This is a genomic window from Microbacterium proteolyticum (assembly GCF_030818075.1).
GTDB lineage: Bacteria > Actinomycetota > Actinomycetes > Actinomycetales > Microbacteriaceae > Microbacterium > Microbacterium proteolyticum_A.
In genome coordinates, this window is sequence record NZ_JAUSZZ010000001.1 from 3,211,033 (window position 1) to 3,325,890 (window position 114,858).

General features: G+C 71.0%; 104 protein-coding genes and 3 pseudogenes (2 of these 107 cut by a window edge). 28 read left to right on the plus strand and 79 right to left on the minus strand.

The features are described 5' to 3' along the window. From pheS to infC, 9 genes are all read right to left on the minus strand, one after another. On the minus strand, positions 1-174 hold the beginning of the coding sequence (pheS, locus tag QE392_RS14950; RefSeq protein ID WP_307453126.1) for a phenylalanine--tRNA ligase subunit alpha. Its footprint begins 867 nt before the window's first position; 174 of the gene's 1,041 nt are visible here — the first part of the coding sequence; it begins with the start codon at positions 172-174; its stop codon lies off the left edge, out of view. A gap of 48 nt (positions 175-222) precedes the next feature. Further along, complete coding sequence (locus QE392_RS14955; RefSeq protein WP_307453128.1) at positions 223-1,137, minus strand: amino acid ABC transporter permease; 915 nt, start codon at positions 1,135-1,137, stop codon at positions 223-225. Continuing rightward, complete coding sequence (locus QE392_RS14960) at positions 1,134-1,790, minus strand: amino acid ABC transporter permease (protein ID WP_307453130.1); 657 nt, start codon at positions 1,788-1,790, stop codon at positions 1,134-1,136. The genes QE392_RS14955 and QE392_RS14960 overlap by 4 nt, the downstream gene beginning before the upstream one ends. 69 nt (positions 1,791-1,859) lie before the next feature. Next, a complete protein-coding gene (locus QE392_RS14965) occupies positions 1,860-2,759 on the minus strand; it encodes a glutamate ABC transporter substrate-binding protein (RefSeq protein WP_307453132.1) in 900 nt (299 codons plus the stop codon). Between the two features lie 131 nt (positions 2,760-2,890). Beyond that, positions 2,891-3,649, minus strand: a complete 759-nt coding sequence (locus tag QE392_RS14970; protein WP_373426484.1) for an amino acid ABC transporter ATP-binding protein — start codon at positions 3,647-3,649, stop codon at positions 2,891-2,893. Positions 3,650-3,724: 75 nt separating this feature from the next. Continuing rightward, positions 3,725-4,522, minus strand: a complete 798-nt coding sequence (locus QE392_RS14975; RefSeq protein WP_307453134.1) for a TrmH family RNA methyltransferase — start codon at positions 4,520-4,522, stop codon at positions 3,725-3,727. Positions 4,523-4,783: 261 nt separating this feature from the next. After that, positions 4,784-5,167, minus strand: a complete 384-nt coding sequence (gene rplT / locus QE392_RS14980; RefSeq protein WP_058232312.1) for a 50S ribosomal protein L20 — start codon at positions 5,165-5,167, stop codon at positions 4,784-4,786. A 29-nt stretch (positions 5,168-5,196) separates the two neighbouring features. Then, positions 5,197-5,391, minus strand: coding sequence for a 50S ribosomal protein L35 (rpmI, locus tag QE392_RS14985; RefSeq protein ID WP_013583375.1), 195 nt, complete (start codon positions 5,389-5,391; stop codon positions 5,197-5,199). 48 nt (positions 5,392-5,439) lie between these two features. Further along, complete coding sequence (infC, locus tag QE392_RS14990; RefSeq protein WP_373426506.1) at positions 5,440-6,066, minus strand: translation initiation factor IF-3; 627 nt, start codon at positions 6,064-6,066, stop codon at positions 5,440-5,442. Positions 6,067-6,310: 244 nt separating this feature from the next. On the opposite strand from infC, the gene QE392_RS14995 reads away from it, so the two are divergent. Beyond that, positions 6,311-6,736: a DUF1844 domain-containing protein gene (locus QE392_RS14995; RefSeq protein WP_307454164.1), complete on the plus strand. Its 426-nt coding sequence runs from the start codon at positions 6,311-6,313 to the stop codon at positions 6,734-6,736. A 194-nt stretch (positions 6,737-6,930) separates the two neighbouring features. On the opposite strand, the gene QE392_RS15000 is transcribed toward QE392_RS14995, so the two are convergent. The 7 genes from QE392_RS15000 to QE392_RS15030 all read right to left on the minus strand — a co-directional run bounded on the left by QE392_RS15000 (position 6,931) and on the right by QE392_RS15030 (position 13,037). Beyond that, positions 6,931-8,205: a glycosyltransferase gene (locus tag QE392_RS15000; protein WP_307453136.1), complete on the minus strand. Its 1,275-nt coding sequence runs from the start codon at positions 8,203-8,205 to the stop codon at positions 6,931-6,933. Positions 8,206-8,278: 73 nt separating this feature from the next. Next, positions 8,279-9,127 (minus strand): SseB family protein, encoded by an 849-nt coding sequence (locus QE392_RS15005; protein WP_307453138.1) that lies wholly within the window; start codon positions 9,125-9,127, stop codon positions 8,279-8,281. After that, entirely contained in the window at positions 9,111-9,857 is a 747-nt protein-coding gene (priA, locus tag QE392_RS15010; protein ID WP_058232307.1) for a bifunctional 1-(5-phosphoribosyl)-5-((5-phosphoribosylamino)methylideneamino)imidazole-4-carboxamide isomerase/phosphoribosylanthranilate isomerase PriA, read from the minus strand. Before priA ends, QE392_RS15005 begins: the two co-directional genes overlap by 17 nt. A 46-nt stretch (positions 9,858-9,903) precedes the next feature. After that, complete coding sequence (gene hisH, locus QE392_RS15015) at positions 9,904-10,554, minus strand: imidazole glycerol phosphate synthase subunit HisH (RefSeq protein ID WP_307453141.1); 651 nt, start codon at positions 10,552-10,554, stop codon at positions 9,904-9,906. Further along, positions 10,551-11,165, minus strand: coding sequence for an imidazoleglycerol-phosphate dehydratase HisB (gene hisB, locus QE392_RS15020; RefSeq protein WP_307453143.1), 615 nt, complete (start codon positions 11,163-11,165; stop codon positions 10,551-10,553). The genes hisH and hisB overlap by 4 nt, the downstream gene beginning before the upstream one ends. Next, positions 11,162-12,256, minus strand: coding sequence for a histidinol-phosphate transaminase (locus tag QE392_RS15025; RefSeq protein WP_307453145.1), 1,095 nt, complete (start codon positions 12,254-12,256; stop codon positions 11,162-11,164). The genes hisB and QE392_RS15025 overlap by 4 nt, the downstream gene beginning before the upstream one ends. Positions 12,257-12,686: 430 nt before the next feature. Further along, positions 12,687-13,037 (minus strand): LysM peptidoglycan-binding domain-containing protein, encoded by a 351-nt coding sequence (locus QE392_RS15030; RefSeq protein WP_307453147.1) that lies wholly within the window; start codon positions 13,035-13,037, stop codon positions 12,687-12,689. A gap of 258 nt (positions 13,038-13,295) precedes the next feature. Here QE392_RS15030 and lexA point away from each other — a divergent pair, with 258 nt between their 5' ends. The 3 genes from lexA to QE392_RS15045 all read left to right on the plus strand — a co-directional run bounded on the left by lexA (position 13,296) and on the right by QE392_RS15045 (position 17,152). Further along, positions 13,296-13,982, plus strand: a complete 687-nt coding sequence (gene lexA, locus QE392_RS15035; RefSeq protein ID WP_307453150.1) for a transcriptional repressor LexA — start codon at positions 13,296-13,298, stop codon at positions 13,980-13,982. 547 nt (positions 13,983-14,529) lie between these two features. Next, positions 14,530-15,210 (plus strand): hypothetical protein, encoded by a 681-nt coding sequence (locus QE392_RS15040; RefSeq protein WP_307453153.1) that lies wholly within the window; start codon positions 14,530-14,532, stop codon positions 15,208-15,210. A 49-nt stretch (positions 15,211-15,259) separates the two neighbouring features. Further along, positions 15,260-17,152 carry a S9 family peptidase gene (locus QE392_RS15045; protein WP_307453155.1) on the plus strand — a complete coding sequence of 631 codons (1,893 nt, stop codon included), beginning with the start codon at positions 15,260-15,262 and terminating at the stop codon, positions 17,150-17,152. Positions 17,153-17,335: 183 nt separating this feature from the next. On the opposite strand, the gene hflX is transcribed toward QE392_RS15045, so the two are convergent. After that, the gene (hflX, locus tag QE392_RS15050; protein ID WP_307453157.1) at positions 17,336-18,853 is read right to left on the minus strand and encodes a GTPase HflX; all 1,518 of its coding nucleotides are present in this window, start codon (positions 18,851-18,853) and stop codon (positions 17,336-17,338) included. A gap of 87 nt (positions 18,854-18,940) precedes the next feature. Here hflX and QE392_RS15055 point away from each other — a divergent pair, with 87 nt between their 5' ends. Beyond that, positions 18,941-19,585, plus strand: a complete 645-nt coding sequence (locus QE392_RS15055) for a class I SAM-dependent methyltransferase (RefSeq protein WP_307453159.1) — start codon at positions 18,941-18,943, stop codon at positions 19,583-19,585. Between the two features lie 137 nt (positions 19,586-19,722). Here QE392_RS15055 and dapF read toward each other — a convergent pair whose 3' ends face one another. The 14 genes and pseudogenes from dapF to dapA form a co-directional block, all read right to left on the minus strand. Next, a complete protein-coding gene (gene dapF, locus QE392_RS15060; protein ID WP_307453161.1) occupies positions 19,723-20,577 on the minus strand; it encodes a diaminopimelate epimerase in 855 nt (284 codons plus the stop codon). Positions 20,578-20,616: 39 nt separating this feature from the next. Then, positions 20,617-21,066, minus strand: coding sequence for a GNAT family acetyltransferase (locus QE392_RS15065; RefSeq protein WP_307453164.1), 450 nt, complete (start codon positions 21,064-21,066; stop codon positions 20,617-20,619). Continuing rightward, a complete protein-coding gene (miaA, locus tag QE392_RS15070) occupies positions 21,063-21,992 on the minus strand; it encodes a tRNA (adenosine(37)-N6)-dimethylallyltransferase MiaA (RefSeq protein ID WP_307453166.1) in 930 nt (309 codons plus the stop codon). Before miaA ends, QE392_RS15065 begins: the two co-directional genes overlap by 4 nt. Positions 21,993-22,010: 18 nt before the next feature. Then, positions 22,011-23,537, minus strand: a pseudogene (gene miaB / locus QE392_RS15075) (tRNA (N6-isopentenyl adenosine(37)-C2)-methylthiotransferase MiaB); the annotation flags it as partial. 76 nt (positions 23,538-23,613) lie between these two features. After that, a complete protein-coding gene (locus QE392_RS15080; protein ID WP_307453169.1) occupies positions 23,614-24,570 on the minus strand; it encodes a regulatory protein RecX in 957 nt (318 codons plus the stop codon). Beyond that, positions 24,570-25,619 (minus strand): recombinase RecA, encoded by a 1,050-nt coding sequence (gene recA / locus QE392_RS15085; RefSeq protein WP_307453171.1) that lies wholly within the window; start codon positions 25,617-25,619, stop codon positions 24,570-24,572. The genes QE392_RS15080 and recA overlap by 1 nt, the downstream gene beginning before the upstream one ends. Positions 25,620-26,394: 775 nt before the next feature. Beyond that, on the minus strand, positions 26,395-26,619 hold the full coding sequence (locus QE392_RS15090; protein ID WP_307453173.1) for a DUF3046 domain-containing protein: 225 nt from the start codon (positions 26,617-26,619) through the stop codon (positions 26,395-26,397). A 12-nt stretch (positions 26,620-26,631) separates the two neighbouring features. Further along, positions 26,632-26,940, minus strand: a complete 309-nt coding sequence (locus tag QE392_RS15095) for a helix-turn-helix domain-containing protein (protein WP_055957830.1) — start codon at positions 26,938-26,940, stop codon at positions 26,632-26,634. Positions 26,941-27,113: 173 nt separating this feature from the next. Continuing rightward, the gene (locus QE392_RS15100; RefSeq protein WP_307453176.1) at positions 27,114-27,641 is read right to left on the minus strand and encodes a CinA family protein; all 528 of its coding nucleotides are present in this window, start codon (positions 27,639-27,641) and stop codon (positions 27,114-27,116) included. Continuing rightward, positions 27,638-28,225, minus strand: coding sequence for a CDP-diacylglycerol--glycerol-3-phosphate 3-phosphatidyltransferase (pgsA, locus tag QE392_RS15105; RefSeq protein WP_307453179.1), 588 nt, complete (start codon positions 28,223-28,225; stop codon positions 27,638-27,640). Before pgsA ends, QE392_RS15100 begins: the two co-directional genes overlap by 4 nt. After that, entirely contained in the window at positions 28,225-30,936 is a 2,712-nt protein-coding gene (locus tag QE392_RS15110; protein WP_307453181.1) for an FtsK/SpoIIIE family DNA translocase, read from the minus strand. Before QE392_RS15110 ends, pgsA begins: the two co-directional genes overlap by 1 nt. Before the next feature lie 50 nt (positions 30,937-30,986). Then, on the minus strand, positions 30,987-31,478 hold the full coding sequence (locus tag QE392_RS15115; RefSeq protein WP_307453183.1) for a GNAT family N-acetyltransferase: 492 nt from the start codon (positions 31,476-31,478) through the stop codon (positions 30,987-30,989). A 134-nt stretch (positions 31,479-31,612) separates the two neighbouring features. After that, positions 31,613-33,290 (minus strand): annotated as a pseudogene (locus tag QE392_RS15120) (ribonuclease J). Positions 33,291-33,366: 76 nt separating this feature from the next. Then, positions 33,367-34,344: a 4-hydroxy-tetrahydrodipicolinate synthase gene (dapA, locus tag QE392_RS15125; protein WP_307453186.1), complete on the minus strand. Its 978-nt coding sequence runs from the start codon at positions 34,342-34,344 to the stop codon at positions 33,367-33,369. Positions 34,345-34,437: 93 nt separating this feature from the next. Here dapA and QE392_RS15130 point away from each other — a divergent pair, with 93 nt between their 5' ends. Next, complete coding sequence (locus QE392_RS15130) at positions 34,438-34,974, plus strand: NUDIX domain-containing protein (protein ID WP_307453189.1); 537 nt, start codon at positions 34,438-34,440, stop codon at positions 34,972-34,974. Positions 34,975-35,071: 97 nt separating this feature from the next. On the opposite strand, the gene QE392_RS15135 is transcribed toward QE392_RS15130, so the two are convergent. The 3 genes from QE392_RS15135 to QE392_RS15145 are packed head-to-tail and all read right to left on the minus strand — an operon-like array spanning position 35,072 to position 37,129. Further along, entirely contained in the window at positions 35,072-35,824 is a 753-nt protein-coding gene (locus tag QE392_RS15135; RefSeq protein ID WP_307453191.1) for an SDR family NAD(P)-dependent oxidoreductase, read from the minus strand. Position 35,825: 1 nt separating this feature from the next. After that, on the minus strand, positions 35,826-36,323 hold the full coding sequence (locus QE392_RS15140) for a dihydrofolate reductase (protein ID WP_307453194.1): 498 nt from the start codon (positions 36,321-36,323) through the stop codon (positions 35,826-35,828). After that, a complete protein-coding gene (locus QE392_RS15145; protein ID WP_307453197.1) occupies positions 36,320-37,129 on the minus strand; it encodes a thymidylate synthase in 810 nt (269 codons plus the stop codon). The genes QE392_RS15140 and QE392_RS15145 overlap by 4 nt, the downstream gene beginning before the upstream one ends. 150 nt (positions 37,130-37,279) lie before the next feature. On the opposite strand from QE392_RS15145, the gene QE392_RS15150 reads away from it, so the two are divergent. From QE392_RS15150 to QE392_RS15165, 4 genes are all read left to right on the plus strand, one after another. Further along, positions 37,280-37,717 carry a TlpA family protein disulfide reductase gene (locus tag QE392_RS15150; protein ID WP_307453199.1) on the plus strand — a complete coding sequence of 146 codons (438 nt, stop codon included), beginning with the start codon at positions 37,280-37,282 and terminating at the stop codon, positions 37,715-37,717. Next, positions 37,710-38,273: a DUF4395 domain-containing protein gene (locus tag QE392_RS15155; RefSeq protein ID WP_307453202.1), complete on the plus strand. Its 564-nt coding sequence runs from the start codon at positions 37,710-37,712 to the stop codon at positions 38,271-38,273. Before QE392_RS15150 ends, QE392_RS15155 begins: the two co-directional genes overlap by 8 nt. A 104-nt stretch (positions 38,274-38,377) precedes the next feature. Continuing rightward, positions 38,378-38,803: an OsmC family peroxiredoxin gene (locus QE392_RS15160; RefSeq protein WP_307453203.1), complete on the plus strand. Its 426-nt coding sequence runs from the start codon at positions 38,378-38,380 to the stop codon at positions 38,801-38,803. Next, positions 38,796-39,716, plus strand: a complete 921-nt coding sequence (locus QE392_RS15165) for a TIGR01777 family oxidoreductase (RefSeq protein WP_307453205.1) — start codon at positions 38,796-38,798, stop codon at positions 39,714-39,716. Before QE392_RS15160 ends, QE392_RS15165 begins: the two co-directional genes overlap by 8 nt. 94 nt (positions 39,717-39,810) lie before the next feature. Here the strand turns inward: QE392_RS15165 and QE392_RS15170 are convergent, their stop codons facing one another. From QE392_RS15170 to QE392_RS15190, 5 genes are all read right to left on the minus strand, one after another. Then, positions 39,811-40,263 (minus strand): hypothetical protein, encoded by a 453-nt coding sequence (locus QE392_RS15170; protein ID WP_307453206.1) that lies wholly within the window; start codon positions 40,261-40,263, stop codon positions 39,811-39,813. After that, positions 40,260-41,072 carry a 4-hydroxy-tetrahydrodipicolinate reductase gene (dapB, locus tag QE392_RS15175; protein ID WP_307453207.1) on the minus strand — a complete coding sequence of 271 codons (813 nt, stop codon included), beginning with the start codon at positions 41,070-41,072 and terminating at the stop codon, positions 40,260-40,262. The genes QE392_RS15170 and dapB overlap by 4 nt, the downstream gene beginning before the upstream one ends. A 77-nt stretch (positions 41,073-41,149) precedes the next feature. After that, complete coding sequence (locus tag QE392_RS15180) at positions 41,150-41,752, minus strand: histidine phosphatase family protein (RefSeq protein ID WP_307453208.1); 603 nt, start codon at positions 41,750-41,752, stop codon at positions 41,150-41,152. Positions 41,753-41,830: 78 nt separating this feature from the next. Continuing rightward, the gene (locus QE392_RS15185) at positions 41,831-42,856 is read right to left on the minus strand and encodes an aldo/keto reductase (protein ID WP_307453209.1); all 1,026 of its coding nucleotides are present in this window, start codon (positions 42,854-42,856) and stop codon (positions 41,831-41,833) included. Positions 42,857-43,089: 233 nt separating this feature from the next. Beyond that, entirely contained in the window at positions 43,090-45,387 is a 2,298-nt protein-coding gene (locus QE392_RS15190; protein ID WP_307453210.1) for a polyribonucleotide nucleotidyltransferase, read from the minus strand. Between the two features lie 305 nt (positions 45,388-45,692). On the opposite strand from QE392_RS15190, the gene QE392_RS15195 reads away from it, so the two are divergent. Then, positions 45,693-47,066: a hypothetical protein gene (locus QE392_RS15195; RefSeq protein WP_307453212.1), complete on the plus strand. Its 1,374-nt coding sequence runs from the start codon at positions 45,693-45,695 to the stop codon at positions 47,064-47,066. Positions 47,067-47,163: 97 nt separating this feature from the next. Here the strand turns inward: QE392_RS15195 and QE392_RS15200 are convergent, their stop codons facing one another. Beyond that, positions 47,164-49,131 (minus strand): GDSL-type esterase/lipase family protein, encoded by a 1,968-nt coding sequence (locus QE392_RS15200; RefSeq protein ID WP_307453214.1) that lies wholly within the window; start codon positions 49,129-49,131, stop codon positions 47,164-47,166. A 122-nt stretch (positions 49,132-49,253) separates the two neighbouring features. Here QE392_RS15200 and QE392_RS15205 point away from each other — a divergent pair, with 122 nt between their 5' ends. Next, entirely contained in the window at positions 49,254-49,865 is a 612-nt protein-coding gene (locus tag QE392_RS15205; RefSeq protein WP_307453216.1) for a DedA family protein, read from the plus strand. Between the two features lie 66 nt (positions 49,866-49,931). On the opposite strand, the gene QE392_RS15210 is transcribed toward QE392_RS15205, so the two are convergent. From QE392_RS15210 to QE392_RS15220, 3 genes are read right to left on the minus strand one after another with little or no spacing between them, the layout of a single operon-like run. After that, positions 49,932-51,881: a VWA domain-containing protein gene (locus tag QE392_RS15210; protein WP_307453218.1), complete on the minus strand. Its 1,950-nt coding sequence runs from the start codon at positions 51,879-51,881 to the stop codon at positions 49,932-49,934. Continuing rightward, positions 51,878-52,813, minus strand: a complete 936-nt coding sequence (locus tag QE392_RS15215) for an ATP-binding protein (RefSeq protein ID WP_307453220.1) — start codon at positions 52,811-52,813, stop codon at positions 51,878-51,880. Before QE392_RS15215 ends, QE392_RS15210 begins: the two co-directional genes overlap by 4 nt. 49 nt (positions 52,814-52,862) lie before the next feature. Beyond that, positions 52,863-53,624 (minus strand): fructosamine kinase family protein, encoded by a 762-nt coding sequence (locus QE392_RS15220; protein ID WP_307453222.1) that lies wholly within the window; start codon positions 53,622-53,624, stop codon positions 52,863-52,865. Positions 53,625-53,670: 46 nt separating this feature from the next. On the opposite strand from QE392_RS15220, the gene QE392_RS15225 reads away from it, so the two are divergent. After that, a complete protein-coding gene (locus QE392_RS15225; RefSeq protein ID WP_307453224.1) occupies positions 53,671-54,453 on the plus strand; it encodes a DNA/RNA non-specific endonuclease in 783 nt (260 codons plus the stop codon). Positions 54,454-54,460: 7 nt separating this feature from the next. On the opposite strand, the gene QE392_RS15230 is transcribed toward QE392_RS15225, so the two are convergent. The 6 genes from QE392_RS15230 to efeU form a co-directional block, all read right to left on the minus strand. Then, positions 54,461-55,063: a class I SAM-dependent methyltransferase gene (locus tag QE392_RS15230; RefSeq protein ID WP_307453226.1), complete on the minus strand. Its 603-nt coding sequence runs from the start codon at positions 55,061-55,063 to the stop codon at positions 54,461-54,463. 255 nt (positions 55,064-55,318) lie between these two features. Beyond that, a complete protein-coding gene (locus QE392_RS15235) occupies positions 55,319-55,963 on the minus strand; it encodes a CE1759 family FMN reductase (protein ID WP_307453228.1) in 645 nt (214 codons plus the stop codon). A gap of 1 nt (position 55,964) precedes the next feature. Beyond that, complete coding sequence (locus QE392_RS15240) at positions 55,965-57,194, minus strand: LLM class flavin-dependent oxidoreductase (RefSeq protein WP_307453230.1); 1,230 nt, start codon at positions 57,192-57,194, stop codon at positions 55,965-55,967. Positions 57,195-57,435: 241 nt separating this feature from the next. After that, on the minus strand, positions 57,436-58,662 hold the full coding sequence (gene efeB, locus QE392_RS15245; protein WP_373426507.1) for an iron uptake transporter deferrochelatase/peroxidase subunit: 1,227 nt from the start codon (positions 58,660-58,662) through the stop codon (positions 57,436-57,438). A gap of 86 nt (positions 58,663-58,748) precedes the next feature. Beyond that, positions 58,749-59,978 (minus strand): iron uptake system protein EfeO, encoded by a 1,230-nt coding sequence (gene efeO, locus QE392_RS15250; protein WP_307453232.1) that lies wholly within the window; start codon positions 59,976-59,978, stop codon positions 58,749-58,751. Positions 59,979-60,039: 61 nt separating this feature from the next. Next, positions 60,040-61,053 carry an iron uptake transporter permease EfeU gene (gene efeU / locus QE392_RS15255; protein ID WP_307453234.1) on the minus strand — a complete coding sequence of 338 codons (1,014 nt, stop codon included), beginning with the start codon at positions 61,051-61,053 and terminating at the stop codon, positions 60,040-60,042. Between the two features lie 186 nt (positions 61,054-61,239). Here efeU and QE392_RS15260 point away from each other — a divergent pair, with 186 nt between their 5' ends. Further along, positions 61,240-62,256: an isopenicillin N synthase family dioxygenase gene (locus tag QE392_RS15260; RefSeq protein ID WP_307453237.1), complete on the plus strand. Its 1,017-nt coding sequence runs from the start codon at positions 61,240-61,242 to the stop codon at positions 62,254-62,256. Between the two features lie 713 nt (positions 62,257-62,969). On the opposite strand, the gene rpsO is transcribed toward QE392_RS15260, so the two are convergent. Continuing rightward, positions 62,970-63,239 (minus strand): 30S ribosomal protein S15, encoded by a 270-nt coding sequence (gene rpsO, locus QE392_RS15265; RefSeq protein WP_071642334.1) that lies wholly within the window; start codon positions 63,237-63,239, stop codon positions 62,970-62,972. 276 nt (positions 63,240-63,515) lie between these two features. Between rpsO and QE392_RS15270 the strand changes: the two genes are divergently transcribed. From QE392_RS15270 to QE392_RS15285, 4 genes are all read left to right on the plus strand, one after another. Continuing rightward, the gene (locus QE392_RS15270; RefSeq protein ID WP_307453240.1) at positions 63,516-63,737 is read left to right on the plus strand and encodes a DUF167 domain-containing protein; all 222 of its coding nucleotides are present in this window, start codon (positions 63,516-63,518) and stop codon (positions 63,735-63,737) included. Continuing rightward, positions 63,734-65,038, plus strand: coding sequence for an MFS transporter (locus QE392_RS15275; RefSeq protein WP_307453242.1), 1,305 nt, complete (start codon positions 63,734-63,736; stop codon positions 65,036-65,038). Before QE392_RS15270 ends, QE392_RS15275 begins: the two co-directional genes overlap by 4 nt. 178 nt (positions 65,039-65,216) lie before the next feature. After that, positions 65,217-67,676 carry a molybdopterin-dependent oxidoreductase gene (locus QE392_RS15280; RefSeq protein ID WP_307453244.1) on the plus strand — a complete coding sequence of 820 codons (2,460 nt, stop codon included), beginning with the start codon at positions 65,217-65,219 and terminating at the stop codon, positions 67,674-67,676. Between the two features lie 30 nt (positions 67,677-67,706). Continuing rightward, entirely contained in the window at positions 67,707-68,630 is a 924-nt protein-coding gene (locus QE392_RS15285; protein WP_307453246.1) for a DMT family transporter, read from the plus strand. Positions 68,631-68,800: 170 nt separating this feature from the next. Here QE392_RS15285 and QE392_RS15290 read toward each other — a convergent pair whose 3' ends face one another. The 3 genes from QE392_RS15290 to QE392_RS15300 all read right to left on the minus strand — a co-directional run bounded on the left by QE392_RS15290 (position 68,801) and on the right by QE392_RS15300 (position 71,199). Then, positions 68,801-69,361: a YceI family protein gene (locus tag QE392_RS15290; RefSeq protein WP_307453248.1), complete on the minus strand. Its 561-nt coding sequence runs from the start codon at positions 69,359-69,361 to the stop codon at positions 68,801-68,803. Between the two features lie 146 nt (positions 69,362-69,507). Next, positions 69,508-69,873, minus strand: a complete 366-nt coding sequence (locus QE392_RS15295) for an FKBP-type peptidyl-prolyl cis-trans isomerase (RefSeq protein WP_077050208.1) — start codon at positions 69,871-69,873, stop codon at positions 69,508-69,510. Positions 69,874-70,038: 165 nt separating this feature from the next. Continuing rightward, the gene (locus QE392_RS15300) at positions 70,039-71,199 is read right to left on the minus strand and encodes a PrsW family intramembrane metalloprotease (protein WP_307453250.1); all 1,161 of its coding nucleotides are present in this window, start codon (positions 71,197-71,199) and stop codon (positions 70,039-70,041) included. An 84-nt stretch (positions 71,200-71,283) separates the two neighbouring features. Here QE392_RS15300 and QE392_RS15305 point away from each other — a divergent pair, with 84 nt between their 5' ends. Continuing rightward, on the plus strand, positions 71,284-72,150 hold the full coding sequence (locus QE392_RS15305) for a fumarylacetoacetate hydrolase family protein (RefSeq protein ID WP_307453252.1): 867 nt from the start codon (positions 71,284-71,286) through the stop codon (positions 72,148-72,150). Positions 72,151-72,261: 111 nt separating this feature from the next. On the opposite strand, the gene QE392_RS15310 is transcribed toward QE392_RS15305, so the two are convergent. From QE392_RS15310 to QE392_RS15320, 3 genes are all read right to left on the minus strand, one after another. Beyond that, entirely contained in the window at positions 72,262-73,725 is a 1,464-nt protein-coding gene (locus tag QE392_RS15310; RefSeq protein WP_307453254.1) for an aspartate ammonia-lyase, read from the minus strand. A 176-nt stretch (positions 73,726-73,901) separates the two neighbouring features. Further along, positions 73,902-74,801 carry a phosphodiesterase gene (locus QE392_RS15315; RefSeq protein ID WP_307453257.1) on the minus strand — a complete coding sequence of 300 codons (900 nt, stop codon included), beginning with the start codon at positions 74,799-74,801 and terminating at the stop codon, positions 73,902-73,904. A 40-nt stretch (positions 74,802-74,841) separates the two neighbouring features. Further along, complete coding sequence (locus tag QE392_RS15320) at positions 74,842-76,236, minus strand: aminotransferase-like domain-containing protein (RefSeq protein ID WP_307453258.1); 1,395 nt, start codon at positions 76,234-76,236, stop codon at positions 74,842-74,844. 58 nt (positions 76,237-76,294) lie between these two features. Between QE392_RS15320 and QE392_RS15325 the strand changes: the two genes are divergently transcribed. Then, positions 76,295-77,479 (plus strand): benzoate/H(+) symporter BenE family transporter, encoded by a 1,185-nt coding sequence (locus QE392_RS15325; protein ID WP_307453262.1) that lies wholly within the window; start codon positions 76,295-76,297, stop codon positions 77,477-77,479. On the opposite strand, the gene QE392_RS15330 is transcribed toward QE392_RS15325, so the two are convergent. Continuing rightward, a complete protein-coding gene (locus tag QE392_RS15330; RefSeq protein ID WP_307453264.1) occupies positions 77,469-77,798 on the minus strand; it encodes a peptidase in 330 nt (109 codons plus the stop codon). The two genes, QE392_RS15325 and QE392_RS15330, sit on opposite strands and share 11 nt — an antisense overlap. Then, on the minus strand, positions 77,798-79,012 hold the full coding sequence (locus QE392_RS15335; RefSeq protein WP_307453266.1) for an inorganic phosphate transporter: 1,215 nt from the start codon (positions 79,010-79,012) through the stop codon (positions 77,798-77,800). The genes QE392_RS15330 and QE392_RS15335 overlap by 1 nt, the downstream gene beginning before the upstream one ends. A 220-nt stretch (positions 79,013-79,232) precedes the next feature. Between QE392_RS15335 and QE392_RS15340 the strand changes: the two genes are divergently transcribed. Together QE392_RS15340 and QE392_RS15345 are read left to right on the plus strand one after the other, a co-directional pair. Then, the gene (locus QE392_RS15340; RefSeq protein ID WP_307453268.1) at positions 79,233-81,347 is read left to right on the plus strand and encodes a S9 family peptidase; all 2,115 of its coding nucleotides are present in this window, start codon (positions 79,233-79,235) and stop codon (positions 81,345-81,347) included. Positions 81,348-82,130: 783 nt separating this feature from the next. Beyond that, positions 82,131-82,619: a hypothetical protein gene (locus QE392_RS15345; RefSeq protein ID WP_307453270.1), complete on the plus strand. Its 489-nt coding sequence runs from the start codon at positions 82,131-82,133 to the stop codon at positions 82,617-82,619. 181 nt (positions 82,620-82,800) lie between these two features. Here QE392_RS15345 and QE392_RS15350 read toward each other — a convergent pair whose 3' ends face one another. The 6 genes and pseudogenes from QE392_RS15350 to QE392_RS15375 all read right to left on the minus strand — a co-directional run. Beyond that, positions 82,801-83,829 (minus strand): 6-phosphofructokinase, encoded by a 1,029-nt coding sequence (locus QE392_RS15350; protein WP_307453272.1) that lies wholly within the window; start codon positions 83,827-83,829, stop codon positions 82,801-82,803. Between the two features lie 60 nt (positions 83,830-83,889). Then, complete coding sequence (locus QE392_RS15355) at positions 83,890-84,195, minus strand: hypothetical protein (protein ID WP_307453274.1); 306 nt, start codon at positions 84,193-84,195, stop codon at positions 83,890-83,892. Positions 84,196-84,301: 106 nt separating this feature from the next. Further along, positions 84,302-85,561, minus strand: coding sequence for an IS30 family transposase (locus tag QE392_RS15360; protein WP_444875307.1), 1,260 nt, complete (start codon positions 85,559-85,561; stop codon positions 84,302-84,304). Positions 85,562-85,846: 285 nt separating this feature from the next. After that, on the minus strand, positions 85,847-88,006 hold the full coding sequence (locus QE392_RS15365; RefSeq protein WP_307453277.1) for a DEAD/DEAH box helicase: 2,160 nt from the start codon (positions 88,004-88,006) through the stop codon (positions 85,847-85,849). Between the two features lie 267 nt (positions 88,007-88,273). Beyond that, entirely contained in the window at positions 88,274-90,484 is a 2,211-nt protein-coding gene (locus QE392_RS15370) for a copper-translocating P-type ATPase (protein WP_307453279.1), read from the minus strand. A 205-nt stretch (positions 90,485-90,689) separates the two neighbouring features. After that, positions 90,690-90,851 (minus strand): annotated as a pseudogene (locus QE392_RS15375) (cation transporter); the annotation flags it as partial. Between the two features lie 309 nt (positions 90,852-91,160). On the opposite strand from QE392_RS15375, the gene QE392_RS15380 reads away from it, so the two are divergent. Further along, positions 91,161-92,528, plus strand: a complete 1,368-nt coding sequence (locus QE392_RS15380) for an MFS transporter (protein WP_307453281.1) — start codon at positions 91,161-91,163, stop codon at positions 92,526-92,528. A 42-nt stretch (positions 92,529-92,570) separates the two neighbouring features. Here QE392_RS15380 and QE392_RS15385 read toward each other — a convergent pair whose 3' ends face one another. The 5 genes from QE392_RS15385 to QE392_RS15405 form a co-directional block, all read right to left on the minus strand. After that, the gene (locus tag QE392_RS15385) at positions 92,571-93,515 is read right to left on the minus strand and encodes a bifunctional riboflavin kinase/FAD synthetase (RefSeq protein ID WP_307453283.1); all 945 of its coding nucleotides are present in this window, start codon (positions 93,513-93,515) and stop codon (positions 92,571-92,573) included. Continuing rightward, entirely contained in the window at positions 93,512-93,931 is a 420-nt protein-coding gene (locus QE392_RS15390) for a hypothetical protein (protein WP_307453285.1), read from the minus strand. Before QE392_RS15390 ends, QE392_RS15385 begins: the two co-directional genes overlap by 4 nt. Positions 93,932-94,040: 109 nt before the next feature. After that, a complete protein-coding gene (locus QE392_RS15395; protein WP_307453287.1) occupies positions 94,041-94,409 on the minus strand; it encodes a hypothetical protein in 369 nt (122 codons plus the stop codon). After that, on the minus strand, positions 94,406-95,299 hold the full coding sequence (truB, locus tag QE392_RS15400; protein WP_307453289.1) for a tRNA pseudouridine(55) synthase TruB: 894 nt from the start codon (positions 95,297-95,299) through the stop codon (positions 94,406-94,408). The genes QE392_RS15395 and truB overlap by 4 nt, the downstream gene beginning before the upstream one ends. Next, positions 95,299-95,802 (minus strand): hypothetical protein, encoded by a 504-nt coding sequence (locus QE392_RS15405; protein ID WP_307453290.1) that lies wholly within the window; start codon positions 95,800-95,802, stop codon positions 95,299-95,301. Before QE392_RS15405 ends, truB begins: the two co-directional genes overlap by 1 nt. Before the next feature lie 258 nt (positions 95,803-96,060). Between QE392_RS15405 and QE392_RS15410 the strand changes: the two genes are divergently transcribed. After that, positions 96,061-96,927 carry an A/G-specific adenine glycosylase gene (locus QE392_RS15410; protein WP_307453292.1) on the plus strand — a complete coding sequence of 289 codons (867 nt, stop codon included), beginning with the start codon at positions 96,061-96,063 and terminating at the stop codon, positions 96,925-96,927. Positions 96,928-97,050: 123 nt separating this feature from the next. Here the strand turns inward: QE392_RS15410 and QE392_RS15415 are convergent, their stop codons facing one another. The 6 genes from QE392_RS15415 to QE392_RS15440 form a co-directional block, all read right to left on the minus strand. Beyond that, complete coding sequence (locus tag QE392_RS15415; RefSeq protein WP_307453294.1) at positions 97,051-98,034, minus strand: CPBP family intramembrane glutamic endopeptidase; 984 nt, start codon at positions 98,032-98,034, stop codon at positions 97,051-97,053. Between the two features lie 124 nt (positions 98,035-98,158). Next, a complete protein-coding gene (gene rbfA, locus QE392_RS15420; protein WP_307453295.1) occupies positions 98,159-98,626 on the minus strand; it encodes a 30S ribosome-binding factor RbfA in 468 nt (155 codons plus the stop codon). A gap of 202 nt (positions 98,627-98,828) precedes the next feature. Then, the gene (infB, locus tag QE392_RS15425) at positions 98,829-101,687 is read right to left on the minus strand and encodes a translation initiation factor IF-2 (RefSeq protein ID WP_307453297.1); all 2,859 of its coding nucleotides are present in this window, start codon (positions 101,685-101,687) and stop codon (positions 98,829-98,831) included. A gap of 94 nt (positions 101,688-101,781) precedes the next feature. Next, positions 101,782-102,033: a YlxR family protein gene (locus QE392_RS15430; RefSeq protein ID WP_307453299.1), complete on the minus strand. Its 252-nt coding sequence runs from the start codon at positions 102,031-102,033 to the stop codon at positions 101,782-101,784. Between the two features lie 33 nt (positions 102,034-102,066). Continuing rightward, a complete protein-coding gene (nusA, locus tag QE392_RS15435; protein WP_307453301.1) occupies positions 102,067-103,056 on the minus strand; it encodes a transcription termination factor NusA in 990 nt (329 codons plus the stop codon). Between the two features lie 260 nt (positions 103,057-103,316). Then, entirely contained in the window at positions 103,317-103,946 is a 630-nt protein-coding gene (locus tag QE392_RS15440) for an HD domain-containing protein (RefSeq protein WP_307453303.1), read from the minus strand. A 17-nt stretch (positions 103,947-103,963) separates the two neighbouring features. On the opposite strand from QE392_RS15440, the gene QE392_RS15445 reads away from it, so the two are divergent. Beyond that, positions 103,964-104,092, plus strand: a complete 129-nt coding sequence (locus QE392_RS15445) for a hypothetical protein (protein ID WP_307453306.1) — start codon at positions 103,964-103,966, stop codon at positions 104,090-104,092. Here the strand turns inward: QE392_RS15445 and QE392_RS15450 are convergent. Next, positions 104,085-106,580, minus strand: a complete 2,496-nt coding sequence (locus tag QE392_RS15450) for a glycogen/starch/alpha-glucan phosphorylase (RefSeq protein WP_307453307.1) — start codon at positions 106,578-106,580, stop codon at positions 104,085-104,087. The two genes, QE392_RS15445 and QE392_RS15450, sit on opposite strands and share 8 nt — an antisense overlap. A gap of 214 nt (positions 106,581-106,794) precedes the next feature. Between QE392_RS15450 and QE392_RS15455 the strand changes: the two genes are divergently transcribed. The 3 genes from QE392_RS15455 (at position 106,795) to QE392_RS15465 (ending at position 111,628) form a co-directional block, all read left to right on the plus strand. Beyond that, entirely contained in the window at positions 106,795-108,216 is a 1,422-nt protein-coding gene (locus tag QE392_RS15455; RefSeq protein ID WP_307453309.1) for a 3' terminal RNA ribose 2'-O-methyltransferase Hen1, read from the plus strand. Next, on the plus strand, positions 108,213-110,747 hold the full coding sequence (locus QE392_RS15460; protein WP_307453311.1) for a polynucleotide kinase-phosphatase: 2,535 nt from the start codon (positions 108,213-108,215) through the stop codon (positions 110,745-110,747). Before QE392_RS15455 ends, QE392_RS15460 begins: the two co-directional genes overlap by 4 nt. A gap of 71 nt (positions 110,748-110,818) precedes the next feature. Then, a complete protein-coding gene (locus QE392_RS15465) occupies positions 110,819-111,628 on the plus strand; it encodes a DUF1206 domain-containing protein (RefSeq protein WP_307453313.1) in 810 nt (269 codons plus the stop codon). Positions 111,629-111,797: 169 nt separating this feature from the next. On the opposite strand, the gene QE392_RS15470 is transcribed toward QE392_RS15465, so the two are convergent. From QE392_RS15470 to QE392_RS15480, 3 genes are all read right to left on the minus strand, one after another. Then, on the minus strand, positions 111,798-112,619 hold the full coding sequence (locus tag QE392_RS15470; protein WP_307453315.1) for an aldo/keto reductase: 822 nt from the start codon (positions 112,617-112,619) through the stop codon (positions 111,798-111,800). Positions 112,620-112,708: 89 nt separating this feature from the next. Then, complete coding sequence (locus tag QE392_RS15475) at positions 112,709-114,505, minus strand: proline--tRNA ligase (RefSeq protein WP_307453317.1); 1,797 nt, start codon at positions 114,503-114,505, stop codon at positions 112,709-112,711. Between the two features lie 128 nt (positions 114,506-114,633). Then, positions 114,634-114,858, minus strand: partial view of a 1-aminocyclopropane-1-carboxylate deaminase gene (locus QE392_RS15480; protein WP_307454166.1) — the 3' end only. Its footprint extends 783 nt past the window's final position; the window shows 225 of its 1,008 coding nt (coding positions 784-1,008); its start codon lies off the right edge, out of view; its stop codon occupies positions 114,634-114,636.

Sequence of the window (114,858 nt, forward strand, 5' to 3'; positions counted from 1 at the left end):
GGGGGCGACGTGGCGCATCTGCGCGTTGAGGCGCGCGAGGTCGGACTGCTCACCCGTGTGAGCGGAGCGGGTGGCTTTCAGGTCGGCCGTGGTCGCGGCCGCGGCGATGGCCGCGAGCGCGGCATCGACGGCGGAGGCGACGGCCTCGGGGGTGATCTCGGGTGCGTCGGACACGAGATGAGAGTCTACCGACGGGCGGGGACACTCCCCCGCCCGCCGACGTCACAGGCTGGTGGAGTCGTGCTTGCCGAGACCGCGCTGGGCGACGATGAGCTCGGTGTCCGTCGCGCCCTGCTGCGGGGCCTGCACCGCGGACGCGACCTGGGCGACGCGCGGCGAGCGGCGCAGACGCTTCTCGACGAGGTTGGCGACGAACGACAGGAGCAGGCACAACGCGATGTAGATCACGGCGACGATGATGGTCGCCGGCACGATCGGCGAGCCGACGGTCGGCTGCGCACCGATGTACTTCGCGTAGAACAGCAGCTCGGGGTAGGTGATGACGAATCCGAGCGCCGTGTCCTTGAGTGTCACGACGAGCTGCGCGATGATCACGGGCATCATGGCCCGCACCGCCTGTGGAAGCAGGACGAGGCGCATCACCCCCGCCTTGCGCAGACCGATGGCGTACCCGGCCTCCGCCTGACCGCGCGGGAGCGACTCGACGCCGGCGCGGATCACCTCCGCCAGGACCGACCCGTTGTAGCAGACGAGCGCGATGACCACCGCCCAGTACGGCTCCATGCGGATGCCGATGACGGGGAAGCCGTAGTACAGCAGGAACATGAACACGAGCACCGGGATCGCGCGGAAGACCTCGATGACGGCCGTGAACGGCCAGCGCACCCATGCGTGGTCGGACAGGCGACCGATGGCCAGCACGAAACCGAGCGCGAGAGCGCCGACGGCGGCGGCGGCGAACGCCGCGAGAGTGGCTCCGGTCGCCTTGAGGACATCGATCCACACATTCGTGTAGGTGAATGCCGACCACTTCTGGGCGGTGAACTGGCCCGTGTCGGCGAGCCGCCACACGAAGAATCCGACGATGGCCAGCACGACGAGGATTGTCAGCACTCCCAGCACGCGATTGCGCGCGACCGCCTTGGGGCCGGGGACGTCGTACAGGACGCTGCTCATCGGGCGACCCTCCATCGGTTCTCGAGCGTTCGCTGCACCCAGGAGAGCAGCAGGACCAGCGCGACGAAAGCCACCATGATCCACAGGATGACGACGAACGCGTTCTCGCCGCGCTCACTGAGGTAGTTGCGCACCGAGCCCAGGTTCACGATGGAGAAACCGGCGGCGACGGTGGTGTTCTTCAGCAGGGCGATGAAGACGCTCACCATCGGCGGGATCACCGAGCGGAACGCCTGCGGGAGGACGACGAGCGACATGACCTGCCCGAATGTCAGACCGAGCGCGCGTGCCGCTTCGGCCTGGCCGACCGGCACCGTGTTGACGCCCGACCGGATGGCCTCGGCGACGTAGGTCGCCGTGTAGATCCCGAGGGCGCAGATGCCGAGCGTCAGCGACACGTCGCCGGTGAGACGCAGCCCGAGGAGGGGCGGCAGCGCGAACACGAAGGCGAAGAACACGAGCGTGAGCGGGGTGTTGCGGATCATGCTCACGTAGAACGTGCCGACGCCGCGGGCGATCGGAACGGGCGACACGCGCATCGCTCCCACGATGATGCCGAGGATCAGCGCGAGCGCGCCGCCGGCGAAGAAGAGCACGAGCGTGCCGACGAGCGCTTCGCTCCAGATGTCGAGGTTGTCGGTGATGACACCCATGCGTGGTCCCTGTCTTGGTCGGGGTGGCGGGGGCGATGCGTCCGTGCAGACGCACCGCCCCCGCGCGGATCACTCGTCGGCGGTGGGCTGGTCGCCCTCGATACCGGCCGGAGCGAGGTTCTTCTCGAACAGCGCCGTCCAGACCTCGCCACCGTCGTTGAAGAGGGTGTTGATGTGGTCCTTCAGCACGGTGTCGCCCTTGGGCAGGCCGACGCCGTAACGCTCCTCGGAGAAGGTGTCGCCCGCGATCTTGAAGGCGTCGGGCTCCTGCGCGACGTACCCGGCGAGGATCGCCTGGTCGGTGGTCACCGCGTCGACCGAGCCGGCACGCAGCTGCTCGAGGCACTGCGTGTAGGTGTCGTACTCGACGGTGTCGCCGGGCGAGTACTCGTCGCGGATGCGCTGCAGCGGCGTCGAGCCGGTCACCGAGCAGACGATCTTGCCCGCGAGGTCGTCGGGACCCGTGATGTCGTCGTTGTCGGCGGCCACGAGCAGACCCTGGCCCGTGATCAGGTAGGGGCCGGCGAAATCGATCTGCTGCTTGCGCTTGTCGGTGATCGAGTACGTGCCGACGTAGTAGTCGATGTTGCCGTTGACGAGCTCCTGCTCGCGGTTGGCCGAGGGGATCGTCTTGTACTCGATCTTGTCGGCGTCGAAGCCGAGCGAAGCCGCGATCCACTGCGCGATCTCGACGTCGAAGCCGCCGCGCTCTCCGCTGATCGGGTCCTTGAAGCCGAGGCCGGGCTGGTCTTCCTTCACGCCGACGACGACCTTGTCGGCCGCGGCCATGCGCTCGTACGTGGGGCTGCCGTCGAGCGAGACGTCGGAGGCGACCTCCCACAGCTGGGCGCTGGACTCGCCGCCCTCGGCGTCGGGCGCCGCGCCGGGGGTGCCGCTGTTGCAGGCCGTCAGGGCCAGCAGGCCGGCGGCGAGGATGCTCGCGCCGGCGAGAAAACGTGTCTTACGCATGTGATGTCTCCTTGGTTACGTGTGCTGTGCGGATAAGGGTCGTCGGTGACGGCGCGCGAGGTCTCCGGGGGGAACGGTGACGTTGCTGTGCGGCCGGTGAACCTCCTCGTTCGTCGCCGTCAGGGTGTGTCTCAGTGCGTGATGAGCTTGGAGAGGAAGTCCTTGGCCCGATCGGACTTCGGGGCCGTGAAGAACTGCTCGGGCGCCGCCTGCTCCACGATCTGCCCGTCGGCCATGAAGACCACGCGGTTCGCCGCCTTGCGGGCGAAGCCCATCTCGTGGGTGACGACGATCATCGTCATGCCGTCGGCGGCGAGGCCCACCATCACGTCGAGGACCTCGTTGATCATCTCGGGGTCGAGCGCGGAGGTGGGCTCGTCGAAGAGCATGACCTTCGGCTTCATCGCGAGGGCTCGGGCAATGGCGACGCGCTGCTGCTGGCCGCCCGAGAGCTGCGCCGGCAGCTTGTCGGCCTGGTGCCCCACGCCCACGCGGTCCAGGAGCGCGCGCGCCTCCTTCTCGGCATCCGCCTTCTTCATCTTGCGGACCTTGATGGGCCCGAGCGTGACGTTCTCGAGGATCGTCAGGTGGGCGAAGAGGTTGAACGACTGGAAGACCATTCCCACGTCGGCACGCAACTCGGCCAGACCCTTCCCCTCTTTGGGAAGCTCCTTGCCGTCGATGGTGATCGAGCCGCTGGTGATGGTCTCGAGGCGGTTGATCGTGCGGCACAGCGTCGACTTGCCCGACCCCGACGGCCCGATCACCACGACGACCTCACCGCGGTCCACGGAGAGGTCGATGTCTTTCAGTGCCTGGAACTGTCCGTAGTGCTTCTGGACGTCGGAGACGACGACCAGAGGCTCGGAGCTCGGGGGAACGGATGCCATCCCTCAACACTATGAGGATGATGTGCGCCCGACCACCTCCCTGCGCGGGCCTTAACCGTTCTGTAACAGCGTTCCTCAGCGCGCGCGCTGGGCGAACGCCGTCTCGTAGAGGCAGACGCTGGCCGCCGTGGCGAGGTTCAGCGACTCGGCGCGCCCGTAGATGGGGAGGCGCAGCGCCAGGTCGGCCCGTGCGAGCGCCTCGTCCTCGAGACCGCGGGCCTCGTTGCCGAACAGCCACGCGGTGGGCTCGGCGAGAAGATCCCGGGATGCCAGGAAGTCATCGCCCTGCACGTCTGCGGCGACGACGCGCAGACCCGCTTCGTGGACGCGCTCCGCCACGTCGGCGAGTTCGAGATCGACGGCGACGGGCACGTGGAACAGCGACCCCGTGGTCGAGCGCACGACCTTCGGGTTGTAGGGGTCGACGGTGCGTCCGGTGAGGATGACGGCATCCGCGCCCGCGGCGTCGGCGGCACGGATGATCGTGCCGAGGTTGCCCGGGTCGCGCACTTCCTCGCAGATCGCGACGAGACGGGGCCCCGCCGCGAGGATGTCCTTCAACGCCGTGGGCGACTGCCGGGCGACCGCGACGATCCCCTGTGGTGTGACCGTGTCGGCCATGGCATCCAGGACCGCTTCGGTCGTGTACTGCAGGTCGACACCCGCCCGCTCGGCGGCCTCGCGGACGTCGGAGTGCTTCTCGAGCGCGGTCGGGGTGGCATACACCTCGAGCACCGTCTCGGGCGCCCACGCGAGAGCCTCGCGCGCGGCTTGGGGCCCCTCGAGCAGGAAGAGGCCGGTCTCGACACGGGCGGCACGTTTGCTCAGCTTGGCCACGGCGCGAACTCGCGGCGAACGGGGGTTCTCCAGCACGCCCCTCAGTGTATGACCGCGCTGGCATGCGCACCGCGTGGCACGCACGCACCGCGGGAGACTCCGGCCGTGACGGCGACGCCACGCACCCGCATCGGCGCCGAGCTCGCGCGGATGCCGGGGCGAGGGCGATGCCGAGCCGGCACGGTCGGGACGGGGACGAAGCCGACCCCACGGCGAGGCGGCGGCTTCTCGCGTCGTGCGGGGAACGACAGAACGGGCGCCCTCCGAAGAGGACGCCCGTTCGGGAGAAGACGCGACTTACGCGGACTTCGGAGCGTTGACGTCGCTGGGCAGCGCCGCCTTCGCGGTCTGCACGAGCGAGGCGAACACGGCGGGCTCGTTCACGGCGAGCTCGGCGAGCATGCGACGGTCGACCTGCACACCCGCGAGGCCGAGGCCCTGGATGAAGCGGTTGTAGGTGAGGCCGTTCTGGCGGGACGCAGCGTTGATGCGCTGGATCCACAGACGACGGAAGTCGCCCTTGCGCTTGCGACGGTCGCGGTACGCGTAGACGAGGGAGTGGGTGACCTGCTCCTTGGCCTTGCGGTACAGGCGCGAACGCTGACCGCGGTAACCGGAGGCGCGCTCGAGGATGACGCGACGCTTCTTGTGGGCGTTTACTGCCCGCTTGACTCTAGCCATTTCTGTTTCTTCCTAACGTGCGTCGGCGCTCAGAGACCGAGGAGCTTCTTGGCGACCTTCGAGTCGCCCTTGGCCAGGACCTGCTCCTGGTTCAGGCGGCGGGTGCGCTTCGAGGCCTTGCCTTCGAGGTTGTGGCGCATGCCGGCCTGCTGCTTCATGAGCTTGCCGCTACCGGTGAGCTTGAAGCGCTTCTTGGCGCCCGAGTGGGTCTTCTGCTTCGGCATCTGTCTTCCTTCGTTGGTGTTCCCGCCGGAGCGGGAGTCTGGGGAGCTTTACTCGGCGGGGGCCGAGGTGGGCGTTTCTTCCGGGCCCGAGTCGCCACGAGCGGCGCTGCGCGCTGCCTCGCGGTTGGCCGCGCGCTGCGCGTTCTGCTCGGTCTTGACCTCGGACTTGTTCTTGTGAGGCGCGACGACCATCACCATGTTGCGGCCGTCGATCGTGGGGTTCGACTCGACGGTGCCGAACTCGGCCACGTCTTCGGCGAACTTGCGGAGCAGGCGCACACCCTGCTCCGGACGCGACTGCTCGCGACCGCGGAACAGGATCATGGCCTTCACCTTGTCGCCCGCCTGGAGGAAGCCCTCGGCGCGCTTGAGCTTGGTGATGTAGTCGTGGGCCTCGATCTTCAGACGGAACCGGACCTCTTTGAGGACGGTGTTCGCCTGGTTACGACGCGTTTCCTTGGCCTTCTGAGCGGCCTCGTACTTGAACTTGCCGTAATCCATGATCTTGACCACGGGCGGCTTCGAGCTCGGCGCAACCTCGACCAGGTCGAGGTCCGCTTCCTGGGCCAGGCGCAGCGCAGCTTCGATGCGGACGATGCCGACCTGCTCGCCGTTGGGTCCGACGAGACGGACCTCCGGGACTCGGATGCGCTCGTTGGTGCGGGGATCGCTGATGCGGAACTCCTCTTGTGTGCGGATGACGGCCGCCGCGATTCGATCGAATCGCGGGCGAAGAGGAGATACACGCCACCCGGCACGGTGCTGTCAGCACCGGCTTCTGCACCCTGGCAACCCCGTGCAAACGGAGCGGAGTGCGGGAACCCGGTAGCCTGGAGCGGCAAGCGCGGGTGGGATGTGATCCTCTTTCGTACGGAGCGGAAAGCTCCGAAGCCCGCCACAGTCTAGCAGAGAGATGCACGTGGACACGATCCCCTCCGACCAGCCCGCCGACGACCACTCCGCTCACCGCCACGGAGGCGAAGACGAACGGCTCGCGCGCTGGGAAGAGCAGGAGCGCGCGGCCTCCGCCGCCACCCGCGACATCGCCGACGTGCCGGCGGTCGAGGTCATCACCACCGCGGCCGTGCACCTCATGAGCGCCGCCGCCGTCAAGACCGGTCTCGCCGACGACCCCGCCCACCAGCTCGACCTCGACGAAGCACGCAAGCTCATCAACGCCCTCGCCGGACTCATCACCGCCGGCGCCCCCGAGATCAGCGACATGCACGCCCGGTCGCTCCGCGACGGATTGCGATCGCTGCAGCTCGCGTTCCGCGAAGCCTCGACGATCCAGGACCCGATCGGCAAGGGTCCGGGCGAGAAGTGGACGGGGCCCGTCACGTAAGTCGCCCGCCCGGGGGTACCGGCTACGGGGTCCCCCTTGTCTGGGATCGAGAGCAGGGCCCCTCCCCCGATCGACCCCCGACAAGGGGCACCCCTGCGCCGCGGGCCGACTCCTCCGTGACACCCCGGGCTCAGGCGCGTGAGGTGCCAGGAATGGTCGCTCGGGGACCGCCCGAGGCGACAGTCTCTGGCGACTCACGCCCCGCGGGTCGTCAGCAGGTGGTGGGTGATCTCGGCGAGGGCGTCGTGTTCGGCGGCGTCGGCGGCGAGCCGCCGGGCGGCCGAGCGGTACGAGGGGTCGGAGAGCACGGCATCCACGGCTCGCGAGATGGCCGCGGGATCCGGCGTGCCGGTGCGCAGGTCGACGCCCGCACCCGACCAGGCCACGCGCGCGGCCACCTCGGGCTTGTCCTCGGTGTCCCCGGCCACGACCACCGGCACACCGGCCGCGAGAGCCGCCTGCACGCCCCCGTACCCGCCGTTCGTGACGAACACATCGGTGCGGGGAAGCAGGGCGTCGTACGGCAGGTAGTCCGCCGCCCGGGCATTATCGGGAAGCGGTCCGAGCTCCCTCACCGCCCGTCCGCCGGCGCTGACCACGACAGTGACGTCACGGTCGGCGAGCGCCGCGAGCGCAGGGCGCACGAGTCGGCCGTAGTCGTGGTTGTCGATGGTGCCCTGAGTCACGTGGACGACCGGTCGCGCCGCGTCGAGATCCCCCCACCACGCCGGGAGCGGCGCGGCGGAAGACGTCTGCGGCAGCACGCCGACGAAGTACGTGTCGGGTGAGAGGTCGGGGCGCGGGTACTCGAGTCCTACCGGACCCGTCTGCAGGAAGCGATCTAATCGCCGCGAGAGGTCCATGACGAACCCGCGGGGCCCGACGCCGCAGCGCGCGAGCGCGTGGACGGCCGCCTTCTGGGTCGGACGGAAGACGACGCGGCGCGCGACGAGATTCAGTGCGGCGTACCGCGCCCGATCCAGCACCCCGCGGGTCGGGGGCAGCGCCAGGCCGTAGGGCCCCAGCACGCGCGACGACTGCGACAGCGGCGTGACGCCGAGCGCGAGGATCGGCGGGCGGGCGGCATCCCGATCCAGGAGAGGAAGGACGCCGCCGAACGCGCTGTCGACGAGCACCGCGTCGGGGCGGACCTGTGCGATCGCCTCCGCCACCGCGGCGTACTGGTCGGGGATGGTCTCGATGAAGATCGTGCGGATGTCGTATTGCGCCCGCCGCACACCCGAATAGTTCACCCGCTCCGGGAGATACAGGTCGGGACGCCTGTCGTCGTAGTCCGCCACTCCCCCGAGCGCGCGGAAGTGCGCACCGACGGATGCCACCTGCTCACGGAACCGCGTACCGGTGAGCACCGTGACGCGGTGCCCCTCGCGAACGAGGTGTGCGGCGACCTGCACGATCGGGCCGACATGCCCGTGGATCGGGTTGGAGGCCAGGAGGAAGGTCACCACGGGAGATCCCTTCGTGAGGCGGGCGCCTCCCACCGTAGCGGGACGCGAGCCCCCGCTCACCGGTCGCCGCGGCTCAGGCGGTGGCGCCGCGATGCAGCTTCACGGTGAGCGAGTCCACGAGGACGGCGATGCGGTCGTCGGCCGCCCAGCGCCGGGCGATGCGCGCGAGCACGGCATCCAACTCCTCCTGCTCGAGACCCGCCATCAGCTGCAGGTGCACGATGAGCTCAGGGCCGCGCAGACGCCCCGTCGGGTCGCCCGGTTCGACCGCGAGGTCGAGGACGGCGAGCTCGCCGGCGATGCTCTCGTGCAGGCCCGTGAAGATCGTCGGTGACGTGTGCGCCGGCTCCCAGGGCTCGCCCTGCGCGATCGCCCACACCGCGGGGCGACGGATCACGAACTCGGTCTCGGACGCGGGGTCGATGACGATGAGCTCGGTGTCCTCGGATGCCGCGGCGAGGGCCGTTCGCCGCCCGTCGGCCGGAACGGGGCGCGCGGCGGCGTCCCAGGTCTGCAGCGCCGTGACCGACGTGAAGACCGGCAGGACCTTCCGCCCGTCGGGTGCGGCGACCGTGACGATCGACAGCTCCTGCGTCTTGTCGACCTCGAGTCCGTGTGCCCCGATGCCGTGATCGCCCTTCTCGGCGACGAGCGGGATCAACAGGCGCGCGTCGCGATAGGCATCGACGACGGCGCGTGCGTCGCCCTCTCCGGCACGGAAGGCGAGGAGAGCGGCGAGCAGGGCCGGATCGGCGGACCCGTCGTCACCCGAGTGAGGGTTCGATGCGAAGCTCCGCCCCTCCCACGGGACGCCGGCGGAATCGGCGCCGATGCCGTGGGACCCGTGTCCGGCGAGCCCCTGCCCGCCCTCGGACCCCGGATCGCCGGCGTCGGGGGAAGAGCCGTCAGTGTCCGGCGACATCCAGTGCCTCAGCGAGCGTGAACTGGCCCGCGTACAGCGCCTTTCCGACGATGGCGCCCTCGACGCCGAGGGGCACGAGATCGCGCAGCGCCGCGATGTCGTCGAGGCTGGACACGCCACCCGAGGCCACGATGGGCTTGGGGGTGCGCTGGGTCATCTCGCGCAGCAACTCGATGTTGGGACCGCGCAGCGTGCCGTCCTTCGTCACGTCGGTGACGACGTAGCGGCTGCATCCGGCGTCCTCGAGACGCTCGAGCACAGTCCAGAGGTCGCCGCCGTCGCGCGTCCAGCCGCGGGCCGCGAGGGTCGTGCCGCGCACGTCGAGGCCGACGGCGATGGCCTCGCCGTAGCGGTTGATGACGTCGGCCGCCCACTCGGGGTTCTCCAGCGCCGCGGTGCCGAGGTTGATGCGGCTCGCGCCGCTCTCCAGGGCCGCCTCGAGCGTGCGGTCGTCGCGGATGCCGCCGGACAGCTCGACCTGCACACCCTTGACCTGCTTGATGACCTTGCGCATCACGTTCGCGTTGCTGCCGCGCCCGAAGGCGGCGTCGAGGTCCACGAGGTGGATCCACTGCGCACCCTGGCGGGCGAAGTCGGCCGCGGCGTCGACAGGATCGCCGTAGCTGGTCTCGGTACCGGCCTCACCCTGGGTCAGGCGGACGGCCTTGCCGTCGGCCACATCGACCGCGGGAAGCAGCACAAGTTCGGGCGTGGACGCGAAATCGTTCATGGCTCCTCGCACCCTTCGGCGCATCTCGCCGAGCCGGGGCACGAGGTCACACAGTAGTCGCGCGCAGCCCGTCGATCCAATTGGACAGCAGACGGATGCCGGCTTCGCCCGACTTCTCGGGGTGGAACTGCGTCGCCGCGAGCGGCCCGTTCTCGACCGCCGCGATGAAGGGCGCACCGTAGGTGCACCACGTCACGGACGGCTGAGGGAACGGGGGCGTGACGTCCAGGGACCATTCCTGGGCACCGTAGGAGTGCACGAAGTAGAAGCGTTCGTTCTCGATGCCCTCGAACAGGCGAGAGCCCTCGCCGACGGTAACGGTGTTCCATCCCATGTGCGGCAGGACCGGGGCCTGGAGCTCAGCCACTGTTCCCGGCCACTCGCCCAGGCCCTCCGTGTCGGCGCCGCGTTCGATGCCGCGCTCGAACATGACCTGCATGCCGACGCAGATCCCGAGAACCGGTCGGCCGCCGGCGAGCCGGCGGTCGATGATCTCTCCACCGCGGCTGTCGTTGAGGGAGTCCATGACGGCGCGGAAAGCGCCGACGCCCGGGACCAGCAGCCCGTCCGCGTCGAGCAGCAGCGCGCGGTCCGAGGTGAGGCGCGCGTCGGCACCGGCCTCGATGAGCGCCTTCACCGCGGAGTGGACGTTGCCCGACCCGTAGTCGAGGACGGCGACGGTCGGCTTGCCGGTCACAGTGCGCCCTTCGTGCTCGGGATGCCGTCGACGAGCGGGTCGAGGGCCTTGGCCTGGCGGAACGCGCGGGCCAGCGCCTTGTACTCCGCCTCGGCGATGTGGTGCGGATCACGCCCGCCCAGGACGCGCACGTGCACGGTGAGGGCGGCGTGGATCGAGATGGCCTCGAACGAGTGGCGCACGAGCGAGCCGGTGAAGTGCCCCCCGATGAGGTGCTGCTCGAAGCCTGCGGGCTCACCGGTGTGCACGAGGTACGGCCGGCCGCTGATGTCGACCACGGCCTGCGCCAGCGCCTCGTCGAGCGGGACGAGCGCGTCGCCGTATCGAGCGATGCCCGATTTGTCGCCCAGCGCCTGACGGATGGCCTGCCCCAGCACGATCGAGGTGTCCTCGACGGTGTGGTGGGCGTCGATGTGGGTGTCACCGGTCGCGCGCACCCGCAGATCGGTCAGCGAGTGCTTCGCGAAGGCGGTGAGCATGTGATCGAAGAACGGGACGGTGGTCTGGATGTCGCTCGCCCCGCGGCCGTCGAGGTCGAGCTCGAGCTCGACACGGGATTCGCTCGTCTCGCGGAGGATCGAGGCGGTGCGGAGCGAGGAGGGGCCGGTCATGACCGCGATCCTACCGAGGCGAGGGCGTCGAGGAATGCGGTGGTCTCGTCCTCGGTGCCGGCGGAAACGCGCAGGTGGTGGGCGATACCGACGTCGCGGATGAGCACGCCGCGGTCGTACAGCGCCCTCCAGGTGGCCGCGGGGTCGTCGACCCCTCCGAACAGCACGAAGTTGGTCCAGGACTCGTGCGCGGTGTACCCGAGCGCCGACACGGTGGCCGAGATGCGATCGCGCTGAGCGACGATCTCGTCGACCATCGCGAGCATGGTGTCGGCGTGGCCGAGGGCGGCGGTCGCTGCGGCCTGGGTGAGGGCACTCAGGTGGTAGGGCAGACGCACCAGCCGCAGGGCGTCGACGAACGCGGGGTCGGCCGCGAGATAGCCCACGCGCGCTCCGGCGAACGCGAAGGCCTTGCTCATCGTGCGGGAGACCACCAGGCGCGGGCGTCCGGCCAGCAGCGTCACCGCGGACGGCTCATCGCGCGGCGCGAACTCCTCGTACGCCTCGTCCACGATCACGACTCCATCGGTCGCGTCGTAGACGGCTTCGACCACGTCGAGGCGGAGCGGGGTGCCCGTGGGGTTGTTGGGCGCGCACAGGAAGACGATGTCGGGGCGCTGCTCGCGCACCTGCAAGGCCGCGAATTCGGGGCTCAACGCGAAGTCGTGCTCGCGCTCACCGGCGACCCACCGGGCGCCCGTGGCCCGGGTGAGGATCGGGTACATCGAGTAGGTGGGGGCGAACCCCATGGCCGTGCGGCCAGGGCCGCCGAAAGCCTGCAGGATGTGCTGCAAGACCTCGTTCGAGCCGTTGGCCGCCCAGATCTGCTCGGCGCCCAGGCCGTGGCCGAGATACTGCGCGAATGCCTCGCGGAGCGTGGTGAACTCGCGATCGGGGTAGCGATTGACGTCGCGGAGCGCCCGGGCGACGGCATCCAGGATGTCGTCCGCGACCTCCGACGGAACGGGATGCGTGTTCTCGTTCACGTTGAGCGCCACGGGCAGCGGGGCCTGAGGTGCTCCATACGGGGTCATGCCCCGTAGATCGTCGCGAAGAGGCAGGTCGTCGAGGCGTACGGTCACCTCACCCATCGTAGGCGGCGGCTGCGGTGGTCATTCGCGGATCACGGATGGGAAGATCGCGACGCGTGAGGAACGGGGCGGATGCCGCGGGATACATGAGCGCCGCGAGGAGCCCGCAGTGCGCGCGGGGGCCGCTGCGAAGCCCGTCGGATGTCTCAACGCCGCCGTGAGCCGGCACGTCGTCACGCACGGGGCCGCGTCGAGCCCATCGGATGCCTCGGCGCCGCGGTGGGCCAGCAGGACGTCACGCGCGGGGTGCGCTGCCAAGCCCGTCGGACGCCTCAGCGCCGCGGTGGGCCGGCAGGACGTCTGAACGGCGCGGAAGCCGCGCGGTTGGCGCGCCGCTCGCGATCACGCGGCGGGCGCGCCGCTTGCGATGACGCGGCGGGCGTGCCGCTAGCGATGATGCGGCGGGCTTGAGGTGCGTGGGCGGCGGCTATCAGCCGGCCGGCGTGTACTCGGCGGGGATGGCGATGCGCTGCCCCGCGGCGACCGATCCGCCCGGCAGGGCGTTGAGGCGCGAGATCTCCGCGACGACGTCGCGGGGGTCGGCGCCGGGTGCCAACTCCTCCGCGATCGACCAGAGCGTTTCGCCACTCATGACCGTGATCTCGGCGAAGGAGCCGACCGGGGCGCCTGCGTCGTTCGAGGCGAGCGCAGAGCCGCCGCCCACGATCGCGAGACCGAGTGCCACGACGACCGGCAGCGACGCCATGAAAGCGACGACGCGGCGTCCGCGCGGCGTGATGCGCAGGCGCGTGGTGGGAGTGGAGATGGCGATGCTGCTCATGGTGTGCTCCTCGAGTGGGGAGAGATTCGCACTCCTCGCTCGGCCGGGAGGTCGGAGTGCGAATCTGTCTTCCGAATGTATCTTCGATTGACTGGGGGTGTCAAGACCGCCGCTCTCGGAGACGAATCGAACGCGACACGCGCGAACTTCCCGGCGATTCGCCTCGTCGACCGGATACGGTTTCGACACGGAGACCTCATCACCAACCTCCGACATTCGAATTTCCGCCGCCTTTCCGCGGCGCGAGGGGAGCATCAGATGACCGACGCGACGACCGCCGGCCGCGACCGACCTCAGACGCGTCGGCGCAAGAGCCTGAGCGACAAGCAGCTCGCGATCCTCGAGGTCATCCAGCGCTCCATCGCCCGCCACGGCTACCCGCCGAGCATGCGGGAGATCGGCGATGCCGTCGGCTTGAAGTCGCTGTCGAGCGTCACCCACCAGCTCAACCAGCTCGAGCTGAGCGGGTATCTGCGCCGCGACCCGGGGAAGACCCGTGCGATGGAGGTGCTGATCGACCTTCCCGGCGCCGCCGCCGAGAACCCCGCCGACACGGCCCCCGCTCTCGGGGACGCCGCCCTGGTGCCGCTCGTGGGCCGTATCGCCGCGGGTGTGCCCATCACCGCCGACCAGCAGGTGGAGGAGATCTTCCCCCTCCCCCGCCAGCTGGTCGGGAAGGGCGAGCTGTTCATGCTGAAGGTGTCCGGCGACTCGATGATCGACGCGGCCATCTGCGACGGCGACTGGGTGGTCGTGCGATCGCAGGCGAACGCGGAGAACGGCGAGATCGTCGCCGCGATGCTCGACGGCGAAGCGACGGTGAAGACGTTCCGCCGCCGCGACGGTCACACCTGGCTGCTCCCGCGCAACACGGCCTTCGAGCCCATCCTCGGCGACGAAGCAGTGGTGCTCGGCCGGGTGGTCGCGGTTCTGCGCGCGGTCTGAGCGCACTTATCCACAGGCCGCGCCGGAGGAACGGTTCGCGCACCTACGATGACAGCTCACGCAGAGAAAGCGAGAGTCGTGTCCCTTCCCACCCCGCCCGATGGCCCCTCCTCGACCGGCTCCGGCATCGAACCGGCCGGACCCGCCGACGTCCCTGCCGGCGCGGCGACCGGGCCCGTACCCGCGTCCGAATCGGTGGGTGCCGTCGGTTCTCCCGTGCTCCCAGGAACCGAGTCCGCATCCGCGACCGGGTCGGCCGCCCCCGTCGGCGTTCCCGTCCCCGCGGCAGAGCCGCAAGACGGCGGACTCCCCGAGACCGGCGCAGCACCGATGGCCGCTGCCCGACCACGGCGCACCACCGTCATCCTCGGCGCGGCGCTCGCGCTCACTGTGATCGCCGCGGGACTCGCCGCCTTCTGGCTCTCGGCGCAGCTCTCCGACTCGCGTGATCGCATCACCGAGCAGGAGCAGCAGATCCAGGATCAGCAGCGCGAGATCGAGGAACAGCGGGAGATGATCGAACAGAAAACAACAGTTCGGGGCCGCTATGGCCGATCTCTACGCCACGGTCGACCCCCTTGTCGGCCTCCCGTACGCCACCGTCGTCCCGTGGACCCAGATCGAAGCCTTCGCCGACCGCGCCTGGGGGCACCGGCGGAACCCCGCCGCACTGGAGCGCGACACCGGCGACGTGGAGGCGTTCACCGCCGGCCTGGCCGATCGGGTCGCGGTCGCTCGGACCCAGGCCGCCTCGAACGCCTCCGGCAGCCCGTGGGAGGCCGCACTCGACGATCTCGGGCGAGGATGGGTCACGACGACGTTCGACGAGACCAACCGCCCCTGCAACATGGACGTGATGGCGTGCGTCTCGGGGGCGGCCCCCTTCATCGTCCATGTCAGCGCGGATACGCGCGACGACCCCCAGCTGACGGACTGGATCCGCACCGGCGTCGCCTATCACGAGTACGCCCACGTCCTGCAGTTCACCAACCCCGAACCCACGGCGTCCGCCGTCACCGCCTTCGGCGGAGACGTCGAGACCATGGCCGACTGCTACGCCTTGACGGTTCTGGACGGATGGTCGCTGGAGCACGAGGTGCCCATCGACGAATACTCCTACTGGGAGGTCAGCGTGGGCTACGGCTACACGTGCAACGACGAGCAGAAGCAGGTCATCCGCGACTGGGTGGACGGTCTCGGCGTGCAGCTGCGTCCGGTCGGCGCCTGAATCCCCGACCTCCTCGTCGCTGTCGGGGGCTGTCCGTAGGGTGGACCGCATGGCAGACACCCTTCCGTACGGTTCCTGGCCGTCCCCCATCACGCCCGAGTCGGTGGCGAAGTCCTCTCCTCGAGTGGACGGCGCGCTGCTCGTCGGCGACGAGGTCTGGTGGGGCGAGTCCGTCCCCGCCGAAGCAGGTCGCGTCGCGGTCAAGCGCCGACGGGTCGACGGGGTCGTCGAGACCGTGCTCCCTGCCCCCGCGAACGCCCGCTCCGCCGTGCACGAATACGGCGGCGGCTCATGGACGGTATCGGACGACGGAGAGCTGTATTACGTCGAGAAGACCGACCAGCGGGTCTACGCGCTGCGCCCGGGAGAGGCGGCCCGCGCGCTGACGCCCGCCGACGAGGCTGTCCGACACGGTGGCCTGCGCTTCGAGCACGGCGTGCTGCTGGCCATCCGCGAGATGCACGGCGCCGAGCGCCTCCCGGCGCGGGCGATCGTCCGAATCGCGACGGACGGCTCGCAAGCGGTCGACGTCCTCGCCGACGGCAGCGACTTCGTCGCTCAGCCCGCGCTGTCTCCCGACGGGCGCCGACTGGCGTGGATCGCGTGGAACCACCCGGACATGCCCTGGGATGCCACCATCTTGCGCGTCGCCGATCTCTCGACCGGTCTGGTCACCGACATCGCGAGCGGTGAGCGCCGTGCTCCCCTTCAGCCGATCTGGCTCGCCGACGACGAACTGCTCTACGCCGACGATCCCGAGGGTCGATGGAACCTGTTCCGCCGGCCCCTCGGCGGTGAGGCACAGCCGGTCGCCCCGGCGGACGCCGACACCGGCGGCGGACTCTGGGTGCTCGGTACGCGCTGGTTCGCGGCCGCCACCGACGGTCGCATCGTGGCCGTCCGCACGAACGGGGGCGACGAGATCGTCGAGATCTCCCCGTCGGGTGTACGTCTCCTCGACGTTCCCGTGGTGGCCGGGGCCGCGGTGGACGACGCTCGAGGTTCGCGCCTGCTCGTCTCGGGCGCCGATGCCGGCGGACGCTCGGGGCTCTGGCTGGTCGATCTCGACACGGGCGCTGTCGATCTCGTCACCGGCGGCACGGGCTCGTGGGGTGATGAGTGGATGCCGTCGGCCCGCGCCATCGAGACCGACGGGCCGCACGGACCGGTGCACGCCTTTGCGTATTCCCCCACCCATCCCGGCGTCACCGGCCCCGCGGATGAGCGCCCGCCGTACATCGTGCTGGTCCACGGCGGCCCCACATCGCACGTCGGCCCGGCGCCCTCCGCCAAGACCGCGTTCTTCACCAGCCGCGGCATCGGCGTGCTCGACGTCAACTACGGCGGCTCCACGGGCTACGGGCGCTCGTACCGTGACCGGCTGAAGGGCCAGTGGGGCGTCGTCGATGTCGACGACGTCGCCGCCGCGGCATCCGCTCTCGCGGAAGCGGGCGTCGCCGATCCCGGCCGCCTCGCCATCGCGGGCGGCTCGGCCGGCGGGTGGACGGTGCTGGCCGCCGTGACCAACACCGATGTGTTCTCCGCGGGCATCTCCCGCTATGGGGTCGGCGACGCCCGCGCCCTGGCCGAAGACACGCACGACTTCGAAGCGCGATACCTCGATGGTCTGATCGGGCCGCTGCCCGAGGCCGAGTCGGTGTACGTCGAGCGGTCGCCGCTCAGCCGTCCAGAGCGATTCCGGGTGCCGCTGCTCATCCTGCAAGGCAGTGAGGACCGTGTGGTGCCACCGTCGCAGGCCGAGGCGATCCGCGATGCCCTGGGCGCGCACGGAGTGCCCCACGCCTACGTGCTGTACGAGGGCGAGGGACACGGCTTCCGCCGCGGCGAGACGGTGGTGGACTCCCTGCAGCGCGAACTCGGGTTCCTGGGCGCGGTGTTCGGTTTCGAGACACCGGGCATCCCCGCCCTCGAGCTCGACTGAGCGACGGGCGGCGCGACGACCGCCTGCCCGCATAGGCCCACAGCGCCGCCCGCGGCTTGCACCGGAACGTTCGGCATGCTGCCGACGGCCGGAGCGACACCCGAATGTTCGCCGCTGCGAAAGAACCCGGACATGGCGCGGGTCCCCGCGCCGCAGCGCGGGGACCCGCGATCGGTCCGCCGGTCAGGCGGCGAACGGCTCCAACTCGGCCGCGAGACGCGCGCCGACGTGGGCGTGCAGGAACGTGCCGGTCTCCCGGTGCTCCTGCGCCAGGATCAAGCCGCTCTCGTGCACCGCGGACACGAGGTCGCCCCGGTCGTAGGGCACGACGGCCTGGACCTCGACCGCCGGCAGGGGCAGCGCGTCCTCGATGGCCGCGCGCAGCTCCTCGATGCCCTCGCCCGTGCGCGACGACACGAAGATCGCCTTCGGCGCGAGCCCGCGCAGCACGAGACGATCGTCGTCGCCGACCAGATCGGCCTTGTTGAAGACGACGATCTCCTGGCCGAAGTTCGCGTCGACATCGCCCATCACGTCGCGCACCGTCATCAGCTGCGCGGCCGGATCGGGGTGCGATGCATCCACGACGTGCAGGATGACGTCGGCGTCGCCGACCTCCTCCAGGGTCGAACGGAACGCCTCGACGAGCTGGTGCGGGAGGTTCCGCACGAAGCCCACCGTGTCGGTCAGCGTGTACACCCGGCCGTCGCTCGTCTCGGAGCGGCGGACCGTGGCATCCAGGGTCGCGAACAAGGCGTTCTCGACGAGCACGCCCGCGCTCGTCAGGCGGTTCAGCAGGCTCGACTTGCCGGCGTTGGTGTAGCCCGCGATCGCGACGGAGGGGATCGTGTGGCGCTTGCGCTCGGCGCGCTTGGCCTCCCGGGCCGGGGCGAAGTCGCGAAGCTGCTTGCGCAGCTGGGCCATGCGGGTGCGGATCCGACGGCGATCGAGTTCGATCTTCGTCTCACCGGGTCCACGCGAGCCCATACCGGCACCGCCCGCGCCGACCTGACCACCGGCCTGTCGCGACATCGAATCACCCCACCCGCGCAGACGCGGGAGGAGGTACTCGAGCTGGGCGAGCTCGACCTGCGCCTTGCCCTCGCGGCTCTTGGCGTGCTGGCTGAAGATGTCGAGGATCACCGTCGTGCGGTCGATCACCTTCACCTTCACGACGTCTTCGAGCGCGCGGCGCTGGCTGGGGGCCAGCTCGGTGTCGGCGATGACGGTGTCGGCGCCGACGGCGGCGACGATGTCGCGCAGCTCGGCGGCCTTGCCGCGGCCGACGTAGGTCGCGGGGTCGGGGTGCGGACGACGCTGCAGCACGCCGTCGAGGACGACGGCGCCGGCCGTCTCGGCCAGGGCCGACAGCTCGCGCAACGAGTTCTCGGCATCCGTCTGCTCACCCTGCGGGTGCACGCCGACGAGGACGACGTTCTCGAGGCGGAGCTGGCGATACTCGACCTCGGTGACGTCTTCGAGCTCGGTCGACAAGCCGACCACGCGGCGGAGCGCTGCGCGCTCCTCACGGTCCCACTGGTCGCCGTCGGCGTCACCGCCGTACGCGGTGGTGGCATCCTGGAGCGCTTGCGCGGCACCGAAGACCCGGACCCCGCGGTGCGCTTCGGCGCGCGAGAGCACGCGGTCCACCGGGTCCACCGGCGACGCGTCGATGCTCGGGGGTGTGGTCTGTTCGGTCATGTGTTCCTTTCGTCTGCGGGACGTCCCGCATGTTCTGGCACTTTATCCGCCCCGGCGTCGGGAGGGTCGGTCGGATACCCTGGTGTGATGGGGAGCGAGCACTATTTCAGCGCGTCGCCGTCGAGTCCCGAGCACCTGCGTCGCATCCGCGTGACGCTCGCCGGTCGTGAACTCGAGGTCGTCACGGCGCGCGGCGTCTTCAGCCCCGATCACGTGGATGCCGGAACCTCCGTGCTGCTCGCCAACACGCCTCCCCCTCCCGCCGGCGGGCACTTCCTCGACCTGGGGTGCGGGTGGGGTCCGATCTCGCTGTCACTGGCGCTCGCCTCGCCGCACGCGACCGTGTGGGCGGTCGACGTCAACGAGCGTGCTCTCGATCTCGTGAGGCGCAACGCACAGGAACTCGGCCTCACCAATATCAACGCGGTCCGGCCGGAGGATGTTCCCGACGACGTCTCATTCCGCACCATCCGTTCCAATCCCCCGATCCGCGTGGGGAAGAACGAACTGCACGGGATGCTGGAGCACTGGATCCCCCGGCTGTCGGAGCGGTCCGACGGGTGGTTCGTGGTGCAGCGCAACCTGGGTTCCGACTCCCTGCAACGCTGGCTCGCGGCGACGTTCGACGACGGATACAGCGTCCAGCGCGCCGCGACCGGCCGGGGCTTCCGCGTGCTGCGGGTGCGTCGCCACGGCTCGCCGCCGAGCGAGCCGATCGACGTCATCCCCTGACGCGCCCGCGGGGCGGGTTCCGTCGGGATGCCGACGTCTCGCGTTCCGCCGAGGATCACGCATCCCGGCGGCAGCGTTCGCCGAGCGACCGCGTCACCTCACGAGCACCGCGGCGCCCCCGCCGCGAAGCTCCGTCGTCACGCCAGGGCGACCTCGCCGGTGAAGACCAGCGACGCCGGGCCCGACAAGAACACCCGTCCGCCCGAGACCCGCACCCCCAGCGTGCCGCCGGGGGTGTCGACGATCCAGTGATCCGGGGCCGCCGCCCCCGCCCAATGTCGGACGGCCAGCGCGGCCGCGGCGACGCCGGTCCCGCAACTCAGCGTCTCGCCGACCCCGCGCTCGAAGACGCGCAGCCGGATAGCGCCCACGCCGTCGCGCACGAGCGGATCGGCAGGCACGACGAACTCCACGTTCGCCCCGTGGCGGGGTGCCGGGTCGAGCACGGGCTGATACACGAGGTCGAGGCCGTCGAGTTCGGCATCCGAGGACAGCGCGACCACGACATGGGGGTTGCCCACGTCGATGCCGACGCCCGGACGCGCCACTGTCAGACCCTTCGCCCGGACGAGGGTCTCGTCCGCATCCACCGTGAAGACACCGAGATCGACCTCGAATCCGCGATCGCTGCGCGTGAGCGTCTTCACCCCGGCGCGCGTGCCGATGCGCAAACCGTCGTCGATCGAGGCGAGGCCGGTGTCGGTGAGGTAGCGCGCGAAGACGCGCGTGCCGTTGCCGCACATCTCGGCCTTCGATCCGTCGGCGTTGCGGTAGTCCATGAACCACTCCGCGCCGGATGCCGCGGCATCCGCGCCCTCGGGGATCGCGGCCGAGCGCACGACGCGGAGCAGGCCGTCGGCTCCGATACCGAAATGCCGATCGCACAGCGCCGCGACCTGCGCGTCGGAGAGGTCGAGTTCCCCGTCGGGGTCGGCCACCACGACGAAGTCGTTGCCGGTGCCGTGCCCCTTGGTGAACGGAAGTGACGTCATGCGTCCATTCTATGGAGCGGGCGGCGCTCCCCCGGGTGGTCAGCCGGCCGGAGGCGGTCCCCCCGGGCCATCGACGATCAGCCTCTTGCCGGTGGCCCACGTGTCGAAGGACTCGTATCCGAGCGCGTCGTAGAGGCCGCGGGCGCCGACGTTGTCAGGGCGGACCATCAGCTGCACCTTCGGGCAGCCCATCCGCTCGAGCAGACGCTCGGCCTCGTCGACGAGGGCGCGGGCGATGCCACGGCCTCGGTGAGAGGGCGCAGTGGCGAGGTAGTACAGCCAGCCGCGGTGTCCGTCGTACCCGGCCATGACGCTGCCCACCACGGCGCCGCCATCGGTCGCGACGAGGAACAACTCCGGCTGCACGGTCAGCTTGCGGCGGATGTCGGCGTACGGGTCGTTCCAGGGGCGCGTCAGACCCGCCGCCTCCCAGAGCGTCACGACGTCCGTCTCTTCCCCGGGTTCGAATGCGCGGATGGCAACGCTCACGATCGGTCCTCTTCTGCCGATGCGAGGGTCGCGGCATCCGTCGTCCTCGCGTCGAGCCATCGGGCGTCGGCGTAGCGCCGGAACCACGACACCTGCCGACGGGCGTAGCGGCGGGTGAGCGCCTGGGTCTCCGCGATCGCGTCGTCTCTCGTCACGTCGCCCCGCAGCTGTGCGAGGGCCTGCGCGTAGCCGATGGCGCGCCCGGCCGTGGCCCCCCGCTCGAGCCCTTCCTCCCGGAGAGCGGCGACCTCGTCGAGAAGTCCCGTCGCCCACATGTGCTCGACGCGAGCATCGAGAAGGGGAACCAGTTCATCCCGGTCGATCCGCGTGGCGAGGATGCGTGTGGACGGATGCCACAGCACCGGCGCCTCCGGGAGGGCTCCACCGTGCGTGTCCCCGCCTTGCGCCAGAACCTCGAGCGCGCGGACCACCCGCCGGCCGTTGCGGGGGTCGATCCGCTCGGCCGCGGCCGGGTCGGTCGCGCGGAGCCGCGCATACAGCGCGCCCGCCCCGTGGCTCTCCAGCTCCTCCTCCAGTCGTCTGCGCAGCTCCTCGTCGCGCGGAGGGAAGCGGAAGTCCCAGAGGACGCTGGAGACGTACAGGCCCGATCCCCCGACTAGAACCGCGTCGGCGCCCCGCGCATGGATCTCGGCGATGGCCGTGCGGGCGGCCTGTTGATACCAGGCCACCGCGGCCTCGTCGGTCACCGCGAGAACGTCGAAGAGGTGATGCGGGATGCCGCGCCGCTCGGCCACGGGGACCTTCGCCGTGCCGATGTCCATGCCGCGGTACACCTGCATGGCATCCGCGTTGACGATCTCGGCGGGCGTGCCCCGGGCCGCGAGGGCCTCGGCGAGATCGAGCGAGAGGCCGGTCTTCCCGGTCCCCGTGGCGCCGACGACCGCCCAGAGACGGCGCGCGGTCACACGCCGACGCGGAGGGTGGGGAAGCCCCAGCGAGACCGCGCGCGGCGCGCCCGCCTCGCCCGGGACTGCGGGCACACCGCAGGACTCGGCCTGCGAACGGTCCCACGCGTCACCCGCGCGGGTGCGGCGGATGCGCAGCGGTGCCCCGTCGGGAGCGTCGGCCAGGAGATGGAAGGGGGCCGCGTGCGTCACCGTGACCGAGACGACGTCGCCCGGTCGCGGGCGCGGCGAGTCCTCGGGCAGCTCGAAGTGCACCAGCCGGTTGTCTTCGGCGCGACCGGTGAGCCGGTGCGTCTCGGCGTCCTTCTTGCCCTCGCCGGTCGAGACGAGCACCTCGAGCGTGCGACCGAGCTGCTTCTGGTTCTCTTCGGCCGAGATGCGGTCCTGCAGCGCCACGAGACGCTCGAAGCGCTCCTGGACGACCGCCTTGGGCACCTGGTCGGCCATCGTGGCCGCGGGCGTGCCCTCGCGGATGGAGTACTGGAAGGTGAAGGCGCTCGAGAAGCGGGACGCCTCCACGACGCGCATCGTCTCGAGGAAGTCCTCCTCGGTCTCGCCGGGGAAGCCGACGATGATGTCGGTCGTGATGGCGGCGTTCGGAATGCGCTCGCGCACGCGGTCCAGGATGCCGAGGAACTTCTCGCTGCGGTACGAACGCCGCATGGCCTTGAGGATGCGGTCGGACCCGGACTGCAGGGGCATGTGCAGCTGGGGCATGACCGCCGGGGTCTCGGCCATGGCCGCGATGACGTCGTCGGTGAAAGCCGCCGGGTGGGGGCTGGTGAAGCGGATGCGTTCGAGACCCTCGATCTCGCCCGCGGCGCGCAGAAGCTTGCCGAAGGCGAGGCGGTCGCCGAACTCCACGCCGTAGGAGTTGACGTTCTGGCCGAGCAGGGTGACCTCGATTGCACCGTCCTCGACGAGCAGGCGGATCTCGTTCAGGATGTCGCCGGGACGCCGGTCCTTCTCCTTGCCGCGAAGGCTCGGGACGATGCAGAACGTGCAGGTGTTGTTGCACCCGACCGAGATGGACACCCAGCCGCTGTGGACCGAGTCGCGCTTCGTGGGAAGGGTGGAGGGGAAGATCTCCAGCGACTCGAGGATCTCGAGTTCGGCTTCGCCGTTGTGGCGGGCACGCTCGAGCATTCCTGGCAGCGAACCCATGTTGTGCGTGCCGAACACGACATCGACCCACGGCGCCTTCTGCTGCACGGCATCCTTGTCCATCTGGGCGAGGCACCCGCCGACGGCGATCTGCATACCCGCGTGGGCGTCTTTCCGGGACTTGAGATGACCGAGCGTGCCATACAGCTTGCCGGCCGCATTGTCGCGGACAGCGCAGGTGTTGATGACCACGACGTCGGCCTCGGTGCCGGCGTCGGCGCGCACGTACCCCGCGCTCTCGAGCGAGCCGGAGAGGCGCTCGGAGTCGTGGACGTTCATCTGGCAGCCGAAGGTGCGCACTTCGTAGGTACGCGGTCCCCGGTCGCCGTGCGCGGCGGGGGACGGCGCGATCAGCGTCGGGGTGGAAACGGGGGTGGTCATGATGCCTGCCAGTCTAAACGGCGCGCTTCGGAGCCCGCGCGGGATGAGCCCGTCTCGAGAGCCCTCCTCGAGAGCCCTACTCGTCGGGGGTGAATCGCACCCCCGAGGCGGGGCGGGCGAACGAGCGCGCGCGCCCGATGCCGGCCTCATCCAGCGCCGTGCGCGCGGCCGTCAGGGCGACCGACGAGGGGTAGCCGCGGCGTCCGAGTTGTCCGGCGAGGCGACGCAGAGCCGTGTCGAAGTCCGCTCCCACGACACCGCGAACCTTCGAGCGAGCGAAGTCCAGCGCCCGATCGGCGTCGTCGTCGGGCAGCGCGGCGAGGGCGGCGTCCGCGATGTCACGGGGGATGCCCCGCTTGCGCAGCGTCTCCGCGACGGCGCGACGCCCCTCGCCCTTCTTCTCGACCGCCGACATCGCCAACTGCTCCGCGACGGTCGCGTCGTCGAGGTAGCCGAGGTCGACGAACCGGTCGATGATCTCTTCGACGATGACGTCGTCGACGCCCTCGATTCCGCGCAGCACCCCGCGCGCTTCCGACAGCGACAACGATCGCGACCGGAGCTTACGCAGCAACACGGCCTCGGCCTGCTCCCGCGCCTCCGCCCAGGTCGCTTCATCTCCGGGAGCCGCCCCGTGATTCCCCTCATGGTGGCCGCGGACCGCGAAGCGGTCGTCGTCGTGAATCGAGGACCCCACTTCGCGCAGGGGACGCAGCCGAGGAGGTCGACCCGGGGGCCGACCCTCCACATCGACCGTGTCGCCGGCGGCGGCGCCACTGACGGGGGTCGCACGGTTGCGCCCGACCGACGGGGTCGTACGGTCGCGCCCGACCGAAGGGTGTGCGGCGACGGATCGGTCGCGCGCACCGAAGAGCGGGATGACGGGGGCGAGCGCATCGCCCGCCCCCGCACGCGGAAGCCCGCGGATCACCCGCTCCCCGTCGGCGGCACCCGACGATGAGCGGCCGACTCCGCCCCGGCCTCCGGATGCAGTGACCGGGCGACGGCCCGAATCGTTGTCGTCGTCGGTCATCAGGCCGGGCGACGCGCGGCCAGCTCGTCGTCGGCGGAAACCACGGCCGGCGCCCCGCCGATGCCGAGCTTGGTCTTGATCTTCGACTCGATCTCGGCCGCGATGTCGGGGTTCTTGATCAGGAAGTTGCGGGCGTTCTCCTTGCCCTGCCCGAGCTGCTCGCCCTCGTAGGTGTACCAGGCACCCGACTTCTTCACGATCGCGTGCTCCACGCCGAAGTCGATGAGGCTCCCCTCGCGCGAGATGCCCACCCCGTAGAGGATGTCGAACTCGGCCTGCTTGAAGGGCGGGGCCATCTTGTTCTTCACGACCTTGACGCGGGTGCGGTTTCCCACGGCCTCGGTCCCGTCTTTCAGCGTCTCGATGCGACGGATGTCCAGGCGGACCGAGGCGTAGAACTTCAGCGCCTTTCCACCGGCCGTGGTCTCGGGCGAACCGAAGAACACACCGATCTTCTCGCGCAGCTGGTTGATGAAGATCGCCGTGGTCTTGGTGGTGTTCAGGCCACCCGTGAGCTTGCGCAGGGCCTGCGACATCAGTCGCGCCTGGAGGCCGACGTGCGAATCGCCCATCTCCCCCTTGATCTCGGCCTCGGGGACGAGCGCTGCGACCGAGTCGATGACGACGAGGTCGATCGCGCCGGAGCGGATCAGCATGTCGGCGATCTCGAGGGCCTGCTCACCGGTGTCGGGCTGCGAGACGAGGAGGGCGTCGATGTCGACGCCGAGCTTCTTGGCGTACTCGGGGTCGAGCGCGTGCTCGGCGTCGATGAACGCGGCGATTCCGCCGGCCCGCTGGGCGTTGGCGATGGCGTGGAGCGTGAGGGTCGTCTTTCCCGACGACTCCGGACCGTAGATCTCGATGATGCGGCCGCGCGGCAGACCGCCGATGCCCAGGGCGACGTCGAGGGCGACGGAGCCCGTGGGAATGGTCTCGATGGGCGCACGATCGTCGCTGCCCAGTCGCATGACCGAGCCCTTTCCGAACTGACGGTCGATCTGGGCGAGGGCCGACTCAAGGGCCTTCTCGCGTTCTGCGGGTGAGGGCATGACATCTTCTTTCTGATCGCGTTCCGGTCGCCTATAGGCTGTCGCGCTCCCCACCGACGGTGGGCCGGCCCGACAAGGCGTTCAGGTGTCGTTCGACGTCTTCCACGTTAGGGAGGGCCTCCGACATTGGTGTCGGGAAGCCCCTCGAATGGGGACGAACGCGTCACTTTCCCTGCTGTGTAGGAGCCTACGCCTGGATCGAACGTAGTTTCGATGACACGCCGGGAAGTTATGTACGAACGCCGTCGAAGGCCGCACGCGAGATCGACACTCACTCCCGGGGCCGCCGACGAACGGCACGCAGGCGGGGCAGGGGGAGACGCGACGTGATCACGGCCGCGCACCGCCCCGGTAGCGAGGAGGCGGCATCCGTCATGCCTGTTCGCAGAAAGCCAGCACGACCGCAGATTTCGAGGGTGATCCTGCGAGGATCGTCCCTCACTGCGTGCAGACGACATAGCCGACGGGGCGGTGCAGACGCAACGGAGCGGTACAGACGCGACGATGCGGTGCAGACGCGACGACGCGGTGCAGACGCGTCGGCATGGTGCAGACGCGACGGGGCAGTGCAGACGCGGCGGTACGGTGCAGACGCGGCGGTACGGTGCAGACGCGACGGTAGGCGGGAGCCGCGTCCGTCGCCCTCGGTGGCATCGGGCGCGCGTCGACGAGGTGCGGGCCGCGCGCGGCGCCCCTCCGGGCGCACAAGGCCCCACCGATCGAGGGGGCGGTGGCGGTCCGTTGAGCAGACCGCAAGCGAGTCGTCGCTGCCGGCTCAGGACCGGCGGGGATCCAGACGACCCACGCCGTAGCGCCGGTTGTCGGGCACGTCGGTCTCTTCGCACAACGCCAGCCAGACCTCTCGCGGGTCGATCCCCGCAGCCAACGCATCGACGCTCGTCCGCCCGCCGACGGCGGAGAGGACGAGATCGGTCATCAAAGAACCCGCACGCGCACCGAACTCGTCGGCGACGGCGCGATCGAACTCGCTACGACGCATGCCCGCGCGCGCTCAGCGCAGCGAGAGCTCCGGCTCGACGGACGCCACCAGCTCGTCGGGAACGACGTCGGGGAAGGTCTGCAGACCCTCGAGCACCGACAGGCGGTCGCCGACCTGGCGCATGATGGTCGAGATGGGCACGTCGAGTGCCTCGGCCACCGACGCGAGGATCTCGCTCGAGGCCTCCTTCTGACCGCGCTCGACCTCGCTGAGGTAGCCGAGGGCGACGCTCGCGCGGCTGGCGACCTGGCGGAGGGTGCGCCCCTTCTGCTGGCGGAGGTCACGCAGGACTTCGCCGATCTCTTGACGAACCAGGATCATTTCAGGGCCCTCCTCACTGCTGATTCCGTTGCCGCCCGTCGGGGCGACCATGAAATATCGTCTGTGGCCACCCTAATGCCGCGCGCTGTGCACCGGATGGGAATCGCTGGACGAAACCAGGATGTGCCATGATTTGTTCCCGCTCTCGGGATCGGCTCCGCGCCGATCAATGGTCACAGGGCGGCCAGGGCACGACGGATCGCCAAGTGGGCGCTCTCGCGCCGGATGCGTTCCCGGTCACCGGCGATGACGAGCGAGTCCACTCTCGTGCCGAGAGGCGTGGAGACCGCGATGTGCACCGTTCCCACAGGTTGGCCGTCTTGCTCATCGGGTCCGGCGACGCCGGTCGTGGCGATCCCGACGTCGGCGGCGACACCATCGCGGCCGAGGACATCGCGGACGCCGCGGGCCATCTGCCGTGCGACGCGGGGGTGGACGGCGCCGTGCGCTTCGAGCAGGGCGTGGTCCACGCCGAGCACACCGTGCTTCACGTCCGTCGCGTACGCCACCACTCCCCCGCGCACGACGCGCGAGGCTCCCGGCACGTCGACGAGGGAGGAGACGACGAGCCCGCCCGTCAGCGACTCGGCGACGGCGACGGTCCAGCCCAGCTCGGCGAGGCGATCCAGTAGAAGGCCCGCGCTCTCTCGAGGCGTGCGGACGACGGTCTCGTCGAAGTCGTCGGGAACGCTGTCGATCATCGATCGCCGCGTGCTTTCCGCGCGGCGCGCGCCTCCGTGACGATGTAGTCGATACCCGAGGCGATGGTCAGGACCACCGCGATCGTCATCGTGACGACGCTCGCCCACCACACCGTCGCCTGCCAGGCTCCGGCATCCGAGAGGCTCGCGAGCGGGAGGAGGGCGATGGACAACGCCACCGCCTGGAAGACGGTCTTGAGCTTGCCCATCCAGGCGGCCGCAAGCACATGGTCGCTGACGACCACGAAACGATAGACGGTGATACCGATCTCGCGCACGAGGACGACGATCGTGACCCACCAGGGCAGCTCGGCGAGGATCGAGAGCCCGACGAAGGCGATGCCGGTGAGAGCCTTGTCGGCGATCGGATCGAGGAGCTTCCCGAGGTCGCTGACGATGTTGTAGCGACGCGCGAGGTAACCGTCGACACCGTCCGTGGCGATCGCCACGATGAACAGCACCGCGGCCGCCCACCGCAGCCCTCCGCCCGCTCCCCCGTCGGCCAGGAGCAGCCACAGGAAGAGCGGTGCGCACAGGATGCGCACGATCGTGATGGCGTTGGGCAGCTGGGGGTGCACGCTCATCAGTCGCGTCCCGTCAGCTGCCAGGCGTCTTCCGATCCCTCGTCGTCGTCGGCGTTCACGACCGGCAGACCGTCGAACTGCGCCTCGATGGGGTCTTGGGCGTAGCGGTCGTCATCGCCCGCCGGCGCGGCGGCGGCCGGTGCCTCGTCGCCGCGCAGGCGCGCCATCACCGCCGGCAGTTGCTCGTTCGTGACGAGCACGTCGCGTGCCTTCGAGCCCTCGGAAGGGCCGACGATCTCGCGCGATTCCAGCAGGTCCATGAGGCGCCCGGCCTTGGCGAAGCCGACACGGAGCTTTCGCTGCAGCATCGACGTCGAACCGAACTGCGTCGACACCACCAGCTCGGCGGCGGCGAGGAGCAGCTCGAGGTCGTCTCCGATGTCGGCGTCGATCTCCTTCTTCTCCGCCGCCGCCTGGACGTCGGCGCGGTACTCGGGGCGTGCCTGCTGCGTGACGTGCGCGACGACTTTCTCGATCTCCTGCTCGCTCACCCACGCGCCCTGCACACGGAGCGCCTTCGATGCTCCCATCGGCAGGAACAACCCGTCGCCCTGACCGATCAGACGGTCGGCACCCGGCTGGTCGAGGATGACGCGGGAATCGGTGACACTGGTGACCGCGAACGCGAGACGAGAGGGGACGTTGGCCTTGATGAGGCCGGTCACCACGTCGACGGAGGGCCGCTGCGTGGCCAGGACGAGGTGGATGCCGCTGGCGCGGGCCAGCTGCGTGATGCGCACGATCGAGTCCTCGACGTCGCGCGGCGCGACCATCATGAGGTCGGCGAGCTCGTCGACGACGACCAGCAGGTACGGGTACGGCTTGAGGACCCGCTCGCTCCCCGCCGGGAGCTGCAGCTCCCCGGCGACCACGGCACGGTTGAAGTCGTCGATGTGGCGGAAGCCGAACGACGCCAGGTCGTCGTACCGCATGTCCATCTCCTTCACGACCCACTGCAGCGCCTCGGCGGCCTTCTTGGGGTTCGTGATGATGGGCGTGATGAGGTGCGGAACGCCCGCGTAGGAGGTCAGTTCGACGCGCTTGGGGTCGATGAGCACCATTCGCACGTCCGACGGCTTCGCCCGCATCAGCAGGCTCGTGATCATCGAGTTCACGAAGCTCGACTTGCCCGAGCCGGTGGAGCCGGCCACCAGCAGGTGGGGCATCTTGGCGAGGTTGGCCACGACGAACCCGCCACCGACGTCCTTGCCGACGCCGATGGTCATGGGGTGGGTGGAGGTGGTCGCCGCATCCGACCGGAGGATGTCTCCCAGCGTCACGATCTCGCGGTCGGCGTTCGGGATCTCGACACCGATCGCGCTCTTGCCCGGAATCGGCGCGAGGATGCGCACCTCGTTGGAGGCCACGGCGTACGCGATGTTGTTGGTCAACGCGGTGATGCGCTCGACCTTGACGCCGTGTCCGACCTCGATCTCGTATTGCGTCACCGTCGGTCCGCGGGAGAACCCGGTGACCCGGGCGTCGACCTTGAACTGCTCCATGACGCTCTCGATGGCGGCCACGACGGCGTCGTTGGCCGCCGAACGCGCCTTCGGCGGGGTGCCGCTCGCGAGCGCCGCGACGGAGGGGAGCCGGTAATTGGCGGCCGGCGGCGCTCCGGCGTTGTCACCGCCCAGCCCCGAGATCCCGGGCAGATCGTCGTCGCCGCCGTCGTCGACGACGGGCGAATCGTCGTGCAGCCCGCGGCCCGACACCGCCTGCTGCAGCACGCGCGGGTCGATGACCTCGGTCAACGCGTCCGGCGCCGGCGGGCGCGGAGGCGTCGGCGCGGGCGGCGCGACGGGTTCGGGCGCGACGACGGGCGACTCGAAGCCGCCCTGCGGCGTTCCCGGAGACAGCAACGCGGTGAGGTCGTCGGACCCGAGGGATCCATCGGCATCCTCTTCGCGCCCTGACTTGTTGCGACGCCACCAGGGGAGGGACTTCTCGGCCGGCTCGTCGTCGTCGTCGACGGGTAGCGCCTTCGTCGACGGATCGGGACGCTCGGTGCGTTCGACGCCGAACATCCAGGCGTACAGGTCGCCCAGACGGCGACCGATGCGGTTCGGCGGCGTCTTGGTGAGGATGAGGATGCTCAGCACGGCGAGCAGCGACAACGCGATGTACGCACCGACATCGCTCAGCAGGAGGGCGAGCGGCTCGCCGACGATCCACCCGGAGATCCCGCCCGCGGGGCTCAACGCCGGGAGGCCGCCCTGGTTGGGCACCGGTCGGTCACCCGCGACGTGGAGGAATCCGGCGAGGGCGACGACCAGAAGGCCGAAGCCGATGCCCACTCGACCGTTGTCGTGGACCGAGGCGGGGTGACGGAACAGCCATCCGGCGAGCAGGAGCAGCAGGACGGGAAGCACGAACGCGACGCGCCCGAAGAGGGCGCCGAAGCTGTACGCGCTGATGAGCGCCGCGGCATCCGTCCCGATGAAGAACCACTCGACGACCGCACCGATGACGGCGAGCACGACGAGGAAGAACGGGAACCCGTCGCGGCGCTGGTCGCGCTCGAGGCTCTCGGGTCCGAACGCGCGGAACATTCCGCCTACGCCGTGGGCCACAGCCATCCACGCGCGAACGGCCAGCGCGGGCTTCTCGGGCTCGTCGACGTAGCGCTTGGGCGCGGGAGCGGGGGCCTTGGACCGCGACGACCCCTTCGCGGGGGCGCGGCCGCCGGACGGGGACGAGGTGCGAGCCATTCCTCCACGGTAGGCGGGACCTCCGACATTCGCCCGCACCGACGCGGGCTTCAGCTCAGACGCTTGACCATGACGTCGCGCCCGATCCCCCGGCGCACCACCGCGAACCCCTCCGTGCGGTACAGCGAGACCGCGTAGTTGTCGCGCTCGACGCTGAGGCTGATGCGCGCGTAACCCTGGCCGCGCGCGTGATCGACCAGTCGCCTCAGCAGCGCCCGCCCGGTCCCGTGCGCACGCCACACCGGCCGCACGCCGATGATGAGCTCGGGCACCCCGGTGCCCACCCACCCGAACCCCGGTTCGTCGCGCGGGAACATGCGGTACCAGGCCGCTCCCACCGGCTCTCCGCCGGGCGACTCGGCGATGAAGCCGGCGTCGCCCGGGCGGAGCCACCCGGCGATGTACCGGCGGTAGTCGGGACTGCTGATGATCTCGTGCCGCGGTCGTGCCCCGCCGGCGCGCCAGTTAGCGGCCTCGACGGCCATATCGGCGAGGAAGACGCCGTCGGACCGGAGCGCCGCGCGGATCGGGAGAGCGGGCATGCCCGCATGATATCGACAGCACCGCTCGCCCGAGAACGGCGCCACCCGGCGACCGCGGTCGCCACGTTCCGCCGCGTGAGATGGCCCGCGAACCGCGAAGCGCCGCGGGCGGACCCGCGGCGCTTCGGAAGTTCTCAGGCCTCGATGACCAGCGGCACGATCATGGGCCGGCGACGCAGCGACTGGTTCACCCAGCGGCCGATCGTGCGGCGCACGACCTGCGAGAGGGCGTGATTGTCGCGCACGCCCGACTTGGCGGCCTCGGTGAGCGCTGCCGCGATCTTCGGCTTGACGCTGTCGAAGACCTTGTCGTCTTCCGCGACACCGCGGGCATGGATGTCGGGGCCCGACACGATCTTGCCCGTCGCCGAGTCGACCACGACGATCACCGAGATGAAGCCCTCCTCGCCGAGGATCCGGCGGTCCTTGAGGTCGGCATCCGTGATCTCGCCCACCGAGGAGCCGTCGACGTAGACGAAGCCGATGTCGATCTGGCCGACGACCTCGGCGACGCCGTCGCGCAGGTCGACGACGGGTGCCGTTCTCGCCGAGGATCGTGTTCTTCTCGGGGATCCCGGTCTCGCGCGCGAGCTTGGCGTTGGCCATGAGATGGCGGTACTCGCCGTGCACGGGGAGGACGTTCTTGGGCTTGAGGATGTTGTAGCAGTAGAGCAGCTCCCCGGCGGCGGCGTGACCCGAGACGTGCACCTTCGCGTTGCCCTTGTGCACGACGGTCGCGCCGAGCTTGGTCAGCCCGTCGATCACGCGGTAGATCGCGTTCTCATTACCGGGGATCTGACTGGATGCCAGGATGATCGTGTCACCCTCGCCCGGTTCGATCGCGTGGTCGAGGTTGGCCATGCGGCTGAGCACCGCCATGGGCTCGCCCTGCGACCCGGTCGACATGTAGACGATCCGGTCGTCGGGCAGATCGCGGGCCTTCTTGTAGTCGATGAGCACACCCTCGGGCACGTTGAGGTACCCCAGGTCGGCCGCGATCCCCATGTTGCGCACCATGCTGCGTCCCAGCAGCGCCACGCGGCGCCCGTTGGCGTGCGCGGCGTCGAGCACCTGCTGAACGCGGTGGACGTGGCTCGAGAAGCTCGCGACGACCACCCGCCGCGGAGCCCGCGCGATGACCTGGTCCAGCACGGGGCCGATCGCCCGTTCGGTGGCCGTGAAGCCGGGGACGTCGGCGTTGGTCGAGTCGACCAGGAACAGGTCGACGCCCTCTTCGCCGAGCCGGGCGAACGCGCGCAGGTCGGTGATGCGGCCGTCGAGGGGCAGCTGGTCCATCTTGAAGTCGCCGGTGGCGAGGACGAGACCCGCGGGCGTGCGGATCGCCACGGCGAGGGCGTCGGGGATGGAGTGGTTGACCGCGACGAACTCGAGGTCGAACGGGCCGACCTGCTCGCGCTGGTCTTCCTTGACGGTGAGCGTGTACGGACGGATGCGGTGCTCTTTGAGCTTCGCCTCGATGAGGGCGAGCGTGAGCCCCGACCCGATGAGGGGGATGTCGTTCTTGAGCTTGAGCAGGTACGGCACCGCGCCGATGTGGTCTTCGTGGCCGTGGGTGAGCACGACGCCGACGATGTCGTCGAGACGGTGACGGATCGGCTCGAAGTCGGGCAGGATCAGGTCGACGCCCGGCTGGTGCTCCTCGGGGAACAGCACGCCGCAGTCCACGACGAGCAGCTTGCCCTCGTACTCGAACACCGTCATGTTGCGGCCGACCTCGCCGAGGCCGCCGAGCGGGATGACGCGCAGGGTTCCGGGGGCGAGCGCGGGGGGATCGTAAACGGTCGTGGGCATATGTGCCTCCTCGGATGCCACCTCGTGGCATCCCTTCGTGTGGCGTCCTTGGCCGCGGATCGGCGGACGCCGATGTCTATCGCGTGGTGCCGTGCACCTTCGGCAGGGCACCGCCGGCGGCCGCGTTGCGGTCGGGGCGGAAGTTGGAGAAGTCGGCGCCGGCCACGTTCTTGACGAGCGCGAGCTCGTCTTCGATCACGGCGGCCTCCCACTCTTCGGGGCCGACCAGGGGCAGGCGCACGCGCGGGCTGCCGATGCGCCCCAGGCCGTGCAGGATGTACTTCGCCGCGACCGTACCCGGCACATGCGTCATGACGGCGCGCACGAGCGGCTCGAGGCTCTTGTGGGCGGCGGTGGCCGAAGCGAGATCGCCGGCGTTCACGGCATCCACGATCGTGCGGTAGGGAGCTGCGGCGATGTTCGCCGTCACTCCGATGAGGCCCGAGGCGCCGATCGACAGGTGCGGGAGCACATTCGCATCGTCGCCCGAGAAGTACATCAGGTCGGTCTGGTTGAGCACGCGGCTGACCTCGCTGAAGTCGCCCTTGGCGTCTTTGATCGCGAGGATGTTGGGGTGCTTGGCCAGGCGCAGGATCGTCTCGTACTTGATCGGCACGCCGGTGCGGCCGGGGATGTCGTAGAGGATCACCGGCAGGTCGGTCGCGTCGGCGACGAGCCGGAAGTGCGTCAGGATGCCGGCCTGCGTGGGCTTGTTGTAGTACGGCGTGACGATCATGATGCCGTCGGCGCCGGCCTTCTCGCTGGCCTTGTACAGCTCGATGGCATGGGCGGTCTCGTTCGACCCGCCGCCCGTGATGATCTTGGCGCGTCCGGCAGAGACGCTCTTGCCGACCTCGACCAGGCGCAGCTTCTCGGGGTCGGTGAGCGTGGAGGTCTCCCCCGTCGTCCCGGTGACGACGATTCCGTCCGCACCGGCGGTGATGACGTCGTCGATGTGCTTCTCGGTGGCCGCCCAATCGACTTCGCCGTCGGCGGTCATCGGAGTGATGAGCGCGACGAGCACCTGACCGAAGGGATTGGCGGAGTGCGTCATGCCTCCAGGCTATCGGTTCGGCGCCGTCCCTCCCCCGGCAGGCCCGCCCTGTGGGTGAACATTCGGCGACCTCGGCGCCCCTAGGGTGGCGGCATGACCTGGACCACCCGCGCGACGCGCACCGTCTACGAGAACCGCTGGATCCACGTGCGCGAAGACGACGTCACCGGTCCGCACGGCGACGGGATCTACGGCGTCGTGCGGATGCAGCACCCCGCGGTCTTCGTCGTCGCGCTGGACGATCACGACCGCGTGTGCTTCGTCGACCTGGAGCGCTACACCACCGGGCGCTCGCTCGAGGTCCCGGCGGGCGGGACCGACGGGGAGGACCCGCTCGCCGCCGCACAGCGCGAATTGCGCGAGGAGACCGGGGTCACAGCATCCGAATGGCACTCGCTCGGCCGCATGAACGCCCTCAACGGCATCGCCGACGCCCCCGAACACGTCTTCCTCGCGCGGGGCCTGACGATTGCGGATGCCACGGCGTCGCAGCACGAGGAGGGCATCGACGCCGTGCGGTGGGTGCCGTTCTCCGAGGCTCTCGCCCTCGTCGCCGACGGGACCATCAGCGACGGGGAGACGATCGCGGCGCTGGCATTCGCGGGCATCCGGATGGGGCGGTTCCGGTAGAGCGCGGGCTCCCGCTCTACGGCTCGGATCTCGCTCCGGGAGCGGTACTCCCCGGAGCCCCGCTCCCGCGGCCACGGCCGTTCGCCCGGAGCGTGACTCAGCGGCCCCGGGCGGCCGCTCGCACGACCACGGCATCCGGGAGGAGGCGGGAGACCGCGACGAGTAGGGTGTAGCGCACCGACGGCACGCTGACGCTTCGTCCGCGAGCGGCCGCCCGCAGGCCCGCACGCACGACCGCCGACGCGTCGAGCCACAGCCCGGGCGTCACCCCCTCCTGTCCGGGTGGGAGACCGAGCCGCTCGTGGAAGTTCGTGTGCACGAAACCCGGGCACACGGCCGTGACGGTGACGCCGCGCGGACGGTAGACCACGTTCGCCCAGCGGCTGAAGGAGATCAGCCAGCCCTTCGCCGCACCGTAAGTGCCACGGGGCACGAACCCGGCGACCGACGCCACGTTCACGATGCGCCCGCGCCCGCGCGCGAGCATCGGACCGAGGGCGGCGTGGGTCAACCGCATGGCCGCCTCGACGTGCAGCCGCAGGTGACGTACCTCGTCGTCGATCGCGTTCCTCTCGAAACCCAGATCGAGACCGAACCCCGCGTTGTTGACGAGCACGTCGACGCCCTCGCCGAGCCGTGCCTCCACCCGGGCGAGCCCGTCGGCGTCGAGCAGATCGGCGACCAGCACCTCCGTACGCACCGCCTCACGAGCGGCCAGTTCGTCGGCGAGCGCATCGAGCGCGGCTCCGTCGCGGGCCACCATCACCAGGTCGGCTCCGCGAGCGGCGAGTTGCCGCGCGAATTCGGCGCCGAGTCCGCTGCTCGCGCCGGTGATGAGCGCGGTCACCACGTCAGCGCGCCGACCGGTAGGTCTCGAAGCGGTACCGGATGCCGCTGGACGAGGTGTGCCAGCCCTCGGCGGGGTCGGCGGCATCCCGCTCCCATCCGTCGATCGCGGGGGCGTAGGTGTCGCCGTCGACCGCGAGGTCGAGGCGAGTGAGTTCGATGACGTCGGCTCGATGCACCGCCTCCGCATACAGCCGTCCCCCGCCGATGATCCAGACGGTGTCCCCCCGGGCGAGGGCGAGGGCGGCGTCGAGCGATGCCGCGGGTTCCGCGCCGTCGGCGTTCCAGTCCGGCGAGCGGGTCACCACGATGTTCCGGCGGCCGGGCAGCGGCCGGAATCGGGGCGGCAACGACTCCCACGTGCGGCGGCCCATGATGACGTCGGACGCACCGGTGACCTGACGGAAGTGGGCGAGGTCTTCCGGCACGTGCCAGGGCATGCCGCCATCGGCACCGATGACGCCGCCGTCCGCCTGGGCCCAGACGAGACCGACGGTGGTCATACTGCGACGGCTCCGCGGATGGCGGGATGGTGCTGGTAGTCCTCGACGACGATGTCGTCGTACGTGTAGTCGAAGATCGACTCCGGCTTCCGGGCGAAGCGAAGCGCGGGGGACGGGAACGGGTCGCGACCGAGTTGCTCCTGCACCTGATCGCGGTGGTTGTCGTAGATGTGGCAATCGCCGCCCGTCCACACGAATTCGCCGGGCTCGAGGCCCGTCTGCTGCGCGACCATGAGCGTCAGCAGCGCGTACGAGGCGATGTTGAAGGGGACGCCGAGGAACATGTCGGCGCTGCGCTGGTAGAGCTGGCACGACAGCTTGCCGTCGGCGACGTAGAACTGGAAGAGCGCGTGGCAGGGGGCGAGCGCCATGTCGGGGATGTCGGCGGGGTTCCAGGCCGACACGATGAGGCGCCGGGAGTCGGGGTCTCGACGGATCTGTTCGATCACCTGCGCGATCTGGTCGATTGTGCCGCCGTCGGCGGTGGGCCAGGAGCGCCACTGCACCCCGTAGACCGGGCCGAGCTCGCCCTCGCCGTCGGCCCACTCGTCCCAGATGGTCACGCCGTTGTCCTGCAGCCACGCCACATTCGACTCGCCGCGAAGGAACCAGAGCAGTTCGTAGACGATCGACTTCACGTGCACGCGCTTCGTCGTGATGAGAGGGAACCCCTGCGCGAGGTCGAAGCGGATCTGCCGACCGAACACGCTCGTGGTGCCGGTGCCGGTGCGATCGGACTTGTGCACGCCCGTGGCGAGCACATCGCGGAGCAGATCTTCGTACGGTGTCGGGATGGAGGCGGTCACGCACTTCACGATACCCGCGGGCCCCGACGGCACGCCGTTCACGCACACCGCCGGGCGATGAGATCGCCTGGGGAGGAACGGCACCGCCGCCGGTCGTCACGCGGCGACTCATCGGCCCGAGGCCGGCGCCCACGAGCTAGCGTTGCCGACGTGGATCCGACTCTCGCGCTCATCGCCGCCGCGGCGCTGGTCGTGGTGACGACCGTCGCCGGATTCGTGCTGCGCCGGCGGCAGGGACGCGCGCGCGTCGTCGACTCCAGCGACGTCGTCGACCCCGAACGCCTGGACGCCGGCGCGCTGGGCGAAGATGCCACCCTTCTGCAGTTCAGCACCGAGATGTGCTCACGGTGCCCCGGCGTGCACCGGATGCTGTCCGAGATCGCGGACGCCCGGCCAGGCGTGCGCCACCTCGACGTCGACCTCACCCACCGCCCCGACCTCGCGCGGCACTTCCAGGTGCTGCAGACCCCGACGACTTTCGTCCTGGACCGTCGGGGCATGATCCGCACCCGCTTCGGCGGCATCCCCGGCCGGGCCGTCGTCGAGCTCGAGCTGACCCGCCTCGTGAAGGAGGACTCCCATGGCTGACACCTCGCGCATCGACGCCCGCGGCCCGCGCTTCGCGGCATCCCTCACCGCCGCTCTGCTGCTCATCGCGACGGTGCTGAGCCTCGTCGGCATCTCGACGCAGCGCGGCGTCGTCGCCTTCCCCCTCTCGGGCGGCGCGGAGGTGGCCCCCGATGCGTGGGCTCTGCCCGCCTCGTCCCTGGCCGCTCGGGCGACCGATCCGGGCTTCCTGCTCCTGCTCGTGATCGCCCTGCTGTTCGCCTGGGGCGTCGCCGCCCCCCGCACCGCCCCCTGGGGTGTGCTCTACCGCCGTCTCGTGCAGCCCCGCCTCGCGCCGCCCACCGAGTTCGAAGACCCGCGCCCGCCGCGTTTCGCGCAAGGTGTCGGTCTTTTCGTCACGGCCGTCGGCCTGCTCCTGCACCTGGCGGGCGTCCCCTGGGCTCTGCCGGTGGCCGCGGCGATGGCGTTCGTGGCGGCGTTCCTCAACGCCGTCTTCGGACTGTGCCTCGGATGCCAGCTCTACCTCGTGCTGCAGCGCGCGGGCCTCGTCGGGCGCCGCGGAGCAGCTCCGGCCTGACCGGATCGCGTACGGGGTGTCAAGACCCCGACGGTGTCGCACGCCCTCGTTAGGCTTGCCGCGTCGCGGTCATCCCGGGCCGCGCCGAGACTATGGAGGTTCCCATGGCCGTCACGAGCGAAGCCACCACCGCCTGGAAGGGCAGCCTGTTCGAGGGATCGGGTGAGGTCACGTTCACCTCTTCGGGCATCGGCACGTTCGATGTGAACTGGAAGGCCCGGAGCGAGGGGTCGAGCTCGGTCACGACGCCCGAGGAGCTTCTCGCGGGGGCGCACTCGTCGTGCTTCAGCATGGCGCTGTCCAACGCCCTGGCCGACAACGGCACCCCGCCGGAGTCGGTCGACGCGACCGCCTCGGTGACGTTCAAGCCCGGCACCGGCATCACCGGCAGCCACCTCAACGTCAACGCGGTCGTCCCCGGCATCGACGACGAGACGTTCCAGAAGATCGCCGCCGACGCCAAGGCGAACTGCCCGGTGTCGCAGGCGCTCACGGGTATCGAGATCACGCTCGAGGCGACGCTTGCCTGAGACTCCCGCCCGACGCGTCGTCATCGCCGGCGCGTCGGGCCTCATCGGCTCGGCGCTGACGGACTCCCTGCGCGCCGACGGCGTCGAGGTCATCTCCCTGGTGCGGCACGAGCCCACCGCTCCGCATGAGAAGCAGTGGCTGCAGGATGCCGCCCCGCTCGACCCGGATGCGATCGCCGGTGCCGACGCGGTGGTGTGCCTGAACGGTGCATCGATCGGGCGGTTCCCCTGGACGCCGTCGTACAAGAGCACCCTCCTGTGGTCTCGTCTCACGCCTACGCGCACGCTCGCGACCGCCGTGCGCGCCCTGGGCGACGACGCCCCCGCGCTGATCAACGCCAGCGCGACGGGCTTCTACGGCTCTCAGCCGGGCACCGTCCTCACCGAGGCGTCATCCCGCGGCAACGGACTCCTCGCCGACATCTGCGTCGAGTGGGAGGAGGCGGCTGCGACCGCCGGCGACCGCGCTCGGGTGGCGCTGTTGCGCACCGCTCCCATCGTCCATGAGCAGGGCGTGCTGAAACCCCTGCTGCTGCTGACCAAGCTCGGCATCTCGGGTCCCATCGGCCGGGGCACCCAGGTGTGGCCCTGGATCACCCTCGACGACGAGATCCGAGCCATCCGGCACGTCATCGACTCCGACCTCGACGGACCCGTCAACCTGACCGGTCCGACGCGTGCGACGGCGAACGACCTCGGTTTCGCGCTGGCGCGGCGCATGAACCGGCCCTACGTGCTGCGGGCTCCCGTGTGGGGCGTGAAGCTCGCGCTCGGCGCGGATGCCACCGAGGCCCTGCTGACGTCGGATGCCGACGTCCGTCCGGCCGTTCTGGAAGACTCCGGCTTCACGTTCACGCACCGGACGGTGCAAGAGGCGGTGGCATCCGCGGTCCCCGCTCACGACGCGGCGTGACGCGGCGCAGGAGCACGGCGGGCCTTCTCGCCGCGTCCGCCGGCAGAGGTGCTCGCGCACGACACTCGCGGCAATCGCCGCGACCGACGTCGGCTCAGGATGCGCGCCGCTCCGCGCCCTCGAGCCGGATCGCGGTGCGCACCGCCGCCCGCGCCCGTCGGCGATCGCCGGCGGCGTCGTAAGCCAGTGCCAGCCGGTAACGTGCGCGCCAGTCGTCGGGGTGCTCCTCGACGTCCGCGCGGTAGCGCGGGAACAGTGCGTCGCCGTCCTCCCGTTCGATGCGCCCGCTCGGCCGCACCGGAAGGTCTTCGTCGGGGAGACCCCCCTCGGCATCCAGTCGCTCCCCCAGCTGCTGCGCCCGGACGCCGAACCACAGTTCCCGCCCGATCGCCCACAGCGCCAGCAGCGGCAGGACGAGCAACGCGACGCCCATGGCCACGGCGACGGGCTCCGCGCTGGTGAGCAGGACCAGCGCGCGCTGGCCGGCCAGCACGACGTAGAGCAGCAGCAGCACCGTCATCACAGCGACGGCGACGCGGACTCTCATGCGCTGGTGGCGCCGGCGACCTGACCCGACACGTCACCGTCGGCGACAGGCGCTCCGGGTGTCTCGGGACGCGTGCGCACCCCGATGTCGATGAAGCTGTCGAGACCGACCACGACGCCCTTCGCCTCTCGTGCGGCGGCGAGGGCGATGCGGATGCCCGGCGCATAGGCCGTGGCGGGGTCGATGGTGTCGTGAACGATGGTCAGCGACTCCCCCGCGCCGGAGAGGATCGTCTCCTGCCGCGCGACGACGCCGGGGCGCCGCAGCGAGTGGATGGGCACGGATGCCACACGCTGGCCTCGCGCACGCTGGTCGACGTGGGGCGACTCGACGGGCCCGACATCGGCGCGCGCAGCGGCGATCAGCTCGGCGGTGCGCACGGCGGTACCGCTGGGCGAGTCGATCTTGGTCTCGCGATGCGCCTCGATGATCTCGATCGAGGGGAAGAACGGTGCGGCGGCCGCCGCGAGCGCGCTGCCGATCACGGAGCCGAGCGAGAAGTTGGGGATGAACACCACCCCGGTTCCGCTCGCCTCGACGAGCGGACGAACGAGCGCGATCCGCTCGTTCGACCACCCCGAGGTACCGACGAGGACATTGACACCGCGCTCGATGGCGGCGCGTACGACGTCGATGGAGACGGCCGGGGTGGAGGCGTCGACGACGAGGTCGGCACCGTCGAGCTCGGCGAGGTCGGACCGCGAGCCCAGCACCGCGGCGACCTCGTACCCGTCTTCGGCCTCGATCACCTCGCGGATCACTCCGCCGAGCTTGCCTGTTCCGCCCACGATGGCCACGCGTGTCGTCATGCCTTCCAGCCTAGGCGGGACGTCCGACACAGGCGGGCGTTGCGCACAGACGCGCCGCGAGGTCGGCGCAGCGGGACTCAGACCGGCAGCGGATCGATGAGACCCGTACGCAGTTCCACCGGGAGGTGGGCGAGGTCGTTGTGCGACAGCAGGGTCCAGGGGCGGCCCTTCTTCTGCGCGATCACGGTCAAGCCGCAGTAGGCCTGGTTGATCGTCATCCACCGCCACTCGGGAGCCTGCAGCACCTCGCGGACGAACCATGAGATGACGAAGTTGTGCGTGATGATCAGCTCGTGCGTCTCGCCGCCCTTGCGGGCGAGGAACTCCGCCGTCGCGTCCGCCATCTGCGCGCGGCCCGCATCGATCTCGGCCTCGCTGATCGAACCGAAGAACGGCTCGTACGCCGCGGGGGTCTCGGGCGTCATCCCCGTCGGAACGCAGTCGAACAGCAGGGCCGACGACACCGGCGAGACCGACGGCAGGCGATCGGCCACCGCGCGGGCGGTCTGCGCGGCCCGCTCGAGCGGTGAGTGCCAGACGGCGTCGAGCGGGAGCCCTGACAGGCGATCGGCGAGCAGCGCAGCCTGCCGGTGGCCACGCGGTGAGAGGGGACCGTCGGTGAGTCCGTGCTCGGCATCCTGATGTTCGCCGTGGCGCACCAGGTAGATATAGTGCGTCACGTCAGCTCACTCCGTCGTCGATCTGCCGTCCCCCGGCCGGTCCTCCCAGCCTACGTCACGCCCTCGACGACGGGCCCCTCACACGGCCGCGCGCGCGATATCCGCCAGATGGGCGCGGCTGAGGCGCACACCGACGGCGCGCATGCATTCGACGACGTGACGCGGCGCGAAGGCGTTCACGATGGGGGCCGTGACGATCTTCTGTGCGAGCAGCCAGGCCACCGCCACGGCGGCATCCGGGATGCCGAGTTCGTTCCCGACCGCATCGAGGGCACGCAGCACCCGCGAGCCGCGGCGGTTCAGGTTCGCGGCGACCTGTGTCCCTCGCACCGACGTCGCCGACTGACCGCGCGTGCGCATCTCGCCCGCGAGGAAGCCGTGCGCGAGTGGGTGCGAAGGGGTGACGGCCATGTTCTGCGCCGACGCGATGAGGCGCACGTCGCCGTCGAACTCCGTCCGGCGCAGCACGTTGTACGGCACGTCGAGCACCGTGATGCGCGGGTAGCCGGCCGAGGAGAGGATGCGCGCCTCGACGAGCTGCGCGGCGGAATAGCCATGGGCGCCGATGGCGCGGACCTTGCCCGACTCCACCAGCCATTCGCTGGTGGCGAGGGTGTCTTCGAGCACGGCGCGCCCGCCGTGCGCGGCATCGAGGGACAACACGTCGATGCGGTCGGTGCCGAGACGGGTGAGCGACGCCTCCACGGCCCGCACGAGATTGACGGAGTCCAGGCCCGGGTGATCGGGGTGGCCGCCGATCCGGACGGTCACGACAGCCTCGTCGCGCATGCGGCGCGTGCGGAGCCACTCCCCGATGATGAATTCGCTGCGGCCTGCGGCGTAGCTGTCGGCGGTGTGCAGGGCGTTGCCGCCGAGTTCGGCGTACGCATCGAGGATCTCGTGGCTCGTGCGGGTATCGACGTTCCACCCGAACTCTCCACCGCCGAGGAAGAGAGGGAAGACGTCGAAGCCGGTCTCACCGAGCGGCACCCGCACGTGCGAGCCGAGCCCCGGACCCTGCAGAGTGATGGGCGCGGAGGGATGGGCCGAGCGGTCGCGACGCAGGCGCGGCGTGGCCGTCTCGTCGACGCCCGAGCCGCTCATGGGGTCCTCCCAGGTGCCGGGCGACGGTACGGTCGAACACCGTACGAGCACGCCCCCCGACGTACTTCGAGATTAGGGGCTCACCCGAGCCCGACCCGCGTTTCACCCGGCTCGGCGATAAACATTGGATAACGCTTCCGCGCGGCGTCGCCACAGCGGTCCCATCGGTCACAACCGCCACACGCCGGATGCCCGCCCCGCGAAGCGGGACGGGCATCCGGTGACGAAGAGGATCAGCCTTCGGCGGGAGCCTCGGGGCCGTCGCTCGCGGCGGCCGAGCTCTGCGTGTCGGCAGGCTCGGGCGTCGTGACCTCGTCGTCGATCACGGGCTCGAGCGACAGCTTGCCGCGGTCGTCGATCTTCGTGATGCGCACGAGGAGCTTCTTGCCGACCGAGAGCACGTCCTCGACGTTCTCGACGCGCTTGCCACCGGCGAGCTTGCGGACCTCGCTGACGTGCAGCAGGCCGTCCTTGCCGGGAAGCAGCGAGACGAACGCGCCGAAGGTCGCGATCTTCACGACGGTTCCGAGGAACTGCTCGCCCACCTCGGGGTTGGTCGGGTTGGCGATCGCGTTCACCTGGGCGCGGGCGGCCTCGGCCGAGGGGCCGTCGGTCGCGCCGATGTAGACGGTGCCGTCCTCCTCGATGGAGATCTGCGCGCCGGTCTCGTCCTGGATGGCGTTGATCGTCTTGCCCTTGGGGCCGATGAGCTCACCGATCTTGTCGACCGGGATCTGCACGCTGATGACGCGGGGCGCGGTGGGCGCCATCTCGTCGGGCGCGTCGATCGCGGCGTTGAGGACGTTGAGGATCGTCAGACGAGCCTCCTTCGCCTGGGTGAGGGCGGCGGCCAGCACCGACGACGGGATGCCGTCGAGCTTGGTGTCGAGCTGGATCGCGGTGATGAATTCCGAGGTACCGGCGACCTTGAAGTCCATGTCGCCGAGGGCGTCCTCGGCACCGAGGATGTCGGTCAGCGCGGCGTAGCGCGTCTGGCCGTCGACCTCGTCGGTGACAAGGCCCATGGCGATACCGGCGACGGGGGCGCGAAGGGGCACACCCGCGTTCAGCAGCGACAGGGTCGAGGCGCACACGGAGCCCATCGACGTCGAGCCGTTGGAGCCGAGCGCCTCGGACACCTGACGGATCGCGTACGGGAACTCCTCGCGGCTGGGCAGCACCGGCACGAGCGCGCGCTCGGCGAGGAAGCCGTGCCCGATCTCGCGACGCTTCGGGCTGCCGACACGGCCGGTCTCACCGGTCGAGTACGGCGGGAAGTTGTAGTGGTGCATGTAGCGCTTGCTCGTGATGGGCGAGAGCGAGTCGATCTGCTGCTCCATCTTGAGCATGTTCAGCGTGGTGACGCCCAGGATCTGGGTCTCGCCGCGCTGGAAGATCGCCGAGCCGTGGACGCGCGGGATGACCTGCACCTCGGCGTCGAGGGGACGGATGTCGGCCAAGCCGCGACCGTCCATCCGCACGCCCTCGGCGAGGATGCGGCCGCGCACGATCGTCTTGGTGACCGACTTGTAGGCGGCGGCGAACTCGAGGGTCGCGACGGCGGGCAGCTCGCCCGACTCGACGGCGGCGAGAAGCTGCTCCTTGACGGAGGACTTGACCTCGTCGTCGGCGTTCTGACGCTCCTGCTTGTCGGCGATCTGGTACACGGGCACCAGGCGGTCGTAGGCGCGACCGGCGACGAAGTCGTAGGTCTGCTGGCTGTAAGCCGGGAAGACCGGGTAGGACTGGACTTCCTTCGCCGCGGTGCGGGCGACCTCGTTCTGCGCGTCGACGAGCTGACGCAGGAACGGCTTGGCGGCCTCGAGGCCCTCGGCGACGACCTGCTCGTTGGGCTTGGTCGCGCCGCCCTTGATCATGTTCCAGCTGCCCTCGGTGGCCTCGGCCTCCACCATCATGATGGCGACGTCGCCGTCGTCGAGCACGCGGCCCGCGACGATGAGGTCGAAGACGGCATCCTCGAGCTGCTCGGCCTTGGGGAACGCGACCCACTGGTCGGCGTGCTCGCCCTGGCCGGGGATGAGCGCCAGGCGCACGCCCGCGATGGGACCCGAGAAGGGCAGACCCGAGATCTGGGTCGACATGGATGCCGCGTTGATGGCGAGGGCGTCGTAGAACTCGCCCGGCGCGATCGACAGCACGGTGACGACGATCTGGACCTCGTTGCGCAGGCCGTCGACGAACGACGGACGCAGCGGCCGGTCGATGAGACGGCACACGAGGATGGCCTCGGTCGAGGGGCGACCCTCACGGCGGAAGAACGAGCCGGGGATCTTGCCGGCGGCGTACGAACGCTCTTCGACGTCGACGGTCAGCGGGAAGAAGTCGAACCCTTCACGCGGGTGCTTGCCGGCGCTGGTGGCCGACAGAAGCATGGTCTCCTCGTCGAGGTAGGCGGCGACAGCGCCCTGAGCCTGCTGCGCGAGGCGTCCGGTCTCGAACCGGACGGTGCGGGTGCCGAAACGACCGTTGTCGAGAACGGCCTCTGCGGCGGTGATTTCTGGACCTTCCAAGAGGTCCCTCCTTCTTTGTTTAGGCTCGCCGCCCCGTGTGGGCGACGAGCTGACATGCGAAGGAGCAGGAACAGGCAGAAAGGGCTCGTCGGCGATTCGACGAGGGATTCCCGGCGACTGGCCACCAGTGGAAAACCACCCGGCGACCATGACGGGGAGTCCACCACAGGGGACCAGCGTCTGCCGGCCTGCTCCGTGAGCTCATATGTAATTGAGCGGATGCCAAGACGGCATTCCGGTCCACCCTATCAGCGACCTCGCTTCAGGGCTGGGCAGGACACGGGCGCGTGCTCTACCGTGACCTCATGGGTCCCATTCGTCGCAGCAGTCACACGCTCCTCGCGTGCGCGATCCTGATGGTGGCCCTCCTCCCCGCGCCGGCCACGGCAACGACTCTGCCGCCGCGGCCGGTGACGCCGCTGACCCCGCCGCGGGCGGCGGTCGATGACGCAGCGGTCGCGCAGGTGAAGCAGCAACTGGATGCCGCTGAGGCCGACGCCGCGAAGGCCTCGCGCCGAGCCCTCGACGCCTCGAGCGCCGCGGAACGCACCCGTGCGCTCGCCGAGTCGACGGCGGCACGGGCCGACGCCCTGTCCGCCCGCAGCGCCGCCGCCGCCGCTGACCTCGCGGACCGCAGCGAGCGCGCCGGCGCGAGCGCCGTCCGCCTGTACCGCACGGTCGGCGGGGGGCCGCTCTTCGCGCAACTGCTGACCGACGCCGATCCGGACTCGCTGCTCGAGCGCCTCGGCATCCTGGACCGCGTCGCGACCTCGGCCGCGCGCACGGCCGGGCAGGCCCGCAGTGCCGCCGACATCGCCACCTCGTTGAGCGATCAGGCGGACGCGGCGCGCGCTGAGGCCGCGCGTCTCGCCGACGAAGCCCGGGCCGCCGCGGATGCGGCGCAGGTGGAGGCGGAAGCCGAATCGGCCAGCGTCGCCGCGGCGCAGGCACGACTCGACGACCTGTACGAGCAGCTTGCGGCGCTGAAGGCGTCGACCGCTACGGCGGAGAAAGCGGCCCGGGAGCGCGAGAAAGTGCAGCAGGATGCCGCGGCACCCGGCGGCGCGGCGGGCGGGGGGTCGGCGGTCGGCGGCGCGTCTCGGGGCGGCTCCGGCGGGTCGGAATCTGGCGGATCGAGTTCCGGCGGGTCCGGCTCGGGCGGTGGGTCCAGCACCGGCGGGTCCAGCTCCGGCGGGTCCGGCTCCGGCGGAGGGTCCAGCTCTGGCGGCTCCAGCTCGGGCGGCGGGTCCGGCTCCGGCGGCTCCAGCTCGGGCGGCGGGTCCGGCTCCGGCAGCGGAGGCGGCGGGTCCGGCTCCGGCAGCGGGTCGAGCTCCGGCGGCGGGACCGCACCGCCGCCCGCGACCTCGATCATGACGCCCGACGAAGCCCGCGCCAACGCGCGCGTGCAGATGGTCGGCTACGGGTGGGGCGACGACCAGTTCACCTGCCTGAACTCCCTCTGGAACCGCGAGTCGGGGTGGCGCGTGCTGGCGGAGAACCCCTGGAGCGGTGCCTACGGCATCCCGCAGGCGCTGCCGGGCGAGAAGATGGCATCCGCAGGACTGGACTGGCGCACAAACGGGGCGACGCAGATCTCCTGGGGCCTGTCGTACATCGACCAGCGGTACGGGAACCCGTGCGGCGCGTGGGACCACTCCGAGCGCACCGGCTGGTACTGAGCACCGCGGCGCGGGGCGGAGCACGCCGGCCGACCGGAACCGCCGCGCTCGGGGAGCGCCTCGCGAGCACGACGCCCGGCGGCGCGCCCGAGGGACCTCACGGGGTGCGCGCGCGTTCCCGGTCGCCGCGCGTCGGCAGTTCGACGTAGGCGCTGTGCTTCGCCCGCATCCCGTCGCCGGCGGTGCGACCGCGCAGGCGTCGCCACACCCACGGCAGGGCATCGCGGGTGAGCCACGTGCCGGCGGGCGCATCGTCGCCGTCGGCGTGCAGCGCCTCATCGAGGTCGAGCAGGGCGCTCGCGTCGGGAACTCCGAGCGCCTCGGCCGCACGGTAGGCGATCAGGCGGTGCCCCGACGACCGGAGGTGCACGAGATCGTCCGACCACAGCGGGAGCTCACCGAGCTCGGACTCGGCCTCGAGATCGAGCAGGATGGCGCCCTGCTCCCGGGCGATCCGGCGCAACTCCACGTTGTACGCCGCGAACCGCCGCGCGAACAGACGGGCCGCGGGACGACGCGGCAGGAAGGTCGTGACCAGCAGCACATCGGCGCCCGTGCGCCGTACGGCGCGGACGGCCGACTCGACCTCGGCGACGATGGCCGGCATCACGGGGGCCGGGGCGAGAAGGTCGTTCGCGCCCATGAGGATGGACACGAGGTCGGGCCGGAGCGCCAGGGCGTCGGGCACCTGTTCGTCGATCAGGTGGCGCACGCGCCGGCTGCGCACCGCGAGGTTGGCGTAGCGGAAAGGACCGGCCTCGCTCGTGTGGGCCAGCAGTTCGGCCAGCCGGTCCGCCCACCCGCGGAACTGCCCCGCGGGCATCCGGGAGGAGTCGCACAACCCCTCCGTGAGCGAGTCGCCGAGGGCGATGTACCTCGTCCACCGCCCTCGGAGGCGGGATGCCGCGGGCGCTGCCGGACGGGGGCCGCCGCGCACCAGCAGGCTGTCGTCGATGCGGCGCAGCGCCACGGCATCCTCGTAATGACCGACGAGGTCGCGGGTCAGCGCATCCCAGGTGCGTCCGCGCACGGCGTCGCGGGCGGCGCGGGCGAAGGCACGGCGTTTCGCCTCGTCGCCCACCAGATCGCTCACGCGGGCACGGAGGTCGTCGAGGTCGCCCGGCTTGTAGAGCCAGCCGTCGACGCTGGATCGGACGAGATCGAGCGGCCCGCCCACGCCCGTCGCCACGACGGGGACGCCACTGGCGAGGGCTTCCTGGATCGTCTGCCCGAACGTCTCGCTCTCCCCCGGGTGCACGAACACGTCGAAGCCCGCCATCGCCCGCGCCAGCGCCGCGCCGGCCAGGTGGCCGGTGAACACGGCATCCGGGATCGCCTTCTCCAGAGCCGGGCGGGAGGGTCCGTCGCCCACGATGACCAACCGGGTTCCGGGAAGGTCCGCGAGCGCGCGGAGGTCGTCGACCTGCTTCTCCGGCGCCAGGCGTCCGACGTAGCCGATAATGCGCTCGCCGTTCGGCGCGATGTCGGCCCGCCACGCGGCGTCGCGGTGTTCGGGGGCGAAGCGCTCGGCATCCACTCCCCTGCCCCACCGGCGGATGCGGTCGACACCGAGACCCTCGAGCTGCCGCGTCGAGGCGGACGAGGGCGCGAGGGTCAGGGTCGCCCGGCGGTGCAGGCGCGCGACGTGACCGGCCACCAGGGCGGTGGCGTGCGGCACCCCGTACTTCTGCGCGTAGGCGACAACGTCGGTCTGGTAGATCGCGACCGACGGGATCTTCAAGGCGTCGGCGGCGGCCAGCCCCTGCCATCCGAGGACGAAGGGGGATGCCAGGTGCACGACGTCGGGGTCGAAGTCGCGCAGCAGCGCCCCCAGGCGGGCGGCGCGGGCGAAGACGACACGCACCTCGGGGTAGGACGGAAGCGGCACCGAGCGCAGCAGCTCGGTGCGGGCGCCATGCAGATCGGCGGTGACGTCACCCGACTTGGGGGCGATGACCAGCGTCTCGTGCCCCGCCTCGGCGAGGTGGCGGAGGACGTGGAGAACGGAACCGGTGACCCCGTTCATGTGCGGGAGGAAGGACTCGGCCAGCAGCGCGACTCTCACGAGTCCAGGGTGGGGCGCAGCGCGGCGCTTCTCGCGCGACGTTCGCGATGTTCACCGGATGCTCCGCCGGGCGTCACCACCCGGTCGGCCGGGCGTCTCGATCCGAGGCGGAGAGTGACCGGATGGACGGTGTCGACACGTGGCTGCAGGCGATCGCGGCGAGCCCGTGGGCCCTGGTCGGCATGGCGGCGCTGGTGTTCGCGGATGCGTTCCTCGTCGTCGTCCCGGGCGAGGCGGCGGTCACCGCCTTCGGTGCCCTCGCGGTGTCGCACGAGGCGTTCCCCCTGGCATCCGTGGTTCTCGTCTCGGCCGCCGCGGCCTTCGCCGGAGACGCGTGCTGCTACGTCGTCGGACGCACCGTCGGGGTGGAACGCTGGGCGTGGATGCGCGGACCCCGCGTACGCGGTGCCCTGGAGTGGGCGGGGGCCCGGCTGGAGCGGAACGCCGCGGTCGTGCTGTTCACGGCCCGATTCGTGCCGTTCGCCCGGCTCGCGGTGAACCTGGCGGCGGGGGCCGCGCGGGTGAACCCGGTGCGCTACCTCGGCGTCGCGGCGCTGGCCGCGCTGGCGTGGGCGGCCTACCAGGCCGTGGTCGGGGCGGTCGTGGCCGCGGTGGTGCCCGGCGGACCGGTGGTGGCGGTGGTCGTGTCGATCGTCGTGGCGGTGGGGATCGGCGTGGGGATCGACCTCATGCTCGCCCGTCACGCGCGGCGGCGGGCTGCGGCGCAACGCTGACCCCCGGACGGGGTGCGCCGGCCCGCTCGAATCGCGGACTCCTCCGCCTGCCGCCGGCGTCGCCTCTCAGTCGGCGGAGATCTCGACGCCGGCGGCGCGGAACGGCGCGAGAGTGCGCTCCAGCGGCGACCAGCCGCGCGGATCGAGCGGAACGAGCACGCAACGTCCGGCCCGGGCCGCGGCGCGCTCGAGCTGAGTGCGCAGGTCCCCCGTCGCTGTTCGCGGGTCGGCACGGCCGGCGAGATCGACCGTGGGCTGGCCGTCGCTGACGATCACGAGACGGCAGCGCTCGCGCGGGGCGTCGGCGAACTCCTCGAGGGCCCGGCGCACGGCATCCGCGAGGGGCGTTCCTCCCCCGCCCTCGGCGCTCGCGCGCTGCAGCGCGGCGCGGGCGCGCGAGACGCGCGGCGTGCGCTCCTGCACGAGGCGGGCGTAGGCACCGGCGGCGAGGATCACGCTCACGTCTCCCCGGTCGCGGTAGACGTGTCCGAGGGCGACATCGGCGACGCGCCGCGCGTGGGCGGCTCCGGCGGCGCCCATCGACGACGACCCGTCGACCACGACGACCGTGTGCGTCGCCGTGGGCTGCGCGCGCAGCCGACCGCGCAGGTCGTCGCGACGGACGACGAGCTCTCCCCGCGCCCCCGCGGCCGCGTGCCGGTGCACGGCACGCTGGAGGGAGGGCAGCATCGAGATGCGGCCATCGGCGCGTTCCGGTGCGACGATGCGTCCCGGGCGGCCGCGGCCGCTGCCCGCCCGTGTCGCACCGCGGCGGGCGGAGCGCCCCGACCGCACCGTCGCGCGCGCGGGCGGATCCGTGAGGACCGGCACGGCGAGGGCGGCCGCGCGGACGGAGGGCATCGCGTCGGGGTCGCCGTCGACCGCGGTTCCGGCCTCGGGGGCGGCAGCGCCGGCATCGCCGCGATCGGGCGCCGAAGAGCCGTGACCGCGCGGTCCATGCGACGTGTGAGGCGGCGCATCAGCGTCGGCGTCCGGTCCGCAGGCATCGCCGGCACCGGGCTCATCGGGCGCCGCGGTGCCGTCGGACGCGTCGTCGCCCGTTTTGTCGGCGCGTGTCTCGTCGGCGGGGTCGCCGCTGCCGTCGGATCCGCCGGGCTCGGCTGCGTCGACGGCATCGGGCGCGTCCGCGTCGTCGCCCCCTGCACCGGGCGGCTCCGGGCCCGTGGTGGCTTCGTCGCCGCCCTGGTCTCCTCCGACGCCGCCGCCGACCGGCTCGTCGGGGTCATCGGCATCCGATTCGGGGACGTCGTCGTCCACGGTGGCGGGGCCGGGGTCCTCGCCCGCGCCCGTGAGCCCCCGCCCGTGCGGTACCGCCACCCACGCGCGTACGACGGCGACCGGGTCGCCGTCGTAGCCCGTGTCGACGAGGGCGGATGCCAGCGCGCAGGCCGCGACGTCGAGAGCGCCGTCGTGCACGCCGTGGGCGGCGAGGGCGGCGATGACGCGACGCCAGAGTCCCGCCTCGCCCTCGCCCGGGGGCCGACGCCCCGGCGGAACGACCGCGTCGACGTCGACGACGGCCGTGCAGCGGCGGCGGACGGCGGCGGGCAGCGTCGCCGCATCCGCGCACAGGGCGAGGGTGCGATCGGCCCGGGGCGGCGACTGGTGGGTATCCGCGAGGCGGAGGACCCCGTCGGCGTGCGGGCGCAGCTGACGGAAGAGTGTCTCGGCGCGATGCGCGTCACCCGCGAGCGCGAGCCCGAACGGCGCACCCGAGCACCACGCCTCGATCGTCGCGTGGACCGCGGCCGGCAGGACGATCTCGCCACCGAGACGAGCCCGCAGGTCGGCTGCGCGCGGCGAGGCGCTCTCGCCACCGACACGAGCCCGCGCGTCGGCTGCGCGGTCCACGCGCGGCGAGGCGCTCTCGCCACCGACACGGCCCCGCACCTCGGCTGCGCGGTCCGTGCGCGGCGAAGCGCTCTCGCCACCGACACGGGTCCGCACCTCGGCTGCGCGGGCCGCGGGGGTGGCCTCGCGCGAGCGCGTCGTCACGCGACGCGCCGCCCGAGCACGGACGCCGCCGCGACCCGCACGCGGGCGGCCGCCGCCGTGACCGGCTCGAGGGCCGTCCGCGGCGCGCGGTGCTGCAGGGCGGGAACCGCGACGGCCGCGAGATCGTGCACGGTCACGGCCGGCCGACCCGCCAGCGCGGCCGCCGCGCGAGCCGCCCGCACGAGCACGAGCTCGGCGCGGTGCCCCACCGCCCGCGCATCGACGCAGATGCGAACGGCCGCCTCGAGCACGTCGTCGCCGAGGTCGACGGCGGCGCACCGTTCGCGTGCGAGGCGGATGCGCGCGGCCAGCCGCTCCTCCCGCTCCGCCCACTCGAGCGTGAAGGCCCCGGGATCCCGCTCGAACGCCACACGGCGGCGCACGATCTCCCACCGCTGCTCGACGTCGCGGATCGTCGCGACCGGCGTCGACAGGCCGAAGCGGTCTTCGAGCTGCGGGCGCAGTTCGCCCTCCTCGGGATTGCCGCTGCCGACCAGCACGAACCGGGCGGGGTGCGTGTGGCTGAGACCGTCGCGCTCCACGGTGTTCACGCCCGACGCCGCGACATCGAGCAGCAGGTCGACGAGGTAGTCGTCGAGCAGGTTGACTTCGTCGATGTACAGGATGCCGCCGTGCGCCGCCGCGAGCAGCCCCGGCGCGTAGGCGATCTCACCGCGGAGCGCGCGGTCGATGTCGAGCGATCCGAGTACGCGGTCCTCGCTCGCCCCGAGCGGCAGGTCGACCACGGGCATGTCCAGTCCCTCGCGAGCGAGCAGCTGCCCGAGGCCGCGCACGGTGGTCGACTTCCCCGTCCCCCGATCGCCGAGCGCCAGCACCCCGCCGACCGCGGGGTCCACCGCGCAGAGGGTGAGGGCGTGGCGCAGCTCGTCCTGACCGATGACGGCGGTGAACGGGAAGACGGGTGAGGTCATGGCATCCATTGTATTGAGAACGCTTCTCAATAGATGGACGCCTCGATGCTCACCTCAGCGCGAGCGTCCGCTCCGCAGCGCTCACGAGCGCGCGTCCGTAGGAGGGGCCGTGACCTGCCGCGTGCACCGCCAGCGGGTGGAGCTGATGGAGGGGCACGCGGGCGCGCCATCCCTCCCGCAGGGGGTGAGCCGCGTCGTAGGAGGCGACGATCTCTTCGAGGAACGGGCACCCGAACAGGGCCAGCATCGCCAGGTCGGTCTCGCGATGGCCGCCGTGCGCCGCGGGATCGATGAGCACGACACCCTCGTTCGACCAGAGGACGTTCCCCGCCCACAGGTCGCCGTGCAGGCGGGCAGGAGACTCGTCGTCGTCGAACGCGCCGTCGGCGATGAGGGCGCACGCGCGGCGCACCAGCGCTGCCCCGGATGCCGAGAGGTTGCCGGCGGCGACGGCGACGGCGAGGAACGGCTCGACGCGCTGGGCGGCGTAGAACGCTCCCCAGGTGGGGGTGGGGCGCGCGGGTTGAGAGCGCCGGCCGATGAAGATGTCGCCGCGCCAGCCGGGCGGCGGCGAACCGAACGCGTCGGCACCGGCCGCGTGCGTCGTGGCGAGCGCGGCGCCGAAGGCACGGGCGGCGTCCGCCGTGGGTCGCGCTTCACCGACGCGTTCGAGGGTGATGCGTCCCTCGACCACCTCGACGACCCGGGCGATGCGCGCACCGCGCGCCTCAGCGAGCCAGCTCAGTCCCGCGGCCTCGGCGGCGAAGAAGCCGGCGGGCGCATCGGACCGGGTCTTCACGTGCTGTTCCATCGCTCCAGTCTGTCGCGATGTCGGAGGTCACCGGCACGATGGACGCATGAGCGACGGTTACGACTCCGACTTCCTCGGCATCCCCCTCCCCCTCCCCGAGCCCGAGCGGGCGACCACGCGACTGGACTACCCGCGGTTCTCGGTGCTGCTCGATGAAGAGCGGCGTTTCGCCGCGGTCACCGGCGTCGTCATCGACGGGGCGAGCCTGCGCGACCAGCCGCGCACCGGCGAATGGCGCCTCGACCCGCGTGTCGACGACGAGGCGCAAGCCGGTCCCGAGGTGTACAGCCGCAACGACCTCGACCGCGGCCACCTCGTGCGTCGACGCGATCCGGGGTGGGGCTCGGCCTCCGAGGCCCAGGATGCCACCGAGGCGACGTTCTTCTACACGAACGCCGCCCCGCAGGCCGCCGGGTTCAACCAGTCGAAGGAGCTGTGGCTCGGTCTCGAGGACCACGTGTTGGCGTATGCCGAGACCACCGACCAGCGGATCGCGGTGTTCACCGCCCCGGTGCTCGATGAGGACGACCCGCCGTACCGCGGGATCCGGGTGCCGCTGCGGTTTTGGAAGATCGCTGCCTGGCGCAGCAGCGACGCTCTGGCCGCCGCCGGATTCATCCTCGATCAGACCCATCTGGTCGACACGCGACAAGGGCTCGTGGTGACTCCGCTCGGCGCCTTCCGCACGTTCCAGGCGCCGATCGCCGACATCGCGGCCGAGGCCGGCATCGACGTGGGCCCGCTCGCCATCGCCGACACGTTCGTGCGTCGAGGTCTGCGGCCCGTCGCGGCGCGCGAGCTGCAGGGCGTCGACGACATCGTGCTGTGAGACCCGCTCAGCGCACCCGCACCGCGTGCAGCAGCGTGTCGATGGCGGCCGCCGCGTGTCCGTCGCGCAGTTCGGCATCCGCGCTGGTTCGCACGATCCGCTCGCACCGTTCGACGCGGAAACGATCGTCGAGGGCGCCGCGTAGGAGTTCCGGGGTGTACAGGATCGCGGGGTCGGACGGACCGTGCCCGCCCGCCGCGATGTTCTCGACATCGTGGCCGATGACGAGGAGCGTTCCCCCGGGAGCGACCCACTCCGCGATCCGCGCGACGGCCGCCGCGCTGTCGGCGAGGTGCAGATAGCACGAGACGACGAGGTCAATCGGCGCCGCGGGCTCCCACTCGTGCACGTCGGCGTGAACCCAGGTCACGGCGTCGCCGCCGGGCCGCGCCGCTGCGAGTGCGAGCCCCGCTTCCGAGAAGTCCACGCCGGTGCAGCGCCAGCCGCGCTCGGCCAGCCAGACGGCTGTGCGTCCGTCGCCGGTGGCGACATCGATCGCGGCTCCCGGCGCGAGAGCCGCCGCGATCTCCCGCACGACAGCGGGCGGTTGAGTCGCCCAGACTCCCCCGGCTGATGCGCGGTATCGCTCGTCCCACTGCGTGGCATCCATTCGACTCCCTCTCGTCGTTGCCACCCTAGGCGCGTCGCGTATTCGCACCGATCCGCGCGGGCCCGACCGTAGCCTCAGCGATCCGCACGACCCCAGCCCCGCCACCGCGATCACGACGGAGGTTGCGCCAGCGCCGTGCGCCCAGCCGCCCCCTGCGACACAGGTCGCGCAGATCGCTGAGACAGCGCCTGCGACCCGCCGCCGGCACGACGAAGCCCCGCCGCCCACACGGGCGACGGGGCTCTGCGACAGGGCTCACTCCCCCGACAGACCGCCCAGCAGGTGACCGAACGAGCGGCCCTCGCCGAGGTATGACGACGGGTCGAACGGATCGGCATCCTGGACGGGTTCGCGGGCCGCGATGGCGTCCGCGAACTCCCGGGCGCCGCGCTCGACGCGCGAGCCGAGAGGGGCGACCTCGTCGGCGTTCGCGCCCCAGTCGCTGGATGCCGCGAACACACCCGTCGGCACGGGGTTGGCGTGCAGGTAGGTGAAGAGCGGACGGATCGCGTAGTCGATCGCGAGCGAGTGGCGGGCCGTGCCGGCGTTGGCGCCGATGAGCACCGGGGTGCCGCCGAGCGCTTGCGGGTCGAGCACGTCGATGAACGACTTGAACAGACCCGAGTAACTCGTCGAGAAGATCGGCGTGACGGCGATGATGCCGTCGGCCGAGACGACCGTGTTGATCATCTGCTCGAGCGGGGCCGGGGCGAAACCGGTGAGCAGGTTGTCGGTGAGGTCGTGCGCGTAGTCGCGCAGCTCGAAGACGTCGCTCGTGGCGTCGATCCCGCGGGCGCGCAGCTCGGCGAGCGCGGCGTGGGCCAGCCGGTCACCCAGCATGCGCGTCGACGACGGGGTCGACAGCCCCGCGGTCACGACCGCGATGCGGCGGGCGGCCATCTCAGGCACCCACCTTGGTCGCTGCCGCACCGAAGGCGCTGCCCGAACGGGGGGCGGCATCCTGGTACGGGCTGCCCGCGGTGAGGTTGTCGCCGCGGTTCGCACCGGGCACGGCCTGGCGCGGGGCGGCGCCGGCGTAGATCTTCTCGACCAGGTTGGCGTGCGTGGGCGCGTCGGGCACCTCGGCCGGACGGTTCACCTGAAGCTCCTTGCGCAGCACGGGCACGACCTCGGAGCCGAGGATGTCGAGCTGCTCCAGCACGGTCTTGGTCGGCAGGCCCGCGTGGTCGATGAGGAAGAGCTGGCGCTGGTAGTCGCCGAAGGTCTCGCGCATCGCGGCGTAGCGGTCGATGACCTGCTGCGGCGAGCCGACGGTCAGCGGGGTCATCTGGCTGAAGTCCTCGAGGCTCGGGCCGTGGCCGTAGACCGGCGCATTGTCGAAGTACGGGCGGAACTCCCGCACCGCGTCCTGCGAGTTCGCGCGCATGAACACCTGGCCGCCGAGGCCGACGATCGCCTGCTGGGGCGTGCCGTGGCCGTAGTGGGCGAAGCGCTCGCGGTACAGCGTGATGAGGCGCTGGTAGTGCTCCTTGGGCCAGAAGATGTTGTTGGCGAAGAAACCGTTGCCGTAGTACGCGGCCTGCTCGGCGATCTCGGGCGTGCGGATCGAGCCGTGCCACACGAAGGGGGGTACACCGTCGAGCGGGCGCGGAGTCGAGGTGAAGCCCTGCAGCGAGCTGCGGAACTTGCCCTCCCAGTCGACGACGTCTTCGCGCCACAGCTTGTGCAGCAGGTCGTAGTTCTCGATGGTGAGCGGCAGGCCCTGGCGAATGTCCTTGCCGAACCACGGGTACACGGGGCCGGTGTTGCCGCGGCCGAGCATGAGGTCGGCGCGACCGCCCGACACGTGCTGCAGCATCGCGAAGTCTTCGGCGATCTTCACCGGGTCGTTCGTGGTGATGAGCGTCGTCGAGGTCGTGAGGATGAGGCGCTCGGTCTGCGCGGCGATGTACGCCAGCGTCGTCGTGGGCGACGACGACCAGAACGGCGGGTTGTGGTGCTCGCCGAGGGCGAAGACGTCGAGGCCGACCTCTTCGGTGTGCTTGGCGATCGTGAGCGTGTCCTTGACGCGCTGGGCTTCGCTCGGGGTCTTGCCGGTGGTCGGGTCCTGGGTGATGTCGCTCACCGTCATGACGCCGAACTGCATGCCGGGCCAGTTGCTCTCACTCATGATGCGCCTCCTACTTGTATGCATCTGAATATACATGGTGGAACGCATCGCGCCGAGGTTTATTCCCGGCCCCCGGCCCCGCGACCGCGCGGCCGGGAGCAAGGCCGCCGAAGTCGCACGATCCGCGCGAGATCACACGCTCGACGGCGACCCGAATGCGTCGTTTCGCGCGGATCGTGTGACTTCGCGGCTGCGCGGGCGGCGCGGGCACAGGGCGCGACCACGACGGGCACCCGCGGCGTCACGCGCTGAGCAGCCCTGCCCCCACCGATGCTCCCGCCGCCGGCGCGGGCGGAACGGCCCACAGCCCCGACCCGACGTGGCGGAGGTATTCGCCCATGGCATCCGTCGACAACGCCTTCTGCAGCGTGATGAAGCTGGCGGGACTCTTCTGGAACGACAGGAAGAACAGCCCCGCGTTCAGCCGCCCGAGGTCGGTCGTGCCGTCGACGAAGTTGTAGCCGCGGCGGAGGATCCGGATGCCGCCGTTGTTGTCGGGGTGCGCGAGGCGCACGTGACTGCGGGCGTCGATCGCCGGCTTCCCCGAGCTGCCGACGGCCGCGAAGTCCGGGGCCGTGAACTCGTCGCCGCCCGAGAGCGGCGCCCCCTTCGCCTTGTCGCGGCCCACGACGCGGTCCTGCTCGGCGAGGCGCGTGCGGTCCCACGTCTCGATGAGCATCGCAATCCGCCGCGCGACCAGGTACGACCCGCCCGCGAGCCACGCCGGACCCTCGGATGCCGAGACCCATACGTTCGCGTCGAGAGCGGCCGTGTCGTCGGCGAGGATGTTGGCCGTTCCGTCCTTGAACCCGAAGAGGTTGCGGGGCGTTGCCTGGTCGGACGTGGTCTTGGACGTGCGACCGAAGCCGAGCTGCGACCACCGGATGGTCGCGCGCCCGAAGGCGATGCGGCTGAGATTGCGGATGGCGTGCACCGCGACCTGCGGGTCATCGGCGCACGCCTGGATGCACAGGTCGCCGTCGGAGCGCAGCGGGTCGAGGTCGTCGCCGAGGAACGCCGGAAGACGCTCGAGCCCCGCCGGACGCTGGCCTTCGAGCCCGAAACGGGAGTCGAAGAGCGACGGCCCGAAGCCGAACGTGATGGTGAGGTTGCTCGCGGGCAGCCCCAGCGCCTCGCCCGTGTCGTCCGGCGGCGCCTCCGGCGATCCGCCGACCGCGCCGGTCGCGCTGACGTCGAGCCCCTGCATCATCCGCGTCGCCGCGTACGTCCAGTCCGCGAGCAGCTCGGCGAGATCGTCGCGGGTGGTCCGCGCCATCATGTCGTACGCCGCGAAGTGCAGGTGGTCCTGCACCGGCGTCGTGATCCCGGGCTGATGGATGCCGGATGCCGAGGCAACGGCATCCGTCGCCGCCTGCGCCTGGTCACGGCCGAGGGCCATGCCCCCCAACACCCCGCCACCGGCACCCAGGGCGACGCCGGCCGCACCCGCGCCGAGGGCCAGGCCCATCAGGCCACGGCGCGACAGGCCGCGCTCCTGCGGCGACTCTGCGATCGTCGGGGCCGTGGCATCCGGAGTCTGCTGGTCGTTCACACTCACTCCAGGATGGTGACCGTCAGCTGCGACAGCGGCTCGGCGAGGGCGTTGATGAGGTCGGTGAACTGCCGCTTGTCGGCTTCGGTGAGCTGGGCGTACGGCACGAAGCCGGCGTCGGCCGACCCGTGCGCGGCCAGTGCCGCCTCGAGGTCGGCGTATCCCGAGTCGATGCGCGTGACGAGCTCGGCGCCCTTGTCGCCCTTCGACTCCGCGAAGTCGCGTACGAGCGAGAAGGCCATCTTCGACCCCTCGACGTTGGCGGCGAAGTCGTAGAGGTCGGTGCCCGACCACCAGTCCTCCTCGCCGCTGATCTTGCCGGTGGCCACCTCGTCGAGCAGCGCGATGGCGCCGTTCGAGATGCCCGCGACACCCTGCGCGTCGAGGGCCTGCGTGAACTCCTCGCCGTGCACGTAGTCGTAGAGCTCCTGCGTGTCGGCGATCAGCTTGTCGCCGTAGGTGGCGCGCTCCGCGGTGGTGGAGGGAGCCCAGTCCTTCCACGCCGGGGTCTCGCCGTCGGCGTTCAACGCATCTTGCGCGGGGACCCACAGGTCTTTCTCGATGCGGTGGAAGCCGGTCCAGTCGAGACCCTCCGCCACGGCGTCGACCTCGCGATAGTCGATGCGGGGGTCGAGGTCGCCGAGCGCCTCGGCGATGGGCTCGATGCGCTCGTAGTACGCGCGCACGCGCGGGAACTGCTCGCGCGCGGCGGCGTCGTCGCCCGACTCGTAGGCGGCGGCGAAGGTCTGCACGGCGGGCAGCAACTGGCCCACCTGGTCCTTCACGAAGGCGGCGTAGAGGCCGACCGCCTGCTGCTTCTGCTCGGCATCCGGACCCTCCACCGCGACCGCGTCGCCGGTGACCGAGAAGCTCGCCTTGCCGACACCGTCGCCGACCATGCCGGGCTTGCACAGCGTGTAGTAGTCGCCGGGCTGCGCGACGACGGTGAGGCTGCGCGAGGCGCCGGGGGCGATGTTCTCGACCTCGCCGACGATGCGCAGCCCATCGGATGCCAGCAGGTAGAACTCCGTGGTCTGGTCGCTCTCGTTGCTCACGTCGAAGGCGACGGTTCCGCTCGGTGCCGATGCGGCCGACACGGCGCATCCGTCGGCGGTCGAGGTCACGGTGAGGGCTCCGCCGGCGGCCGCGTCGGTCTTGGCGACGCAGCCCGACAGGGCGAGGGCGGCGACGCCGGCGACGGCCGTGGCGGCAAGGAGGCGTGTCGAGGTCATGATGCTCCGATCGGTGAGGGACGGATGCCGCGGCTTCGGGTGCGCGCGGACAGCCGGGGTCTTAGGAGGCGGCGGGGGCCGTGCTGGTGACCGCCCCGGGGGCGGCAGGTGCGGCATCCGCGAGGGGAGCTGGGGATGCGGCATCGGCGACCGAAGCCGTGGGTGTGGCGGAAGGCTCCGTTTCACGCGGGCGGCGGGGGCCGCGTACGCCGCGCACGAAGAGCGGAGCGACGACGGCGACGTAGACCGCCCAGGCGATCACCTGCAACCAGGTCATCTGCGGCATGAATCCGACCGTGGCCTGCAGGAGCACCGCCAGAGCGCTGTCGGGGGCGATGACCGACGACACGTCGAACGCCCAGCCGAAGGGGAAGCCCGCCCAGCCGGTCAGCACGAGTCCTGTGGCCGGGTCGACCGGGGCTCCCGCGCCGAAGGGGCCGGGAAGCGCGCCGGCTTCCTGCAGGTCGTGGAAGGCGTAGGCGAGCACACCCGCCGCCACGATCACCAGGAATCCCCCGGTCCAGGTGAAGAAGCGTCCCAGGTTCAGCCGCAACATGCCGCGGGCGATGAGCCAACCCAGCACGGCGGCGACGACGAGACCCACGACCGCGCCGAGAAGCGCGTCCGCCTGGTCTTCGATGGACTGCACCATCGCCCACAGGAAGAGCGTCGTCTCGACGCCTTCGCGCGCAACCGACACGAACCCGACCGCCACGAGCGCCCACACGCCCCCGCGCAGGGCCCGGTCGACACCGCTCTCGAGCCCTGCCTTCAGGGTGCGGCCGGCCTTCTGCATCCAGAAGATCATCCACGTGACCATCGCGACGGCCAGGAGCGACAGCCCCCCGCCGAGCAGCTCCTGCGCCTGGAAGGTCAGCATGTAGGCGCTGAAGGTGAACGCCGCGCCCACCCCCAGCGCCAGCGCGATCGCGAGTCCGACGCCCGTCCGCAGCTTCGGCAGCGCGTCTCGGCGACCCAAGCGCGTGAGATAGGCGACGAGGATGCCGACGACGAGCGCGGCCTCGAGACCTTCGCGGAGGCCGATGAGGAAGGTGGCGAAGAAGCTGGCTAGCACGGGCGGGTGTTCCGACTTTCACGAGGAGGAAGGACCGCGACGCTGCGGGTCGGGTAAGGGCAGCCTCACCTGACTATGACACATTACGCACTTTCGTCGGTTCGCGCACCCCTGCATCACCCGGGGGCGACGGTAATCGGCGGCAACAATCGCCCCGGCGACCCGCGATCGACCTAGCCTCGTCGCATGTCCGACCTCGATCTCCCCGTTCTCGACCTCTCGCTCCTCGACGAGGGCCCGGATGCCGCCGCCCGCTTCCGCGACGACCTGCGCGCCGCGACGCACGACGTGGGCTTCTTCTACCTGACCGGCACCGGGGTCAGCCCCGAGCTGGAGGCGCGGCTGCTGCAGGCCGCGAAAGACTTCTTCGCGCTCCCCGAGGCCGACAAGCTCGCGATCGAGAACGTCACGAGCCCGCACTTCCGCGGGTACACGCGCGTCGGCGGCGAGCGCACGCAGGGCCGTGTCGACTGGCGCGAGCAAATCGACATCGGGCCCGAGCGCGCGGCGATCGACGACCCCGACACTCCCGGCTACAACCGTCTGATCGGGCCCAACCTCTGGCCGGCCGCGCAGCCCGAACTCAAGGACGTCGTCACCGAGTGGCACGATCACCTCACCGGTGTCGCCCGCAAGCTCCTGCGCGCGTGGGCCCTCGCCCTCGGGGCGGAGGAGCAGTACTTCGACCGCCACTTCGGCGACCCGCAGACCCTCATCAAGATCGTGCGCTACCCCGGCAAGGACGACCCGACGCCCCAACAGGGCGTCGGCGCGCACAAGGACTCGGGCGTGCTCACCCTGCTGTGGGTGGAGCCGGGCAAGGGGGGCCTGCAGGTCGAGCGCGACGGCGAGTGGGTCGATGCTCCCCCGGTTCCCGGGGCCTTCGTCGTCAACATCGGCGAGCTGCTCGAGTACGCCACGCAGGGCTACCTCCGCGCCACGAACCATCGCGTCATCTCGCCGCGCTTCCCCGACGAGCGCATCTCGGTACCGTTCTTCTTCAATCCCGCCCTCGACGCTCGTCTGCCGATCATCGATCTGCCCGCCGAGCTCGCCGCCGACGCCCGCGGCGTCTCCGACGACCCCACGAACCCCATCCATGCGACCTACGGCGAGAACGCCCTCAAGTCGCGGCTGCGCGCCCACCCCGACGTGGCGGAGCGCTGGCATCCCGACCTGCTGGCCGCGCGCGCGGCATCCTGACCTCGCCGTCCGATCGCCGGCCAGCGAGCGGCACTCGGCGTGCGCTCACGCATAAACACGATCGGTGCGCGTAAACACGACGACAGCGTGTTTCTGCGCACGAATCGCGTTTATGCGGAGGTTCGCGGGGCTCGGGGAGGCACGACTCCCCGCGCGGCTGCGCGCCCACCCCGACATGACTGAGCGCCGGCATCCCGACCTGCTGGCCGCCCGCGCGGCATCCTGACCTCGCCCCCCGATCGCCGGCCAGCGAGCGGCACTCGGCGTGCGCTCACGCATAAACACGATCGGTGCGCGTAAACACGACGACAGCGTGTTTCTGCGCACGAATCGCGTTTATGCGGGAGTTCGCGGGGCTCGGACACGCACGACTCCCCGCGCGGCTGCGCGCCCACCCCGACATGACTGAGCGCCAGCATCCCCACCTGCTGGCTGCGCGCCGCGGCATCGTGACGTCGCCGTCCGATCGCCGGCCAGCGAGCGGCACTCGGCGTGAGCTCACGCATAAACACGATCGGTGCGCGTAAACACGACGACAGCGTGTTTCTGCGCACGAATCGCGTTTATGCGGGAGTTCGCGGGGCTCGGGGAGGCACGACTCCCCCGACGCGGCGACGCGGCGATCGATTCCCGGCATCCGGGAACGCCGAAGGCCGCCCCACACCGTGGGGCGGCCTTCCAAGAATGTTTTGCGCGATAGAACGCTGGCGCGATTAGCGACGCAGACCGAGACGCTCGATGAGCGAGCGGTAACGGTTGATGTCGACGTCCTGCAGGTAACCCAGCAGGCGACGGCGCTGACCGACGAGCAGGAACAGGCCACGGCGCGAGTGGTGGTCGTGCTTGTGTGCCTTGAGGTGCTCGGTGAGGTCCTTGATGCGCTGCGTCAGCATCGCGACCTGCACCTCGGGGGATCCGGTGTCACCGGGGTGCGTCGCGTACTCTTCGATGATCGCCTTCTTGACGTCTGCTTCGAGTGCCATAGATGGGATCCCCTTCCTTCTCATTGCGCGGCGCCCGTCACACGATGTGCGAGCTCTCTTTATCCGCGGCCGATCGAACGGCAACCGCATGAGTCTACCAGCATCCGGATGCCATCACCGCACCGCGGCACATCGGGCACCGCCGTCGGGTACCCGGCGCGCATCCGACTGACGGCGAGGGGCCGCAGCCCCGACAGCGCCTCGTGTCGGCATCAGCGCCACGCGTCGGGCGGCGGGAGCGTCATCGATGTCGGAACCCTGGCGTAGCCTCGGTCCGTGCAGCTCACCGTCCGCGTCAAGCCCGGAAGCCGCCGCGGTCCGCTCGTCGAAGACACCGCCGACGGTCTCGTCGTCCATGTGCGCGAACGCGCCGTCGACGGGGCCGCCAACGCGGGCGTCGTCCGAGCCGTCGCGGCGCACTTCGATGTGGCGCCCCGCGACGTGCAGATCCTCCGCGGGCACGCCGCGCGCATCAAGCGCCTGGAGGTCGACGCATGACGGTGAGCCGGAGCGCCTTCATCGACCTGCGCCCGCTCACCACCTCCCCGGCCTTCGCGCGCCTGTGGATCGGGTCGACACTGGCCGGACTCGGCGGACAGCTGACGGTCGTCGCGGTCATGCTGCACGTGTTCGAGCTGACCCAGAGCACGTTCGCGGTGTCGATGATCGCGGTGGCGGGGCTCCTGCCGATGATCGCCGCGGGCCTGTACGGCGGCATGCTCGCCGACGCCTTCGACCGGCGCACGGTCGCACTGCTGGCGGCGGTGGTGACCTTCGCCTCGACCGCCTTACTGGCGATCCTGGCCTGGTCGGGACTCGAGACGGTCGGGTGGCTCTTCGCCCTGAGCGTGATCAACTCCGCCGCCAACTCCATCGTCATGGCGACGAAATCGGCCATCACCCCGCGGCTGCTCCCCCGCGACCTCCTGCCGGCAGCCGCCGCTCTCCAGGGCGTCACGGTCGGCGTCATGGTCATGGCCGGCCCCGCCCTCGCCGGTGTCCTCGTCGCGTTCGCGGGGTACGCCTGGACCTACTCGCTCGACGTCGTGCTCATGACCTCGCTGTTCCTGGGACTGTGGTCGCTGCCGAAGCTCCGCCCCGAAGGAGAGGTGGTCCGCCCCGGTCTGGAGTCGCTGCGCGACGGCGTCCGGTTCCTCCGCCGAGCGCCGAACATCCGCCTGCAGTACCTCCTCGACATCGTCGCGATGACCTTCGGGCAGCCCGTGGCGCTGTTCCCCGCCATCGGCGCGGTGCTCCTGGGCGGTGGCGCGATCACCACGGGGGTGCTGACGGCCGCGGTGGCGGCGGGCGCCTTCCTCTCGAGCCTGTTCTCGGGCCCGATCGGACGCGTGCGCCGCCAGGGCCTCGGCATCGAACGGGCGATCCAGGTGTACGGGCTGTCCATCGGCGCTTTCGGGCTCGTCCTGCTCGCCGCCGGCCTCGGCTGGCTGCGCCCCGACGTCGTCGACGAGTCGCACGCCGCCGTCGCGCTCATCGCCCTCGCCGCGATGGTCCTCGCCGTCTCCGGCGCGGCCGACAACGTCAGCGCGATCTACCGCTCCACCATGATGCAGGCGGCGGTTCCGGATGCCATGCGCGGGCGCCTGCAGGGGATCTTCGTCGTCGTGGTGGCCGGCGGTCCCCGCGTCGGCGCTCTCTATGCCGGCACGCTGGCCACGATCGCCGCCCTGTGGGTGCCGCCCCTGTTCGGCGGCATCCTGATCCTCGCCCTCGTGGGCACGCTCGTTCGATTCTCCCCCCGCTTCCGCCACTACGACGCCCTGAACCCTCAGCCCTGAACCCGGCCCCGACCCGCCCGCGCCCCTCGCGCGCCCGCGCCGCCCGAAACTCACGCCCCCGGAGCTCACCGCGGACCACCGCCCCCTCGGCCTCACACCCTCCGACCCCGCCCACCCACTGTGACGCCGCGTTGCACGACACCGGCTCGCACCACCACGACGACGAGAGCATGGCGAGATGACGCGGACGCAGGAGAGCAGCGCCCACTGGGGCACCTTCCAGGTCGATGTGTCCGACGACGGTCGCACCGTCGTCGACACGCGCCCCTATGCGGACGATCCCGATGCCTCGCCGGCGATCGCGGGCGTGGCGGAGGGCCAGCATCATCCGCTGCGGGTCGTGCGCCCCGCCGTGCGGCGCCGCTGGCTCGAGCGAGGCCCCGGCCCCGACGACCACCGGGGCGACCCCGACGACGAGTACGTCGAGGTCGAGTGGGACGAGGTCCTCGACCTGCTCGCCGCCGAGCTGGACCGGGTGCGCTCGGCCCACGGGAATCGGGCGATCTTCGGCGGCTCGTACGGGTGGGGAAGCGCCGGGCGTCTGCACCATGCGCAGGGGCAGTTGCACCGGTTCCTGAACGCGATCGGCGGCTACACCTCGTCGAAGAACGACTACAGCCGCGGCGCGAGCCTCGTGCTGCTTCCCCACCTCATCGGGGCGGACGGGATGGAGCAGCTGCGCACGCGCCCACCCTCGTGGCCTCAGATCGCCGCGCACACCGATCTCCTGCTGTGCTTCGGCGGCATGCGCCTGTCGAACACGTCGGTGATCCCCGGCGGCCACGATCGCCAGGTCGTCGGCGGCCTCTCGCGCGACGCCGCCCGCACCACGAGGATCGTGACGGTCTCCGCGCAGCGCGACGACATCGGAGCCGACCTGGATGCCGAGTGGCTCGGGATCGTGCCCGGCACGGACACCGCCCTCCTGCTCGCGCTCACGCACACGCTCGTCGTCGAAGCACTCGCGGACGAGACGTTCCTCGCCTCCCACACGCACGGCGCCGATCGGGTGCGCGCGTACCTGCGCGGGGACACCGACGGCGTGGCGAAGACGCCGGAATGGGCAGCGCGCATCACCGGCGTTCCCGCCGCGACCATCCGCGACCTCGCGCGACGCGCCGCGGCCGGGCGCACCCTCGTCAACGTGACGTACTCGCTCCAGCGCGCCGAACACGGCGAGCAGGCCGTGTTCGCCGCCCTGACGTTCGCCGCCTTCCTCGGCCAGATCGGCCTGCCGGGCGGCGGTCTCTCGCACGGGTACGGATCGATGGGCGACCACGGGCTCGGAGTCGAGCGGGTGAAGCTGCCGACCTTCCCCCAGGGCCGCAATCCCGTCGACGACTTCATCCCCTGCGCCCGCATCAGCGATCTGCTCCTGCACCCGGACGAAGACCTGCCCTACGACGGTGGAACGCTGCGGCTACCCGACATCCGCCTCGTCTACTGGGCCGGAGGCAACCCGTTCCATCACCATCAGGATCTCCGGCGGCTGCGCCGCGGGCTGGCGCGCCTCCACACCCTCGTGGTCAACGAGTTCCACTGGACACCGACCGCCCGTCACGCGGACATCGTGCTGCCCGCCGCCACGCCCCTCGAGCGCGACGACCTCGCCGCCGGTCCCGGCGACTCCCGCCTGCGCACGATGCCGCGCGCGGTGGCGCCCGTCGGAGAGGCACGCGAGGAGTTCTGGATCTACGACCGACTCGCGGAGCGCCTGGGCGCGGACTACTCCGAGGGTCTGGACTCCCACGGCTGGCTCGAGCGCATCTACGAGACGTGGCGTCGCGCGAACACGGATGCGCCGCCGTTCGCCGAGTTCTGGCGCGCGGGCGGGACGCCACTCCCCCAGCGGCCGTATCGGGACGGGGCCTTCTCCGCGTTCCGTGCCGACCCCGCTGCGCACCCCCTCGACACCCCCAGCGGTCTGATCGAGGTGTTCTCCCCCACCCTCGCCGGCTTCGGGCTGTCGGATACCGCGGGGCACGCGCTCTGGATCGAGCCGCCCGTCGAGCCCGACTCGCCCTACGACCTGCAGCTGCTGTGCAACCAGCCGTCGCACCGCCTGCACAGCCAGCTCGACATGGCGGGGCCGAGCCGGTCCACCAAGGTCGCCGGTCGTGAGCCGGTGCGCCTGAACCCCGTGGATGCCACGGCCCGAGGCCTGAGAGACGGCGACGTCGCGATCGTCCGCAGCCCGCAGGGGAGCCTCCTGGCCGGTGTCGTGACCACCGACGCCCTGCTGCCCGGCGTCGCGCAGATGCACACGGGGTCGTGGTACGACCCCAGCGCACCGCATGTCGCGGACTGCGTGAACGGCAACGTCAACGTGCTGACGAAAGACGTGGGCACATCGTCCCTCACCCAGGCATCCAGCGGCGCGCGCGTCGCGGTCTCGATCTCCCGATACGACGGTCCCGTGCCCCCGGTCCGGGCGTACGAGCCGCCCCACCTCGAACACCGCCCCGGCGCCGGGCGCGCTGAGCGCAGACCGTCGGAGCGTCGGACACCGGCGCGCGGGCGAGGGAACGACCGCGCCCGCGCCCGCCCGTCGCCCCCGACCTCGCACCCCGGACGGGCGCCGAGTCCGAACGGCCAGCCCGCGGCGGATTCCGGCCATCGCACTCCCCCGCACCGGTGAATGTCGGAACCCGGTCATAGCATCGGGACCGTGGCATCCGGTTCCTCTTCGTCCCCCGTCTCCATCGCCGTGCAGTTCGTACTCACCGGCATCGTGTGGGGGTCGAGCTTCCTGTTCATCGCGATCGCGCTCGGCGGAATGACTCCGGCGCAGGTCGCGGGCGGTCGCCTGCTCTTCGGCGCCCTCGCGCTCGCGGCGATCGTGGCGATCCGTCGGGAGCCGCTCCCCCGCGGGCGACGCATCTGGGGTCATCTGTGCGTGCTCGCCGCATCCTTCTGCGTCGGGCCGTTCCTGCTCTTCGCGTGGGCCGAGCAGCACGTGTCGTCGGGACTGGCGAGCATCTTCAACGCGACGACGCCGATCATGACCGCGGTCATGGCGTGGGCGGTGTTCCGGGTCGAGAAGCTCCGCCCCGGGCAGCTCGTCGGGATCGCGATCGGGATCGCCGGCGTCGTCGTGATCATCGCCCCGGGGGCCGTGTCCGACATCGGCGACAGCACCGTCGCGCAGCTCGCCCTGCTGGGCGCGACCGCGTGCTACGGCTTCAGCCTCGCCTACATGCGGCGGTTCCTCGGCGACAGCGGGCTGTCCGGCGTCGCCTTCGCGTTCGGCTACATCGCCCCTGCGGCGGCATTCATGGTGCTGCTGTCGCCGGTGATCCTGGCCGAACCGATGCGGCTGAGCACGCCCGTCGCGCTCAGCATCGTGGCGCTGGGAGTTCTCGGCACCGGCGTGGCCTACGTGTGGAACCAGAACACCCTGCGCGCGTGGGGGCCGACCCGCGCCTCGACCGTCACGTACATCACCCCGGTGGTCGGGGTGGCGCTCGGCATCCTGGTGCTCGGCGAACGCATCTCGTGGAACGAGCCGGTCGGAGCCGCGGTGGTCTTCCTCGGGATCCTGCTCGTCCAGCAGCGGCTGCGCCTGCCGCGGCGCGCACACGCGACCCCGTAGCGCGGCGAGATCGGCGAGGTCAGGATCCCCGCGCCGGCGCACCCGATGCTCGCGTGTTCCCGACCTCCGCAGTCTTCACGCGCGACGCGTCGAGGACGACGAAGGTCCCGGATGCCGTGGCATCCGGGACCTTCGGGGGGATGATCACCGCAGCGTGAGCTGCGGCGAGGTCACGCCTGGTGGGCGAACTGCAGGTCGAGCTCGATGGTGACGTCCTTGCCGACGAGCACACCACCGGTCTCGAGCGCGGCGTTCCAGGTCAGGCCGTAGTCTTCGCGGTTGATGACCGTCTTGGCGGTCGCGCCGGCCTTGTAGTTGCCCCACGGGTCGGTGCCGAAGCCGCCGAAGTCGATCGAGAAGGTGGCGGGCTTGCTGACGCCGCGGATGGTGAGCTCGCCGTCGACGAGGAAGTCGCCGTCCTCGATGCGGACACCGGTGGAGCGGAAGTCCATCGTGGGGTAGGTCTCGACGTCGAAGAACTCGGCCGAACGCAGGTGCTGGTCACGACCCTCATCCTTGGTGTCGACCGAGGTGACGTCGACGGAGGCCTCGACGGTCGCCTCGAGCGGGTTCTCCGGCGCGACGAGGGTGGCGCTCTTCATGCCGAAGGTGCCGCGCACCTTGGAGATCATCATGTGGCGCACGGTGAAGGTGACCTCGCTGTGGGCGGGGTCGAGAACCCAGGTGCCCGCCTTGTAACCGGGGATGTCGAGGGCGGTGGTGTCGGTCATGTCACTCCTTGAGGTCTGGGGAGCCGTGTCGGCGTCCTGGGAAGGCCAAACTCCCATTCATACGAATGTATTCCACGAACGAGGAAAACGACGAACCCGAGGGTGCCGGAGCCCCCTCGGGTTCGTCGTCGTCAGGTGTACGGAACTCAGCCGACCTTGAGCAGATCGATGATGAAGATGAGGGTCTTGCCGCCGAGGAAGTGACCACCGGCGGGACCGTAGGCCAGGTGCGGCGGGATGACGAGTTCACGGCGTCCGCCGACCTTCATGCCCGGGATGCCGTCCTGCCAGCCCTGGATGAGGCCGCGGAGGGGGAACTGGATGCTCTCACCCCGGCCCCACGACGAGTCGAACTCCTCGCCCGACTCGTACTCGACACCGGCGTAGTGCACGGTGACCGTGTCGCCGGGCTTGGCCTCGTCACCGTCGCCGACGATGATGTCGCGGATGACGAGGTCGGAGGGGGCGGGGCCGGTGGGAGCGTCGAACTCCGGCTTGGTGCGATCAGTCATGTCTCCATCCAAGCACGCCCGAACCGACCGGCAAGCCCCTGGACAAAGACTCAGCGCCCGGTGCCGCGGCGATGCCTGCGTGTCTCCCGGGCGCTGAGTTGGCCTACATCGATGGTGCTCTCACGCTCGCGGGCTGTCAAGACCCTCCGCGAGGCGACTCGCTCCTCAAGGTCCCAGCAGGGCCGCGCGAGCCGCCATCGTCCGCTCCAGCAGATACCGCTCCGTGGCCGGTGCGTGCGGATCGCGTCCCGACAGCGAGCGCTGCCGGGCGGCGGCGAGCGCCGTGGCATCCGTGATGAAGGTTTTCATCACCGTCGACCGGTCTCCCGGAAGCGTGCGCGACCACGCCACCGCCGAGCGGCGACCGGGGCCCGTCGCGAGCATGTCGACCTCCTGCGGGGTGAACCACCCCGCAGCCGCGTACTCGCCCAGTCGCGCGCGGGTCAGACGCGTCTCCTCGCGACGGAGGGCCAGGATGCCGAGGATGAACAGCAGGAACAGCGGCACCTGAAGCGCCGCGTACAGCTCGAAGAAGTCGAAGAACGTGGCCGAGCCGTTCCACAACGCGTGCAGGACGATCGCGCCGATCACCCCCGGGATGCCGTACCGCAGCGCCGCCCCCGCGCCCAGGCCCCGCCGGGCCGCGAGGCCGAAGGCGAAGCCCGTCAGGCACGTGAACATCACGTGCGCGAACGGCGACAGCACCGCGCGGAGGAAGAAGGTGCTCGCCACCTGGGCGGGTCCGCCCTCGAGGTAGCTGATGGCGAAGTACTGCACGTTCTCGGTGAGGGCGAACCCCGCCCCGATAAGGGCGCCGTACACGATGCCGTCGACCGGCCCATCGAAGGCCCGTCGCGCGAACGCGAAGATGAGGAGCACGCCGAGGCCCTTGGCGAGCTCCTCGACGATCGGCGCCTGCACGACCGCGCTGAGCGCGGGGGGAACGCCTCCCGTCACCAGCGTCACCACCAGATCGACGCCGAGCGCGATGACGATCGACGCGATGGCTCCCCACGCCACGGCGAAGACAAGCAGTCGACGCGGCTCGGGCTCCCAGCGGTCGATAGCGCGCACCGCGAACCACACGATGACGAACGGGATCGCCGCCAGGAGGAGTCCGATGAACGACGCCGCCGTTCCCAGGAACCCCGTGAAGTACCGCACCAGAAGCGCCAGCAGGGGGACGAGCAGCACCGCGACGACCCACAGCGCCACCCCGCCCCGTCGCGACCGCGGTGGGGCGGCGGAGGCGGCCGCCTGCGGCGCGGTGGCGATGCGGGTGGCTTCGCCCGATCCGAGTCGGGAGAACGGCGAGGGTGAGCTCATGCGCACAGCCTAGGCGGGGCCTGCGGCCCGGCATCCGGGGGTTGCGAGCCTCCGCCACGGCGCGCCTCCGGGTAGCGTGGACGTATGCGCTTCGCCCACGTCCAGTCCTCGGAAGGGGCCGAAGCCCCCCGTCTCGTGTCGGTCCACGGCGAGGAGTACGTCGTCGTCGACGAGCTCTTCGACGGCGCCCCCGCCACGCTCGAGCAGCTGATCGCCGGCGGCGACGCTCTGCTCGACCGCGTCCGTGAGGCCGCGGCCTCGGCACCGCGGCATCCCCTCTCCGGCATCCGGTTCGCGTCCGCCGTCCTCACTCCCCCGTCGATCCTCGCGGTGGGCCTGAACTACGCCGCCCACTCCGGCGAACTCGGGCTCAAGACCGATGCCGGCCCGACGGTCTTCGTGCTCTGGCCGAACTCCCTCACTGCGCACGAGGCGACCACATCGTGGCCGCGGGCACTCAGCGAGGCCGTCGATTATGAGGCCGAGCTCGGCGTGATCATCGGTCGTCCCGGTCGCGATATCGCCGAGTCCGACGCCCTGCAGCACGTGTGGGGTTACACCGTCGTGAACGACATCACGGCCCGCAACATCCAGTTCTCCGAGGCGCAGTGGTCGCGCTGCAAGTCCTTCGACGGCTTCACCCCGACGGGGCCGTTCGTCGTCACGGCCGACGAGATCCCCGACCCGCAAGACCTGCACATCTGGACCGTCGTCGACGGACACACCGTGCAGGATGCCAGCACCGGCCAGATGGTGCGATCGGTGGCGACGCTCATCCACAAGCTGTCGGAGTCGGTGACGCTGCTGCCCGGCACCCTCATCTCGACCGGCAGCCCCGGCGGGGCCGGCTACTCGCGCGACCCGCAGATCTTCTTGCGCGACCGTTCCACCGTCACCGTCGGCATCGACGGCATCGGCGAACTGACGACCCACTGCCGCATCCTCGACTGACACGGCGCCTGTGCAGCGGCGAACCGACGGCGCTGTGCCGCATCCTCCATCGACACGGCGCCCCTTGCCGACGGGCCGGAACGCGTCATCCCGGCCCGTCGGATCCGGGTGTCACTCCTCGACGACGCTGTCGGCGGAACGGATGACGGGGATCGCCGCCGTGACGGTCTGCAGGCCCGAGAGCCGCGCGGGCGAGATCTGCTTCGTGACCTCGTCGCGCGTCATGAGGCCCGCCTCCACGACGAGGTCGGCGACGTTGCGGTGCGTCAGCAGCGCCGTCTTGGCGAGGGCCGCCGCCGCGGCGTAGCCGATGAAGGGTGTGAGCGCCGTGACGACGCCGACGGACGAACCCACCATGGCCCCCAGCCGTTCCCGGTTCGCGGTGATGCCGTCGACGCAGTTGACGCGGAGGGTCCACATCGCCTGGCGCATCCAGGTGATCGACTGGTAGATCGAATGCGCGATGACCGGCTCGAAGGCGTTGAGCTGGAGCTGCCCGCCCTCGACCGCCATCGTCACGGTCATGTCGGCGCCGACGACCGAGAAGGCCACCTGGTTCACGACCTCGGGGATCACCGGATTCACCTTGCCAGGCATGATGCTCGACCCCGCCTGCCGCGCCGGGAGGTTGATCTCGCCGAGCCCCGCCTGCGGACCGCTGGAGAGCAGGCGCAGGTCGTTGCAGATCTTCGAGAGCTTGACCGCGTTGCGCTTGAGCGACGACGAGAACGACATGAACGCGCCGGTGTCGCTCGTGGACTCGACGAGATCGCTCGCGGTCTCGAGGTCCAGACCCGTGATGGCACGCAGATGCCGGAGCACGGCACCCCCGTAGCCGGCGTGAGCGGTGATCCCCGTGCCGATCGCCGTGGCGCCCATGTTGATCTCGTACATCAGGTACGCGTTCTCGGTGAGACGGTTGTAGTCCTCGCCGAGGGTCGTCGCGAAGCCGTGGAACTCCTGCCCCAGGGTCATGGGAACGGCATCCTGAAGCTGCGTGCGTCCGACCTTGAGGACGTCGTGGAACTCCTCCGCCTTCGCCAAGAACGACTGCCGCAGCAGCGCGAGCTCCTCGAGCAGGCTCTGCAGCGTCAGCGACAGGCCGATCTTGATCGCGGTGGGGTACACGTCGTTGGTGGACTGGCTGCGGTTGGTGTCGTCGATCGGCGACAGGAAGGCGTAGTCGCCCTTCTCGCGGCCCGCCATCTCGAGGGCGATGTTGGTGATGACCTCGTTGGCGTTCATGTTCGTCGAGGTGCCGGCCCCGCCCTGGATGACACCGACCGTGAACTCGTCGTGGAACTCGCCGTCGATGACGCGCTGGGCCGCGCGGTCGATGAGGTCGGCCTTGGCCGGGTCGAGCACGCCGATCTCGGCGTTCGCGCGCGCCGAGGCCTGCTTGACCATCGCGAGACCCCGCACGAGGTCGGGATAGACCGAGATGGGGCGCTTGGCGATCGGGAAGTTCTCCAGCGCGCGAGCGGTGTGGATGCCCCAGTACGCGTCGGCGGGGATCTCGAGGGATCCCAGGGAGTCGTTCTCGATACGGGTGCGGGGCAACGCGTCCAAAGCCATGGGTACGTCCTCGTGGGTGTCACGGCGAGCAGGGATGATTCGAGCCTAACGACCGGCGTTCCGGCGGGGACTGGACACGACGGCCTCCTGACGCATCGGTACCGTCCCGTGCGTCGCTTGCGTGCGCAGCGCGTCCGTGCTCCGCGCGTGCGCGCTCAGCGCGTCCGTGCTCGCTCTCACCGCTTGCGTGAGAACGCGTCGAGTCGCTCCTGCGGGCTCAGCGCGGCCATCCGCGCCGTCCATTCAGCGGTGAAGTATCCCGACGTCTCGGCGTCGACCACGGGAACGACGGCGTGCGTGATCGTGTCGTCCCACACGTGCACGAGGTGGAACGAGCGCCCGGCATCCATCCCGTTGACCTCCTCGGCGGGACGGGCGAGATCCATCGTGTAGCAGGATGCCGCCGCGACGCTCACCGGGACCCCGGCGAACGTGCCCGAGGTGGAGTAGTGCAGGTGACCGGCGAGGATGGCCCGCACGTCGCTCCCCCGCACGACGTCGGCCAGTGCGGACTGGTCGCGGAGCTCGAGGATGTCGAAGAACGGGATGTGCGTGGGAAGCGGGGGGTGGTGCAGCGCCAGGATCGTCCCGAGCGGGGCGGGCTCGGCGAGTTCGGCGCGGAGCCACTCCCGCTGGGCGTCATCGAGATCACCGTGATGCCACCCCGGCACCGTGGAGTCGAGCGCGATGAGGCGGAGCCCGCCGAGGTCCCAGACGCCGGTGACGGGCTCCTGCGTCGGCTCGGCGTCGAGCAGGCCCTCCCGCAGGGCGGGCCGTTCGTCGTGGTTGCCCGCGACCCAGACCACCGGGGCCCCGAGACGCGCGGCCCAGGGCTCGACGGCGTCGCGCAGGGCGCGGTAGGCCTCGGGTTCGCCGAGGTCGGTGAGGTCGCCGGTGAACACCACGGCATCCGGCCTCACGCCCGTCGCCTCCGCGGCATCCAGCGTGCGGCGCAGGTGACGCGCCGTGTCGTAGCGATCGCCGAGCAGGCGATCGCCGCCGAGCAGGTGCGTGTCGCTGAGGTGGAGGATCACGCGCGCGGCGGGCGCGTGCTGACCGAACTGCACGGATGCCATGACCTCAGCCTAGGAGGAGGGTCCGACATCGCCGGCCGCCTCAGTGCACCGCGACGCTGTCCCGCACCGTCGCGAGGGTGACGAGGGCGTCGGCCGCCTGTCGCTCCGAGGTGGCGCTGAAGCTGAGGCGAATGCGGGCGTCGGCGGGCTCGCCGGCGAAGTAGGCATCGCCGTCGCCGATCGTGATCCCGGCGCGCTGCGCGTCTCGGGCGAGCGGCCCCGGCTCGACGCCCCGGGGACACCTCAGCCACAGGTGGAAGCCGGCGCGCGGCGGGGTGACATCGCCGTCGGGCCACACGCGCCGCACCTGCGCGAGCAGGGCATCTCGTCGGGCGACGAGGGCGCGGCTGAGACGACCGGTGTGACGCGGCCAGTCCGCGGAGGTGAGGAACTCGAGAGCGATCTCTTGCAGGGGGCGGGCGACGAACAGCTGGTTCGTGACGACCGCGGTGTGCAGCCGTGCCAGGACCGGTCCCCGCGCGGCGAGGAAGCCGACCCGCAGACTCGGCGCGACGGGCTTGGCCAGCGAGGAGATGTGGATGACGTGCCCGTGGACGTCGTCGGCGATGAGCGGCGGGGGCACGGGCGCGTCGAGGCGGATGTGGCGCGCCCAGTCGTCGTCGATGACGAGCGCGCGATGCCGGCGCGCGACCTCCAGCAGGGGCCGTCGTCGTTCCGGATGCAATGACAGGCCCGTGGGGTTGTTCACGGCGCTCTGCAGGTACGCCAGACGCGCACCGGTGCGCGCGAACGCGGCATCCATGTCGCCCGGGTCGACGCCGCGGGCATCGGTGGGGACCGGAATCGGGCGCAGGCCCGCGGCCCGCAGCGCGGCGAGGGCCCCGGGGTAGGTCGGGCTCTCCACGATCACGGCGTCTCCCGGCGCGCCGACGGCCTGCGCGATGAGGGCGATGGCCGACTGCGAGCCGTTCGTGACGAGGACCTCGCTCTCGTCGACGGTCGCCTGGTGGGCGAAGACCGCGCGCAAGGCGCTGAGGCCGGCAGCGGGTGCCGGCTCCCAGACGCTGCCACGACGGATGCTGCGCGAGGCGGCGGCCTGCAGAGCCGCGCGGGGATGCAGATCGGCACCGAGGTAGCCGCTGGAGAGCGGGACCGTGTCGGCGAGCACTCCGACGGGATCGAGAAAGCGGACGGCCGCGCCGTCGACGCGGGAGGGAGCGAGCGCGAGAGACTGCCAGCCGGTGGAGGCCGCCTCGGTGCGCGGTCCGGCCGCGATGAAGACGCCCCGCCCCGGCTCGCTGCGCACTCTGCCCCGCGCAGCCAGGGCCGCGACGGCGCGACCGACGGTCACCGGGCTGGTCGACAGCTCCCGGCACAACGCCCGCGTGGAGGGAAGCGCGTCGCCCGGCGCACCCCGCTCGATCAGCCGTTCCAGATGGGCGACCACGACCGCGACCCTGCTATCGTTTTCCATGACAGATAATGATAGCGTTACACCTCTTCGACCCGTACCGTTACATCGCTCCTGGTCCGTGACCGCGACGGTCGCCGGGCTCGTGGCCGCCCTGGTCTCCTTCGCGGGCCCCTTCGCGGTCGTGCTGCAAGCCACCCGGGCCGCGCACCTCGACGAGGCCCACACCGCGTCGTGGGTCTGGGCGATCGCCGTCGGCAGCGGCCTCAGCGGCCTGATGCTCAGCCTGCTGACCCGCATGCCGATCATCGTGGCGTGGTCCACACCGGGCGCAGCTCTGCTGATCGCCGCGATCGGCGGATTCTCGTTCTCGGATGCCGTGGGCGCGTTCCTGGTATCGAGCGTCTGCGCATGCATCCTCGGCTTCACCGGATGGTTCGGCCGCCTGCTGGCCCTCATCCCCGGCTCCCTCACCTCGGCGCTGCTCGCGGGGATCCTGCTGCCGTTCGTCATCTCGGGCAGCTCCGCCGTCGTGACAGCCCCGGCCGTCGCGGGAGCGGTCGTGGTCGCCTTCATCGTCGCGAAGAGATTCCTCGAGCGATACGCCGTCGTCATCGCTCTCGCCGTCGGCGTATGCGCGACCATCGCGACCGGCGCCGGAGAGCGTGTCGCGCTCGATCTGCAGCTCACCGCGCCGGCGCTGACGATACCCACCTTCGACCCGGAGGCCCTCCTGTCGATCGGGCTGCCACTCCTGCTGATCACCATGGCCGCACAGAACGCCCCCGGACTCACCGTGCTGCGCACCTCGGGCTACACCCCGAATGATCGCGTCCTCGTGGGCGGCGTCTCGCTCGTCTCGGCGACGCTGACGCCCTTCGGCGGGCACGCCATCAACCTCGCCGCGATCACCGCGGGCATCTGCACCGGGCCCACCTGTCACCCCGACCCCGCGCGCCGCTACATCGCGGGCGTGGCGTGCGGACTGGCGAACCTCGTCGCCGGCGCGTTCGCGTCGACGCTCGTCGGCGCCTACACCGCCCTCCCGGCACCCATGATCGCCGCTCTCGCGGCCGTCGCGCTGCTGCCGTCCGTCGTCACGGCCCTGACCGCGACCCTCGCGGGCCCGCCCGCCACGCAGACCGCCGCCCTCATCACGCTCGCCGTCACGGCATCCGGAATCGTCGTCGGCGGCGTCGGGAGCGCGTTCTGGGCGTTGATCGCCGGGCTCGCCGTGTGGGCGGTGCTCACCCGGACGACCCCTCGCGCACGTCTGACAGCAGCGGAGGACGCCCTCAGTGGTTGAACAGGATCAGCAGCAGCGCCCCGAGGACGGCCGCCGCGCACACGACGAAGCACGCGTACGCACCCAGCAGCGACAGGCGCTTCTGCCCGTCGCTCAGCGGGTTCTTCGCCGCGGCCTTCGCGACCGCCTTCTCGTGACGGCGCTTCTGCTTGTCGGTGAGCACGGTGATGGCATCCGTGAACTCCGCCGGAGCCACCAGCGGCGGGCGCCCCCCGCGCACGAGCAGGCGCAGGCCCAGCGCGTAGAACGTCACCACGACCGAGGCCCCGAGCAGGGCGGCGACGAAGACATGGAGGAAGGCCTCCCAGTTGATGACCATCAGGCGTCCTTCCCGGCCTTCTCGCGCTCCCGCCGCTGGCGGCGCGTGGGTCCGGGCTTGCGCGGCACCTTGACCGCGGCGCCGGAGTCGGCGACCTCGCTCATCGCGTTCGCCGACGTGACCTCGTCGCGTCGCGAACGCAGGAACAGCCCCAGGATGACGACGACGGCGATCACCGCGTCGACGGCGACACCCCAGCCGCCCAGCCAGACGACGATCAGCGCGGCGGCCGCCCCGACCGCACCGGCGGCGGGGAGGGTCAGCACCCAGCCGATCATGATGCGGCCGACGGTGTTCCAGCGGACGGTCGATCCGCGGCGGCCGAGCCCCGAACCGATGACCGAGCCCGACGCCACCTGTGTCGTCGAGAGCGCGAAGCCGAGAGCACTGGATGCCAGGATCGTCGCCGCCGTGGACGTCTCGGCGGAGAACCCCTGCGCCGGCTTGACGTCGGTCAGCCCCTTGCCCAGGGTGCGGATGATGCGCCAGCCGCCCATGTACGTGCCCAGCGCGATGGTGATGGCGCAGGCGAAGACCACCCAGAGCTGCGGGTCGGGCTCCGACGTCGACTGCCACCCCACCGTGATGAGGGCGAGGGTGATGACGCCCATGGTCTTCTGCGCGTCGTTCGTGCCGTGGGCGAGGGCGACCAGCGACGACGTGAAGATCTGGCCCCAGCGGAAGCCGTCTCGTCCGTCGGCCTTCATGTCGTACCGGCGGGTGACGCCGTACGCGATCTTCGTGACCGTGAAGGCGATGATGCCCGCCGTGAGGGGCGCGATGAGCGCCGGCAGGATGACCTTGCTCAGCACGACGCCCGCGTCGATGGCGGAGGCACCGACACCGACGAGCGTCGCCCCGATCAGGCCGCCGAACAGCGCGTGCGACGAGCTCGACGGCAGCCCCAGCAGCCACGTGAGCATGTTCCACGTGATCGCGCCGATGAGTCCGGCGAAGATGATCGGCGGGAAGATGTCGGGACTCAGTTGGTCTTCGCGGATCATGCCGCCCGAGATCGTCTTGGCGACCTCGGTCGACAAGAAGGCGCCGACCAGATTGAGGCAGGCGGCGAGCAGGACGGCCACCTTGGGCTTCAGCGCACCGGTGGCGATGGGCGTGGCCATCGCATTCGCGGTGTCGTGGAAACCGTTGGTGAAATCGAAGAAGAGTGCCAGCGCGATGACCAGCACGATGATGAGGGCTGCGCTCTCCACCGTTCGCTTTCCGTGAGGAGGAAGAAGGGATGCCGACGGGATCGGCGCGACGAACGAAGAGTTCACCTGGAGTTCGACACTCGTTCACCGAGGTCGCGTGGACATCCTGTCACCGGCGGCGACGGCGGTCAAACCGGTACGCCGGGCCGGCGGCATCCGGAGGTCGTCCGTGCTCGGCGTACCCGGTCTCCCGCCGGGTCGAGCCGACTACCGTGGAGGGGTGACCGATATCGACGCCTCGCCCGTTCCGCCCGTCGCCGCCCGTCGACCCGTCCCGCGCTCGCACCATGATGACACCTTCGACGACCCGTACGAATGGCTCCGCGCGAAAGACGACGCCGAGGTCACCGCGCACCTCGAGGCCGAGAACGCCTACACCGGGGCACGCACCGCCCATCTGACTCCGCTGCGCGACACCGTCTTCGGCGAGATCAAGGGCCGCACCCTCGAAACCGACCTGTCGGTGCCGAGCCGCCGCGGCGATTGGTGGTACTACGGCCGCACGGTCGCGGGCGCGCAGTACGGCATCCAGTGCCGCGCCCCGCTCGACTCCCCCGACGACTGGAACCCGCCGACCCTCTCGCCCGATCGTCCCGTGCCGGGCGAGCAGGTGCTCTTCGACGGCAACGTCGAGGCCGAGGGCACCGACTTCTTCTCCCTCGGGAGCTTCGAGATCTCGAACGACGGCACACGCATGCTGTACGGCATCGATGTCGCCGGCGACGAGCGCTACACGGTGCGCGTGCGCGACCTGACCACCGGCGAGACCTTCCCCGACGAGATCACCGGCACGTTCTCGGGCGCGACGTTCTCCCCCGACGGACGCTTCATCGTGTACACGACCGTCGACGACGCCTGGCGCCCCGACACCGTGTGGCTGCACGAGATCGGCACCCCCGTCGACACCGACGCGAAGCTGTTCCACGAGCCCGACGACCGGTACTGGGTGGGCGCCGACTTCACCCGCAGCGATCGTTTCCTCGTCATCGAGATGGGATCCTCCATCACCAGCGAGGAGTGGCTGATCGACGCCGACGACCTGCGGGGCACGCCGCGGGTGGTCTGGCCGCGCCGGGAGGGCGTGGAGTATTCGTCGTCGCACGCCGTCGTCGACGGCGAAGACGTGCTGTACGTCCTCCACAACGACGGCGCCCTCGATTTCGAGTTGGTGCGGGTATCGGCATCCGATCCCCAGGGGGCGCGCGAGACGGTCATCGCCCACCGTCCCGGCCACCGTCTGCTCGGGATCGACACGTTCCGCGACTGGGGTGTGGTCGGGTACCGTCGCGACGGCCTCGCCCGCCTCGGCATGATGGCGTATGCCGACGGCGCGGTGACCGAGATCGCGTTCGACGAACCGCTGTACAGCGTCGGCACCGGCGGCAACCCCGAGTGGGCTCCCCCGGTCCTCCGTCTGGGCTACGGCTCCTTCGTGACCCCCGGCACCGTGTACGACTACGTCGTCGACACCGGCGAGCTGCTGCTGCGCAAGCGTCAGCCCGTGCTCGGCGGCTTCGACCCCGCCGATTACGGCCAGGCGCGGGTATGGGCCCCCGCCGACGACGGCACGCAGGTGCCGGTGTCGCTGGTGTGGAAGCGCTCGTTCGGTGAGCCGGGCTCGTCGCCGCGCCCCGTGCACCTCTACGGCTACGGCTCGTACGAGCACTCGATCGAGCCGGGCTTCTCGGTACCGCGTCTGTCGCTGCTCGACCGCGGCGTCGTCTTCGCGGTGGCCCACGTGCGCGGGGGCGGCGAGATGGGGCGGCAGTGGTACGAGGACGGCAAGCTGCTCGCCAAGCGCAACACCTTCACCGACTTCGTCGCCGCGGCTCGTCACCTCGTGTCCGAGGGATACACCTCTCCCGACCGCATCGTCGCCGAGGGCGGCAGCGCAGGCGGTCTGCTCATGGGCGCGATCGCCAACCTCGCGCCCGAGCTGTTCGCCGGCATCCTCGCCGACGTGCCGTTCGTCGACGCACTGACCACGATCCTCGACCCGTCGCTGCCGCTCACGGTGATCGAGTGGGACGAGTGGGGCGACCCGCTGCACGACGCCGACGTGTACGCGTACATGAAGTCGTACACGCCCTACGAGAACGTGCGCGAGGGGGTCGAATACCCCCGCATCCTGGCGGTCACCTCGCTCAACGACACCCGCGTGCTCTACGTGGAGCCGGCGAAGTGGGTCGCCCGGCTGCGCGAGGTCGGCGCCGACGCGCTGCTGAAGTGCGAGATGGTGGCCGGCCACGGCGGCGTGAGCGGTCGCTACAACGCCTGGCGCGAGCGCGCGTTCGAGATCGCGTGGCTGCTCGACGTGCTCGGCCTCGCCGACTGACACGCCGGCCGGCGCTGCCTTACCCGGCGCCCCTCAGCGGAACGCCCCGTCGCCTCGTGCGGCGGGGCGTTCCTATCGCCTGGCGCGGCGGGGCATCCCTATCGCCTCGTGCGGCGGGGCATACCCGTGTCCCACTTCGTGCGAGTTGAAGGCCTCGAGTCTGCACAAAGTGGGACATCCACGGCCCGCAGCCTCGCGCAGCCCCCGCGCATGTCCCACTCGGTGCGGGAAGAGGGCCTTGATTTCGCACGAAGTGGGACATGGACTCCGACGGCGCCGGAGGCCGCGGCGGCTCCTCCCCGGCCCCGGCGCGAGGATCGTCGTCCACAGATCTCGGTCGTCCGCCGCTACCGCATGCGCGGCGCAGGCATCCTCGGGGGATGTCCGACCACACACCGATCTTCTCCGTCCGGGATGCCGTGGCAACGGGGCGCTCGCGCTTCGCCCTGCGCCGCGTCGGCATGCGGGTGCCGTACACCGGCGTGCGCTCCCTCGCTGTCCGGCCGCCGTTGACCGACCTTCGGCCGGGCGGCGGAGTACGCCCCGCGACTGGGCGAGGGACAGTTCTTCAGCCACGAGACCGCGCTCGGGTTGCTCGGCGCTCCCCTCCCCGCGTATCCGTGGGTGCCCGGCATCCACGTATCAGCGCACCGACCCCAACGTGAGCCGCGAGTCCGCGGCATCCGAGGCCACCGGCTGCAGACGCGGGAACGCGCCGTCTCATTCACCTCGGAAGGGTGGCCTGTCGAGCATCCCGTGCGAGCCTGGCGGCAATGCGCGACGTTGTGGGGCATCGACGACCTCGTCGCCGCAGCCGACTTCCTTCTCACGGACGCACACCCACGCGTCGAGGTGGAGGAGCTGCGAGCCGAGATCGAACGGATGGGTGATACCGCCGGTCGGGCGCTGGCGCGCGCCCTCGCGCAGAGCCGCCGTGGTCCCCGATCTCCTGCGGAAACGCGCCTTCGACTGGTTCTCGCGCGCAACGGCCTGCCCGCGCCGGAGATCTCCTGGGTGCTGCGCGACGCCCGTGGCGCCTTCGTTGCCGAGCTGGACCTGGCCTACCCCGACTGGAGGATCGCCGCGGAGTACGACGGCCGGGTTCATGCCGAGGACGTGCGGCAGTTCGCCCGAGACGCCGACCGATGGGACGCGATCCGTGCCTGCGGCTGGCAGCATGTTCGCATCCTCGCCCACCACATGCGCGAGAACGGCCAACCAGCGGTTCGGAAAGTGCGCGAGGCGCTTCGCCGCGCGGGCTGGCGGGGATGAACGTTCGCATGTCCCACTTTGTGCCGGTTGCGGCTCCGAAAACTGCACAAATCGGGACACGACGGGTCGCGGACGATCACGACGGGAACGCCCTGCCCCGCACACAGCACGACGCCCTGCCCCGCACACAGCACGACGCCCCGCCCCGCGCGAATCGGGACGGGGCGTCGACGGGCAAAACTCAGCCGAACAGGGCAGCGGCCTCTTCGTAGCGGTAGAGGGGCACGCTGTTGAGCTCGCCGAGGGCGTCGGCGAAGGGCACGCGCACGATGTCGGTGCCGCGCATCGCGACCATCTGCCCCCAGGCACCCTCCTGCAGGGCGTCGGCGGCGTGCAGGCCGAGGCGCGTCGCGAGCACGCGGTCGAACGCCGAGGGCGAACCGCCGCGCTGGATGTGACCCAGCACCGTGGCGCGGGTCTCGATGCCGGTCAGGCGCTCGATCTCGGGCGCGAGCTGCTCGCCGATGCCACCCAGGCGCGGGCGGTTGAAGGCGTCGAGGCCCTTGTCGCTGAAGGCCTCGTCCATCCCGGTGAGCTTGAAGCCCTCGGAGACGACGACGAGCGGCGCACGACCGCGGTCGTGCGCGCGGCTGACCTGCTCGACGATCTCATCGATCGACATCGGCACCTCGGGGATGCAGATCACGTGCGCTCCCGCCGCGATACCCGCGTGCAGCGCGATCCATCCCACGTGACGCCCCATGACCTCGGCCACCATGCAGCGCTGGTGCGAGTCACCGGTGGTGCGCAGGCGGTCCATGGCATCCGTCGCGATGTTGACGGCCGTGTCGAACCCGAAGGAGTAGTCGGTGGCGCGCAGGTCGTTGTCGATGGTCTTCGGCACGCCGATGACGTTGATGCCGTCCTTCGACAGGCGGTCAGCCGCTGCAAGAGTGCCCTCGCCGCCGATGGCCAGGATGCCGTCGAGGCGATGCCCGTACATGGTCTTCGAGATGTTCTCGGCACCACCGCGCACCCCCTCGTACGGGTTCGTGCGGCTGGTGCCGAGGATCGTGCCGCCGACCTTGGACAGCCCCTTCACCTCGTGACGCGTGAGGGGGAAGAAGTCGCCGTCGACGACGCCCCGCCAGCCGTCACGGATGCCGACGAACTCGATGTCGTAGTTCGTCGTGCCCTTGAGCACGACCCCACGGATGACCGCGTTGAGCCCGGGGCAGTCGCCGCCGCTGGTCAGGATGCCGATCTTCATTGGCTGGAGTCCTCGCTGTGGTTCGGGTGGAGGGAGAAGGCGCCGTTGCCGTCTTCGACCTTATCGCCGCGGGCAGGAACGGTGCCACACGGTGACGAAGGGGCGAGGGATGCCGAGACCCGACGCCGATGTCCGCCGACGGCCCGCCGCGCACGGCGTGACGAGCACACCGGATGCAGGATCAGCGACGCCCTGCTCTGCCGCGAACAGCGTGACGAGCACACCGGACGCCGGATCACCGACGCCCCGCGCTACCGCGAACAGCGCGACGAGCACACCGGATGCCGGAGCACCGACGCCCTGCTCTGCCCCGAACAGCGTGACGAGCGCGCCGGACGCAGGAACGCCGATGGGCAACCACCACACTCGGCGAGATGAGCACGCCGGATGCCGCGATCCGCGCCGGTTCCGCCCCGCCGGCGTGACGGGCACAGGAGGTTGCGACGAGAACAGGCTGTCTCGGCCGGCGGTTTCAGGCGGTCAGTGCAACACCGTTGTCTGGTGGGGTTGAGAGTAGTCGTTCAAGGGCTTCGGTGGGGGTGGCCCAGTCGAGGGTCATGCGGGGGCGGTCGTTGAGTTGGGTGGCGACGTAGTCGAGGTAGTCGGCGGTGTAGCCGGAGAGGTCGGTGCCTTTGGGGAAGTATTGCCGGAGCAGGCCGTTTGTGTTCTCGTTCGTTCCGCGCTGCCAGGGTGAGTGCGGGTCGCAGAAGAAGACCCCGTCGCGCAGGTCGGCTTCGACGGTGATCCTGGCGTGGGCGGACAGCTCCTTGCCTTGGTCCCAGGTGATGGATCGTCGCAGCAGGTCGGGCAGTCGCCGCATTTGTTGGATCATCTGATCGGCGACAGTCTCGGCGTCTCGGCGGGCGGGCAAGTGCAGCAAGATCACGAACCGGGTGGCGCGTTCGACCAGGGTTCCAATCTGTGACAGACCGTCCTTGCCGATGATGAGGTCCCCTTCCCAGTGGCCGGGGACGGCGCGATCTTCTGCTTCGGCGGGACGGTCGGAGATCATCACCATCCCGGGGATCTTTCCTGGCCCGGCCGCTGCGGCCGCTTGACGTTGGGTTCGGGCGCGGGGCTTGCGGGTGGTGCGGCCTGAGCGCAGCGCCCGTGTGAGCTCGTTGCGTAACTCACCGCGACCCTGCACGAACAGGGACCGGTAGATCGCCTCGTGCGAGATGCGCATGCTCTCATCATCCGGGAAGTCCACCCGCAGGCGTCGGCTGATCTGCTGCGGGGAGTGTCCCAGCCTCAACCGCCGCTGCACCTCGACCCGCAGCGAGAGCTGCGAAGCGAGCTTGGATGGCTTAGGGCGCGATAGGCGCCGATCCGCGCGGCCCTGCGCGGTCGAGGGTGAGTAGAACACCGACTGGGTGGGCGGGCGCATCGTGCGTTTCGCCCGGTAGCGCGGCAGATTGCCGCGATTGCGACGCAACTCCCGCAGCACCGTCGAGGGATGCCGGCCAAGGCCCCGAGCGATCTGACGGATCGATTCGCCCCGCGCCACTCCAACAGCGATCTGCTCACGCTCGAGAAGGGTCAGAAACCGACCCGAGGGATCAGACAACGACAACGGTGACATACCGCCAGCATCCCGAAACCATCTCTCCGCACCCTGCCGCGACGCGCCCGCCGCCCCCGCCGCATCCGCCGTCGACAATCCCGCCGCGATACCTCGCCAAAACTCCCGCTTCACACTCCGCAACACACTGAACACCGCCCACCCCCTCAATCAGGGTGTTGCACTGACCACTTGAGTGCGCCGCCGAGATCGGCCTGTTCTCGTCGAACTCCCTGTTCTCGCGACGACGCCCGCCGGGGGGCCTCCACCATCGTCCGGCCGCGCCGAGGTACGCCTCGCGCCCGGACGGATGCGCACGAACGCCCCCGCCGAAGCGACCGGGGCGTCCACTCTGCGACGCACGAACACCCCGGCGCCGAAGCGAGCCGAGCGTCCACTCGGCGACGCACGAACGCCCCGGCGCCGAAGCGACCGGGGCGTCCGCGAGGAGCCGGGTCAGGCCTTGCCGAGCGCCTGACGCAGCAGGTGCATGAGCGCCGACAGCTGCACCGAGTCGCTCGAGCCGGGCTCGATGGCCTGGCCGTCGAGGGCGCGGGCCGCGAGGCCCTCCTTCGAGTCGATGAGCTCGGCGATCTTCGTGTCGATCGTGTGCGCGGCGATGATGCGCCACGCCGTCACGGGCTCCTCCTGGCCGATGCGGTGCACGCGGTCGATCGCCTGCGTCTGCTCGGCCGCGGTCCACGACAGCTCGGCGAGCACGACGTTGGAGGCGGCCTGCATGTTGAGGCCGACGCCGGCGGCGGTGAGCGAACACACCGCGATCCCGACGTCGGGGTCGGTGTTGAACGCGTCGATCGCGGCCTGTCGCGCGGTGGACGTCTGCTCACCGCGCACCGAGACGGCCTTGAGACCGGATGCCTTGAAGTGGGCCTCCGCGGCATCCATCACGTCGATGTGCTTGGCGAAGAACACGACCTTGCCGACCGAGCGCTGCAGCTGCACGGCGTAGTCGGCGGCGAGGTGCGCCTTGGCCTGACCGATGCGGCGGACCATGGTGAAGACGTTCTCGCTGCCCGAGCCCGCGGCCTTGGACTCCTCCAGCTCGCCGTGGGCGACGAGGCGCACGATGTCCTCGTCGATCTCCCCGGCGGCGAGGCCCCGGTCCCCGCGCGCCTCGATGATGCGGCGGTACTTCGCGGCCAGCCGCGCGCCGAGCTCGCGCTCGGCCTGGCGGATGGACCGGCCGTACTCGTCGTCGAGCTCGACGGGCAGGTCGGCGACGAGCTTGTCGGGCAGGTCGGCGGCGACGTCCTTCTTCTTGCGCCGCACGATGCCCATCGAGATGACGGCCTCGCGCGCCTCGGGGTAGAACGCCTTGTCGGCGGGGGTCAGGCCCGTGGCATCCAGCTTCTCCATGAGCTCGGGGCCCGGCTTCTCGCCGTTCGTCCAACCGAGGAAGCGCCAGATCGCGTCGAAGTCCTCGACATCGTTGATCAGCGGGGTACCGGTGAGGGCGAGCAGGAGCGGGTCGCGCGTCTGCTGGCGGACGCGGGATGCCAGGGCCAGCACGTTCTGCGACCGCTGCGAGGTGAGGTTCTTGATGAAGTGCGCCTCGTCGACGACGACGCCCTTGAGGCCGATCGACGACAGCCACGACAGGTGCCGGTCGAGGATCTCGTAGTTGACGATGAACACGTCGGCGAAGGCGTCGATGTCGGCCCCGCCGCCGGAGATGACGGTGGCACGGCGCTGCGGCGTCCAGCGCTGCACCTCGCGGGCCCAGTTCATCTTCACGACGTTGGGCACCACGACCAGCAGCGGGTACGCGTCGGCGACGGATGCCGCCAGCACCGACTCCGCGGTCTTGCCCAGGCCCGGCTCGTCGGCCAGCAGGAACGAGCGGTGACCCAGGCGGACGGCCTCGAGGAAGCGCGACTGGTGCGGCATGACCTCGAGCCCGCGCGGCGAGAGCCGATCGAACTCGGGCACGGGCGGCAGGTCCATGCTGGCGGCCGACCCGCCGGCGCCGGTCTCGAACGCCTTGTACAGCGGACCCATGAGCTCCCAGCCGTCGAGGCGGCGACGGGGAGCGTCGCCGGTCTGGCGGGGCGTGAGGTCGGGCGCGAGGAAGGGGTTGGCCATCTGGCGCGCCTCGATGGATGCCGGCACGACCTGCTTCTCGGCGAGCGCCGCCGGCACGACCGGGGCGATCTTGGGCGTGTTGTCGGTGATGATGAGCTCGTCGGGCGGCAGTTCGGCACCGGACTCCAGCAGCCAGTCGCGGCGCATGCGGCGGGCGACGGGCGAGGTGGCCTGGTCGACCTCGAGCAGCTGGATGAGCGAGGTGTCGCGCGCGGCGGTCTTCGCGAGGATCGTCGCCACGCCGTCGAGACGCTTCAGCAGCTCGGCGCGGGCGGCGTCGGTGATTTCGGTGTCGGCCTTGACCCGGGCGCGCTCCTCGCGGACGAGGAAGGCGATCACCTGGAACTTGACGCGGTTGGTGGGCCCGAGCTTGCCGCGCTGCGCCTTCGCCTCGACCTCGCGCACCTTGCGGGCGAGGATCGGGATGACGGGGGCTTCGTCGTCGCGTCGGGATGACGTGGTCTTTCTGCGCCGCTGGTTCGAGCTACGGGCGGCGGTTGCCGTGGTCGGCATGCTCCTCCTGAGCGTGTCGTCCGGATGACAGTCCGGAGCGTCCGGCGAATGCCGGTGGATCAGTGACCCCGGAATGCGTCGCGCGAACCGCCGCCGGAGAAGCGGTGTCGGCGACCCGCGACGCGTCTACGCCGGAACGGCTCGCGAGACAGCGGAAGTCGGGATCCCCTTCATTCTAGCGGTCCGCGCCGACGATACGCGTGAGGCGCCGGAATTGATCTCGCGCGGCGCCGCCACGCGACGCCTCGCGACACCTCGCGCGCGGGATCAGACGGCGCGGCGCAGCCGCAGGCTGTTCAGCACGACGAACACGCTCGAGAACGCCATGGCCGCGCCCGCGAGCATCGGGTTCAGCAGTCCGAGAGCCGCGAGCGGGAGAGCGGCGACGTTGTACGCGAACGCCCAGAAGAGGTTGCCGCGGATCACCCGCATCGTGCGCCGACCCAGACGAACGGCGGTCACGATGCCGCGCGGGTCGTCGCGCATGAGAGCCACGTCGCTCGCGTGCAGCGCGGCATCCGTCCCCCCTCCCATCGCGATGCCCAGATCGGCGGATGCCAGGGCCGCGGCGTCGTTGACTCCGTCGCCGACCATGGCCACGGTGCGTCCCTCGCCCTTCAGTGCCGCGATCTCGGACACCTTGCCCTCGGGCAGCACGCCGGCGACGACTCGTTCGATGCCGAGCTCGGCGGCGACGGTCCGGGCGACGTGGACGTTGTCGCCGGTGAGCAGCACCGGCTCGAGGCCCATCCCGCGCAGCTCGGCGACAGCCGCCGCGCTCTCGGGGCGGACGGTGTCGGCGACCTCGATCACGGCGCGGACGCGCATCGCGCCCCCGGCATCGGTCCACCCGGCGACGACCACCGTTCCGCGCTGCTCGCCGTCGGCGACGGCAGCTGCGAGCGTGTCGGGCAGCGCGGCGCCGAGGTCCGCGGCGAGCGCGGGACGCCCGGCGAACACGCGGACGCCGTCGACGACGCCGGTGATCCCGCGTCCGGGCAATGCCTCGAGGTCGCTCGCGACCGCACCCTCCCCCGCGGCGCAGGCGATGGCGTGCGCCACGGGGTGCTCTGAGCCGCGCTCGACGGACGCGATGCGCCGGAGCGCCTCGTCGGCATCCTCCCCCTCGGCCACGGTGACCGCGACGACGCTCATGCGTCCGGCGGTGAGGGTACCGGTCTTGTCGAGCACGATCGTGTCGATGCGCTCGGCCGACTCCAGGGCTGCGGGGCCCGTGACCAGGATGCCGAGCTGGGCGCCGCGGCCGGTGCCGACGAGGATGGCGATGGGCGTCGCCAGACCCAGGGCGCACGGGCAGGCGATGATGAGCACCGCGACCGCCGCGGTGAAACCGGCCGCGACGGGCTGCCCGGCCACGATCCACGCGACGAGGGTGAGGACCGCGAGCACGATCACGACGGGGACGAACACGCCCGAGATGCGATCGGCGAGGCGCTGCGCCCGGCTCTTACCGAGCTGAGCGTCCTCGACGAGACGGGCGATGCGCGCAAGGCGCGTCTGCTCGCCGACCCCCGTCGCACGCACGACCAACCGGCCACCCGAGGCGATGGTGCCGCCCGTCACCGTCGAGCCCGGACCGACGTCGATCGGCATGGACTCACCGGTCAGCATGCTCTCGTCGACCGCGGCGCGGCCGTCCATGACCTCGCCGTCGGTGGCGACGGTGGCGCCCGGCCGCACGACGAAGACGTCGCCCACGGCGAGGTCATCGATGTCGATGCGCCGGCCGTCGGCCAGCTCGGCCTCGCGCGCACCGAGATCCAGGAGCGCCCGCAAAGCCGCGCCGGCGCGACGGGTCGAGCGCTGCTCGATGACGCGACCCAGCAGAAGGAACACGGTCACCGCAGCGGCGACCTCGAAATACACCACCGAGGTGGCGTCGTGCACCGGGCCGAAGAGCATCACGTCGTGCCGGATGCCGATCCGCCCGGCGCTGCCGAACACCAGCGCCCACACGCTCCAGAGGTACGCGGCGAAGGTGCCGAGCGTGATGAGGGTGTCCATGGTCGCGGCGCCGTGACGCGCATTGCGCAGCGTGGCACGGTGGAAGGGCCACCCGCCCCAGAGCACGATCGGCGTCGTGAGGACGAGCGACACCCACTGCCAGCCGGCGAACTGCCACGCCGGGATCATTCCGAGCGCGACGACCGGCACGGCCAGGCCGAGCGACACCCGCAGCCGCGTCAGCAGCGGCGTCGCGCCGGGTGCGTCCTGCACCTCGTGCACGTGTCCGCCGTGGCCGTCGGTGGCGTGGTCGCCGGTCGCGTGATCCCCGGCCTCGTGGGCCCCGGTCGGGTGATCCCCGGCGGGGTGGTCCCCGGTCGCGTGCTCCCCGGCGGGGTGGTCGCCGGTCTGCTCGTCGGATGCTCCGGCGGCGCGGTGCGGCACCGGGGACACGCCGAGGGGTGCGGCGTGGTGCGCGCGCGCCACGATGTCGTCGCCCGTCACGGCATCCATCGCCCCTCCCGGAGCCGGGATGGGAACGGGGCCGCGCGTCCCCGCCGGCGGGGGCTGCCGCCGCGTCCGATGGAGCCGTCGGCTCCGCGACTCCGACCGCTGCGCCGCGGGCCCGCGACGAACCCGAACGCGTCCGAACGCGGGCGTCGTATCCGGCGGCGCGGACGGCATCGATCAGGGCGGCGGTGTCCATGCCCGCCGGATAACGCACGCGGGCCGTCTCGGTCGCGAGATTCACCGCAGCCTCGACACCTTCGACGCGTCCCAGTCTCTTCTCGACGCGGGCGACGCAGCTCGCGCACGTCATCCCCTCGATGTCGAGCACCGCGACGACGGTGGGGTCGGCGGCATCCGTGTTCTCGCCCATGGCTCCTCCTCCGGTCCTACGCCTGTCAACAGGATACCCCCTGGGGGTATTCCAGCGTCCGCTCGCCGAACACCACGCAGGAGTTCTCGTCGGCGCGGTGCATCGACTGCCGCGCGACTGCGGCGCCCGGGGGCAGGTTCTCCGGCGTCTTGGTCCGGCACCGCGACCGACGAGCCGGACGCCCGGCGCCCGCCCGCCCCGCCCGCCCCGCCCGGCCCGCACCCCACGCCCGCCCGCCCGGCTCTGCCCACCCAGCGCCCACCCGCCCCGTCCGGCCCCGCCCCGACCGCGCAACCCTACGCTGGAACGATGGGCGAGGCGATGACGCGCGAACAGCGGACGGTGCTCGCCATCGCCGTCCTCGCGTCTTTCGTGTCGTTCCTGGACGGCACCGTCGTCACCGTCGCGCTCCCCGCGATCGCCGGGGAACTCGGCGGCGGCCTGACCACCCAGCAGTGGGTCGTCGATGCGTACCTCGTCACCCTCGGCGCCTTCATCCTCGTCGCGGGCTCCCTCAGCGACGTGTTCGGGCGCGTGGTCGTGCTTCGCGCCGGACTGATCGGCTTCGGCCTCACCTCGGTCGCCATCGCCGCGGCGCCCACGGCGGAGTTCCTCATCGTGGCACGCGCGCTGCAGGGAATCGCCGGAGCGCTTCTGGTGCCGAGTTCGCTCGCGCTGATCACCTCCACCTTCCGCGGTCCCGCCCAAGCCCGCGCGATCGGCATCTGGACCGGCGCCACGACCGTCGCGATGATCGCGGGTCCCCTGATCGGCGGCGTCTTCGTCGACACGCTGTCGTGGCGTCTGGTGTTCCTCGTCAACGTGGCGCCGATCGCCCTCACGATGTGGCTCCTCGTGCGGCTCGGCCACCGCGACCATCGCCGCGCGGGCGCGCGCGTCGACATCGTCGGCGCGGTGCTGTGCGCGACGGGCCTCGGCGGCGTGGTGTTCGCCCTGATCGAGCAGCCGAACCTCGGCTGGGCCTCTCCCGTGATCTGGGTGCCGGGTCTCGTCGGTGCCGCCGCCTTCGCCGGCTTCCTCGTGCGCCAGCGCCTCGCCCGCGACCCGATGATGCCCCTCGACCTGTTCCGTGCCCGCAACTTCTGGGCAGGGAACCTCGCCACCGTCTTCGTGTACGCCGCCCTCTCCCTGAACGGGTTCGTCGTGAGCGTGTACCTCCAGCAGGGCGCGGGGCTGTCCGCGACCCTCGCCGGTCTCGCGTCGCTGCCGAGCACGCTCCTGATGATCGCCCTCAGCTCCCGGATGGGGGCTCTGGCCGGCCGGCACGGCCCCCGGCTGTTCATGACGCTCGGGCCGCTCGTCATGGCGGCGGGTTCGCTGCTGCTCCTTCGCGTCGGCGAGGACTTCGACTACTGGACACAGGTGCTGCCGGGCATCATCGTCTTCGGTCTCGGCCTGACGGCGACCGTCTCGCCCCTCACCGCCGCCGTGCTCGGCGCGATCGAGACGGAGCGTTCGGGGATCGCCTCGGCCGTGAACAACGCGGTCTCCCGCGTCGCAGGCCTCCTCGCGATCGCGGCGGTGTCCGCGGTGGTCGGCGGCTCGCTCGATCTCGACGGCTTCCACCGGGCGGCTCTCGTCACCGCCCTGCTGATGGTGCTCGGGGGCGCGGCGTCGTTCCTCGGCATCCGGAATCAGCTCTCCCGGCCGACGTGACGCCGCTTGCGCCGCAGCGAACGGGATGCCGACGGCGACCGTTCAGCTCAGGATCGCGCGCGTACGCTCCACGTCGTCGGCCATCTGCACGAGCAGCGCCTCGACTCCGTCGAACGCCGTCATCCCGCGCACGCGTTCGACGAAGCGCACCTCGACGTCGTGGCCGTAGAGGTCGAGCCCCGTCTCGTCCAGCACGTACGCCTCCACCTGACGGGAGTGCACGTCGTCGAACGTCGGGTTGGTGCCCACGCTGATGGCTGCGGGGTAGCTGATGCGGCGGGCGCCGTCGACGTCGACGAGCCAGCCGGCGTACACGCCGTCGGCGGGGACGAACCCCTCGAGGTCGGGTGAGAGGTTGGCGGTGGGGTAGCCGAGCTCGCGCCCGCGTTTGAGGCCGTGCACGACCTCGCCCCACACCGACGGCGCGCGCCCGAGCAGGCGCGCGGCGGTGGTGACGTCTCCCGCGCTCAGCGCCTCACGGATCCACGTCGACGAGACGCGCCGGTCGGCGTGCACCGCGCGCACGTCGTCGACCACGTCGACGCGGAAGCCGTGCTCGGCACCCAGGCGCTCGAGCAGGGCCGGGTCGCCCGCACCTGCGGCGCCGAAGCGGAAGTCGCGTCCGACCAGAACCGTCCGCGCCCGCAACGCGTCGACGAGGATGCCGCGGACGAACTCCTCCGCCGGGATCGACGCGAGCGCCTCGTCGAAGGTCAGCAGCAGGGTCGCGTCCACTCCGGCGCGCTCGAGGAGGTCGAGCTTCTGGTGCGGCCCGATCACGTCGGGCGGGCAGCGCTCGGGGAGCAGCACACTGAGCGGGTTGCGGTCGAAGGTCACCGCGACGACCGTCGCCCCGTCGGAGGCGTCGACGCGGGCCCGGTCGATGACGGCCCGATGACCGGTATGGACGCCGTCGAACTTGCCGATCGCGACCACCGAGGGCCCGAACCCCGCGGGAACCTCCGCCGGATCGCGGAAGACGATCATGTCGTCGCCCGGCGGTGGCGCATCAGCCACCACAGGCCCAGGAACGGCAGCACGAGCGGAATGAAGAGGTAGCCGTAGCCGTACACCGACCACACCGTGGGGTGCTGGAAGAGCGCCGGATCGACGAGGCTGAGAGTGCCCACGACGAGCACCCCGACGAGTTCGAAACCGATGGCGATCCACGCCACGCGGTACCAGGCCGGGCGCGCCGAGAAGACCAGCGCGAGGGTCGCGAGGATGTAGACGACCGCGGCGAGCGCCGACAGCGTGTAGGCCAGCGGGGCCTCGTCGAATTCGCGCGCGATCTGCACGAAAGAGCGGCCCGTGGCGGCGAGCGCCATGATGCCGTAGACGACGACGAGGACACGGCCGATGCCGGTCATCCCCCGGGCGCGAGTGGGAGTGGTGGATGCCATGACCTCACGATTCTAGTTCGCTTGCGGCCATGGGGAACGGCGTCGGCTCTCCCGCTCCGCGACCGGCGTGGAGATCGCCTCAGCCGCGGGGCACGGCATCCCGAACCCGTCAGGCGATCTGGACCGTCCAGATCTGATGCATGCGCCAGACCATCACGGCGACGGCGAGGGCCGCGACGCCCATCACGACCGTGCTCCAGCGGCTGCGCTCCAGCAGCGCCCACGCCACGCCCGCGACCGGCACCAGGGCCGCGGAGACGAGGTACGTCCAGAACTCCAGCATGCTGCCCGTGGGCGTGTTGCCGGCGAACGGCGCGATGACGGCCACGACGATCTGCGCGATGAGCAGCAGCTCGATGAGCGCGAGGGAACCGACCGTCACATCCCCCGGCCGGCGCCCGAGAAGACCGGCGGCGATCGCGACGACGCCGGCGAGCACCGCGACGCCCACCTGCGCGAGCGTGAACCACAGGATCATCGGGCGACATCCTCGGGCATGTTCATGACGCTCTTCAGCTGCGCGCCCCGTCTCTCGACGATGCCGACGAGCCGCCCGTCCGGGTCGATCGCGGCGGCGACGGCACCGGTCAGGCGCCCTCCCCCGTCGATCCGCTTGCCGTGGCGCAGGTCGCGCGCCTCGTCCTCTCCGACGGCGAGAGCACCGACGACGACCGAGGCGGCGGTCGCGGGGGTGACGAGCCGCTCTTCGGCGATGTCGTCGACGGATGCCGCGGCGGCGATGTCGAAGGAGCCGATGCGCGTGCGGCGGAGCATCGTCAGGTGCCCGCCCACCCCGAGCGCGCGACCGAGGTCGCGGGCGAGGGCACGGATGTAGGTGCCGCTCGTGCAGTCGACGACCACGTCGACCTCGATGAGCTCCCCGTGCCGGCGCGTCTCGCGCACGTCGAAGCGCGAGACCGTCACGCGTCGGGCCTTCAGCTCGACCTCCTCACCCGCGCGGGCGAGGTCGTACGCGCGCCGGCCGGCGACCTTGATGGCCGAGACGGTGCTGGGCACCTGCTCGATCTCGCCGGTGAGGGCGGCGATCCCGGCCGCGATCGCCTCGTCTGTCACGGCGCCGACCGCGGCGGCATCCGCCCGCGCCGTCTCCACCCCGTCGGCGTCGTCGCTGTCGGTCGCGATCCCCAGCAGGATCGTCGCCTCGTACGTCTTGTCGGCGCCGACGATGTAGGTGAGCAGTCGGGTCGCGCCCTCGACGCCGAGCACGAGCAGCCCCGTCGCCATGGGGTCGAGGGTTCCCGCGTGCCCGATCTTGCGGGTGCCGAGCGCGCGCCGCGCCCGCGACACGACGTCATGGCTGGTGATGCCCCCCGGCTTGTCGACCAGGAGGATGCCGGGACGCGCCATCAGCAGAAGTCCCCGAACACCTGCACCGGGTGGGCGGGATCGGAGTTCTCGACGATCACGGATGCCGCCGCCTTCGGCCGCGCCGTGCGCAGGTAGTGCTTCTCGGCATCCGGAAGCTCGGGACGGGGCATGCCGAGGGGCGGGTTGCTCTCGAGCCAGACGGAGAAGTTCCAGAGGCCCCGCACTTCGGGGGTGTGGAGGAAGCGTCCGTCGACCACCAGGACGGCGTCGGCGGGGGCGACGAAGCCGGCGCCGAACTCCTCGCCCGCGCGGAAAGGGGCGACGAAGCGCTCGCGCGCCTCGGGCCCCCCGTCGGCGAGCGAGATGCGGAACGCCGTCGTGCCCTCTTCGGTGATCGCCTTCTCGAACCCGTCCGCGAACTCGCCCGCGGCGCGGCGGTCGAGTGAATCGATGGCGACCACCACTCGTCCCGCGCGGTTGTTCTGCCGCATCAGGTCGCGCAGGCTCCGCTGCAGGGTGTCGACGGTGTTCTCGCTGGGCATGCGTCCAGCCTACTTTCGCCGCATCGCGCGAGCGCGGCGCCCGGGCCGGCTCGAGCCCACGACCACCCCGGGCGCGCGACCAGACGGCACCCGCCTGCGCCTCCCCGCGTCGGGAGCGCGTTCGTCGTCTGCCGGAGGGAGGACGCGACGCCTCGGGGGCTCGCGCGCGAAGCGCGGCGCGATCGACCGTCTTCGTCCCGTCCGCACCGCCCCCGCGCCCGGAGCCCCGGAATCCACCCGAGCTTCTAGGCTGGACGGATGCCAGGACTCGCCGCCCCGCTCATCGCGTGGTACCGCGACGCGGCGCGCGACCTGCCGTGGCGCCGGGAAGGATTCGGCGCCTGGGGCACGCTCGTGAGCGAGTTCATGCTGCAGCAGACGCCTGTGAACCGCGTGATCCCGCACCTCGAGGCGTGGCTCGACCGCTGGCCCACGCCCGCCGACCTCGCGGCGTCGGCGCCGGGCGACGCCGTGACGCAGTGGGCGAACCTCGGCTATCCCCGGCGGGCCCTGTGGCTGCACCGGGCCGCGGTGGAGATCCGCGACCGGCACGATGGCGTCGTGCCGCGCGACGTCGACGCGCTGCTGGCACTCACGGGCATCGGCGACTACACCGCGCGTGCCGTGGCGGTCTTCGCGTACGGGGATCGGCATCCGGTCGTCGACACCAACACCCGCCGGGTGCTGGCCCGCGCCGTCGAGGGGCGCGCGCAGCCCGGATCGCCGCACCGTCGCGACCTCGAACGCATGGATGCCGAGTTGCCGGACGACCTCCGCGAGGCCGCCATCGTCAACGCGGCGGCGATGGAGCTCGGCGCGATCGTCTGCACCGCGCGGTCGCCGAGGTGCGAGCGCTGCCCGCTTGCGACGGTGTGCGCGTGGCGGGCGGCCGGCTACCCCGAGTCCGAGGACCGTCGTCGCCGTCAGGCGACGTATGAGGGAAGCGACCGTCAGGCGCGCGGTGCGGTGTTGAAGACGCTGCGCGAGGCCGCCCCCTCCCCCGTGCCGCTGTTCGCCGTGCTCGTCGACTGGCCGGATGCCGCACAGCGCGACCGCGCGATCGACTCGCTGATCTCCGACGGACTCGCCGAAGCCGAGGACGACCAGCTGCGGCTGCCCCGCTGACGCCCGGATCACCGGCGCTCGTGCGCACACGGGCACGCGGTCGGCCCCGGACGGGCACGCGGTCGGCACGACGTGTCGACCCCGCCTGCGCGAGACGGCACACGCCGCCCACCCCGGACGGACTCAGGATGCCGTCGACGAGACCTGTGCGACCGAGCGGGGACGGTCCGGCCCGAGTTCCGCGGCCAGACGGGCGGGGCGGAACTGACCCGCCACGAGCAGGGCCCCGATGACGACGGCGAACACGATCCACATGACCACCCCGAGCGGCGACACGAGGGCGGCGGCGGGGGTCGGCGAGCCGGCGGCGACGAAGAGGGCGCTCATGCCGGCCGCCGCATTGAACGCTCCATGGGCGAACACGGCGGGCCAGAGCGACGCGGTGCGCAGGCGCATCCAGCCGAGGAGGATGCCGAACAGCACGCACGCCACGACCATCAGCAGAACGCCGAACCCGTTGGGCTCGGCGAAGTTGTACCCGAGCAGGATCAGCGGCGCGTGCCAGAGGCCCCAGAAGCCTCCGGACACGACCAGGGCGGGCCACGTTCCCAGGGGCCGGAGGGCCGGCAGCAGCCACCCCCGCCAGCCGAGCTCCTCGCCGAAGGCGAAGGGCGCGTTGATCACTGCGCCCAGCGGGATGCTCGCGAGCTGCAGGACGACGAGCACACCGATCGGCGGAAGCGGGGTGCCCTCGGGCACGGCGCTGCGGAGGGTCTCCGCGAAGCCCGAGAACGCGACGAGATCGAAGTGCGCGAGACCGAGCACGCCCATGAGCGCGAGACCCGCCCCGATGAGCAGAGGCGCGGCGAGGATCACCGCGACGCAGGTCCAGATCGTCCGCGCCGCGGGCCGGAGCGGCCACATCCCGAGCTCCCGGAGCACGGCACGGGCTCCCCGGCGTCCGCGCGTCCTGCGTTGCACGAGGAGCGCCGCGACCGTGGCGACAGCCGGGGTCAGCATCATGGCCGCCGCCGTCACCCCGAACAGCGGGTCGGTGAGCCCCTGACCGCGCATCCAGAGCGGGAGCGCCACCAGCCACGAGAGGGCGAGAGAGGTCACGGCGAAGACGGCCAGGGCGGGCCGATCCGGTCGAGGTCGCGTATCCACATCACTACCGTACGAAGCGCCGTGGCTCTGCACCTCCCCCCGGAGGCGGATCATCGTCGGGTTCCGACGACGATGGCCGGACGCCGCCCGCTCGGGGCGCCATCCGGCCATCGGTCACGCGGGCTCAGGCCCGGTCGTCGTCGTCCTCGTCGAGGTCGTCGTCGTCCTCGTCGTGCGCGCGCGGCTTGACGTACGGATCCGCTTCGCCGGCGTAGGCGGCCGATGCGGCGAGGCCGGCGACCGACTCGTCACGTTCGCGCGCTTCGCGCAGCAGCGCCGAGATGTGGTCGGCGTTCTCGGGGATGCCGTCGAGGATGAACTCCAGCGACGGGGTGAGACGCGTGTTGAGGTGCTTGCCCACCTCGCTGCGCAGCATGCCGGTCGCAGACTTCAGCGCGGCGGCCGTGTCGGCGCGGTGCGCCTCGTCTCCCATGACGGTGTAGAACACCGACGCGCGCTGCAGGTCGCCCGTGACCCGTACGTCGGTGATGGTCACGAATCCGAGCCGCGGGTCGCGCAGCCCCTTCTCGAGCCGCTCGGCGAGCACCACGCGAATACGGTCGGCCACCCGAGCCTGTCGCTCTCCTGCCACGTCCTTCTCCTTCTCGTTCTTCATACCGCCGCGGATGACCCAGCGGGTAAGTATCCCCACGAGGATGCCGCCCCAGCGTAGGCCGGAGGGGTGTGCATCTCCGAGAGCATCGGGGTAGGGGCCCCGCTCTGCTCTCGAAGATGCACACCCCGCAGGCCGAAGCGGGAGCCGCGCCCGAAGACGCGACTCCCACCAGGTGTGATCAGCCTCGCGGCTTCTCGACCATTTCCGTCGTCTCGATCTCGTCGCCGACCTGGATGTCGTTGAACTTGCCCAGGCCGATACCGCACTCGAAGTCCGTGCGGACCTCGGTGACGTCGTCCTTGAAGCGGCGCAGCGACTCGATGGCCAGGCCGTCGGCCAGCACGACACCGTCGCGGATGACACGGGCCTTGGCGTTGCGCGTGATCGTTCCCGACCGCACGATGACACCGGCGATGTTGCCGAACTTCGAGGAGCGGAACACCTCGCGGATCTCGGCGACACCCGACTGCACCTCTTCGAACTCCGGCTTGAGCAGGCCCTTGAGCGACTGCTCGACGTCGTCGATCGCGTTGTAGATGACCGAGTAGAACCGCACGTCGACACCCTCGCGGGCGGCGCGCTCGCGGGCCTTCGTGTCGGGGCGGACGTTGAAGCCGATCACGATCGCGTTGTCGATCGTGGCCAGGTTGATGTCCGACTCGGTGATCGCACCCACACCGCGGTGGATGATGCGCAGCTGGACGCTGTCGTCGACCTCGATCTTGAGCAGCGACTCCTCGAGCGCCTCGACGGCACCCGACACGTCACCCTTGATGATGAGGTTGAGCGATTCGACCTTGCCCTCTTCGAGAGCGCGGGTGAAGTCCTCGAGCGAGATGCGCTTGCGGGCCTTGGCCAGCTGGGCGTTGCGCTCGGCGGCCTCGCGCTTCTCGGCGATCTGGCGCGCGGTGCGGTCTTCTTCGGTGACGATGAAGACGTCGCCGGCGCGGGGCACCGAGTTCAGTCCCTGCACCGAGACGGGACGCGACGGGTAGGCCTCGTCGACCGCTTCGCCGTTCTCGTCCATCATCGCGCGGACGCGGCCGTACGCCGTTCCGGCGACGATCGCGTCGCCGACGCGCAGCGTTCCCGACTGGATGAGCACCGTGGCGACCGAACCGCGACCCTTGTCGAGCTTCGCCTCGATGGCGACACCGCGAGCGGCCTTGTTCGGGTTGGCGGTGAGGTCGAGGCCGGCGTCGGCGGTCAGCAGCACGGCATCCAGGAGTTCCTGGATGTTCGTGCCCTGGCGGGCCGACACGTCGACGAACATGACGTCTCCGCCGTACTCCTCGGCGACCAGACCGTACTCGGTGAGCTGCTGGCGCACCTTGGCCGGGTTGGCGTCGGGCTTGTCGACCTTGTTGACCGCGACCACGATCGGCACGTTCGCCGCCTGGGCGTGGTTCAGCGCCTCGACCGTCTGGGGCATGATGCCGTCGTCGGCCGCGACCACGAGGATCGCGATGTCGGTCACCTGGGCACCACGGGCACGCATGGCGGTGAACGCCTCGTGACCCGGGGTGTCGATGAAGGTGATCGCGCGCTCGATGCCCTCGTGCTCGGTCCAGATCTGGTACGCACCGATGTGCTGCGTGATGCCGCCGGCCTCGCCCGCGACCACGTTGGTCTGGCGGATGGCGTCGAGCAGTCGCGTCTTACCGTGGTCGACGTGGCCCATGACGGTGACCACGGGGGGACGGATCTCGAGGTCGTCCTCGCTCTCCGCCTCCAGCTCGGCGTCGAGGTCGAGACCGAAGCCCTCGAGGAGCTCTTTGTCTTCGTCCTCGGGCGAGACCATCTGGATCTTGTAGCCGAGCTCGGCTCCGAGCACCTCGAAGGTGGCCTCGTCGAGCGACTCGGTCGCCGTCGCCATCTCGCCCAGGTTGAACAGGATGGTCACGAGCGTGCCGGGCTGCACGCTGTAGCCGCGCAGAGCCTCGAGCTTGTCGGCGAAGTCGGCGATGGAGGCACCGCGACGGAGGCGGATGATCTCGCCGTTGCCCTTCGAGACGTTGACGCCGCCGACGACCGGCGCTGACCGCATCTCGAATTCCTGCCGCTTCGCCCGACGCGACTTGCGCTGCTTGCTCTTGCCGCCGCCCTTACCGAAGGCACCTGCGGTCCCACCGCCGGGACCACGGCCGCGACCGCCGCCACCGCCGGGACGACCGGCGAAACCGCCGCCGCCCGGAGCACCGGGTGCGCCACCGGGACGCTGGAAGCCGCCGCCGGCGCCACCGGGACGACCGGGACCGCCGGGACGCTGCTGGAACGGAGCGCCGGGACGACCGCCGCCACCGGGGCGACCGGCGCCGCCGGGACGCGGAGCACCGGGGCGCGGAGCACCGGGACGCGGGGCCTGCGGACGCGGGATGTTGCCGGGCGTCGGGCGCTGACCCATGCCCTGCGCCGAGGCGAAGGGGTTGTTGCCGGGACGCGGGCCGGAGGGACGCTGGCCCATGCCCTGCGCCGAGGCGAACGGGTTGTTGCCCGGACGAGCGCCACCGGGACGCGGCGGCGCGCTGGGGCCGGGCTTGGGAGCGCCGGCACCGGGGGTCGGGGCCGCGGAGCCGGGCTTCGGCGCCGACGACGGGGTCGCCGAGGGCGCGGCGGGCTTGGCTGCGGGGGTGGTGGCCGCCGGAGCTGCGGGCGCGGGGGCGGGCGCTGCCGGGGTGGATGCCGCGGGAGCCGGAGCAGCGGCCGGAGCGGCGGGTGCTGCGGGCTTGGCGGGACCGGGGGTGGGGCCCGAGGGACGGGCGCCGGGGGTCGCCGCGGGGCGCGCGGGTCCGGGGCGCGCGCCGGCACCCGGACGAGCGCCGGCACCGGGACGAGCCGCGGGCGTGCCGGGCTTGGCATCCGAGGAACCGGACGAGGTCTCCGCCGCCAGTGCGGCGCGGAGCTTGCGCGCCACGGGGGGCGCGATGGTCGACGAAGGACTCTTGACGTACTCGCCGAGTTCCTTCAGCTTCGCGAGGGCGACTTTACTGTCGACGCCGATCTCGGAAGCGATCTCGTGCACGCGTGGGTTTGCCACAATTCTCCTGTCTGAGGGGTCTACCCCGGACAGGGCAGACCGTTAGTTGCGGACGGGTCTCATTTCGAGCCGTTCACTTCGTGTCCATAGCCGTTCAGCCTTTTCGCTGGAGGTGTGATTCGAAGGTCTGCGTGTCAAGCGGGCCTGACACACGCAATGCTCGTACGAAGGCGCGGCGCGTGAGGGCTTTCCCCACGCACGCGTCCGTCTCGTGCACCCACGCTCCCCGACCCGGCAGCACCGCCCGCTCGTCAGCGACGAGGGCGGATCCGTCGGCGATCACCCGCAGAAGCGAGGATCGGGGGGCGCGTGCGCGGCATCCGACGCACGTTCGTACAGGTTCCATCCTACACCTCGCGGTCGCCCGGACGACGGGCGCTCAGTTGTCTTCGAGGATGCTGTCGGGCTGGATGTCGATCTTGGCACCCGTGAGCTTGGCGGCGAGCCGGGCGTTCTGCCCCTCCTTGCCGATCGCGAGCGACAGCTGGTAGTCGGGAACCAGCGCACGGACCGCCTTGGTCGAGGCGTCGAGCACGTACGACGACGTCACCTTCGCCGGCGACAGGGCGTTGGCGACGAACCGCGGGAGCTCGGCGTCGTAATCGATGATGTCGATCTTCTCGCCGGCGAGCTCCTCGGTGACCGCGCGGACGCGACGACCCAGCTCCCCGATGCAGGCGCCCTTGGCGTTGACCGTCGGGTCGTTGGCCTTGACGGCGATCTTCGAGCGGTGGCCGGCCTCACGGGCGAGAGACACGATCTCGACCAGACCCGCGGCGATCTCCGGCACCTCGAGCGCGAAGAGCTTGCGCACGAGACCGGGGTGCGTGCGCGACACCGTGATCTGGGGACCCTTGTTTCCCTTGGCGACACTGGTGACGTAGACGCGAAGACGAGAGCCGTGCGGATAGCTCTCGCCGGGCACCTGCTCCTCGGGCGGCAGGATGGCCTCGACGGTACCGAGGTCGACGTGCACCATGCGCGGATTCGGCCCCTGCTGCACGACGCCGGCGACGATGTCGCCCTCCTTGCCGCGGAACTCGCCCAGCACGGCGTCGTCGGCGATGTCGCGCAGGCGCTGGCTGATGACCTGCTTGGCGGCGAAGGCCGCGATGCGGCCGAAGTCGTCGGGGGCCTGCTCCTCCTCGCCGATGACGGCGCCCTCGTCGTCGGTGACGGGCGTGAAGATCCCCACGTGGCCGGTCTTGCGGTCGAGCTCGGCGCGCGCGCCCGCCGGGATGTCGCCGCTGGGAGAGATGTGCTTGGCGTAGGCGGTGAGGATCGCCTGCTCGATGATGCGCGCGAGTTCGTCGAAGGGGATCTCCTTCTCGCGTTCGATCGTCTTCAGAAGTGCGAGATCGATGTCCACAAGGCCCTCCGTTATTCAGCTCTCGTCGGCGCGGTGAGCGTCGACAACCCCGCTACTTTACCCGGGATGCCACGAGCCTGGCGACCAGGGGAGGTCTCGCCCTCCGTTGCACAGCCGTTTCTCGGGTGCGCCCCGCCGCGGCGACTCGGGCCACGGCCGCCGCGCGCGAAGGTGCGTGTGCGCCGGCGCGTGCACAACTCCTGACGAAGCGCGCGCCGGCACCGCGAACTGGCGGTGCTCCGCCGCGCGCGGAGCGGTTCTCAGGAGTTCGGCTCGGCAGAGCCGGGCCCGACCCGCTCGAGCGGATTGGCCGCGAGCTTGCCCGCCACTCCCCCGTCCACCAGCCGCCGCGCGGCCGTGTCGGGCTTGCGGGCCGCTTGATCGACGACGCACGCGCCGAACTCGGCGGCCAGCGCACCGCGCGGATGTACGTCGAGCACCTCGCGGACGAATTCCTCCGGCAGGGCGTCGGGCCGCGCACCCGAGATGTCGAGAGCCGTCGCCGTCTCGAGCAGGTAGCCCTCGGCATCCATCGTGGGGTCGACCCGCGGCCAGTTGTGCCGCACGATGACCTCGAGCACGCGTCGTCGCCGTGCCACAGCCCAGCCCGCACCGGCGGTGAGGGCGACGCCCACGTGGCCGCCGGCGTGCTCGTACGAGATCGTGTGGTTGTCGAACTCCGTCACCGTGCCGATGTCGTGCAGAACCGCCGAGACGTACAGCAGCTCGTGGTCGATGCCGCTGATGCCGTCGACGCGGGCGAACGCCTCGGCCCACAACCACGAACGCAGGGCGTGCGCCGTGAACGCCGGCGACTGGTACTCCCGCGCCACGGCGAGGGCACCGCGAGCGGCGAGGGTGTCGGGCACGGGGAAATCGGCGATGCGCATAAGGCCTCCGGGGTCGGGTGACCTCCACTCTCGAGCAGATCACCGCCGGGCGGCAGCGCGACGACGGTCAGGTCGCGACGCGTTCCTGCCAGAGCGTTCCGGATGCCGCGACCGCGGGGCCGCGGCATCCGGAACAACTCAACTGACCGGCGCGGCGTGCCAGATCCGGTCGAGGTAATCGCGCATGGCCCGGTCGGACGAGAAGTACCCGCTGCGGGCGACGTTGAGGATGGCCGCGCGCACCCAGGCGTCCTGGTCGGCGTAGGCGGCGTCGACCCGGTCCTGCGCGTCGAGGTACGAGCGGAAGTCGGCGAGGGCCATGAACCGGTCGTCGTACAGCAGGTTCGACACGAGCGGCTCGAACACCGTGCGGTCGCCACCGGAGAAGGCCCCGGAGGCGATGAGGTCGATGGCGCGACGCAGATCGTCGTCCTGCTGGTAGAAGTCGGAGGGACGGTACCCCTCGGCCCAGAGGGCTTCGACCTCGGGCTCGCTCATACCGAACAGGAAGAAGTTGTCATCGCCGACGAGCTTGCGGATCTCGACGTTCGCGCCGTCGTCGGTGCCGATCGTGAGCGCACCGTTGAGCGCGAGCTTCATGTTGCCCGTGCCCGACGCCTCCTTGCCGGCGAGCGAGATCTGCTCCGACAGGTCGGCGGCCGGGATGATGCTCTCGGCGAGGGTGACGTTGTAGTTGGCGGGGTAGAGCACCTTGAGCTTGCCCTGGACCCGCTCGTCCGCGCTGACCACCTCGCCCACGGCGTTGATCAGGTGGATGATGCGCTTGGCCATGCCGTAGCCCGGGGCGGCCTTGGCGCCGAAGAGGAACGTCCGCGCCTGCACGTCATCGACGTCGAGCCGACCCGACACGATGCCCTCGTAGGTGCTGACGATGTGCAGCACCTTGAGCGTCTGGCGCTTGTACTCGTGCAGGCGCTTGATCATCACGTCGAGCATGTGGCCGTCGTCGAGCGGGGTGTCGCCGCGGGCTTCGAGCACCCGGCTCAGACGCCGCTTGTTCGCCGCCTTGACCGCCGCGAAGCGCTCGCGGAAGTCCGCGTCGTCGGCGAGTGCCTCCAGGCCCCGCAGCCGTTCGAGGTCGACCGTCCATCCGGCGCCGAGCGCCTCGGTGATGAGCGCCGACAGGTCGGGGTTGGCCAGGCGCAGGAACCGCCGGGGCGTGACGCCGTTGGTGACGTTGGTGAACTTGTCGGGCCACATCGTGGCGAAGTCCTTGAGCACGTTGTCGCGCAGCAGCTGCGAGTGCAGCTCCGCGACGCCGTTCACCTTGGAGCCGGCGACCGTGGCGAGGTAGGCCATGCGCACCGAGCGGTAGGGGTGCTCGCCGATGATCGACATGTTGCGGATCAGCAGTTCGTCGTCACCGAACTGCTCGCGCACCTGCAGCAGGAACGCGTCGTTGATGCGGTAGATGATCTCGAGGTGGCGCGGCAGCAGGCGTCCCAGCAGATCGACCGACCACACCTCCAGCGCCTCGGGCAGGAGCGTGTGGCACGTGTACGCGAAGCACTTCTGCGTGATGGCCCACGCGGCATCCCACTCCAGCTTCTTCTCATCGACGAGCACGCGCATGAGCTCGGGCACGCCGATCACGGGGTGGGTGTCGTTGAGCTGGAAGATCACGCGCTCGGGCAGGCCCTCGAGGTCGAAGTCGTCGGGCAGGACGTTGTCGATGAAGTCGGCGATGGATGCCGCCACGAAGAAGTACTGCTGCTGCAGGCGCAGCTCCTTGCCCTGGGGCGTGGAGTCCTCGGGGTAGAGCACCTTGGAGATGTTCTCGGCGAAGGTCTGCGCGCGCACCGACTCGACGTAGTCGCCCGAGTTGAACGTGTGCAGGTCGAAGGCGTTGGTGGCCACGGCGCGCCACAGGCGCAGGGTGTTGACGCGGCCGTTGTGGTAGCCCGGCACCATCATGTTGTAGGGCACGGCCAGCACGTTCCACTCGGGAACCCAGCGCGTCCGCTCGACGCCCTCGTCGTCGTAGGTCTCGGTGTGACCGGCGAACGAGATCGTCTGCGCGGCCTCGGGGTGGGCGAAATCCCACGGCGAGCCCATGCGCAGCCACGCGTCGGGCTGCTCCACCTGCTGACCGTCGGCGAAGGCCTGCCGGAAGATGCCGTACTCGTACCGGATGCCGTACCCGATGGTGGGCACGCTCATGGTGGCGAGCGAGTCGATGAAGCACGCGGCCAAGCGGCCGAGACCGCCGTTGCCCAGACCCGGCTCGATCTCGACCGCGCGCACGGCGTCGATGTCGATGCCGCACTGCGCGAGCGCCTCGGTGGCGATGTCGGTCAGGCGGGCCGCGAGCAGGTTGTTGTCGAGCTGACGACCGAGCAGGTATTCGGCGGAGAGATAGCAGACCGTCTTGGCCTGCTGGGTCTTCTGCTTCGCGCGATCGTCGAACCAGCGCGCCATGAGGTAGTCGCGGACGGTGTACGCCAGCGCGAGGTACTGGTCGTTCACGTCGGAGCTCGACAGGGTCACGCCCTGGTCGAAATTCAGGTTCTGCAGGAACTGTTTCGCGAACCCGTCGACGGATGCCGCGGGAGCGACGACCGGCGCGAGGGCGAGCGGGTGAGTGGGGCGCAGTTCTGAGGTGTTGTCGGGCACGAATCCGACCGTAATGAGTCGCACGCCGCGGTGCCAAGACGGCAATGGCTCCGTCACATGATCTTCACCCGTTCGCCCCCGATCCCCCCGTCGCCCGTCGAGGGATCGCGTCCCGCCCGACCGTCATCGCGCCTTGGCGCGGCGTGAGACTCGGCGTTGCGCTGCCCGGCCCGCCATAGGCTGTGCGACGGTGTGACACCGATCGGAGGTTCCCGTGCTCGTCACTCTCACCTCGACCGCGCCCGTGGCGTCCCAGCTGAGCCACCTGCTGCGCAAACACCCGGACCGCGCCCAGAGCTTCCCCCTGAGCGTGGGCCTGGCACACGTGTTCTACCCCGAGGTGGGCGACGAGCGCTGCACCGTGGCGATGCTGCTCGAGGTCGACCCCATCGACCTCGCACGCAGCAAGAATCTGCGCGGCAACGCCACCGAGACGCTGAGCCGCTACGTCAACGATCGTCCCTACGCGTCGTCATCGATGGTCGCCGTCGCCCTCGGGCAGGTGTTCCGCTCGGCGATGACGGGGCGCAGTGAGACCTTCCCCGAACTCGCCGCCTCCGCGCTCCCGCTCGAGATCACCGTGGCGGCGGTGCCCGCGCGCGGTCCCGCCACCGCGGGACTGGCCACGCGCCTGTTCGCGCCCCTCGGCTGGGAGGTGACGGAGACGCCCCTCCCCCTGGACCCCGTGCACCCCGAGTGGGGAGCGTCCGTCTACGTCGACCTGGTGCTGCGCGGCACCGTTCGGCTGAGCGACGCCCTCCGGCACCTGTACGTGCTGCTTCCCGTCCTCGACGACTCCAAGCACTACTGGGTGTCCGACGACGAAGTCGGCAAGCTGCAGCGGGCGGGCGAGGGATGGCTCGCGGGTCACCCCGAGCGCGACCTCATCACGCGGCGCTACCTCGCCCATCAGAAGTCGATGGTCGACACGGCCCTCGACCGCCTGGCATCCGAGGCCCGCCTCGACGCGCTCGACGACCTCTCCACCGACGCCGCGGCCCCTCCCGCCGAGGCGTCGCCGACCACGCCGCTCGCCACCAGCCGCGCCGACGCGGTGCTCCGTGCACTGCGCGACGTCGATGCACGCACGGTGGCAGACGTCGGGTGCGGTGAGGGCGCCCTGCTCGTGCGCCTGGACGCCGACCCGGTCTTCACCCGCATCGTCGGATCCGACGTCTCGGCGCGGGCCCTCGAGAAGGCGGCGCGACGCCTCCGGCTGGCCGATGCGAGCGACCGCCGGCGCGAGAGGATCAGCCTCGTGCAGTCCTCGGTGACCTACCAGGACGACCGCCTCGCGGGCCTGGATGCCATCGTGCTGATGGAGGTCGTCGAGCACCTCGACATCGAGCGCCTCCCCGCGCTCGAGTCCTCGGTGTTCGGCGCCGCCTCCCCCGCAGCCGTCGTCGTCACCACCCCGAACAGCGAGTACAACCGCCTGTACGACACGCTCCCCGCGGGGGCGTTCCGCCACGAGGATCACCGTTTCGAGTGGACGCGTGCCGAGTTCGAGAGCTGGGCGCAGAACGTGGCCGATCGTCACGGCTACGCCGTGGAGCACCGCACCGTCGGCGACGTCGATCCCGCCGCGGGCTCGCCGACCCAACTCGCCCTGTGTCGGAAGGTCGCCCCGCGATGACGCGTCTGTCCCTGCCCGAGCTGTCGCTCGTCGTGCTCGTGGGAGCGTCCGGCTCCGGCAAGTCGACGTTCGCGGCAACCCATTTCGGCCCGTTCGAAACGCTCTCGAGCGACTTCTTCCGCGGCCTGGTGTCCAACGACGAGAACGACCAATCGGCGACGCGCGCCGCCTTCGAGGCGCTGCACGTGGTGGCGGCCAAGCGGCTGGATGCCGGGTTGCTCACGGTCGTCGACGCCACCAACGTGCAGCCCGAGTCCCGTCGGTCGCTGATCGCGCTCGCCCGCGAGCACGACGTGCTGCCGGTCGCGGTGGTCCTCGACGTGCCACGGAGCGTCTGCATCGAGCGCAACAACGCTCGCGAAGACCGCGCCTTCGGCGCGGCGGTCGTCTCACGCCAGCACGATCAGCTCCGCCGCTCCTTGCGGCACCTCGGCAAAGAAGGATTCCGCCGGGTGCACGTGCTGTCGGGAGTCGACGAGATCGCGGCCGCCGAGTTCGTCCGGGAGCCGCTGCTGAACGACCTGCGCGGCGAGACCGGCCCCTTCGACGCGATCGGCGACGTGCACGGGTGCCGCGTGGAGCTCGAGACGCTGCTGACGAAGCTCGGCTACGACCTCGTCCGCGACGAAGCCGGCCGTCCGGTCGATGCGGTGCACCCCGAGGGCCGCCGGGTCGTCTTCCTGGGCGATCTGGTCGACCGGGGGCCCGACGCCGCCGGCGTGCTGCGGCTGGCGATGGGCATGGTCGCCGCCGGGCACGCGCTGGCCGTGCCCGGCAACCACGAGGCCAAGCTCGTGCGCGCACTCGAAGGCAAGAAGGTCCAGGTCAGCCACGGACTGGCCGAGACGCTCGCGCAGCTCGCGGACGAGACCGAGGAGTTCCGTCAGCGGGTGCTCGTGTTCTGCCGGAACCTGGTCTCGCACCTCGTCCTGGACGGGGGACGGCTGGTCGTCGCCCACGCCGGGCTGATCGAGAAGTACCACGGCCGCGCCTCCGGTCGCGTGCGCGCGTTCGCCCTCTACGGAGACACCACGGGCGAGACCGACGAGTACGGCCTGCCCGTGCGCCTGCCGTGGGCCGAGGACTACCGGGGGAAGGCCACGGTGCTCTACGGTCACGTGCCGACGCTCGAGGCCGAATGGGTCAACAACACGATGTGTCTCGACACCGGGTGCGTCTTCGGCGGCAAGCTGACCGCCCTGCGCTACCCCGAGCGGCAGGTGGTCGACGTCCCCGCCGAGCGCGTCTGGTACGAGCCGGCGGCACCGCTGGACCGGGGCGCCGGCGCGACCGCGCGGCATCCGGGCGCCCTGCGGATCGATGACGTGCTCGGCAAGCAGGTCGTCGAGACGCGGGTGTTCGGAAAGGTGGGCGTCCGCGAGGACAACGCCGCCGGTGCCCTCGAGGTCATGAGCCGCTTCGCCGTCGACCCGCGACGACTCGTCTACCTGCCGCCGACGATGAGTCCGCCGGCGGCGTCGCGTCGCGAGGGTGTTCTCGAGCATCCGGCAGAGGCGTTCGAGGCCTACCGCAAAGAGGGCCTGGAGCGGGTGATCTGCGAGGAGAAGCACATGGGCTCCCGCGCGGTCGTCCTGCTGACGCGGGATGCCGCGCGGTTCGGCGCGCCCGACGGGTGGCGCGGGATCGTGCACACCCGGACCGGCCGCCCGTTCTTCGACGAGGCCACCAACGATGCCTTCCTCGCGCGGCTGGACCGCGCCGTCGACTCCAGCGGCCTCTGGGACGAACTCGACGCGAGCTGGCTCCTGTTCGACGCGGAACTGCTGCCCTGGTCGCTCAAGGCGGGAGCCCTCATCCGCGACCTCTACGCCGGCGTCGCTGCTGCCGCCACCGCCGCTCTCCCCGCCGCCTCGCGGGTTCTGCGAACGACCGCCGGGCGGGGCGTGGACGTCTCGGCACTCAGCGCGCGCATCGACCGGCGAGCCGCGAACGCCGAGCGGTACCGTGACGCGTACCGACGGTATGCGCAGCCCGCGTCGGGCCTCGAGGGCGTGCAGCTCGCTCCTTTCCAGCTCCTGGCCTCCGAGGGCGCCAGCCACCTCGGACGAGACCACGAATGGCATCTCGGCGTCGCGGACCGGCTGGCCGCGGCCGACCCGGAACTCGTACGCCGCACCCGTCACATCGCGGTGGACCTGTCGTCGGAGGAGTCGGAAGCGGTGGCGACCCGCTGGTGGGAAGAGCTCACCGCCGCGGGCGGCGAGGGCATGGTCGTCAAGCCGACGGCCGGACTCGTGCGCGGCACGCGGGCGCTCGCGCAGCCGGGGATCAAGGTGCGCGGCGCGGAGTATCTGCGCATCATCTACGGCCCCGACTACCTCGAGCCCGCTCACCTGGACCGTCTCCGTGACCGCGACGTCGGGCACAAGCGGTCCATGGCCCTGCGCGAATACGCGCTCGGCGTCGAGGCCGTCGAGCGGTTCGTCGCCGAAGAGCCTCTCTGGCGCGTCCACCAGGCGGTGTTCGGAGTGCTCGCGATGGAGTCGGAGGCGGTCGACCCGCGGCTGTAGCCGCACGAACGGCATGTGACACGCCCGGCGACTGCTTCACCGGCCGCACCCGGGCGGACTACGGTTCCTGAGTGCCCTCCTCAGCCCGATCGGCGGCCCGCACGGCGGAGTCGAACCCCGCCTTCCGTGTCGCCGCACGCGCGGGGTATGTCGCGAACGGCATCCTGCATCTGCTCATCGGGGTGCTCGTGCTGGCCGTCGGGTTGGGCGGCACCGAGGAGACCGACCAGACGGGCGCCTTCCGCGCCGTGGCCGCCGTGCCGCTCGGCGCCCTGGCTCTCGGTGCCCTCGCGGTGGGGCTGGTCGCCCTCGGGTGCTGGCATCTGCTGCAGGCGGTGGCGCCGCGCGGGCTGTCGGGGTGGAAACGCCTCGCGCGGATCGCGGCCGAGGCCCCGCAGGGCATCGTCTTCGTGGCGATCGGACTGATCTCGGCATCCGTCGCCCTCGGGGCCCGCCCCCGGGCGGAGCAGGCCACCGAAGACGCCAGTGAGTTCGTTCTCACCCTCCCGATCGGCGGATTCGTGCTCGGAGCCGTCGGCCTGACCGTGGCCGGCGTGGGGGTCGGGTTCGTCTGGATGGGCGCGCGCAGATCATTCCGCACGAAGGTGCGCCTCCCCCACGGCAGGCGGGGACACCTGCTGAGCGCCCTGGGGGTCGCGGGTTTCCTCGCCAAAGGCGTGGCCCTGATGATCGTCGGGGTGCTGCTGGTGATCGCCGCCGTGAAGATCGAGCCGGACACCGCAGGCGGTCTCGATGGAGCGGTGTCGGCGCTCATCGCGCTTCCGGCCGGACCGTTCTTGGCCTTCCTCGTCGGCGTCGGATTCCTCGCGTACGGTGTCTTCACCGTGTTCCGCGCTCGCTACGCCCGTCTCGACGTGTAACGCGGACCGTCATCGGTGAGTCCAGCCCCGAGCAGGACATCCATTGTCTCGCGGCCCCTCGGCCCCGGTGTTCCGATCGACGCCCTCCGGGGATCCTGCGTCGTGTCCACGACGCCCGACGTCGCCGTCGACCGGAGCCACGGACGGTGGGGCGGTCGACGGTGACGGCTCAGTCGAGAGAGGGGTCCCGCCCCGTCCGCTCCCCCGTCTCGAGTGCCGCGATGGCCGCGTGGTCGTCGGCGTCAAGGGTGAAGTCGAACACGTCGCCGTTCTCGCGGATCCGCTCGATCGAGACCGACTTGGGGAAGACCACCAGACCGCGGTCGAGGTGCCAGCGCACCACGACCTGCGCCGGCGTCTTGCCGTAGCGCTCCGCGATCCGCACGAGCACCGGCTCCTCGAGCAGACCACCGCGGGCCAACGGTGCCCACGACTCCGTGACGATGCCGTTCGCGGTGTCCCACTCGACGAGGTCGTTCTGCGGGAAGCGGGGGTGCAGCTCGACCTGGTTGACCGCGGGGAGCACCCCGGTCTCGTCGCGCAGGCGCTCGAGGTGGGCGATGGCGAAGTTGCTCACGCCGATCGAGGTCGCGCGGCCCTCCTGCTGAAGTCGTACAAGAGCGCGCCAGGTCTCCACGTAGCGGTCGGCACTGGGGATCGGCCAGTGGATGAGGTACAGGTCGACAAGGTCGAGACCGAGACGAGCCGCGCTCGCGTCGAAGGCGCGCAGGGTCTCGTCGAAGCCGTGGTCGTCGTTCCACACCTTGGTCGTGACGAAGACCTCGTCGCGGTCGAGACCGGAGGCCCGGAGCCCCTCGCCGACCTCGGTCTCGTTCCCGTACAGGGCCGCGGTGTCGATATGGCGGTAGCCCGCCGAGAGCGCATCGGCGACGAGGCCGGCCGTGATCTCGGCGGGCACCTTGTAGGTACCGATACCCAGCTGCGGGATCGTGGAGCCGTCGGACAGAGACAGGCGGGGAGCGGCGATCATGGCATCCACGCTACCGAGCCGCGCACCGCTGCCCGCCCGTCTTGACGCCGAGACCGCGACCACGGGCGGGCCGGTGGCCGCTGCCGGCGTCAGCGGGTGAGCGCCGCCACGGCGTCGGCGACCGCGAGCGTCTCGCGCTCGCCCGTGCGCCGATCCCACAGCTCCACCTGGCCGTCGGCGGCACCGCGACCGACGATGAGGATGAGCGGGATGCCGACGAGCTCGGCGTCACCGAACTTCACACCGGGCGAGACCTTGGGGCGGTCGTCGTAGAGCACGTCGAGGCCGGCGCCCTCGAGGTCGGCGGCGACCTGCTCCGCGAGCTCGAAAGCCGCGGCATCCCGGCCCGTGGCGACCACGTGGACGTCGAACGGCGCGACCGACGCCGGCCAGATCAGGCCCTTGTCGTCGTTGTTCAGCTCGGCGATGATCGCGAGGATGCGGGTCACGCCGATGCCGTACGAGCCCATCGTGACCGTGACGAGCTTGCCGTTCTCATCGAGAACCTTCAGTCCGAGCGTCTCGGCGAAGAAGCGGCCGAGCTGGAAGACGTGTCCGATCTCCATGCCGCGGGCCAGCTCCACCGGACCCGAGCCGTCGGGCGCCGGGTCACCGGGTCGGACCGTGGCCACCTCGACGAAGCCGTCGCCGACGAAGTCGCGGCCCGCGACGAGCGAGTGCACGTGCTTCTGGTCGATGTTCGCTCCGGTGATCCAGGCGGTGCCGTCGACGACACGCGGGTCGAGGACGTAGCGGATCTTCGTCGCGGATTCCTCACCGAGGATGGCGCCGGTCTCGGACCAGGGACCGATGTAGCCCTTCACGAGCAGGGGGTGCTTCTCGAAGTCGGCCTCGGTCGCGGCCTCGACCTCGGCCGGGGCGAAGGCCACCTCGACGCGCTTGTCGTCGACGTCGCGGTCGCCGGGCAGGCCGACGACGACGAGTTCGCGCGTGCCGTCGAGGTGGGTGAGGGCGAGCACGACGTTCTTCAGCGTGTGTGCGGCGGTCCACGCCGTCGCGCCCTCGGTGGCGGGCCCGGCGATGCCGGGGGCCGGGGCGTCGAGGTGCGCGTTGGCGTGGTCGACGAGGGTCGCGATCGTGGGTGTGTTCGGCGAGTCGAAGATGACCGGTGCGGGCTGCCCCTCGATGGGCAGCGCCTCCGGGGCCACCGTGGTGAACGCCTCGACGTTGGCGGCGTACCCGCCGTCCGAGCGCACGAAAGTGTCCTCACCGACGGGGGTGGGGTGCAGGAACTCCTCTGAGCGCGCGCCGCCCATCAGCCCGTTGTCGGCGTTGACGATGACGTATTCAAGGCCCAGGCGGGTGAAGATGCGCTCGTACGCGTCGCGCTGCGCCTGGTACGAGGCGTCGAGTCCGGCATCCGTCGCGTCGAAGGAGTAGGCGTCCTTCATCGTGAACTCGCGGCCGCGCAGGAGGCCCGCGCGCGGGCGCGCCTCGTCGCGGTACTTGTCCTGGATCTGGTAGATCGTCAGCGGCAGATCCTTGTACGACGAGTACAGGTCCTTCACCAGGAGCGTGAACATCTCCTCGTGCGTGGGGGCGAGCAGATAGTCGGCGCCCTTGCGGTCCTGCAGGCGGAAGATGCCGTCGCCGTAGGACTCCCACCGGCCCGACGCCTCGTAGGGCTCGCGCGGCAGCAGCGCCGGGAAGTGCACCTCGAACGCGCCGGCGTTCGCCATCTCCTCGCGCACGACCGCCTCGATCTTGGCCTTGACCTTCAGCCCCAGCGGCAGCCACGCGAAGATGCCCGGAGCGTTGCGACGGATGTAGCCGGCGCGCACGAGCAGGCGGTGGCTCGTGACCTCGGCATCCGAGGGGTCTTCGCGAAGCGTGCGGAGGAAGAAGTTGGAGAGACGGGTGACCACGATCATCGAGTCTAAGCCGGGCGGGGCTCGCCTCAGGCGCGGCGGGCGGTCACCCCTGAACCGCCTGCGTCGCAGCCGCTCGCGCGGGGAGCCGCCCCGCCGACACCGACGGCGAGGACCCGAGAGGATCAGCGGAACAGCCCGCTGTACGCGTTCAACGCGAGCTGCCCGCCGAGGTGGGCGTACAGGACGTTGCTCGTGGCGGGGATCTCGCGCGAGGAGACGAGGTCGATGAGGCCGGCGAGCGACTTGCCCTCGTAGACGGGGTCGGTGATCATCGCCTCGAGCGAGCCGCCGAGGCGGATGGCCTCGAGGGTGGATTCGACGGGGATGCCGTACAGGTCGCCCGCCCA

Bases quoted from the DNA above. Each gene is read 5' to 3' on its own strand.
- QE392_RS14955 (WP_307453128.1), bottom strand. From the start codon at position 1,137: ATGAGCAGCGTCCTGTACGACGTCCCCGGCCCCAAGGCGGTCGCGCGC.
- QE392_RS14960 (WP_307453130.1), bottom strand. From the start codon at position 1,790: ATGGGTGTCATCACCGACAACCTCGACATCTGGAGCGAAGCGCTCGTC.
- QE392_RS14965 (WP_307453132.1), bottom strand. From the start codon at position 2,759: ATGCGTAAGACACGTTTTCTCGCCGGCGCGAGCATCCTCGCCGCCGGC.
- QE392_RS14970 (WP_373426484.1), bottom strand. From the start codon at position 3,649: ATGGCATCCGTTCCCCCGAGCTCCGAGCCTCTGGTCGTCGTCTCCGAC.
- rplT (WP_058232312.1), bottom strand. From the start codon at position 5,167: ATGGCTAGAGTCAAGCGGGCAGTAAACGCCCACAAGAAGCGTCGCGTC.
- rpmI (WP_013583375.1), bottom strand. From the start codon at position 5,391: ATGCCGAAGCAGAAGACCCACTCGGGCGCCAAGAAGCGCTTCAAGCTC.
- QE392_RS15005 (WP_307453138.1), bottom strand. From the start codon at position 9,127: ATGTCGCCGGACACTGACGGCTCTTCCCCCGACGCCGGCGATCCGGGG.
- priA (WP_058232307.1), bottom strand. From the start codon at position 9,857: ATGAACGATTTCGCGTCCACGCCCGAACTTGTGCTGCTTCCCGCGGTC.
- hisB (WP_307453143.1), bottom strand. From the start codon at position 11,165: ATGACCGGCCCCTCCTCGCTCCGCACCGCCTCGATCCTCCGCGAGACG.
- QE392_RS15025 (WP_307453145.1), bottom strand. From the start codon at position 12,256: ATGGGTGAGGTGACCGTACGCCTCGACGACCTGCCTCTTCGCGACGAT.
- QE392_RS15030 (WP_307453147.1), bottom strand. From the start codon at position 13,037: ATGAGCAGCATCGCCATCTCCACTCCCACCACGCGCCTGCGCATCACG.
- lexA (WP_307453150.1), top strand. From the start codon at position 13,296: ATGACCGACGCGACGACCGCCGGCCGCGACCGACCTCAGACGCGTCGG.
- QE392_RS15040 (WP_307453153.1), top strand. From the start codon at position 14,530: ATGGCCGATCTCTACGCCACGGTCGACCCCCTTGTCGGCCTCCCGTAC.
- QE392_RS15045 (WP_307453155.1), top strand. From the start codon at position 15,260: ATGGCAGACACCCTTCCGTACGGTTCCTGGCCGTCCCCCATCACGCCC.
- hflX (WP_307453157.1), bottom strand. From the start codon at position 18,853: ATGACCGAACAGACCACACCCCCGAGCATCGACGCGTCGCCGGTGGAC.
- QE392_RS15055 (WP_307453159.1), top strand. From the start codon at position 18,941: ATGGGGAGCGAGCACTATTTCAGCGCGTCGCCGTCGAGTCCCGAGCAC.
- dapF (WP_307453161.1), bottom strand. From the start codon at position 20,577: ATGACGTCACTTCCGTTCACCAAGGGGCACGGCACCGGCAACGACTTC.
- QE392_RS15080 (WP_307453169.1), bottom strand. From the start codon at position 24,570: ATGACCGACGACGACAACGATTCGGGCCGTCGCCCGGTCACTGCATCC.
- recA (WP_307453171.1), bottom strand. From the start codon at position 25,619: ATGCCCTCACCCGCAGAACGCGAGAAGGCCCTTGAGTCGGCCCTCGCC.
- QE392_RS15090 (WP_307453173.1), bottom strand. From the start codon at position 26,619: ATGCGTCGTAGCGAGTTCGATCGCGCCGTCGCCGACGAGTTCGGTGCG.
- QE392_RS15095 (WP_055957830.1), bottom strand. From the start codon at position 26,940: ATGATCCTGGTTCGTCAAGAGATCGGCGAAGTCCTGCGTGACCTCCGC.
- QE392_RS15100 (WP_307453176.1), bottom strand. From the start codon at position 27,641: ATGATCGACAGCGTTCCCGACGACTTCGACGAGACCGTCGTCCGCACG.
- pgsA (WP_307453179.1), bottom strand. From the start codon at position 28,225: ATGAGCGTGCACCCCCAGCTGCCCAACGCCATCACGATCGTGCGCATC.
- QE392_RS15110 (WP_307453181.1), bottom strand. From the start codon at position 30,936: ATGGCTCGCACCTCGTCCCCGTCCGGCGGCCGCGCCCCCGCGAAGGGG.
- QE392_RS15115 (WP_307453183.1), bottom strand. From the start codon at position 31,478: ATGCCCGCTCTCCCGATCCGCGCGGCGCTCCGGTCCGACGGCGTCTTC.
- dapA (WP_307453186.1), bottom strand. From the start codon at position 34,344: ATGACGCACTCCGCCAATCCCTTCGGTCAGGTGCTCGTCGCGCTCATC.
- QE392_RS15130 (WP_307453189.1), top strand. From the start codon at position 34,438: ATGACCTGGACCACCCGCGCGACGCGCACCGTCTACGAGAACCGCTGG.
- QE392_RS15140 (WP_307453194.1), bottom strand. From the start codon at position 36,323: ATGACCACCGTCGGTCTCGTCTGGGCCCAGGCGGACGGCGGCGTCATC.
- QE392_RS15155 (WP_307453202.1), top strand. From the start codon at position 37,710: ATGGCTGACACCTCGCGCATCGACGCCCGCGGCCCGCGCTTCGCGGCA.
- QE392_RS15160 (WP_307453203.1), top strand. From the start codon at position 38,378: ATGGCCGTCACGAGCGAAGCCACCACCGCCTGGAAGGGCAGCCTGTTC.
- QE392_RS15170 (WP_307453206.1), bottom strand. From the start codon at position 40,263: ATGAGAGTCCGCGTCGCCGTCGCTGTGATGACGGTGCTGCTGCTGCTC.
- dapB (WP_307453207.1), bottom strand. From the start codon at position 41,072: ATGACGACACGCGTGGCCATCGTGGGCGGAACAGGCAAGCTCGGCGGA.
- QE392_RS15185 (WP_307453209.1), bottom strand. From the start codon at position 42,856: ATGAGCGGCTCGGGCGTCGACGAGACGGCCACGCCGCGCCTGCGTCGC.
- QE392_RS15195 (WP_307453212.1), top strand. From the start codon at position 45,693: ATGGGTCCCATTCGTCGCAGCAGTCACACGCTCCTCGCGTGCGCGATC.
- QE392_RS15205 (WP_307453216.1), top strand. From the start codon at position 49,254: ATGGACGGTGTCGACACGTGGCTGCAGGCGATCGCGGCGAGCCCGTGG.
- QE392_RS15215 (WP_307453220.1), bottom strand. From the start codon at position 52,813: ATGACCTCACCCGTCTTCCCGTTCACCGCCGTCATCGGTCAGGACGAG.
- QE392_RS15220 (WP_307453222.1), bottom strand. From the start codon at position 53,624: ATGGAACAGCACGTGAAGACCCGGTCCGATGCGCCCGCCGGCTTCTTC.
- QE392_RS15225 (WP_307453224.1), top strand. From the start codon at position 53,671: ATGAGCGACGGTTACGACTCCGACTTCCTCGGCATCCCCCTCCCCCTC.
- QE392_RS15230 (WP_307453226.1), bottom strand. From the start codon at position 55,063: ATGGATGCCACGCAGTGGGACGAGCGATACCGCGCATCAGCCGGGGGA.
- QE392_RS15235 (WP_307453228.1), bottom strand. From the start codon at position 55,963: ATGGCCGCCCGCCGCATCGCGGTCGTGACCGCGGGGCTGTCGACCCCG.
- QE392_RS15240 (WP_307453230.1), bottom strand. From the start codon at position 57,194: ATGAGTGAGAGCAACTGGCCCGGCATGCAGTTCGGCGTCATGACGGTG.
- efeB (WP_373426507.1), bottom strand. From the start codon at position 58,662: ATGGGCCTGGCCCTCGGCGCGGGTGCGGCCGGCGTCGCCCTGGGTGCC.
- efeO (WP_307453232.1), bottom strand. From the start codon at position 59,978: ATGACCTCGACACGCCTCCTTGCCGCCACGGCCGTCGCCGGCGTCGCC.
- QE392_RS15260 (WP_307453237.1), top strand. From the start codon at position 61,240: ATGTCCGACCTCGATCTCCCCGTTCTCGACCTCTCGCTCCTCGACGAG.
- rpsO (WP_071642334.1), bottom strand. From the start codon at position 63,239: ATGGCACTCGAAGCAGACGTCAAGAAGGCGATCATCGAAGAGTACGCG.
- QE392_RS15275 (WP_307453242.1), top strand. From the start codon at position 63,734: ATGACGGTGAGCCGGAGCGCCTTCATCGACCTGCGCCCGCTCACCACC.
- QE392_RS15280 (WP_307453244.1), top strand. From the start codon at position 65,217: ATGACGCGGACGCAGGAGAGCAGCGCCCACTGGGGCACCTTCCAGGTC.
- QE392_RS15290 (WP_307453248.1), bottom strand. From the start codon at position 69,361: ATGACCGACACCACCGCCCTCGACATCCCCGGTTACAAGGCGGGCACC.
- QE392_RS15295 (WP_077050208.1), bottom strand. From the start codon at position 69,873: ATGACTGATCGCACCAAGCCGGAGTTCGACGCTCCCACCGGCCCCGCC.
- QE392_RS15300 (WP_307453250.1), bottom strand. From the start codon at position 71,199: ATGAGCTCACCCTCGCCGTTCTCCCGACTCGGATCGGGCGAAGCCACC.
- QE392_RS15305 (WP_307453252.1), top strand. From the start codon at position 71,284: ATGCGCTTCGCCCACGTCCAGTCCTCGGAAGGGGCCGAAGCCCCCCGT.
- QE392_RS15310 (WP_307453254.1), bottom strand. From the start codon at position 73,725: ATGGCTTTGGACGCGTTGCCCCGCACCCGTATCGAGAACGACTCCCTG.
- QE392_RS15315 (WP_307453257.1), bottom strand. From the start codon at position 74,801: ATGGCATCCGTGCAGTTCGGTCAGCACGCGCCCGCCGCGCGCGTGATC.
- QE392_RS15320 (WP_307453258.1), bottom strand. From the start codon at position 76,236: ATGGAAAACGATAGCAGGGTCGCGGTCGTGGTCGCCCATCTGGAACGG.
- QE392_RS15330 (WP_307453264.1), bottom strand. From the start codon at position 77,798: ATGGTCATCAACTGGGAGGCCTTCCTCCATGTCTTCGTCGCCGCCCTG.
- QE392_RS15350 (WP_307453272.1), bottom strand. From the start codon at position 83,829: ATGAAGATCGGCATCCTGACCAGCGGCGGCGACTGCCCCGGGCTCAAC.
- QE392_RS15365 (WP_307453277.1), bottom strand. From the start codon at position 88,006: ATGCCGACCACGGCAACCGCCGCCCGTAGCTCGAACCAGCGGCGCAGA.
- QE392_RS15370 (WP_307453279.1), bottom strand. From the start codon at position 90,484: ATGGATGCCGTGACGGGCGACGACATCGTGGCGCGCGCGCACCACGCC.
- QE392_RS15380 (WP_307453281.1), top strand. From the start codon at position 91,161: ATGGGCGAGGCGATGACGCGCGAACAGCGGACGGTGCTCGCCATCGCC.
- QE392_RS15385 (WP_307453283.1), bottom strand. From the start codon at position 93,515: ATGATCGTCTTCCGCGATCCGGCGGAGGTTCCCGCGGGGTTCGGGCCC.
- QE392_RS15390 (WP_307453285.1), bottom strand. From the start codon at position 93,931: ATGGCATCCACCACTCCCACTCGCGCCCGGGGGATGACCGGCATCGGC.
- QE392_RS15395 (WP_307453287.1), bottom strand. From the start codon at position 94,409: ATGATCCTGTGGTTCACGCTCGCGCAGGTGGGCGTCGCGGTGCTCGCC.
- truB (WP_307453289.1), bottom strand. From the start codon at position 95,299: ATGGCGCGTCCCGGCATCCTCCTGGTCGACAAGCCGGGGGGCATCACC.
- QE392_RS15405 (WP_307453290.1), bottom strand. From the start codon at position 95,802: ATGCCCAGCGAGAACACCGTCGACACCCTGCAGCGGAGCCTGCGCGAC.
- QE392_RS15410 (WP_307453292.1), top strand. From the start codon at position 96,061: ATGCCAGGACTCGCCGCCCCGCTCATCGCGTGGTACCGCGACGCGGCG.
- QE392_RS15430 (WP_307453299.1), bottom strand. From the start codon at position 102,033: ATGGAACCTGTACGAACGTGCGTCGGATGCCGCGCACGCGCCCCCCGA.
- QE392_RS15440 (WP_307453303.1), bottom strand. From the start codon at position 103,946: ATGCGCATCGCCGATTTCCCCGTGCCCGACACCCTCGCCGCTCGCGGT.
- QE392_RS15460 (WP_307453311.1), top strand. From the start codon at position 108,213: ATGACGCGTCTGTCCCTGCCCGAGCTGTCGCTCGTCGTGCTCGTGGGA.
- QE392_RS15470 (WP_307453315.1), bottom strand. From the start codon at position 112,619: ATGATCGCCGCTCCCCGCCTGTCTCTGTCCGACGGCTCCACGATCCCG.